This window comes from uncultured Bradyrhizobium sp. (genome assembly GCF_947648125.1).
Lineage (GTDB): Bacteria > Pseudomonadota > Alphaproteobacteria > Rhizobiales > Xanthobacteraceae > Bradyrhizobium.
In genome coordinates this window covers 1-84389 of record NZ_CANSMR010000031.1, presented here as the reverse complement: position 1 = coordinate 84389, position 84389 = coordinate 1, and the positions used below count along the sequence as shown (strand labels likewise).

Sequence of the window (84389 nt, the reverse complement as noted above, 5' to 3'; positions counted from 1 at the left end):
ACCTAGAGCCTATCCCGTTCCGATTCAATCGGAACGGGATAGGCTCTAGGTTCCGAACCTGTTCCATGAGGCCCTTTCAATGTGGACCATGCCGCCCACCGATTCGGTGCTGCACGTGCTCTCGTTTATTGCCGTTGCGGCGCAGTCGATGACGGCGGCGCTGGCGGCCGGCAGGCGCAGCATGGATTGGGCCGGCGTCTGCATGCTCGGGGCGATCACCGCGCTCGGTGGCGGCACCATCCGTGACGTGCTGCTCGGGCACTATCCGCTGCTCTGGGTCGCGCATCCGATCTATCTTGCGATCGCGGCGGCGGGCGCCTTCGCCACGATCCTGCTGGCGCGGCTGGTGCACCGGCTCAATCTGGCCTTCCTGGTGCTCGATGCGATCGGGCTTGTGGTGTTCACGATGGCGGGCTGCGACGTGGCCTGGCAGGTCGAAGCCTCGCTGCCGATCGTGATCGTCTCCGGCATGATCACCGGCTGCGCCGGCGGCGTGCTGCGCGACATCCTCTGCAACGAGGTGCCGCTGCTGTTTCGCAGCGAGCTCTACGCCAGCGTCTCCGTGGTGACCGGGCTGTTCTATGCGATCGGCACCGGGCTGCAGTTCAACGACTGGCTCTGGACCGGGCTGACCTTCGTGCTCGGCCTGACGTTCCGGATGTTGGCGATCCGCTACAAATGGGAGATGCCGAAATTCGTGTTCGGCGGCGAGGAGCGGTGATCAGCTATCTCGCCGTCCGCGCCTTTATTTCGCTGTCCGCGCCTTGGCGACTTCGTCCGCCGTCACCGCCGGCGCCGCGTTGCCCCAGGCATTGCGGATATAGGTTGCGACGTCGGCGACCTCCTGGTCGGTGAGTTTTGGATAGGCCGGCATCGAGCCTGCGTTCGGCGCGCGCGGCGTGGTCAAGGTCTGCGCGCCGTCGAGGATGATGCGCAGCGTGCTCGCAGGATTAGCCGATTGCAGATTGGCGTTGCCGGGCAGCGGTGGATAGATCCGCGGCGCGCCCGAGCCATCGAGCTCATGACAGGCGATGCAGGCGCCGCGATAGATCCGCTCGCCGTTGCTCATCTGCGCCGGCGAGCGCGGAGTGACCTGCGGCTCCGGCGCGCCGGCAGGCAGGCTCTTCAGGTAGGCCGCGATCGCGCGCACATCGGCGTCGCTCATCTTCGAGGTCGAATTGACCACGACTTCGGACATCAGGGGACCGGCATGGCTGTGCCCATTGCGGCCGCTCTGCAGATATTCGGCGATGTCGCCTGCGCTCCATGACTTCAGCCCACTGCGCGCGGCGCCATCGAGCCTCGGCGCGAACATGCCCTGCACCATGCTGCCGCCGAACGCCTGATCGCGCTTGTCGGCGCCGAACGCGTTCTTGGGCGTGTGGCAGGCGCCGCAATGGGCGAGGGCCTCGACGAGGTAGCGGCCGCGATTCCATTCCGCGGCCTTGCTCTGGTCCGGCTGAATGATGCCCGGCGTGAAGAACAGCGCGTTCCAGGCCCGCATCAGCACGCGATAGTTCAGCGGCCAGCGCAGCTCCGGCGGCGGCGCCTTGTTGCTGACCGGCGCCAGCGTCGCGAGATAGGCGCGGATGGCCAGGATGTCATCGCGGATCAGCTTGGTGAAAGACGGGTAGGGGAAGGCGGGGTAATAATGCGCCCCGCTCGGCGAGACGCCCATCCGCAGCGCGCGCAGGAAATCGTCGTCGCTCCAGCCGCCGATGCCGGTATCGCGATCAGGGGTCAGGTTCGGCGAAAACACCACACCGAATGGCGTGTCGATCCGCTTGCCCCCGGCGAACGGCTTTGCCGGGTCGGCCGTGTGGCAGCTCGCACAGTCGCCGGCGATCGTGAGCGCCTTGCCGCGGGCGATGATGTCGTCGGTTGGCGCAGCAGTGCATTCGCGAGCCGCGAACGCACCGCACAACAGCACACTGGCCAGAATCGCACCGGTCGTTCGATGTCGTCGCCGCATCTATTCACCTTCCGGTCCACCAGACGCGTTACGCCATTTCGCCGCGGGCCTGTCCTGCGACAGAAACCGAAACGGCGCTGCAATATTCCCGGCACGAAGTTGCGATTTTTGAGCGACGGGCTTGGTCGCCCAGAATTGTGCTGCGCGGGCCGGAAAATCCGACATAGACTGTTTCTAACAAGTTCGGATGACTAGCTAAAAAGCAGGCGTCGCGACCAGCGCAAAGAGGGCTAAATGGGAATCAACCAAGGGCCTATCAGCCTCGACCAGAAATACACCCAGGGCACCGGTCACGTCTTCATGACCGGCATCCAGGCGCTGGTCCGCCTGCCCATGGCGCAGATCAGGCGCGACCGCGCCGCAGGCCTCAACACGGCAGGCTTCATCTCCGGCTATCGCGGTTCCCCCCTCGGCGGCTATGACCAGCAGCTGTTCGCCGCCCGCAAGCATCTCGAACAGTACAACATCAAGTTCCAGCCCGGTGTGAACGAGGACCTCGCGGCCACCGCGATCTGGGGCTCGCAGCAGCTCGCTTTGTCGCCCGGCGCCAAATATGATGGCGCGGTCGGCATCTGGTACGGCAAGGGCCCCGGCGTCGACCGTTGCGGCGACGTCTTCCGCCACGGCAATGCGGCAGGCTCGGCCAAGAACGGCGGTGTGCTCTGCCTTGCCGGCGATGACCACGGCGCAAAATCCTCCACCGTCCCGCATCAGTCCGACCACGCCTTCATCTCCGCGCTAATGCCCTACCTCTACCCCTCCAGCATCCACGAAATGATCGAGATGGGCCTGCTGGGTATCGCGATGTCGCGCTACTCGGGCTGCTGGGTCGGCATGAAGGTGATCACCGAAACGGTCGAGACCACCGCCGAGATCGACCTCACCGACGAGATGACGCCATTCATCGTTCCGGCCGATTTCGAGCTGCCGCCGGGCGGCCTCAACATCCGCTGGCCTGACGACCGTTTCGAGCAGGACCGCCGGCTGCAGGACTACAAGGGCTTTGCCGCGATCGCCTTTGCCCGCGCCAACAAGGTCAACCGCATCACCATGGATTCGCCGAACGCGCGCTACGGCATCATGGCCTCGGGCAAGAGCTATGAGGACATCCGCCAGGCGCTGCGCGAGCTCGGCATCACGCCCGAGATCGCCGCCAAGATCGGTATCCGCCTCTACAAGATCGGCATGCCGTGGCCGCTGGAGCCGGAAGGCGTACGCAACTTCGCGGTCGGCCTCGAGGAGATCTTCATCGTCGAGGAACGCCGCGAGATCGTCGAGAACCAGGTCAAGCAGGAGCTGTTCAACTGGCGCGACGATGTGCGCCCGCGCATCGTCGGCAAGATGGACGATCATGACAAGCGCTTCCTGACCTTCGCCGCCGAGCTCAGCGTGGCCTCGCTTGCGAGCTCGCTCACCGAACGGCTGCTTCGACTTAATCTCAACCCTGAAATCGCCGAGATGCTGCGCGCCAAGGCCGACTGGTTCAACGGCCGCCAGTCGTCGCAGATGCAGGCGACCGCACCCGTCAGCCGCACGCCGTATTTCTGCTCGGGCTGCCCGCACAACACCTCGACCAAGGTGCCGGAAGGCAGCCGCGCGCTCGGCGGCATCGGCTGTCACTTCATGGCGCTGTGGATGAACCGCTCGACCGAGACCTTCACCCATATGGGCGGCGAGGGCGTGCCGTGGGTCGGCATCGCGCCGTTCACCAACGAGAACCACATCTTCGCCAATCTCGGTGACGGCACCTATTTTCATTCCGGCATTCTGGCGATCCGCCAGTCGATCGCCTCCAAGGCCAACATCACCTACAAGATCCTGTACAACGACGCCGTCGCCATGACCGGCGGCCAGCGCCACGACGGCGACCTGTCGCCGCAGCAGATCACTTTCCAGCTCCATGCCGAAGGCATCCGCGAAATCTATTTGGTCTCGGAAAATCCCGACGCCTATCCCGCCGATACGATTGCGCCCGGCGTCAAGCTGTTCCACCGCGACGAGCTCGAGAACGTTCAGAAGATGTGCCGCGACACCAAGGGCACGTCGGCGATCGTATTCGTGCAGACCTGCGCCGCGGAAAAGCGCCGTCGCCGCAAGCGCGGCCTGATGGAGGATCCGGCGCGCCGCGTGCTGATCAATCCTGCCGTCTGTGAAGGCTGCGGAGACTGCTCGGTGCAATCGAACTGCATCTCGGTCGAGCCGCTGGAGACGGAATTGGGGCGCAAGCGCACCATCAACCAGTCGACCTGCAACAAGGACTATTCCTGCGTGAAGGGCTTCTGCCCGTCGTTTGTCACGGTCGACGGCGGCACCCTGAAGCGGCGCGCGCCGACCGAGCTTGGCGATATCGGCGCCTTGCCGGAGCCGGCCTCGAAGCCCGCGCTCGACCGGCCCTACAACATCGCGGTCGGCGGCGTCGGCGGCACCGGCGTGCTGACGATCGGCGCGCTGCTCGGCATGGCCGCGCACATCGAGGGCAAGGCCTCGATGATCCTGGACATGTCCGGCCTTGCGCAGAAGGGCGGCGCGGTGCTCAGCCATGTCCGGCTCTCCGAGCACACCGCCGACGTGACCTGCTCGCGCATCGTGACCGGCACGGCCGATCTGGTGCTCGCGGCCGACGAGGTCGTCGCGGTGTCGAAGGACACCATCACGCTGTGCGATGCGAGCCGTACCGTCGGCATCATCAACAGCCACATCATCCCGACCGCGGATTTCATCCTCAATCGCGACTTCAATTTCCAGAGCCGCAAGGTCAACAGCGTGCTGGAGACCGAGCTGCGCAAGGACTCCGCGTTCTTCGACTTCACCAAGCCGGCCGAAGCTCTGCTCGGTGATAGCATCGCCACCAACATCATGATGATGGGCTTTGCCTATCAGCGCGGGCTGCTGCCGCTGTCGGCGGAATCGATCCAGCAGGCGATCGAGGTCAATGGAGTCTCGATCAAGATGAACAGGCAGGCGTTCCAGCTCGGGCGCCTGGCCGCGGCCGATCCGGCGCGGCTCGCCGCGATGATGAAGGGGCAGGATGACGACGCAGCCCCGGTCAAGTCGCTGGATGCGATGTCGCTCGACGAGATCATCGCCCATCGCATGGACCTTCTGACCGGCTATCAGAACGCGCGTCTGGCAAAGCGCTACCGCAAGCTGGTCGATCAGGTACGCGACGCCGCCACCAAGGGCGGCTACGGCGAGGCGCTGCCGCGTGCGGTCGCGATCAACTACGCCAAGCTGCTCGCCTACAAGGACGAGTATGAGGTGGCGCGGCTGTTCACCGACGGCCGTTTCGAGAAGCAGCTGCGCGACCAGTTCGAAGGCGACTTCAAGTTCAACTTCAATCTCGCGCCGCCGATCCTCGGTGGCGGGCTCGACGCCCAGGGCCGTCCGAAGAAGCGCGCCTTCGGTTCTTGGATGATGTCGGCGTTCAAGGTGATGGCACGGTTCCGCTTCCTGCGCGGCACGCCGCTCGACATCTTCGGCTACAACGCCGACCGCAAGCTCGAGCGCGATCTGATCGCGGGCTACGAGAAGGATGTCGCGACCGTGTTGAGCCTGTTGTCGCCGCTCAATCACGACATCGCGGTCGAACTGCTGTCGCTGCCCGACCGCATCCGCGGCTACGGCCCGGTGAAGGAGAAGGCGATCAAGGACGCAAAGGTTCGCTACGCGCAACTCGCCGCCGACCTCGCCAACCCGCCGCCCGCGCCGCGGCAGATGGCGGCGGAGTAGTAGCCACATATTCCGCTGCGTAGGGTGGGTTAGCGAAGCGTAACCCACAATCTTGCCCGCACACCGATGCATTGATGGGTCCCGACCTGGACATGGATACGAGTCAGAGGATCGTCACGCAAACACCGCTCACAGAACTCTGGGACAACAACGGGCTGGTGAACGCGCGTCGCATTGAGCCGATAGGTAAGGCAGAAATTGTCCGGCTTCTGCGCGATGGTTCGGTTTTTGTGGTCGCGGACGTAGGTCTTCCGCTGTGGTGGATAGCGGCAGACGATTGCTTTGCATTCTGGAAGGATGAAGTGAAGCGTAGTCTGGCGGAACCAAATGAGGATCGCCTCGATCTTAGCGATTATCCGGCCAGCTACTGCTATGCCGCATCGATGTGGTCATGCGCGTCGCTTGGGGCGGTGATCGTTCTGGAAAAGCATCACTAGCCTGCCGGCAAACGCAATGGTGGGTTACGCCTTCGGCTAACCCACCCTGCAATTTCCGAGCTCGCGGACGCAGTCTCGCCTGACGGAATATTTCGGCGCTTGCCAAGGTCGCGCCGCCGGTTCAGAAAAACGCTGGAGCGAGAAACGCCAGCGGAGAGCGATTTGACCATCAAGGGCAAGGCCTACATTGCCGGGATCTACGAGCATCCCACCCGGCATGCACCCGATAAATCAACAGCACAGCTACACGCCGAGGTCGCCAAGGGTGCGATCGAGGATGCCGGGCTCACCAAGGACGATATCGACGGCTATTTCTGCGCCGGCGACGCGCCGGGCGGGCTGTGGCCGATGGTCGATTATCTCGGCCTCAACACCAAGAAGCTGCGCCACGTCGACTCCACCGAGACCGGTGGATGTTCCTATCTGATCCATCTCGGCCATGCCGCCGAGGCGATCGCCGCGGGCAAGTGCTCCGTCGCTCTGGTCACGCTGGCGGGCAAGCCGCGCACCGGCCCGATGCCGCCGCGCGCCTCCGGCGCCGAGGCTGATTTCGAATTGGCTTACGGGGCTACCACGCACAATGCCTATGGCATGTGTGCCATGCGCCATATGCACGACTATGGCACCACCTCCGAGCAGCTCGCCTGGATCAAGGTCGCGGCCTCGCATCACGCGCAATACAATCCGCATGCGATGCTGAAGGAGGTCGTCACCGTCGAGGACGTGCTCAACTCGCCGATGATCTCGGATCCGCTGCACCGGATGGATTGCTGCGTCGTCACCGACGGCGGCGGCGCGATGATCGTCACGACCCCGGAGATCGCCAAGAGCCTGAAGAGGCCGCTGGTTCGCCTGATCGGCCACGGCGAGGCGATGAAGGGCCCGCGCGGCGGCAAGGATCTCGATCTGACCTATTCCGCCGGCGTGTGGTCCGGCCCGCGTGCTTTCGAAGAGGCAGGCGTCACGCCGAAGGACATCAAATACGCCTCGATCTATGACAGCTTCACCATCACGGTGCTGATGCAGCTCGAAGACCTCGGCTTCTGCAAGAAGGGCGAGGGCGGCAAGTTCGTCGCCGACGGCAATCTGATCTCGGGCGTCGGCAAGCTGCCGTTCAACACCGATGGCGGCGGCCTGTGCAGCAACCATCCCGTCAATCGCGGCGGCATGACGAAGATCCTCGAAGCGGTGCGCCAGTTGCGCGGCGAGGCGCATCCGAAGGTGCAGGTGCAGAACTGCGACCTCGCGATCGCCCACGGCACCGGCGGTCTGCTCGGCGTTCGCCACGCCGCCTCAACCTGCATTCTGGAGCGTGCGTGATGTCTGAAGCCAAGAAGTACAATGCCCCGGTGACCAACCCGGAGACCGCGCCGTTCTGGGAAGCGGCGAAGGCGGGCAAGTTCATGATCAAGCGCTGCACCACCTGCGGCGAAGCGCATTACTTCCCGCGCACGATCTGCCCGTTCTGCTTCTCCGACAAGACGGTGTGGGAAGAGTCGAGCGGCGAGGCCACGGTCTACACCTACAGCCTGATGCGGAAGTCGCCGACCGGTCCGTATGCGATCGCCTATGTGACGCTGAAGGAAGGTCCGTCGCTGCAGACCAACATCGTCGATTGCGATCTGGAGACGGTAAAGATCGGCCAGAAGGTGAAGGTGGTGTGGAAGCCGACCGACGGCGCTCCGCTGCCGTTCTTCACGCCGGCGTAAGTACCTTCTCCCCTTGTGGGAGAAGGTGGCGGCCGAAGGCCGCCGGATGAGGGATTTTTTCCGCGAACGATGCTCTCTCTGCGGCGCGAACCCCTCACCGAAGCGAGTTTGTGACGACTGCCGGTGCTGCCCTCTCCCACAGGGGGAGAGGGCACATCAATTGGCAGCGCAAAGCGAGAAAGAGTTCGGGGAGAAAACAACAATGCCAATCGTGTACGAACAGCTGATGGCCCTGAAGAATCTGGGCCAGAAATACAGCTACAGCGATCGCGACGTGATGCTCTATGCCTATGGCATCGGGCTCGGCGCCGATCCGATGGACGAGAACGAGCTCGCCTTCGTCAATGAGGGCGTGCTGACGCCGCGGCCCCTCAGGGTGGTGCCGACCTTCGCGTCGGTCGCAGCCTGGGGCGCGGGCCCCGGCGAGATGAACCTCAACCGCGTCATGGTGGTCGACGGCGAGCGCGACATCACCTTCCACAAGCCGTTCGCGACCGCGGCCCACATCACGGCCGACTCGACCGTGCTCGACGTGTTCGACAAGGGCAAGGACAAGGGCGCGGTGATCCGCCATCAGACCGTGCTGAAGGACGAGAAGGGCGACAAGCTTGCGACGCTCGTCGCCTCGCGCTTCGCCCGCGGCGACGGCGGCTTCGGCGGCCCGTCGGACGGCCAGCCCGAGCCGCACAAGGTGCCGGAGCGCGCGCCGGACAAGGTGGTCGACATCACGACGAGGCCCGACCAGGCGCTGATCTACCGGCTCTGTGGCGACCGCAATCCGCTGCACTCCGACCCGGAGTTCGCCAAGAAGGCCGGCTTCCCGCGGCCGATCCTGCACGGCATGTGCACCTACGGCATCACCTGCCGCGGCGTGCTGCAGACCTATGCCGACTATGATCCGTCAGCCTTCAAGCAGCACGCGGCGCGGTTCTCCTCGCCGGTGTTTCCCGGCGAGACTGTGACGATGGAGCTGTGGAAGGACGGCAACGTGGTGTCGTTCGAGGCCAAGGTGAAGTCGCGCGGCGTCACCGTGATCAAGAGCGGCAAGACGGTGCTGGCGTAGCTCTCATGCCCCGGACGCGGCGCAGCGCGCAAGCCGTGCGATGCAGAGCCGGGGCCCAGCTGCCGGGCGTGGGTCCCGGCTCAGCGAAGCAGTGTTTCACGCTGCATCGCGTCCGGGACACAATAACAACGGAGAAACGACCATGGGATTACTCGACGGCAAGGTGGCGCTGATCACGGGCGCCGGCGGCGGACTTGGTGAAGCCTACGCGAAGCTGTTTGCGCGCGAGGGCGCGGCGGTGGTCGTCAACGATCTCGGCGGTCCGCGCGACGGCTCGGGCTCCGACAAGTCGATGGCCGACAAGGTGGTCGACGCGATCAAGGCAGAGGGCTGCCGCGCGGTCGCCAACGGCGCCGACATCTCGACCTTGGCCGGCGGCCAATCGGTGTTCGACGACGCGATCAAGCATTTCGGCCGCGCCGACATCCTGGTCAACAATGCCGGCATCCTGCTCGACGAGACCTTCCACAAGGCCAAGGAAGCGAACTGGGACAGGGTGATGAAGGTGCATCTGAAAGGCACCTTCTGCTGCACCCAGCCGGTGTTCAAATGGATGCGCGACAATGGCGGCGGCGTCATTGTCAACACCTCCTCGACCTCGGGCCTGATCGGCAATTTCGGCCAGACCAATTACGGCGCGGCCAAGGGCGGCATCTGGGGCCTCTCCAACGTGCTGGCGATCGAGGGCCGCAAGTACAACATCCGGATCTGGACGCTGGCGCCGGGCGCGCTGACCCGCATGACCGCAGACCTGCCGCGCTACAAGGAGAACCCGGGTGCGGCGCTCGGCCCGGACGGCATTGCGCCGGCCGTGCTCTACATGGTCAGCGACCTGTCGGGCGACCAAACCGGCAAGGTCCTCGGCGTCTCGGGCCCGCGCGGCGTCCGCGAGATGCGGATGATGGAGATGGAGGGCTGGAAGCCGCCCTTTACCGGCTGGAAGGCGGAGGACATCGCCACCCACGCCAAGGAGATCTTCTTCTCCGAGGAGCAGATCAAGATGGGCGCGCGGCGGTTCTGACCTTACGTCATTCCGGGCCTGCGCCAAGTGGCGTATCCCGGAATGACGCTGTATAGAGGCGGAAACAGATGAGGCACCCATGACAAAACTCACCGCCCAGGCCGCCGGAACCTTCGCGATCGCGCCGACCCCGTTCCACGACGACGGCCGTATCGACGAGGCATCGATCGACCGGCTGACCGATTTCTACACCGAGGTCGGCTGCGACGGCGTCACGGTGCTGGGCATTCTGGGCGAGGCGCCGAAGCTCGACGCCGCCGAAGCCGAGCAGGTCGCGCTGCGCTTCGTCAAGCGCGCCAAGAAGCTGCAGGTGATCGTCGGCGTCTCGGCGCCGGGCTTCGCCACGATGCGTTCGCTGGCGAGGAAGTCGATGGATGCGGGCGCCGCCGGCGTGATGATCGCGCCGCCGCCGCATCTGCGCACCGACGACCAGATCGCAGGCTATTTCAAGCAGGCGCAGGAAGCGATCGGCGATGATATTCCCTGGGTGCTGCAGGACTATCCGCTGACGCTCACCGTCGTGTTCACGCCCGCGGTGATCCGCAAGATCGTGATGGATTCGCCGTCCTGCGTGATGCTCAAGCACGAAGACTGGCCGGGCCTCGAGAAGATCTCGACCTTGCGCAACTTCCAGAAGGACGGCTCGCTGCGGCCGCTGTCGATCCTGGTCGGCAATGGCGGCCTGTTCCTCGATTTCGAGATGGAGCGCGGCGCCGACGGCGCGATGACCGGTTATGCCTTCCCTGAACTCCTGATCGACGTCGTCAATCTGTCGAAGGCCGGAAAACGCGACGCCGCGCATGATCTGTTCGACGCGCATCTGCCGCTGATCCGCTACGAGCAGCAGCCGGGCGTCGGCCTCACCGTGCGCAAATACGTGCTGCAGAAGCGCGGCATCATCTCCTCCAGCGCCCAGCGTAAGCCCGGTGCTGTCATCACGCCGCAGGCGAGGGCGGAGGTCGACTATCTGCTCTCCCGCGTGGCGCGCGTCGATCGCCGCGCCAATCTACAACCGCAATCCAGTGCAGCAGGATAATTATGACAGAGATCGTTGCCCCGCGCCTTGCGTCGACCGTGCTGCTGCTGCGTGACGGAACGTCGTCCGAAATCGAAGTCTTCATGATGGTCCGCCATCACCAGATCGAGTTCAATTCGGGTGCGCTGGTGTTTCCGGGCGGCAGCGTCGACAAGAACGACAAGGAGATCGCCGCCAATCCCGCGCTCTATTCGGGCGGGGAAGGCCTCGACGGCGACGCGCTCGGCTTCCGCATCGCGGCGATCCGCGAAACTTTCGAGGAGAGCGGCATCCTGCTGGCGCGGCCGCAAGGGTCGAAGGATCTGGTCGACGCGAAGCGTGCGAACGACATCGCGACCGCGCATCGTGCGGCGTTGAACGAAGGCAAGATCACCTTCCTCAAGGTGCTGTCGGACAACGGCATGGTGCTCGCGCTCGACGAGCTCGTGCCGTATGCGCACTGGATCACGCCGGAGGGCATGCCGAAGCGCTTCGACACCTGGTTCTTCCTCGCCGCAGCGCCGCCCGAGCAGCTCGGCGCCCATGACGGCAAGGAATCGACCGACTCGATCTGGGTGTCGACGCGGGAAGCGCTGGAAGGCGGCGAGACCGGCCGCTTCAAGCTGCCGTTCCCGACCACGCGCAATTTGATCAGGCTCGGCAAGCAGCCGAACGTCGGTGCTGCGCTCGCCGACAGCAAGGGCAAGTCGATCGTCGCCGTGATGCCCGTGATGACCAAGACCGCCACCGGCCGCCAGCTCCGCATCCCCAAGGAAGCCGGCTACGACGGCGAGGTGTTCGACGTCGGCGCGATGGGCTGAGGTCGCCCGCGCCGGCGCTGCAAAACTTCGGCGAGTATCGAAGTATCGCCACCGGAAGCTCGCTATAACCACGTCGGTCACCGCGCTGGGCCAATTGCCCGGCGCAAAAGGAGCCGACGTGCGAGCATCTTTCGAAACGCCAATATCCGACGAAGTCCATCTGACATTGCCGGGCAGCGACGACACGCTGTTGCTGCGGCACTGGCCGGGCGCCGGCGATCCCGTGTTGTACGTTCACGGCGCGACGTTCCCGTCGGCGCTGTCGGTCGGCTATCGCTTTGGCGGGCGATCCTGGGCGGACGATCTCAATGCCTGTGGTTTCGACGTCTGGGGTTTCGATTTCATTGGGTTCGGCGGCTCGAGCCGGCCGCGGCAGATGTCGGTGCCCGCGAGCGGGATCGCGCCGCTTGGCCGCGCGCCGGATGCCGCCATTCAGGTCGGTGCGGTGGTCGATCACATCCGCAGGACGCGCGCCGGTACGCCGGTTCATATCGTCGCGCATTCGTGGGGCACGATGGCGGCCGGCCGCTTTGCAGCCGATCGCCCTGATGCCGTCGGCCGCCTCGTGCTGTTCGGGCCGATCGTCCGGCGGGAGTTGGGCGGGTTGCCGCTCCCCGAGAGCATCGGCGCATGGCGCGAGGTCACCATCGCGGATCAACTGAAGCGATTTGTCGAGGACGTCCCACCGTCGCATCCTCCGGTGCTGATCGAACCTGACCTCGCTGAGTGGGGGCCGGCCTATCTGGCAAGCGATGCCGGCGCGGCCGGACGCAACCCGCCGGCGGTCCGGATTCCAAACGGGCCGCAGGCCGACATCATCGCCGCGATGTCGGGGCAACTCGCCTATGACCCGCGCCGCGTCCAGGCTCCGACGCTGATCGTCCGTGGTGAATGGGACAACCTTTGCCAGGATGCCGACGCCGCCTGGCTGACACATGCGCTGGGCGCATCGGAGACGGCCGATGTCGTCGTGCCGAGGGCAACGCATTTGATGCATCTCGAACACGGGCGCGAAGGCTTGTTTGCGGCGACCGCTGGCTGGCTTGCAGGGAGCGCGTCGTGAGCGGCCCCGCGACCGGCGATGCGCGCCAGCCGAACATGGGCTTCGAGCTGGCGCTGCTGCTCGCGCTCGCCACCCTCTGGGGCGGCTCCTACACCTTCATCAAGCTCGGCGTCGCGACCATCCCGCCGATCACGCTGATCGCGGCGCGCACCGCCATCGCGGGGCTGTTGCTGCTCGTCATCATGCGGATGCGCGGCGTGACGATGCCGACGGATGGCGCGACCTGGCGCCGCTTCATCTTCCAGGCCTGCCTCAACAGCGTGATCCCGTGGACGCTGATCGCCTGGGGCGAACGCTTCGTCGATGCCGGCCTCGCCACCATCCTCAATTCGGCCTCGCCGATCTTCACCTTCCTGTTCACGGCCGCGATCACCCGCCACGAGGCCGCGAGCCCGCGCAAGCTGTTCGGAGTGATGTCAGGTATGGCCGGCATCTGTCTGATCGTCGGCGTCGACGCATTCCGCGATCTCGGGGAGGGCATCGTGGCCGAGGTCGCGATCGTCGCCGCCACCATCTGCTACGCCTGCGCCGCGATCTTCAGCCGCGGCTTCAAGGGGCTCGATCCGATGGCGCCGGCCGCCGGCTCGCTGATCGCGGGCGCGGCGGTGCTGATCCCGCTCAGCTTCGCCGTCGAACGGCCCTGGACGCTGACGCCGTCAACCAGCTCGCTGCTCGCCTTGCTGGCGCTTGCGGTGTTCTCGACCGCGATCGCCTTCGTGATCTACTTCCGCCTGATCCAGACTTTGGGTTCGGTCGGCACCACCGCGCAGGCCTATCTGCGGGTGCCGATCGGGGTGGCGCTCAGCGTCGTTTTTCTGGGCGAACGGCTGAGCCCGACGGCGTGGATCGGGCTCGCCTGCGTCGTGATCGGCGTCGCCGCGATGACGATTCCTGCGCGCAGAATCACCACGGCCTGAGGTCATCGCCGCGATGACGATCCCGGCGCGGATGACCGCCGGCGCCTGATGCGCTGTCTCCCGAAACCGGCTGCCGCCTGGATGTCGCCGGATGTATCAAGGAGGCCGGCATCCCGCCGGACTAGGCCTGACGCCACCCTGTGCCGGAATCGGCCACCGGCGGCGCGCGGGTGACAGAGGTCACACCGCCGGCCGGCCCGGCCTTTCAGCATGTTTCCCCAAAGCCCGTAATTTCCCGTATATTGGGCCGCATTGGACCCCGGCCTTGATGACATGACCGCTGAATTGCCGCCGAATTCGCAAGCGCCGCGTGCGTTCTCCCTTTCCATTGGCCAGCTCACGTTCGGCAGCTTCCTGCTGGTGCTGGCTGTGATCATCATCACGTCCACGGCCAGCGTGATCGCGATCCGGCACATCGACACGACCTTCGCCGAGCTGCAGCGGCTGCAAAGCGTCGGCGACATTGCCGAGGACATCGACCGTCGCACCAACGAGCTGCGGCTGGCGGCGCGGGACTTCGTCACCGAGCCCGGAAACCAGTCGGCCCAGGTCGCCGAGGCAGCCCAGTCGCTGAGCGAGATCCTGAAGAAGACCCGGATCGAGCTGGCGCCCGAGCAGCAGGACATGATCGACGGCGTCACCCAGCGGCTGGCGACCTATCGCAGCGGGATCGAGCGCATCTCGGCGCTGCTCAGCCGCCGTGCCGAGATCGTCGCCGGGCTGCCGCCGCTGCGCGACGCGTTCGACAAGGCGCTCGCCGCGAGCAATGATGCGGCGCTCGCCAGCACGCTGTCGCAGGTGCAGAGCCGCATTGCCACCGCGCTGCTGGCGCACAACACATCGGCCGCCGAGCAGGCCGCGCAAAGCATGCGGGCGATGACCATCGCCGATCCCGCCCTGCGCGGCGCGGTCGACAATTATGCCGAGGCGATGAGCGCGATTTCGGTGCGCGAGGGCCAGATCGCCGACATCGACCGCGAGGTGCTCGGCGCCGAAGGCCGCCTCATCCAGAAGGTCACCGAGCTGTTGCGCGAGCTCAGCTCGCGCCGCGGCCACGTGCTGTCGCGCGATTTCGCGCGCACGCTGGCTGAGGCAAAATGGCAGAGCATCGTGCTCGGCACGGCGGGGGTGCTGATCGGCCTGTTCGCCTCGGTGCTGGTGGTTCGCCGCACCGTTCGCCCGCTCGCCAGGATCGCCGGATCGATCCGCAAGGTCGCGGGCGGCGAGAAGAGCGCATTCATTCCGGGCGCCGACCTCGACAACGAGATCGGCGACATCGCGCGCGCCGCCGAAGTGTTCCGCCAGACCCTGGTCGACGCCGACAGCGCGCGCGAGGCCGCACTGCGCGCGCTTGCCGAGCAGCGGCTCGCCGAGGAGAGCTACCACAAGCTGTTCGAGGCATCGGTCGACGGCATCTACGTCACGACGCCGGGCGGCGCGCTGCTCAACGCCAATCCGGCGCTGGCGCGGATGATGGGCTATGCTGCGCCGCAGGACCTGATCAACGGCATCGGCGACATCGCCTCCACCGTCTATGTCGATCCGGCGGCGCGCCAGCAGTACCAGCAACTGATGCAGCGCGACGGCACGGTGCGCGACTACGAGTATCAGGTGCGCTCGCGCGACGGTACCGTGCTGTGGCTGTCCGATTCCGCGACCGTCGTACGCAACGACGAGGGCGAGGTGATCCGCTACGAGGGCACGGTGCGCGACATCACCGACCAGAAGCGCGCCGAAGATGCCATCGCCGAAGGCCGCCGGCTGTTGCAGATGGTGATCGACACGGTGCCGGCCGTCATCAACGTCAAGGAGCGCAATTTGCGCTACGTGCTGATGAACCGCTACATGGCGGGCATCTTCGGCATCGAGCCGCAGGACGCGATCGGCCAGACCACCGCCGAGCTGATGGCGCGCTATGGCGCAGCCAAGACCGATGAGAACGACAAGCGTGTCCTCTCGGCGCGCCGCGAGCTTGGTTTCTACGAAGAGGAGTACAGGGACGTAGCCGGCAACATGCGGCAATGGCTGGTCAACAAGCTGCCGATCCTCGATGCCCAGGGCGACATCGAGAACATCGTCACGGTCGCGCTCGACATCGGCGAGCGCAAGCGGTCCGAACAGGAGATGCGCAAGGCGAGGGATTCCGCGGAGGCTGCGCTGCGCAATCTGCGGGAAACCCAGAATTCGCTGATCGAGGCCGAGAAGCTCGCGGCGCTCGGCCGCCTGGTGGCCGGCGTCGCCCATGAGGTCAACAATCCCGTCGGCATCAGCCTCACGGTGGCCTCCGCGCTGGAGCGCAAGACCGCCAACTTCGCGACCCAGGTCGAGCGCGGCGACCTGCGCCGCTCGAGCCTCAATGACTTCCTGAACACGGCGCGGGATGCCTCCTCGCAGCTCGTCGCCAATCTGAACCGCGCCGCCGAGCTGATCCAGTCGTTCAAGCAGGTCGCCGCCGACCGCAACTATTCGGACCAGCGCAGCTTTGATCTCGGCGATCTCACCGAGCAGGTGGTGATGAGTCTGCGGCCCGGCCTGCGCAAGCACAATCTGACGCTCAATGTCGATTGCGAGCCGAACCTGATCATGAATTCCTATCCCGGACCGTATGGCCAGGTGCTGACCAATCTGTTCCTCAACGCGGTCGCGCATGCGTTCCCGGACGGCAAGGCCGGCGAGGTCGAGATCCAGGTGCACGCCTCGGGCAACGACTACGTCGAGGTGATCTTCGCCGACAATGGCTGCGGCATGAGCCTCGACGTGCGCCGCCGTGCCTTCGATCCGTTCTTCACGACGCGGCGCGACCAGGGCGGCACCGGCCTCGGGCTGCACATCGTCTATAGCATCGTCACCAACCGCCTCGGCGGCCGGCTCTCGCTCGATTCCGCGCCGGGCAACGGCACCCGCATCCAGATGATCCTGCCGCGCGTCGCGCCGCTGGAGCAGGCCGCGGAGTAGGGTGCGCCGCGAGTTCGCTCTGACCCCGTCATCGCCGCGCAAAGGCTTCGCCTTTGTCGCTGGAGGAGCGCGAGGCGCGTCTCGAAGGATCGACGGCCACCAACCGGGCCGCGCGCCCTTCGAGACGCGCGCAAGAGCGCGCTCCTCAGGGTGACGGGTCAAAATACTATGAGGGCCTAATTGATATCCGCGAGCTTGTGCAGCGTGGCGCCGAAGATCAGGCTCGCTTTGCCGACCAGCGCGGTTCCACTCATGGTGCCGCGGGTGTCGGTGAAGGTGCCGGAGACGCCGATGCCGACCGGCGCGGGCCCGCCGAACAGCGGGTTGTCGGTCTCGCGCGGCGTGGTGTGGCGTTGCACGAGGACCTCGCCCTTGAACGCGTCACCCTTCACCGTGTAGCTGCCGGTGTAATAGAGATAGGCATCGCCGCCGAGAATTTGCCCGTCGCGGAAAAGAATCACTCCGCTGCCCTTGCCGACGCGTCCGTCCAGCAGGGTGACGTGGATTGAGTACAGCCCGTTCTTCATAACGTCCCATTTGCCGGCTGCCGCACCCGCAGCAATCCGGATTGGTTTTTTATGCCAAAGCGAGCAACCTCGTGCAATGCGGCAGGTTGATTCCGGGGGTGGTCCGGAGTGGCCGTGAACCCTCGGTTCCTGCCAGGCGGTGTGACGGCGCGATGACAGCGGACCGTGCGCGCGAATCGAACCGTGCGCGCGAATCGAACTGGCCCGCGAAATGCATAGCTCTGGTCGCACTGGCCGGTGAGTGCTGGAGCGAACACATGTCAGACTGGATTGAATCGGGCGGCCGTTTGGCGCGCCCTCGCATTGCCAATGGAACTTGGGCCCGTAGCGCGGGCCGTGTGATGGTGTCTCTCGGGCTGACGATGCTGGTGCTGGCCGCGGCCATGCAAATCGCGCGGGCGCGCGATCCCGATGGCCGCTACGCCAATTCGCCGCTCAAGGAATGGTTTGACGGTCTGCGCAGCGGCAAGGGGCCATGCTGCTCGGATGCCGACGGCAGCGCAGTCAGCGACGTCGATTGGGAATCGAAGGACGGGCACTACCGCGTGCGTCTCGACGGAGCATGGGTCGACGTCCCCGACGAGGCTGTGGTTACCGAGCCCAACCGGGTCGGGCGCGCCATGGTCTGGCCGATCAAGAGCTATATGGGCGTGACGATCCGCTGCTTCATGCCCGGCAGCATGACGTAGCGGACCGGTCTTCGCTCACGCGTATTTCTGGTCGCGCTCGAGCAGTTCGATCGAGATGCCTTGCGGGCCGCGGATGAAACAGATCCGTACGCCGGGGCGGATCGTGGTCGGCTCCTTGGTGAACTCGACGCCCTTGGCCTTGATCTCGGCCGCGACCGCGTCGATGTCCTTCACGGTCAGCCCGAAATGATCGAGCCCCTGATACGGCGTCACCGGCGGGGCGTTGACGCCGTCGCCTTGCGTCACTTCCGCGATGAACACCTTGGCGCCGCCGAGCTGGACGTCGATGCGGCCGGGGCCGCGGATGATCTCGCCGCCGAGAATGTCGCGCAGCCAGGTCGCGGTGGCCTCGGGGTCGGGACTGCGCAGATGAACGTGGTCCCAGGTGACGACAGGCATTGCGATCTCCTTGTTGCTCTCGCGCGCGCTTGGGTGCGTGGCACCCGCTCTCGGCGGCGCAAATCTAACGAGCGGCCCGTTGGGATACCATCCCTCCGAGATGCCAGCCGCAAGATCGTCGTCCCGGAATGAAACCATTCCGGCCGTCGGTGATTGTTCTCGCGTGGCCGCCCGACCTGCGGCCGTCCCGGATGCCGCATGCTGCGATGCCTGCGGTTTTCCTGCTTGGTGGCGGCTTGATCGGGCGTCGAGGGTGAGGGCACGACGATGCGGATCGGCTTGGCGTCGTTTCGAAGGTTTGACGCCGGACGTCTCGGTGAGGGCGGCCTCTACGCCAGCATGCTGTTGTCGGTGATCGCCGTCGCCGGGATTACGGCGTGGTTCATGCTCCCCGAGCCGAGCGATGCCGGAGACCAGGATGTGTGGCCGGTGTCTTCCGCCGTCATTCGCACCGCGCAGGATGTATCGACGGGGGCGCAGCCTGCCCAAATCACAAATCAAGCCGCAAAGGATGCGCCGGCCGCACCGGCAGCTGAACCGGCCACGGTCGGCGTGGCGACCGCCGCGCCGCCGGCCGGGGAGGCCAGAGCGTCCGAGCCGGGCACCGAGAGATCGCCGCTGGACAGGCTGCGGATCGCCTCGCAATCTTGGCGGCGTGGCGGGCTGGGTTCGAAGGTGCTGGTCACCCTGACGCTACGCAATGCCAATGATTTCGCGGTGAAGGATATCGAGATCGCCTGCGCCTTCATCCGCAGCGACGGCAGCCCCGTGACCGAGCGCAAGCGGCTGATCCCGGACACCATCGCCATGAAGAGCCGCAAGACCTACCCCCAGATGCTGATCGGGTTCGTAAACGTTAACGCAAACAAGGCGAAATGCATGGTCGTGACCGCCAGCCGCGCCTAGAGCACTTTCGGTTCTGATTTAATCAGAACCGAAGCTCTAGCTTTTTGTTTTGACGCGTTTTCTTCACGCGAACCGGTACCCACTTCGCTCAAAAACGCTCCAAACCCTGCATCCCGAAAAAGTGACCGGGAATTGACTTGCCGGGTGAACCGTAACGGCCAGGCAGGAACTAACTAATAAGCCGACCGTTAGAGAACGACCCGGAAGCGCTGGATGGCGTCTGTCCGGGTGATCATGCGCAGACGATGAATTCGTTGCGCGATGACTGGTGTCGTCGCGTCGAGATGAACCGCGCCCGTAGCGCGGGGGGAGCTACCAAATGCCTGTGGCGCGTTATTTCCTGTTCGTTGGTGGCGTGCTGCTCGCGCTGCTCTTCGTCGTCAACGCCATCGTTCCGCAAGAGGCCGTGGTCGCCAGTCAGGGCCAAGGCCTGTCGTCGCCCGGCGTCGACAGCAAGACCATGGTACGCATCAAATCGACCCAGAAACTGCCGGAGCGGGTGGTGTACGACACCAACCTGCCGACCATCGTTCCGTTGCAGGTGAACGCGGTTGCTGCGGCGACCCCGCCGGCTGCCAGCGATGCGTCGGCGCAGGCCCGCGTCCGTGACACGTTCGCCCAGTTCATTCCGTCGGAGAAGGCTGACGCGCAGAAGGGCGCCGTCGTGGCCGAGGCGAAGCCGGCCGAGCAGCCGGTGCAGGCGCCGAAGAAGCGCAAGATTGCGCGCAGCCATCCCCATTCCCAGCAGCCGATGCGGCTGGCCCAGCCCGGCATGTATCAGCCTTACCGTATCGCGCAGCAGCAGCCGCGCATGGGCTTCTTTGGCGGCTTCGGTACCTGGTAGACGAGGACACGCCACAACCGGCAATCGACACGCCGCCGCAAACACTTGCGGCGGCATTTTCATGTCCGCGAGATCAGGCGGGTAACCGGTTGCGGGAAGGCGCCCGAGTGGCCGGAACCGGTTAGCGCGGCAGGCGCGGAATTTTGTCGGCGAAGCCGTTGTAGCAGGTCAGCCGCTCGTCCTCTTCCTTGACGAACCGGCATTCGGCGACGCCCTTGGCAGGGGCGGCCTTCGGCTTGGGCTGCGGCTTGAAGATCTCGTCGTAGCACATCAGCCGCTCCTTGGTGGCGTCGTCGATGTCCTGGCAGGCCTGGAGCTTCTGCGCGACCGATTGCGGCTTGCCGGGCGCAGCCTTCTCGCCCTTCTTGGCCGCCGATTTCTTGCCGACCTGGACCAGCGGCTTGTCGCCGACCATCGGCTGCGGGGCCGCCGCGGGCTTGTCGGCGGCGGGGGGTGGTGTGGTGGTTGGAGCGGTGCCTTGAGCAAGCGCTCCAGCCGGGCAGAGGAGCGCCAGCGCGAGGATGATATGTCTCATGGTGAAAATGTCCGAAGTGGCGTGATGACCGGAAGGATGGCGCCGGGGATCGGAAAAGCCCGGCAAGTGCCGAGGCTTATCGCAAGTTCTGCCCGAATCCTACCCCGGAGGGGCCCCGCCCGGCACCGATCCACCGGCAAAAACAGGGGCAATTCGTCGCCGGTTCGGCCACAAGCGAGCGTGATTTGCGTTCGCCGGGCCGGGCGGCTATGAGGACGCTATCTGCGCGACTGGCGCTTGGATGGACCACCATCGGGGAGCGCAGAGACTGAATGCCGCGCGCCTGGGCACCGCTTCGAAACGGAGGTGCCATGACGGCGAACATTCTTGACGGGCATGCACATGCCCAAATTGTCATCGACAAGGTTGCTAGCGAACTGGACCGGCTGCCCCGTGCGCCCGGGCTCACGGTCGTGCTGGTTGGCTGTGACCCGGCGAGCCAGATCTACGTACAGAGCAAGGTCAGGATGGCCGAGCGGCTTGGCCTGCGCGGCGAGGTCGAACGCCTGCCGGATGACGCCAGCGAGGCCGATCTGCTGGCCAGGATCGACGCGCTCAACGCACGCGACGATATCGACGGCATCCTGATCCAGCTGCCGCTGCCGGCGCATATCGACGCCTTGCGCGTGATGGCGGCGGTCGATCCCGCGAAGGATGTCGACGGCCTGCATGCGCTGAACGCAGGCCGGCTGTTTCACGGCGACGATGCCTTGGTGCCGTGCACGCCGCTCGGCTGTCTCAGGCTGATCAAGGCGATCCGGCCCGATCTCACCGGCGCTCATGCCGTGGTGATCGGCAGCTCCAACATCGTGGGCAAGCCGATGGCCGCGCTGCTGCTGCAGGAGCAGGCGACCGTGACGCAGACCCACATCCACACCCGCGGCATCAGCAAGATCTGCCGTCAGGCCGATATCCTGGTCAGCGCAGTTGGGAAGGCGGGCCTCGTACGCGGTGACTGGATCAAGCCGCAGGCCATCGTCATCGACGTCGGCACCACGCGTGTCGAGAAGCCGGAGGGCGGCTATGCGGTCTGCGGCGACGTCTTCTTCGACGAAGCGGTGCAGGTCGCCGGCGCGATCACGCCGGTGCCGCGCGGCGTCGGCCCGATGACGATCGCCTGCCTGATGGAGAACACGGTGAAGGCCGCGAAGGCGAGGGCGGCGCGGCTGCAATAGCAGCAGGGTGCTTGCAGCGAGACGCGAGCGGCCGGCGCCGCGCGCGTCTCTGCTTTGCGCGCAGTCCAATGCGCGAAGACCATAACCCCGCAGGTCATGGAAAGCCCGCAGCATTGGTCTATCCTCGCGCGACAGATGGAGGCGCGCGATGCTGTATGCGGAAGATCTCACCGAGGGCCAGACATTCCAGCTCGGCACCTACACGATCGGCGAAGCCGAGATCCTGGAGTTCGCCGGCAAATATGATCCGGTGCCGATCCATACCGACCCCGTCGCGGCCGCAGCGGGCCCGTTCGGCGGCCTGATCGCAAGCGGCTTCAATACCATCGCGATCTATCAGCGGCTCGTCGTGGAGGCGATCTGGACCAAGGTAGCGGGCATCGTCGGGCGGAGCTTCGAGATCCGCCTGCCGAGCCCGGTCCGCCCGGGCGCCACGCTCACCGGCCAATCCCGGATCCAGAAAATCACCATCAGGCCGGAGCGGCGCGACGCCGTCGTGATCTTCAAGACCGAGCTCGTCAACGACGAGCAGCGCCCCGTGCTTGTCCTGGTTCTCGATGCGCTGATCCACATGCGGCCCACGGAGCAGCGGCGGACATAACCTCCGACCGGATCGATCTGGCCGTCCAGCAATGCAGGGGCTACGTCCGGCCGCGCGCCGCGTTTCATACAACGATGGATCTGGAACCCGCGCGCATGCGGTCAATGCGTCGCGCGTGCGGAACGTTTCGTTGTCTGATCGGTTCGAGACTGCGAAGCCCTCGGCGAAGGGTGCGGGCGGGGAGGAACCGGCCAAGGAAACCATTGAAGGAAACCACTCAGGCCGGAACCAACAAGAAGGAGCAGCGGATGAAGCTTAATTCCACGCAAGTCAAGCAGACCATGACGCAACTGAACGCCCAGGTGCTTCCGGATGATCATCCGGCGGTGGCGCAGCTGAACAGCGTGTTCGGCGAGCACACATTCTTCGTCGACACCACCGGGCTCAAGGTGCTCGAACCCGCCCAGAGCTCCGACATGCCGGGGCAGACCGGCGAGGTGGTGAGCCTAGCCGAGTGGAGCGATCCGGAGCTGACGTCGCTGCGGCCGCACGAGCCCGAACCGACCGGCGTGCTCATCACGCTTGAACCCAGCAAGCACTAGGAACATTTTCGAAATCGGCCTTCTTGATGGCGACAGTCTCCAACGTCACATCAAGAAGTGCCAAAAGTCACATGGCAAATCAGCGCCGCCTGCGTATGCATCGGTTCGAGATGGGTATCCAGGCGGTGAGGGCCAGATGGGGATCGTGCGGCGCTGGAGCTCTGACGAGGACGACAAGCTCAGAGAACTCGCCAGGGCCGGCAAGAATGCTCTCGAGATCAGCAACGAATTGACCCGCAGCGCTTCGGCCGTGCGCCGCCGCGCCGAGGTGCTGTCGGTCCTCATCATGGCAAAGGCGTTTCGCGCGCGCCCCTCGCATGTCGCCACCCATCTGGAGCGGGTCGCAATCGACGCGATCCGACATCGCCGGCCGTTTCCCGCGGGTGTCGGCCCGAGCACCATTGCCGGAATGATCGAGAAGGGCTGGATCCTGCCGGAGTTGGGCCGGAAGTATCGCGTCACCGATGCCGGCGTAGAGGCCGTGCGCCGGAAGATCCCGAGCGGCTGAGAACGGGACGGCAAAATTCTCCGCCCGGGAAGCGCGCTCGCGCCGTTGAAGGAGGAGGGGAGACTGACGGCCAGCGCTCTCCTGTCCGTCCAACCCTCCGGCTCGATCGCACCGATGCTCAACGTCCAGCAAGCTCCAGATGACCGATACCAGCGTTTCGCCGATCTTGCGCCGTTCGTTCGTGACGCGATCGGCACCATCACCGCATTAAGCCCGGCGCAGCGGCTGGATGTGGCATTCCTCGAACGCGAATTCATTCCCGCGCTGGGGCTCAATGACGAACTGCTTCATGAGCAGCCGCCGGAGCTTGCACCGAGCTTCGGCAGGGGCCTCCACCTCTGGCAGTATCCGAACCAGCTCGCGCCGTACCTGGCCTGGCTCGCGCGCAACGCGTCCGGCATTTCCTCTTATATGGAAATCGGCTGTCGCTGGGGCGGCATGTTCATCCTGGTTGCGGAGTGGCTGAGGCACAGCGGCGCCGAACTCAGGACCGTGATCGCACTCGATCCGATCGCGCCGACGCCCTTCATCTCGACCTATTTCGATCTGCTGCAGGAGCAGGCTGGTATCGAGCCGGTCTACATACAGGACTTTTCAACCTCACCGCTGGTCGGTGCCCATGTCGATCGGCTGAAGCCCGACTTCGTCTTCATCGACGGCGATCACAGCCTGCGCGGTGCGATGCAGGATCACCTGCTGGTGCGCTCCCACGCCAGCATCATCGTGCATCATGACATCCGTTCGCAGGCCTGTCCGGATACGACGCTGCTCTGGAAGGCGCTGAAGGAATTCGAAGCACCTGGCTTCGATGCGTTCGAATTCATCAGCCAGTATCCGTCCGTCAACGGATCGTTCCTCGGCATCGGCGCGATGAAGCGGCGGCCCTAACTGGCGCGCGGCGCCGAAGCTGACGCACCGTTGACTGCACGCGGCGAGGGGCGGCGCGTCTCAAGATATGAATTGCCCCAGACCCATAGCGACCGGATGACGGGCTCGAGCGAGCGGCCGAGCGGCGTCAGCGAGTATTCGACACGCAGCGGCACCTCCGGATAGATCTCACGGTGGATCAGATCAGCGGTTTCGAGCTCGCGAAGTTGCCTCGTCAGCATGCGTTGCGAAATCCGCGACAGCCGCCGCCCGAGTTCGTTGAAGCGAATGGTGTCGCCGAGCAGGTGATAGAGGATCACGGCTTTCCACTTTCCGTCGATCAGATCGAGCGTCGCCTCGACGGGGCAGCCGACCGCGCAGTCATAGCTCTTCGCATCAAGCCCCTTCATGGTTCACTCCCTGATACTACCGGACATTCCTGTGCGTAATTGTCAGCGCCCAAATTAGCGCGCAACGTCGATCCCGCAAAGCCGAACATTGCCGATAAGGGCCGGTCCGGCGCGCAGGACATATCAACGACAACAGGGAGGGGACCCGCGTGAAGCGAGGGATTTTGTTGATCGCCGCGATGACGGCGAGCGTATGGCTATCGAGCGCGCGTGCGGATGAGGCGGTCCGTGCCGAGATCGTGGCGCGTTTGCCCGAGTCGGTCGGCAACATCGCCATCACGCCGGACAACCAGCTCATCTTCAGCCATCACCCATTCTTCAGTCCCGAGATCAGGGTCGCCAAGCTGACGTCGCCGACGACGTCACAGCCATTTCCAAGCGCGGAGTGGAATACGCCGCGGAAAGGCACCGACCAGTATCTCGACAACGTGCTCGGGCTCAGGTCGGACGAGAATGGCGTGGTCTGGATCATCGACATGGGATTCCGCACCAACATCACGCCCAAGCTGGTCGGATGGAATACCCGCAGCGACCGGCTCGAGCGCATCTACTACATGCCCGATCCGGTCACGCGGCCGGGCTCGCAGCCGCAGGACATTGTCATCGACCAGAAGCATCGCAAATTCTATATCGCCGACGAGAATATCGGCCCAGGCGGCGACGGATCGCATGCCGCGATCATTGTCATCGACATGGATACCGGGCGCGCAAGGCGCGTGCTTGACGGCGACCGCTCCACGATCCCCGAAGACCTGCCGATCACGGTGGACGGCAAGGATCTCACCGTCTCGGGCAAGGACGGCAAGCCGTCCATCATCAAGGTCGGCTGCGACGGCATCACCATGGATGTCAGGTCGGAATGGGTCTACTTCGCGCCGCTCAGCGGCCGCTCGATCTACCGCGTGCGCGTGGCCGACCTAAATGACGAGAAGCTGACGTCCACCGAGCTCAGCACCAAGGTCGAGCGCTATTCCGACAAGCCGAACAACGGCGGGCTCTCGATCGATTATGCCGGCAATCTCTATCTCACCGCGGTCGAGAGCAAGTCGGTGGGCGTCGTCGGGACCGATCGCAAGTACCGCACCTATCTCAGCGATGCGGAGATGGTGTGGCCTGACGGAATCACGGCGTCCGCGGACGGCTACATGTACGTGTCGGCGTCGCAGATCTCTGCGGCCGCGATGTTCCACGGCGGCAAGGGCGAGAACAAGGCCCCGTATCTGATCTATCGCTTCAAGCCGCTAGCGGCAGGCTACGTCTCGCGATGACCGCGCATCGCGCGTATTGACGACGATTGCCCGGCCTGCTCGCAGGCCGGGCGACACCTGCAATCACGCATTCACCGGCCGGTCGCCGAGGTTGAGCTTGTTCTTGTCGCCGCCGGCCCACGCCAATGTCTTCGGGTCCATCACGCGGAACCAGAGCGGCGGGATCGCAGCCAGGCCGAACATGCCGGTGTAGCCGTTCGGCAGCCGCGGAATGTCGTCGAAATCGCGCAGCGACTGGTAGGGGCGCATCGGGTTGGCGTGGTGATCGGAATGACGTTGCAGATGGAACGTCATCAGGTTCGAGACGATGTGGTTGGTGTTCCAGGAGTGGCGCGGCTCGACCGCCTGGTAGCGGCCGTTCGGCAGCTTCTCGCGCAACAGCCCGTAATGCTCGACATAATTGGCCTGGGTCAGCGCATACCAGCCGAGGAAATGATGCGCGACGATGAACGGCGCGACCTTCCAGCCGAACAGCGCAATCAGAATGGCCGCGACGACGAGCGTCAGCGCAAAGCCTTGCAGGATTTCGTTGTTGACCGACCAGATCGGCTCGCCGCGTCGGGTCAGCCGTTCGGCCTCATTGCGCCAGCCGCGCTTGAACGCGCCGGGCAGCTCACGCGTCGCGAAGGCATAGATCGATTCACCGAAGCGCGCGCTGGCGGGATCTTCGGGTGTCGCGACCCAGGTGTGATGGCCGCGATTATGCTCGACGCGGAAATGGGCGTAACCCACCGCGCAGTTGGCGAGCATGCCGAACAAGATGTTGAGCCGGTCGGCCTTGTGGCCGAGCTCGTGCCCGATCAGGAGCGCGCCGCCATTGATGGTGCCGACGCCGAGCAGCAGGACGACATAGGACCACCACGGCAGCTCCTGCGTGCCGAAGAAGGCGATCAGGGCGACGTAGTTGATCCAGGGAAACACCACGGTGATGCGCGCTAGCCGCAGATAATAGGGATCGGCCTCCATCGCAGCGACCACTTCCGCCGGCGGATTGTGCGTGTCCTCGCCGATCAGGACATCGAGCAGCGGGATCAGGATGAAGATGAAGACGAACGGAATCAGCGTCACCAGCGGATTGTGCGTCCGCAGGAACAGCCAGTAGGACAACAGCGGGATCAGCGGCGGGATGAATGAGAGCATCCACAGATAGCGCTTGCCGTCCCGGTAGGTGATCGTTTCGCCAGCGGCATTGGTGCCCGTGAAGATCATCGCATTCCCTCCAGCATCTCTTGTCGAGGCGGCATTCGCCGTTGTTTCCCTGAGGATGCCGCGAGGCGGGCCTGCGCCGCCAGTTCCCAACAGGCCAATTTTGTGGCATTTTGCGCCAAGCCTTTCGGCTGAACGTTTGCGAGGGAGGGCGCCAAGGCAATGCAGGGATCGGAGGCCGATGCCCTTCGTACGCCGGTGTCCGTGAGCTATGCGCGGGCGCTGGTGCGGGCGTTTGGCAAGACGCGCGGCGAGCGCGACGAGCTGCTGAAGGGCACCGCAATCGAGCAGGAGGTGCTCGACCAGCCCGGCGCGCACATGCCGGTGTCGTCGTTGGTGATCCTCGCCGCCAACATCACCCGCCGGCATGGCGAGCTGTGGCCGCTGTCGGCCGCGGCGGTCTGGTCGACCTCGCTGCAAGGGGCGCTCGACGTTGCGACCAGGACGGCGCCGACCATTGCGGATGCGCTGAACACCGGCGCGCGCTTCGGGTCGACCCGCGCGCCTTTCATCCGCAACCGGCTGCGCACAACGGCGCGCTCGATTCAGATTGAAATTTCCCCTGCGGTCGCCATGGATGGCGCGCTGTGGCGCGCCGTGGCGCTGGCGGTCAGCCTCAACGTGCACGCGGTGTATGCGCAGCTGCTCGAGGATGCGATCGACCAGGCGACCTTGCAGTTTCCCTGGCCACCGCCTGCGGGCGCGGAGCGGCTGATGCAGCATTATTCCTGCGCCGTGAAGTTCAACGCGGCTGCCTTCATCTTCGACGTGCCGAAGCAGTTGTGCGCGCGGCCTTCGCCGTTTGCGGATCCGGAACTGCACGCCAAGGCCATCGAAGCGCTCGAGGAGATCGAGAAGCCGCGCTCCGACACCGCGGCGCTGGCGCGGATCGTCGAGAGCCTGATTGCGGCGCGGCTGCCGCAGCGGCTCGGCGAGGACGAAGCCGCGCGCCTCGTCGGCACCTCGCGGCGGACGCTGGTGCGGCGGCTGGCGGCGGCGGACTGCGCCTTCCGGCCGCTGCTCGATGGCGTGCTGCGCGAGCGCGCCCGGACAATGCTCGCGGCCGGAACGCAGTCGCGCGACGAGATGGCGGCTGCGCTCGGCTACACCGACGCGACGAGCTTCAGCCGCGCCTGCCGGCGCTGGTTCGGCGAGAAGAGCTTGCGCGGCTAGCTCAGCGGCGCGCTTTGGCGCGGCTGTGCAGGCTCTCCACCCTTCGACATGTGATGTTGGGTGGCTGGCGGATCGTCGCGCCTGCGCTTCGAGGCCCACGCGACAAACGGGTAGGCCAGCAGCGCCAGATAGCTGGCGGGCATTGGATGATCGACGCCGAATGCCTTCGGGGCCTGCCCCTTCGGAAGGTAGGCGCTCCCGAACAGTACATCGTAGAACGAGAACAGCCCGGCGAAGTTCTTGTCTCTGGCTGCCGTCTCGCTGCTGTGGTGCCAGTGATGAAATTCCGGCGACACCAGGACGTGGCGCAAAGGTCCATAGTTCAGGCGGACATTGGCGTGAACCAGCCAGGCCTGCCAGTAGTAGACGAGCAGGTAAGTCCCGATCGCTTCCGTAGAGAAGCCGAGCGCGTAAAGCGGAAACAGCGCGCCGGCCTTCATGAACATCACGTCGAGCGGGTGCTGGTGAATCGCGGCGAGCCAATCCAGTTCCTCGACCGCGTGATGAACGGAATGGATCTGCCACATGGCGGGCACGACGTGCAGGATGCGGTGCGTCCAGTAGATGCCGAGGTCGGCGATCAGGATCACAACGGGCACTTGAACCAGATACGGAAGACCTCCGATCGCCTGCGTCACTGCCGCAGGCAGGATCGACTGATTGACCAGAATGGCCGCCGTCATGATGGCGATCACGCCGGCCAGCACCAGCCCCCCGTTGATGAACAGGAAGGCCATGTCGGTCAGCAGGCCACGCCTGAAAATCTTCTGAGGCCTCGCAGCGAACAATCGCTCGAAAGGCACGAAGATCAAAACCGCCAGCAAGAGCTGAGTCAGTCCAAATAAATCGCGCATTCAAAATGGCCGCCCTGAAATAGCGGTAGCCTACCATCGCGGCTCCCAACAGCGTCAATAGGAACGAAAGCCCAAGCCCAAGGAACGTTAAGCGGGAGCGTTAATCGGCCTCGTTCCACTTCGCCGGTGGCGGCGGGAAACCAGCCAAGTCCAACGCCGCGGATCTTCGCGGTGGGGGAGATGGCCGCGCGCTAGATCATGGCGGTGTCGACGAGCCATGCCTCGGCGTCACTCTTGCGCTCAAACAACTTGGCGTGGTGCTTGCCGCCTGCGTGGACGTCGGACGGAGGAGACCTGCCAGCGGATCAGGCCCGAGGGAAGTTTGCGCTTACGAACGGTGGCAATTGCGCTACCCTTGGCTAGCTCTTGGCCTTAAGCCTGATCTCGACCAGCAGGTGCCCCCGTTTGGGCACGTGCAGGGGGTCTCGGCTCTTTTGTCCGGCTCGTCTCCGCCAGATGCTTGCGGCGGATCAAAAGTCCTATGCAGCCGACGACCACTAACAGTGCTCCGGCGATCATGAGCCAATGCGGCAATTGCAAAGACAGCAAGAAATCCGTTGCCATTGTCACTCCAGGACATCGTACTCAAATGCTACGCCCTCAGGGTCGTTTTCCTCCAGCCATTTTTCAGCGACCTCGATCGTTGCGAAGACCTTGATGTGGTTCTCGTCGCCGACCTTTTTCGCTGTGTCCATGTAGACCCAGACAGTCTTCATCGCATCAACTCAAAAAAGTCTAACCTCGTTCAACCGCAACTTGGTGCCGACAATGTGCTCCAGCAGCATATGTCGGCTGCCAACTGTGATCCGGTTTCGTTGGATGTCGTCCTGCGCGGCGTGGTAGGCCTGCACGTCGACCGCAAACTGGCGGGCGACCTCCGGCGGGACCTCGATCGGCTTTCGGGGAATGAGCATGCCAGAGAGATAGGGACCCTGGCTTTCGTCGATAGTCGTGCGTGAGCGGTGAAAGTTTGTTGTGGCTCGCCACAGACTAATCGTGCCAGGCCGATCTGCCGGTCAGTGCATGAAAGCCACCATCAGCGCAATCGTGACCAAGACGTATGTGCTGGTAACGGTGATGCCCAGGTATAAGCGCTCCATAACGGCCTCGCTGCCTTTCAAGGTGAGGTGCCGCCCCCTCGTTGTTCATCGTAGCGCTTGCTGCGAGCCGCGAAGTTGGAATTTCGACTTACGGTGGCTCTACGGGAAGCACCATCGGGATTAGTCCTTGTGGGCCACTCCGGTTTTGCGCCGATCCCGCCTGTCGCTGACGCGCGCAATGGGCTAATTCAGCGACGGTGCATTAGGGCACCACGACTTGGAAATTGTTGCTTGCTTGCATCAAAGATCAGGACGTTCGGAATGGTCATTGGCTGGCTAACGCTGGCCTTTATTGCGTTCGCCACACTGTCCCCGATCCGGGACCGCCCCTCGTTTGCTGCCGATCCGCACGTCGAGCATTTCGCCGCGTTCGCGGTGATGGCATTAGCCTTTGTGGTAGGCTATCCCCGGCGCGCCATGCTGGTCGTGCTCTTGGTCGTTTTCAGTGCGTTCACGCTCGAAGCAATGCAATTGCTAACCCCTGACCGGCACGGCCACCTGGCCGACGCATTCTTCAAGGTTGCAGGAGGCCTCGCCGGCATCGGAGCGGGCCACCTTCTACTGCTGCTCGTTCTGCGCAACCAGTCCGGCCGGTGACTTCAACCGTTGAACTTCGCGAACGGCCAACAGCTTACGCGATCCATCGCATGGCAGTTCAAATGAGGCATTCGTTCGGAGTTTGATGCCGCGTCTACGCTCGTCCTAGCTTCGTTTCAGACGAGCGATCCTCTTGTAGTCGATCCACAATTCGACGAATTCGTGCTCGTCCAAAAAACCCTCAGCTCGGCGCTTTGCCTCTTCGTCGTCACTGCAACGAAGTTCATACGTTGCGCGTGCGACGCCGGCCGGGTCTACTCCAAATGCCACGTAAGGTTTGCGTTCTTCAATCATCTTGTCCCCATGACCTAATGGCAGTCCGATTGACGCAGCTTGGCGTCGGAAGATGTCATTGCAATCGATGAATCTCAAATAACGAAAGAGGCCGCTGGCCGCTGAACAGCGGCCTCCTGGACCCCGATTTCAAATGGACGTCTTGGAAATAAAATCGCCGCCGAAGGTCCGATATTAGTAGAGGGCAAATGCGCGACGCAGTGAAGTCCAAACACGCTCATCCACAAAGGGAACTGTTGTGACGTTGCGAGCGCGACACACTTCTGTGACCTGGGAGCGATCTGCATCGCCCGCGAATCTCGGTCAGAGCCCGAGACGGATTATCGATTCCGTGCGCGCCAGAACCGCGGAGCCATGTACGATGCAATCGGTGATCCGCGGGTTCGATATTTTGACGAGACGGCGCCGATGACGATTGGAGCGAACGCTCTATGTCGGGCTGCGCAAGGCGAGATAATGGTCCAGTCCGACGACGATGATGACTACGCGCCGCACGACGTTGATCGTGCGCTCGATTGCGCCTGATCGGATCGGGCACGGCGTATCAGCAGCGAACTTGCACGGCGAACCGCGGGCGGGATCTCAGGGTTTTCGGGTAGGGGGCTTCGGCCGAAATATCGGCATGTGGCGTTCGGCACATGTGTGCAGGTTCACAGAAGCATCGAAAACCAAGTGCTATATTGAACAAGATATTGCGGTCGTTCATATTGCTGACGGAGTCTACGATGAATTGCACGGCATCGATACAGCCAAGGTTCCTCGTTCGAAAAGGAAGCACCGACTGGATGGTCTACGATCGACAACGCAAGGGGGCGGCCCAATTGAACGATTACAGTTTGGCTGAGAAACTGACGAAGGAGCAGGCCGAGCAGATTAAGCAGAGGCTGGCGACTTGGAACCTTCAGTCTACCTGAACTAGCCCGAGACGCCCTCCGCGAAGTTGACTGCCTCGCGCCCGTGACTGTTGGGTGCGTAGACAGATCTTATGAAAGAGGAGCCGGCGCCAGGGCCTGTACGCCAGCTCCTCCGAAACGGAGACCGTAAGACGTTCCCCAAACCGGTCCCGTCCCTCTGAGAAGCCTGCGCCGATCTGCTTGCTGATTTGCTAACGGCCTCGCTCGGCTCGCCCTCGACAGGCGGCGAATGGATATCGTTTTCCGGCAGGCTGGGCGTGGGTAACCCTTAATGGCGTTGCTTAGGGGCGGAACGAGCGGCGGTATCGGAGGTAGTCTGTCGGCTCCCGGCCCTTACACCCCCACCCGGTCGGGAGTTGACAGAATGGCGACCTCGGCGTGCCGTCCGCGTCGGGGTCGTTCCTCACTGTGCACATCGCATTTCAGAACAAACGCCAAACCGCCCCGTTGCGCCCTTGTTGCGCGGAGTGATTTGAAGCGGTCGGTAAGGTCTCGATTTTTGCTCGCAGCGAGTTGAGCTTGCTCGCAACACGAAAACGATCATCCAGAACGAAATCGGTTCGTCCTAAACCATTGTACGATCGATGGAAACGATGGCGCGCTCGGAGAGATTCGAACTCCCGACCCTCGGAATCGAAATCCGATGCTCTATCCAGCTGAGCTACGAGCGCGTTGCGGGTCGATTATCAGACTTGGGCCGTCGGGGCCAGCAGGGATGGCGCGGCGTCCGGGGCGTCCCGCCAACCTTCCTTTGAACTCAGAAGCAGGGGTGCCGGCGATGATCCTGACCGATATAGGCCGCCGAACTCTGGTAGCACTTGTTGGTCGACGGACCGTCGTAATAGGCGAACCTGCCGGCGACCGGGCCAGGGCCGTAATTGTGCAGATAGCTGATGTGGTAGGGCAGGCCCCAATGCGCGTGGTGGTGGTGGCGCGGGGTGGCCGAGAGGTCGGCCGCAGCAGCCGGGGTGAGGGCCGGGATGGCCAGGGAAACGGTTACGGCGAGGGCGGCGAAAAGCTTGGTCTTGGTCATTGGCGGCCTCCTGGCATTCACGCTGGAATCGGCTTCCGCAGCCGGTCCAAGATCCTCTAATGCTTCATTTAACCCGGATTCCGGCCAAAAGCTGCGGGAAATCAGTCACAGCGCGCCAATTTTTGCCTTTTTGCGGATGCTTAACGGATTGCCAACACAGTCCGGCCAGAGTCTTGCGGTCAGGTCCGGCCGGGCCGTCTTTCCCTCGGTTTCGAACATTCCATGCGCATCACGCCCCTTGTCGCTTTGCTGCTCTCGGTTCTGGCGGTCACGCCAGCGCGAGCCGTTCTGCACATCACGCGCGACCATGGCGGCTATGTCGAGGAGTACAAGACCAAGTACAAGCAGATCCGCGACCGCCGCGAGCGCGTCGTGATCGACGGCATCTGCAATTCGGCCTGTACGCTGGTGTTCGGCATCGTGCCGCTGAACAAGATCTGCGTGACGCCGAAGGCGAGCATCGGCTTCCACCAAGCCTATTACGACAAGGCCTTCACCTTCGGCATCAAGGTCACGAGCCTCGAGGGCACCTCCGACCTGATGTCCTATTATCCCGATACGGTGAAGGACTGGATCCGCCGCAATGGCGGGCTCACCACCGAGATGAAGAAGATCAAGAACGGCGTCGATCTCTGGAAGATCGTCGATCCCTGTCCGGAAGAGTGGTAGGCGCGGACGCTCGCGCGCTCCGGACCTTCTTCCAGCGCGGCTTTGCCCGCTTGCCGCGTGCGGCCAACGCCCGCGCCCCGAAAGCGATCCACTTGCGGTCAGAATTTGGAACCGGCAGCACGGGCCATTCGTTCTGCTCATGATGCGTTCATCCTCATGATGCGATTGTGGTCCGAGCAGCGAGAGCGAGCCTCACCGCCGGAGCGGACCGGCCTCAGCTCGCACGCACAGGAGGTTGTGATGGCAACCAGGTCCAATCTTTCGAAGGCCGAACTCGCCCGCGGCGTTGCTGGCGCCGCGTCAGCGCTGGTGCTGAGCGCGCTCGTCCTGTTCGTCGCCGCACATCATCTGAGCGGCGGGTAGGCTGGGCGGCGGGTCCGCCAGGCCAAGCCCAGTCCAAGTCCATATCAGAGCAGAAAGGTCCCGATCAGGAGGCCGGCCGCAAATGCCCAGAGCCCGAGGGTGCAGGCCGATATGACCCGGACGAGATTGCGCAGATCCACGTCCTGCCAGCTGCTGTGGGATCGATACGTCAATGCAGGCACCCCCTGCGACGGCCGCCTTTGCTCTCCGCCGTGGAACTTTGTTCCTCATAGATGCCCAAATGAAGGCAACGATCGGTTGCGCCAATCACGCGTTTGCGATCCGTAGGCGCCGATCGGCGGCCTTCCTCGCCAGCCGGGACCGAAGCCGGAGCCCTTCAGGCCGCGAAGGCCGAACCGCCGCCTTGCACGATGTCGCTGAGATATTTCGCCGGCGGCTTGCCCAGCGCCTTTTTGAACATGGTGATGAACGCCGTGACGGATTCATAACCGAGCGCGGTCGAGACTTGCTGAACGCTCACACCGGCCGACAGCTCGCGCAGCGCGACGATCAAATGCAGCTGCTGACGCCAACGGCCGAACGTCAGGCCGGTTTCGCTCAGGACGAGACGCGCGAGGCTGCTTTCGCTCATGGCCACACGGTAGGCCCATTGGGCCATCGTGCTGCGATCGGATGGATCGTCGGCGAGATCAGCCGCGATCCGTCGCAGGCGCGGTTCGCCTGAGATCGGCAGATGCAGCCGCTGGATCGGCATTCGCGGCAATTCGTTCAGCAGCAATTGCGCGACGAGCGTCGCATCGCCGACATCATGCTGCATGCGATCCGAAAGCGTGACGATCAGCTCGCGGAGCAGCGGCGAGATCGACAGCGTGCAGCAGCGGTCGGGCAGCTCGGCGGCACCCGGCTCGATGAAGACGAAGAAGATCCGCGCATTGGCGGTTGCGATATTGGTATGGCGCGTGCCGCCGGGGAGCCAGACGCCGCAATGCGGCGGCACCATCCACAGTCCGTTCGGAACGCGGCACATCACGCTGCCGCCGAGCGCAAACACCAGCTGTCCCTTGCGGTGCGCATGCTCGGCCGCCTCGACCTTGTTCTCGGTGATGTCGAGGCGCACGGCGAGGGCGGGGGCCGCGACGTCGTCCGGGTCGAGGTCCGGCCAAGGATAGCGAAGCTGAAAACCCATAGCGAGGCTGAGAGCCCGAGTGACTGAATTTAGCGATCAATAGAGCAGATATGTAAATTCTTCCGGCAGCCAAGTCGATAGTTTCCGCGAGTGGGACAGCCGGGAGCATGCGATGACGATGATTGCGCCGATGCGGACGTTGGGCGGGCAGGGGCTCCTGGTCGTGGGGATCCTGCTGATCGCCTCGGCGCTCCGTGCGCCCATCACCGGCGTGGCGCCGATGCTCGGCATGATCCGCGAGAGCAGCGGGGTCAGCGCGGCGGAGGCGGGGATCCTGACGACGCTGCCCTTGCTTGCGTTCGCTGCGATTTCACCAATTGCTGCCATCCTCGGGCGCAGGTGCGGCATGGAGCGGTCGCTGTTCGGCGCGCTGCTGGTCATCGCGGCCGGGATCGCGCTGCGCTCGTCCGGTCCGGTGTGGGCGCTGTTCGTCGGCACCGCCACCATTGGTGCCGGGATCGCTGTTGCAAATGTCCTGCTGCCGAGCCTGCTCAAGCGGGACTTCCCGACCCGCATCGCCAGCCTGACGAGCGCCTACGCGATCACGTCCGCATTGGCCCAAGCGCTCGCATCTGTCGTGGCGATCCCGCTCGCCCTGTTGCCCGGATCGAGCTGGCACCTGTCGCTCGCGAGCACGCTGATCTTTCCATTGGTGGCGCTGGTCGCCTGGGTTCCGCAGCTGGGGATGCACTCGGCTCCGGCGATCGAGCATGGTTCGCCGTCGCATCGCGGGCGCATCTGGCACTCGCCGCTCGCCTGGCAGGTCACCGGCTTTCTCGGCCTGACCTCGCTGGTGTTCTACATCATCGTCGGATGGCTGCCCGCCATTCTCGTGCAGGCAGGTTATTCGGCAGCGGCGGCGGGCTCGCTGCATGGCGTCGCGCAATTGGCGACGGCGGCTCCCGGCTTGATCCTCGGTCCGATGGTCCGGCGCATGAAGGATCAGCGAGGCATCGCGATCGCGGTGTCGCTCGCGACCTGCGTCGCGCTGCTCGGCTTGTGGCAGCTTCCGTCGCTCGCGATGCTATGGGTCGCGCTGTTCGGCTTCGGAGCGGGAGCTGCCTTCATCCTCGGTCTGACATTCGTCAGCCTGAGGACTGCGCACAGCCAGCAGGCGGCCGCGCTGTCGGGCATGGCGCAATGCCTCGGCTACACGCTCGCGGCTGCGGGCCCGCCGCTCGCCGGACTTGCCCACGATGCGACTGGAGGCTGGGAGGTCGCGCTCGTCTGCTGTGCCGTCGCGACCGTGCTGATGGCCGTTCTCGGCAACTTCGCCGGACGCGCGTCAACGATCTGATGCTTGGTCTGTGCGGACATGCGGCCTGTCAATTCGGCTTCCGCACCGGCCGCGTACAGGGGATGGCGGATGGCCGTCGGTTGTATGCGATGAAGCCGCGCGCTACAGAGACGCCTGGCAAGCAAAAGCCCGGGGAAAGTGCCGTTGAGGATATCCGCCAATACGCGCATCGTGATCGGATCGACGCTTTTTGCCCTGGCGTCGAGTGCATTGCTTTATCTGGTTCCGGCGAGCCCGATCGACAGACTTCTTCTGCGCGGCACCTTTCACTTTTATCAGGGGCACGCGTTTCTCGTCCCCGTCAAATACGTGGATGGCGACATCAAGACGGCCCGACTGTATGAAGATGACAGGCTTCTCGGCCCGGCGAACAGCACCCAGCAAGAGATCATCGACCAGGGCGCCGGCCGATTTGGACTTTACCGCGATCGCTGGGGCTATTTCGGACTGGCCTTGATGTTCTCGACAAGCGACAATACCGACCCGAACACCAACGGCAGGAAGTATCACCTCAGATGACGATCGGCGCCATGCGACGATCGAATCGAGACCCGCGCGGGTCACATGAAACCCGGATTGCGCGGCAGGTACTGGGCCCAATTGCCGAATTCTCGCGACGACATCAGCAGCATGGGACACTTGATCCGCATTCCGTGCGTCATCGCGGTATCAAGCGCCGCCTTGCTCGCACCAGGCAGGAATGCCGATATCCGTGACGCGCCGCTCCCGGCCGCCAGGTACAGCGCCGTTCTCAAGGCGGGAGCGACCGCGTCCGGCTCCATGACTGCGAGCGGTCCGATATGACCACCGGCGTCCACGTAGGCGTAGCCGATCCAGTCGTTTCCGTCGTGGAGATTGAACCCGGTCGCCGCGCCGCCGTCGATCAGATAGCGATGATGCTTTTCGCGCGAGACGCCAAGGACCCACTCGTCCGCTTGCGCGAGGCGGCGCAGGGTCGAGGCCTCTGGCTTGAGCGGCGTGACGGCGTATCGCGGACCATGCAAATGACCGATCAGCTGCTCGCGCGACGCACTGACACTGTAGATGGGAAATCGCGGAAGCAGTCCGTGACGGATGTAGAGCCCCTGCGATACCATGTTGAAGCTGAAGGTGATGAGCACCCTGTTGGACGCGCCCGATTTCCCGGCGTGCTCGATGGTCCGCTTGATCAGTTCGTTGCCGATGCTCCGCCCCTGCTGATCGGGCGACACGAACAGCTGCGCCAGAAACCACATGTCGCCGCAGACCCAGCTCCAGGCGAAGCCGAGGATCCGCTCATTCTCCTCCGCCACCCAGAGGCCATCGGCATCGTCCTTCATGCAAAACAATTGGAAATTAGGCGGAGACGAAACCGCCGTCGGGCCGAAGCCGTGCCGTTCCGTGAGATCGTTGATGCTGGAGACGACGAGGGCGTCGGCGAATTCCAGATCCTGCGCGCGTGCCGGCCGGCAGACCACTGACATGGGCAGCTCCGTTGGTGGCTGGATAACGGTCAAAACCTCGCCGTGCCGGGATCGAGCCCAAGCGCCAGCCGGCCGGCGGTGACGTAATTGTTCGGACTCATTGCGACATGCTTCGCGGCGGCGCGCACATCGCCGACCGCACGCTCCAGGGCGCAGGTCTCGAAGATGGCGACGGCGCCCGCGCTGGCGGCCAGCATCTCGGTGACGGACGTCGCAGTCTCCGCCGCATGTGCGTTGGCGATCCGGATATCCGCGCGTGCCTCCACCAGCCGTTGGCCGCCCGTGTCGGTTGCGGCCATCAATTCGGTCATGGCATCGATCAGAAGCGCACGGGCGGCGCGAAGCATCGCTCTGGTCCGCCCGACCGTTGCCTGAACGATTTCGCGATCGCGGAGCGCGGTTCGGTTTCCGGAGCGGCCTTTGGCGAGCTCCGTGAACGAGGTCATGGCGCCGGACGCGATGCCGAGCGGCACCCCGCAGATGCTCCACGCGAACACCGATGACGGCGGCATGCGATAGAGCAGTCCGGGCTGGGTCGGTTGCAGCCCGAGAAAGGGATGGGCGTGAGCGGCCGGCACGAAGATATCCCGCGCCTCGAAATCGCAACTGCCGGTGCCGCGCAGTCCGGACACATGCCAGTTGTCGAGGATGGTGACATCCGCCCGCCCGAGATAGCAGCAGAGCAGCGGCGAAGCCGGATCGTCGGGCCTGACGCTGGCCAGTGCCATGAAGCGCGTCGCATGATGCGCGCCGCTGCCGAACGGCCAGCGCCCGGAAAGGCGATAGCCGCCTGCGACGGCGGTCGCCGTGCCGACCGCGCCGGTTGCGCTTGCGACAAAGGCGCGCGGGTCGGCATACCACTCACGTGCGACGGCCTCATCGAGGTAGCCGCCGATCCGGCTCATGCCGGCGCCATTGCCGACCAGCCAGCCGACGGAGCCATCGAGCGCCGACGCGGCTTCGACGACGCGCATGAACGCGAAGGGAGACAGTTCGGGTCCGCCGAGCGCTTGTGGCAGCCACAGGCGGAACAGGCCGGCGTCCGCCAGCCCGGCGAAAACCGTGTCTGGCAACCGCCGTCCGCTGTCGAACGCGTTGCGCTGCGCAGCGATGAGCGGGGCCAGCGCCTGGACGGCCTCGAGCATGCGGCAAACGTGGGCGGGGTCACCGGCATTCACTTCCGGAGCGGGACGGGCCGTCGGACCGTCCGCTTTCGCCGCATGGCCTGGATCGCGCATCGGGTTCTCCTCGAGGTTCAGCTCCGCTGCAGCCTGATCGTCCGCTTTCCCGAGGTCCTGAATCCGTTCCGAAAAAGTTGCAAAAAATGTAGTCTCCGGAGCCATGACGACGATCCACGAATTCGGTCCCTTCCGCCTCGACACCGGGGCCGAGATGCTATTCCGGGAGTCCGAACCGGTCGCGCTCGGACAGCGCGCGGTGGTGCTGCTTCGGCTGCTTGTCGAGCGGGCCGGATCGCTGGTTTCCAAAGATGCGTTGATGGAGGCGGCGTGGCCGGGGCTTGCGATCGAGGAGAGCAACCTGACCGTGCAGATCGCCGCCTTGCGCAGGGCATTTGCCGACATCGACGGAGGCGCGACCTGGATCGAGACGCTGCCGCGTCGCGGCTATCGCTACGTTGGTCCCCCGGTTGCGACGGTATCCGGGCCGAGCTCTCCTCTATCACCCGCGCCGGCGCTGTCGCTCGCGGTGCTTCCATTGTCGAATCTGAGCGGCGATCCCGCGCAGGAATATTTTTCCGACGGGATCACGGGAGACATCATCGCCGAACTGTCGCGGTTCAGGTCACTGTTCGTCGTCGCCCGTCACTCCAGCTTCGCCTACAAGGGCAAGACGCCCGAGATCAAACGGGTCGGCCGCGAGCTCGGCGTCCGCTACGTGGCCGAAGGGAGTGTGCGCAAGATCGGCAGCCATGTGCGGGTGACCATTCAGCTGCTCGATGCTGCGAGCGGCTACAATCTCTGGACCGAGCGCTACGACCGCGATCTCGATGACATCTTTGCTCTGCAGGACGAGATTGTACGGGCGATCGTCGCGGCGCTGCCGGGCCGGGTGGAGGATGCCGGCCGGGAAGTCGCCAGACGCAAGCCGACCTCCAGCATTTCCGCCTATGATCTGGTCTTACTCGGAAACGAGCGATGGCGTCAGCTGACCGTGAATGCCATGGCGCAGGCCAGGGACTATTTTCGAAGCGCCGTCGCGCTTGACCCGCAATATGCCCGCGCCCACGTCAACATCGCCTGGACCATCGTCTGTGACGTGTTTCTCGAATCACCCACCACCGCAACTCTGGACGAGGCGCGGAGCGAGATCGAGAACGCGCTCGATATCGAGGACGGCGACGCCTGGTCTCATGGCGTCTTCGCTCAGTTGCTGTTCCTGCTGAAAGATGACGCCAAGGCCGAAATCCATTTCAGCCGCGCGCTCGCGCTCAATCCAAATGATGCCGACGTCGCCGCCGTTTTCGCCAACATCCTCGTCTACTGGGGACGGTGGCGCGAGGCGCTGATGTGGATCGGGACAGCCAAGCGGCTCAATCCGTTTCCGCCCAACCTGTACCACTGGTATCACGCGCTTGCCCTCTATTCAGGGCGCGAGTACGAGCAGGCGGTCAAGGCGGTGATGGAGGCGCGGTCGTTCGACAGGTGGTCGCACGGCCTCCTTGCAGCCTGCTATGCGCAGATGGGGCGACTTGGCGAGGCGCAGGCCGAGGCTGACGCGTTCGTCAGCCAACGGTGTCGTGAACTGAATGCGATTGGCAATACCGCGCCCGCGAGAACTCTCGACCTGGCCCAGGCCAGAGCCGAACGGTATCGCAATCCCTCCGACCGCGAACATTTCCTCGATGGATTGCGCAAGGCGGGTTTCACCGGTTGACGTTCACAGCCGCTTGTTTCTCGAACCGGCGAGTTCACCTGTGCCGTGTCCGGATGCCGTCACGTCGTGCGTATCACGCCCAGTTCCTTCGAGCGCTGGAGAAGAGCCGGCCGGTAAGGCGGGGAGGGATCGTCGTCGTCGTCAGGGATGGCGCAATAGCCGAATTCCTGCTGGATGCGGTGGATCTCCATGACGCGATCGTTCAGCCGTTGCAGATGCTCGAGCGACCTGGCCTTCCAGTAGCGGAAGGTATCGAGCGTGATCGGCACGAAGGCGGTGCCGAACAGCGTCGGATCGGGCACGATGGTCCGCCCGAGCAACAAATAGCGGTCGTGACCGACGATGACGAGGGTGGCATACGGCCGCCCTTCACTCACCCTGAGGCCCTTCAGCGACAGTTCGCACAACTTGCTGAAATAGGGCTCCTCGCGCCAGCGCCCGGGATCATCGAGGTCAACCTGCACATTGAGTGTATCGAGTCCGAAATGCGGCACCATGCCCGCGGTCTCGGGAAACCAGTCATCATCGAGATGGCCTTGCAGCCAGGCGCAGCTGAATGAACGGCACTGCCGGGGACGCTCGTGGTAGATTTCGCAGCCGCCGCCCGCCAGGATGTGATTGCAGACCGTGTTGACCGGTTTGCCGAGGTCGGTGACTTCAAGCACCTTGCAGCACAGGGTGCATGATCCGCATTGTCTGACCGTCGGGGCCACGGGAAAGCCGAGGGCCCACGAGCCTTGTCGTTCGCGAACGAGCAGCTTCTGCTTCTCCAGCGCGCCCAGTGCACGCTCGACCTTGAGGCGGGACAGCCTGGTCACGCCGATAATATCTTTTGTCGTCGTCGCGCCGCTCTCGACCGCCCGAACGACGACCAACGCCACTTGGTCCATTGTTTTTCTTCTTGTCCGGCCCGTGGCCGGTTCTTCTTGTCCAGTGTTCCTGGCTGCCGGTATTAGGTGACGGCAATGCCGGTACTATCCGGAACGCGCCGCGGCCGATGGCTGCGACATTGTTCAGAAAGCGTATCTGCGAGGACAGGGGGCCGCATCCGACAAACGCGCATGGCATCCCTGAGGACAAATGGTCGTGATTGCAGCGAACGGGCATTGGGGCCGCGAGCGTCTGCAAAGTCGGAGTGGTCTCACGGACAAAGCAGCCCGACGGGGCTGAACGAGATGCAAAGCTCGGGCAGATCATGTCGTGAGAATGCGAGTGTGTGACTCGCAGACGGTGCAACACGTTCAGTGTCGTCCCTGCGAAAGCAGGGACCCATAACCACCGATGGTCAACGTTGAAGGTCGCTGGAACGACGAGTCCCTTTCACGACATTCGCCGCGGAGTATGGGTCCTGCTTTCGCAGGGACGACAGTGTGCCTGGGGTGCCAGCCCGGCGACACATAGAAAATTCGCGATTGCCGGTTGCCCCTTCTTCAGGCAATGACGGCCTGCAATGAACAAGAGCTTCGAGGAAACTGCCGCTCGTCTGGCGCCGGCGATCTTTGTCGTGCTGTGGAGCACGGGATTCATCGGCACCAAATATGTCATCAACAATGCGGAGCCGCTGACCTATCTCGCGATCCGGATGGCGTTCGTGGTGGTGGTGATGGCTGTGATCGCCGCGGTCGTACGGCCGAAATGGCCGGACCGGACAGGTGTTTTCCACAGTGCGGCGGCCGGCATCCTGGTGCACGGCTTCTATCTTGGCGGCACCGCGATTGCGATCGCGCATTCGATTCCCGCAGGGCTCTCGGCGCTGATCCCGGGCCTGCAGCCGATCCTGACCTCGACCATCGCCAACCGCTGGCTCGGCGAGCGCGTCACGCCGCTGCAATGGGGCGGGCTGGTGCTCGGCCTCGCCGGGGTCGTGCTGATCCTGCACAACCGACCGATGACGGGCGATGCGGGATGGGGCTGGCTTGCCTCCGGCGTCTCGCTGATCAGCATCACGCTTGGCACGCTGTACCAACGCCGCTACTGCAACCGGATCGATTGGCGCGCCGGCAATCTGCTGCAGTACATCGCGGTGACGATCTTCTTCGGCATCGGCGCCTGGCTGTTCGAGACCAACGTCGTGCACTGGACCAGCGAGTTCGTGCTGGCGATCGCCTGGCTGGTGTTCGCGCTGTCGATCGGCTCGATTGGGCTATTGTACTGGCTGATCCGTCATCATGCCGCGACCTCGGTCGCGAGCCTGTTCTATCTGGTGCCGGCGGTGACCGCGCTGATGGCCTATGTGCTGTTCGGCGAGCGGCTGGACTACGTCGCTATGGCCGGCATGGCGGCCTGCGCCGCCGCGGTGCTGGTGGTCAACCGCCGCGCTTAATCCTTGCTACGGATTTTTGCGTAGGCGGCGAGCGCACGTTCGCGAGCCTGCTTGTGATCAACAATCGGCGGCGGATAGGTCGCGCCGAGTTCGATTCCGGCGCTCGCCAGCTCGATAGGTGTTGCAGTCCAGGGCTGGTGGATCACGTTGTTCGAGAGCCGCGCAAGCTCCGGCACCCAGCGCCTGACATAGGCGCCGTCGGGATCAAATTTCTCGCCCTGCAGGATCGGATTGAAGACGCGGAAATAGGGCGCGGCGTCGGCGCCGGAGCCGGCGACCCATTGCCAGTTCGCCGGATTGGAGCCGGCATCGGCATCGACCAGCGTGTCCCAGAACCATTCTTCGCCGGTACGCCAGTCGATCAGCAGGTGCTTCACCAGGAACGAAGCGACCACCATCCGCACCCGGTTGTGCATCACGCCGGTGTGCCAGAGCTCGCGCAACCCGGCGTCGACGATCGGATAGCCGGTCAGGCCACGCTGCCAGGCCTTCAAGAAGAGCGCGTTGCGCTTCCACGGAAACGCGTCGAACTGCTCCTGCAGATTCCGATCCGCCATATCAGGCACATCGAACAGCAGGTGACGGCAGAACTCGCGCCAGCCGAGCTCGCTGAGGAGTTTGTCGATGTCGCTGGCAAGGCGCGGGTGCTCGGCGGCGGCGAAGCGGGCGGCGTGCCAGACCCGGCGCGGGCTGATCTCGCCGAAGCGCAGATGCGGGGAGAGGCGCGAGGTGCCGTCGCGGTCGGGCCGGTCGCGGTTGCCGGCGTAGCCGCTGATACTCGCGTCGAGGAATGTCTTCAGTCGATGGTGCGCCGCGGCTTCGCCGGGGGTCCAGCTTTCGCGCAGGCCGCCGGCCCAATCCGGCCGTGTCGGTTCGAGATCCCAATCGTCGACGGCTTCGCTCGCGATGCCGCTGATGGATGTGAGCTTCCTCGGCGCCGGCAGTGGCTTTGGCGGATCGCCGAGGCTCTGTACGCGCCGCCAGAATGGCGTGAAGACACGCAGGCCACGGTTGCCCTTGTTGCGGATCGCCTGGGGTGCGACGAGCAGGTCGCCGGCAAAAATTTGCGAGTCGATGCCGTCAGTTGCGAGCGCAGCTTCGACATCTCTGCCAACGGCTTGATGCGGCGCATGCGCGATGTCGTTCCAGAACACCGCGCGCGCATCGGTCTCGCGGGCCAGCGTGGCGATCACGGAAGCTGCCGGTCCGGTGCGCAGCACCAGCGTTCCGCCGATCGCCTCAAGGCTCTTGCGGAGCGCGCGCAGCGACTGCGCCAGCCACCATCGCGTCGCGCCACCGAGGCGGCGCACCGCCGGTGGCAGCAAGGCGCGACTTTCTTCGTCGCGGACATAGAGACCAACCACGGGCGCGCCGCGGCTGGCCGCTTCGTGCAGGGCCGGGTGATCCGACAGCCGCAGATCGTCACGGAACCAGACGATAACAGGCTGTGCGCGGGCCACCCGGACGCTGCGTGCCGGCCGTTACTTCGGCTGCGGCACGATGCGGATGTAGGGCTTCGGTTCTTTCCAACCCTGCGGATAGATCGTCTTGGCCTCGTCGTTGCTGACCGAGCCCGCGATGATCACGTCCTCGCCCTGCTTCCAGTCGGCAGGGGTGGCGACGCGGTGCTTGGCGGTGAGTTGCAGCGAGTCGATGACGCGCAGGATCTCCTGGAAGTTCCGGCCCGTGGTCATCGGGTAGACCAACACCAGCTTGATCTTCTTGTCGGGGCCGATGATGAAGACGTTGCGAACCGTCTGGTTGTCCGCCGGCGTGCGGGTGAGGGGATCGCCCGAGGTCGAGGCAGGCAACATCTCGTAGAGCTTGGAGACGTTGAAGTCGGTGTCGGCGATCAGCGGATAGTTCGGGGCCGCCCCCTGCGTCTCCAGGATATCCTCCGCCCATTTGGCGTGGCGATCCGCTGGATCGACCGAAAGGCCGATGAGCTTGACGCCGCGCTTGTCGAATTCCGGCTTCAGCTTGGCCAGCGCGCCGAGTTCGGTCGTGCAGACCGGGGTGAAGTCCTTCGGATGGGAGAACAGCAGGGTCCAGCTGTTGCCGATCCAGTCGTGGAACTTGATCTTGCCCTCGGTGGTCTGGGCCTCGAAGTCCGGTGCCGTCGCGCCAATCGGAAGTGTCATGATTTTACCTCATGCTATTGAAGTTAAAGATGAATTCGTATTTGAGGTCGTCTGTTCCAGTATAGGACGGGATCAGGCTCAAGTGAACGGGTTCATGAAAAAGGTGAGATTGTTCTCAAAACGGGGGAATTCCAAGCAACTTGTTTTGATCCATCCTCCTGCGGTGAAATATCAGATGCAGCACAAAAGCTTGGAAATGCCTAGATAAAGCCGCTTATCGCCGTCATCACGCCGGCCCTGGCTGCTATAGGACTGAACCGTGACAGCTTTTAAAGCGACCAAATAGCAACCATCTAAAAATCTCGGAACCCAAGTTCCGAATCATTAACCACTCGTTTACGCCCGCATGGAAAAGCTGGCCTCAGATAGGAATTGAAAGCTCCCACAATGTCTACCCCAAGTACCAAGACCGCTGAGGCTCTCAGCGGTGCGTTGTCTCCATCCTGCCGCAAGACCGCCGCCCATGCGCTGACCATCGTGCGCGACGGCGTGATCACCGGCGAAGGCCCGACCACCAAGGGCCGTATCCATTTCTCCCGGTCACTCGATGCCGATGACGCTGCCTGGTGCGCGCGCATCCTGACGGCGGCTGCGGTCGAGCATCAGCCGGTCAGCCGGGCCGAGATCGAGGCGCTGTTCGCGATCAACGAGGCTGCTGCCGAGCGTAGCGATGCCGGCCGGTTCGACGACCTGCTCGCCAAGGCGATCGCCCATCATGCCGCGTCCGAGTCCGGCCTGCCGGTGCCGCCGCGCACGGTGGCGCTGTCGCCGGACACGAACATCGACCGCTGGGCGCCGACGCAGGGCACCAAGATGGACACCAAGGTCCTGGAATGGATCGCGGGCCGGATGCGCGGTCAGCGCCGTACCGGTCGCGCGCTCGCGGCGATGGTGGCGACGCTGGTCGGCGCGACTGCGCTGCCGCTCGCGGCGCAACTGCCCAACGTGTTCGACATCGGGATGATGTGACCATTCGGGATGATGCGTGCATCATCCCGAATCAACGGCTTCAAGCGAGAGCGGCGGGGATCACTTCCCCGCCGCTCTCTGTTTGCCGTCGCTCTCCTCGAGCCCGAGCGTCCGGCCGGGGAACCCGGCGACGTCGAAATAGCGGGTCGAGAGCACGCGCTGGAATTTCAGCACGGTGCGCAGGCCGTTGGCCGAAGGCTTCTTCGACATGATGGTGCCCTCGGCCATCTTCGGCACGATGCCGTTCGGCAGCGCCTCCGACATCACCCGGCCGATCAGCCCGCCATTGTTCGGCGCGCGCAGGCCGAGCAATTGCGCCGCGGTCATGCCGACATCGGCGTTGCTGACCGGCAGCGGATCGACATAGCCCGCTTTGAAGTCGGGGCCGATCGCGGCGGTGAAGTTGTAGGTGTCGCCGCGGCTGAAGCTGCCATGCATGCCCTGGCCCTGGCGCAGCACGGTATCGGCGATCTGCACCGAGCAGTTGGTCGGGATCTCGCAGCCGCTTGACCAGGAGCGGAAGTTGACCACGATCGACGGGTTCGGCGTCACCGCCTTGCCCTTCAAATTGAGGTTCGACATCGGCAGCGTGCCGGGGAAGGTGCCGAGCTTGTCGTCGACGAACAGGCCGCTGACATAGTCCTGCTCGAGCAGCGCCTTGATCACGCGGTCGGCGAGCTTCTTGTCGCGGTTCGGCAGATAGATCAGGTCCGAGCCGCCATTGGTCGCTATCACGACGTCGGGCTTGGTCGGGTCCTGGCCGAGCACGCCGTTGCCGGCCTTCGGATGGGCATTGTCGGCGACCTTGGCATTCTTGTCGTTGGGGTCGAACAGCGGCAGGTTCAGCGCCTTGGCGAGATCGATCGCCAGAAAGCCCATCGGCAGGAAATCCTTCGGCGTGTCGTCATAGGCGATCTTGGCCGAGGGGCTGGTCTTGCTCTCCTTCGAGATCGTCGAGAAGCCGTGGTCGGAGGAGACCATGATGTTGGTGTTGGCGGAAAGCCCAAGCTCGTCGAGCGCCTTGCGGAGTTGGGCGAGGTTATTGTCGGCATTCTTGATGCCGGCCATCGAGGTCGGGCCGTTGATGCCGGGCGTGATGGTGTTGAGGCTGTCGCCGGTGTTGTGCTGGCTGCCATCCGGATCGCGCGACCAGAACACCAGCACGAACGGCTTGTTGCGGGCCTTGAACATCGGCAGCACGACCTTGGTCGCGACATCGGCCATGTAGGCCTGCTGCGCGACGTTGGCGACCGTGGTGCCGGGAGTCTTGGCGTCGCCCGCCTTGGCATTGTCGCCGCGGCTCGGGGTGGCGAGCGGCAGGCCGGCCTTGGTCAGCGCGTCCTGCATCTCGTCGGAGAGCGGCACGCCGGTCTTGCCGCCAGTGGAATCATCGACCACGATCGTGTTCTTGCCGCGATCGGTGTGGTCGAACAGCAGCGTCGGGCCGACCTTGCCGATGGCGGCGGTGCTGAAGCCCTGGCCGCGGGCCATCTTCAACAATGTCTCCTCGTTGAGGTAATCGCCATTGAAGTGATCGTCGATATCGGCGAGCACGGCGTCGTTCTCGATGAACGGGACCACGGTGTCGCCGGCAGGCGCCGAGGTGTAGCCGGTATAGATCGTGTTGGAGAAGGTGCCGGTGTCGCCGAGATAATGGCCGGTCGACAGCGCCGAGCTGTTCGCCATCGTGAAGGTCGGGAACAGCGAATGCGAGTTCTTGAAATGGACGCCCTTGTCGCGGATCTCGGCCATCGCGGGCGCCGTCTGCGGCGTCACGATACCGCCGCGCAGGCCGTCGGGGACGAACAGGATCAGGTTACGGGGTTTTGCATTTTGCGCGGAAGCGGCGCCGGCTGAAAGCGCGATCACGCTCGCGGACAGTAATGTAATGGCACGGCGCATTTTATATTCCCCCTGATGAAGCCCTGCGGCAGCCCGCCGCCGCCTTCGTTTAGTTTTGCCATATGACAGAAATGTTACAGCGCCTGCCGGGCGCTGTAACTGTCGGATTTTTCTTGGCGATGGTCATTCCGCGGGCTGAACCGCGGTTCTCTCATTGCGCGCAGCGCTGCCGGCATGTCCGTACCGTGCATAGAGCGCGGGTAGGACGGCGAGCGTCAGCAGGGTGGCGCTGATCAGGCCGCCGATCACGACGGTGGCGAGCGGCTTCTGCACCTCGGCGCCGGTGCCGGTGGCGAAGGCCATCGGCACGAAACCGAGCGAGGCCACCAGCGCGGTCATCACCACGGGCCGGAAGCGGGTGAGGGCGCCTTGCTCGATGGCCTCCCGCATCGGCACGCCGCGCTCGCGCAATTGCCTGACGAAGCTCAGCATCACGAGCCCGTTCAGCACCGCAACGCCTGATAGCGCAATGAAGCCGACCGCGGCCGAGATCGAGAACGGCATGCCGCGCAGCCACAGTGCCGCGATGCCGCCGGTGAGCGCCAGCGGCACCGCACTGAACACCAGCAGCGCATCGCGGGCCGAGCCCATCGCCGCCAGCAGCAACAGGAAGATCATCGCAAAGCAGGCCGGCACCACGACGGCAAGGCGCTGGCGCGCCGCGGCGAGATTTTCCGACTGGCCGCCCCAGGTCATCCAGTAGCCGGGCGGCAGCTGCACCGATTGGGCGACCTTTGCCTGGGCTTCTTCGACCACCGAGCCGAGATCCCGGCCGCGGACATTGGCGGTCACCACGATGCGGCGCTTGCCGTTCTCGCGGCTGATCTGGTTCGGTCCCTCGGTGAAGGAGAATTGTGCGACGCGGTTGAGCGGCAGGCTCTGCACTGGCGAACTCGGCGTTGCCTTCGGCAAGGCGACCGGCAAATTGCTCAGCGCCTCGAGATCGGAGCGCACGCTCTCCGGCAATCGCACCACGATGTCGAAGCTGCGATCGCCCTCGTAGACCACACCGGCATCCTGGCCGCCGACCGCTGCACCGATCACGTCCTGGACCTCGGAGACGTTCAGGCCCCGCCGGGCAATCGCCGCCTTGTCGACCTTGATCTCGAGCACCGGCAGGCCGCTGGCCTGTTCGACCTTGACGTCGGTCGCACCGCGCACGCCGCGCATCGCAGCGGCGATCTGGTTGGCGGCCTTCTGCATCGGCTCGAACTCGTCACCGAACACCTTGACCGCGATATCGCCGCGAACGCCGGCGAGCAGTTCGTTGAAGCGCATCTGGATCGGCTGGGTGAATTCATAGACGTTGCCCGGCAGGCGGCCGACCGCCTTCGAGATCTCCTCGATCAACTGCTCCTTGGTCAGCGATGGATCCGGCCACTGCGCGCGCGGCTTCAGGATGAGGAAGGTATCGGACGCGTTCGGCGGCATCGGGTCGCTCGCCACCTCCGCGGTGCCGGTCTTGGAGAAGACGAACGACACCTGCGGGAAGCGGCTGACGGCCTTCTCGACCGAGAGCTGCATCGCCTGCGACTGCGACAGCGCCGTGCTCGGAATTCTGAGCGCGTGCATGGCGATGTTCTTCTCGTCGAGCGAGGGGATGAACTCCTGGCCGAGCCGGAAGAACCCGAACAGGGCGGTCGCGAACAACACGACCGCCACGGTGATGACGGGCACGGGCGTTGCAACCGCGCGCCGGAGCAGCGGGCTGTACCAGCGCTTTAATGTGGCAACGAGCCAGTTCTCCTTCTCCTGGACGCGGCCGGTGATGCCGATCGCGATCAGCGCCGGAACCAGCGTCAGCGAGAGCACGAAGGCGGCGGCGAGCGCCAGGATCACGGTCAGCGCCATCGGCTCGAACATCTTGCCTTCGACGCCGGTGAAGGTGAGAAGTGGCACATAGACCAGCAGGATGATGGCCTGGCCGTAAAGGCTCGGCTGCACCATTTCCACGGCGGACGCCCGCACCGTCGCCAGCCGCTCGTCGCGCGTCAGCACGCGGCCGAGCGCGTGCTGCTTCTCGGCGAGGTGACGCAGGCTGTTCTCGGTGATGATGACAGCGCCGTCGACGATCAGGCCGAAATCAAGTGCACCGAGGCTCATCAGATTGGCGCTGATGCGGCCCTGCCACATGCCGATGGCGGTCATCAGCATCGCGATCGGGATCACCAGTGCCGTGATCAAAGCCGCGCGGAAATTGCCGAGCAACACGAACAGCACCGCGATCACCAGCAGCGCACCTTCGCTGAGGTTGCGCGCCACGGTGCCGATCGTCGCATCGACCAGCTGGGTGCGATCCAGCACCGTCTCGACCTCGACGCCCGCCGGCAAGGAGGGCGTGATCGCACGCAGCTTGGCGTCGACTGCTGCCGACACCGTGCGGCTGTTGGCGCCGATCAGCATCAGTGCGGTGCCGACTACGACCTCGCGGCCGTTCTCGCTGGCGCTGCCGGTGCGCGTCTCGCCGCCGATCGAGAGCGATGCGAGGTCGCGAATCCGGACCGGGACACCGCCGCGGGTGGTGACGACGACGGCGCCGAGCTCCTCGATGTTCTCGAGGCGGCCGCCGGACCGGACCACGAATCCTTCGCCGTTGCGCTCGATATAGCGCGCACCGCGGCTGACATTGTTGCTCTCGATCGCCTTGGCGACGTCGGCAAAGGTAAGGCCGAGCGCGATCAGCTTCGCCGCATCGGGCTGGACCTGATACTGCTTGAGGTAGCCGCCGATCGAATCGACGCCGGCGACACCCGGCACCATCTTGATCTGCGGCTTGATGATCCAGTCCTGTACTGTGCGCAGATAGGCGTCTTTCTCAACCTCGCTTTGCAGCACCTGGCCGTCCGCCGTGAGGAAGCGGCCGTCGCTCTGCAGGCCCGGCGCGCCGTCGGTCTGCACCTTCTGGCCGGAGTAATGCACGGTCCACATGTAGATTTCGCCAAGACCTGTCGTGGTCGGGCCAATCCGCGGCTCGATACCCTGGGGCAGGCGCGCGCGAACCTCGGTCAGGCGCTCGCCGACCTGCTGGCGGGCGAAATAGATATCGGTGGCTTCGCTGAACACCGCCGTGATCTGCGAGAAGCCGTTGCGGGAGAGCGACCGCGTGCTCTCCAGCCCCGGCGCGCCCGCCAGCGCCGTCTCGATCGGGAAGGTGATCTGCTTCTCGATTTCCGCCGGCGACAGCGCCGGGGCGACGGTGTTGATCTGGACCTGCTTGTTAGTGATGTCGGGCACTGCGTCGATCGGCAGCTTGGTCAATGCGAGGCCGCCGAGGAACATCAGGACCGCTGCCAGTGTGACGACAACCCAGCGCCGCTGGATCGCCAGACCGATGATGCGCTCAATCATGGCCGTGCTCCGCTTCGTCCTTCTCGACCTCAGCCTTCAAGGTGAAGGTGTTCTGCACCGCGATTGTCTCGCCGGCGGCAAGACCCGCGACGATTTCGATGTCGTCATCGTCCTCGCGACCGGTCCGCACCGACCTCGCCTCGAAGCCGTCAGCATCGCGCACGAATACGGTCGGCGTCCCCTTGATGGTTTGAATGGCCTTCTTCGAGACCATCACGGTCGCTGGCGCGCCTGACAGCGGGATCTCCGCGGTGACGAAGGTGCCCGGTTTCCAGCGGTGATCCTTGTTGGGCATGGTCGCGATCACGCGGGCGTTGCGGGTCTCGCGGTCGAGCAGGGGGCTGACGAAGATCACGCCGGCACTCGCTTCATCCTCGGTGCCGATGGCGCGGATCTTGACCGAAACGCCTTCGCGGACTGCGCCGATGTCTTCAGGCGAAACCGCGAGATCAACCCAGATGTCGTCGAGATTGACGATGACGTAGAGCTCGCTTTCCTGACCTTCGCGCCCGATCAGTCCGCCGAGATCGACACGCCGTTCGGACACCCGGCCTGAGATCGGCGCGCGCAGGAACTGCGTGCGCAGGCTTTCGGGCGGCTGGTTGGGCAGATCAGCGATCTCGCTTTCCGACAGACCCAGCGCAAACAACTTCTGCCGCGCGCCGTCGAGCTTGATCTGGGCGTCGTTGGCGGTCAGTCGCGTGCGCAGGAACTCGTTTTCCGAGACGATGCGGGTCTCGACCAGCGTCTTCTGTCGCGCGTAGAGCGTCTGCTGCAGGTCGTTGGTGAGCCGCGCGGCGAGGTATTCGCTCTTGGCGTCAGCCACCTCACGGCTTTCGATCGCAGCGACGATCTCGCCTTTCTCGACCACGTCGCCGAGACGCTTGCGCAGTTCCGTGACCGTCGCGAGCACGCGCACCGAGACGCGGCCGATGTGGTCGGCGTCGGGGATCAGCGATCCCGGCGCGAGGAAATGCCGCTTCAGCATGCCGCCGCTGGCCGGTGCGAGCGTGATGCCAGATTCACGAATCTGGTCTTCGCTTAGCTCAATATGTCCGGGGGCCTCATGCGTGGCCTCGGCTTTCGGTGGACCTGCGGTCGCCGTCTCCTGCGTCGTGGCCGGGAACTTGACCGGCCAGCCGACCCATCCGGCCGCAACAACGACCAATGCGATGCCGGCGGCTACGCCGGCGAAAAATAGAACAACCCGTTTCATATGCGCCTCTCCGCAGCGCATGCCGATGGCCCTGCGCTGTCGCGACATCGATCTGTGCGGAAGCGTGCGCGCTGCCCGATGGCAGCGGCGCACGGCCGGTCATGCCGACCGGATCAGGCGCGGGGTGGCTTGAAGGGGGAGAGGCGATCGGCTGACGCCGGCAGCCCGATGCTGCTGTCGCCATAGCTATGCGGCGCATAAGCGATCGGGAACGCAGTCTCCTGCGGCGCCACCGAGGCGACGTGGGTCAGGCAGTGATCGCCATGCAGTGGGGCCGGATGCCCCGGCGCCTTGCCGCCGGTGTCGTTGATGGACTGTGCAATCAAGAAGCTCGGAGCTGCATCGTCATCGCCGTCGAAGGCCCAGCCGTGGAAGAATGACAGCACCAGCGCAAGCGAAATCAGCCCCGCAAGCAGGCTGCGCCAGCGGCGCGATCCTGTTGCATGAGCGGAAGACTGAATCATGGTGCGCGAAGCGTCCATGGGCCCTAATTAGCGCCGTGACCGCGCGCATTCAAGTTCGACGCCGCGACAGAATTGCCGCGGATACTATAACGTTACACGCCGTCAGCGGTTCGGCGCATCAGCCAGCGGCGCGCTGCGACGACGGCCCAGATCGCTTCGACCAGTCCGAACGGCCAGGCGCCCTGCAGGAAACCGTAGGCCGAGCCGAGCGCGCAGGAAACTGCGAAGGCCAGGATGAACCATCGGCTGCGATCCTCGGCTGCGTAGCAGACGAGCATCATCGTCACGGCGAACAAACCGAACAGCGTGAGCGCATCCATTCCGCAGTAGGACTCCTGTTGTAACGCTGTTGATATCTGAGCATGCTTGGGATGGAATATCCATCCAGCGTCGCCGCCCGAAAGGATCGCCTCCATGAAGCGCATGCATGTTCACGTCGCCGTCAAGGACATCCCGCAATCGGTCGGCTTCTACTCGGCGTTGTTCGGCGCCGAACCGACGGTCGTGAAATCCGACTATGCCAAATGGATGCTCGACGATCCCCGCGTCAACTTCGCGATCTCGACCCGTGGCCGCGCGCCGGGGCTCGATCACCTCGGCATTCAGGTGGAGACCGCCGAGGAGCTTGGCGAGGTCTACGGCCGGCTGCGCAAGGCGGGCGGCGAGGTGATCGAGCAGGGACAGACGGTGTGCTGCTATGCCAAGTCCGAGAAGTCATGGATCGATGATCCCGCGGGGATCGCGTGGGAGACCTTCCATACGACAGGCGAAAGCATCGTCTACGGCGACGGCAGCGGCGAGCGGACCGCGCGCGTCGCACACGAGAAGCTGGACGGGCAGCAGAGCGCCTGTTGTGCGCCGGAGCCCCAGCCCGCGCCGCCCGAGGCTTCGGCTTGCTGCAGATCGTGAGCTAAGGGCGATTGCGCAGGCTCGCGCCGAGACGCGGCCAGGGCAGTCGCCATGTCGGCGCAGCCGGCTACCGCTGTAAGCAAAGGCTTAATGCCTGCGACATATTATCCCAGCGACGACTCCCCTCCGTGCTAACAGCCCCTTAACCATGCGGCTTTTGCCAATCAAGGATCCTGAGCGGTCCTGGCGTCTCATCAAGGCACAATGGAAGAAGGACGCTGAAGGCGTCGGAGAGGATTTTGCCACCTTTGGCGGCATCGGAGCCTTTGAAGCGCTGACCGCCAGGGAAGGCGACAGTCAGGGGCTGTATCACCTGACCGACGGCGAACGGGTCCACGCGGTCTGCCAGGTCAGGCGTCTCCTGATGAGCCGATATACGTCGCCGGCTCTCAGCGCGCGGTTCATCAATGTGTCTCCGATCTACGATCTCGGCCTCGCCGATGTCAGCGATTACGCACAGATGCTCGTGGCGCTGTTCTCCGGCGTCGTCTGGCTGTCGCGTGATGCGCTGGCGGCCAGCCACATCCGTTTTCTCCTCAAGAGTCCGGGCGACTCGCAATTCTTCGCCGCGCTCAAGGCCGCGACGCCGTTCTCTCCATTCTCGAAATTCAGCATTGAGGGCGCGTTGATCGAATGCAGCCTGAAGGAGGCGAACGGGGCCGCCTGATGCGGTCGCGTCCTGAGGATGCCCGTGCTGATCGCGCTCAGCTACTCATCCACCTTAACAGTCCGATAACTGATTTTCCTAACGACCCCTTGGGTTGTGTTCCCGTAGAAGGGCACCCGCAGGGGCAGGAAAATGTCGGTTGTGTCAACGAACAGCGTGAAGCCTGAGCACCGGCGGCTGTCGATCAAAGGTGTGTTGCGCGCCACCAGGATGGGCGCCATTCAGTGGCTCGTCCTGAGCGCCGCGCTGCTGGTGCTCGCCATCACGCTTGGCACCGGTTACCTCGCGCTGCAGTTTCGCGAGCGCGCGCTGGAGATGTCCGAACGCGAGCTCAACAACACCGCGCTGCTGCTGTCGCGGCACTTCGACCAGCAGCTCAGCGACCTCCAGCATGTCCACGACGACATCGTGAACTATCTGCGGTCGGAGCAGGTCGAGACCGCCGATCAGTTCGAAAAGAACATGTCGCTCCTGAGCGCGCACGAGATGCTGCGCACGCGGCTGGCCGCGCTGCCGCATGTCGGCGGGCTCAATCTGTTCAATGCCAAGGGATGGCTGATCAACTCGTCCGAGATGTGGCCGGTGCCCGACGTCAGCATCGCCGAACGGCGCTATTTCCAGGAGTTCACCTCGGGACGTCCGACGTCGCCGGTGATCGTCGAACCCGCGATGAGCAAGGTGACCGGCAACTGGACCACGATCTTTGCGCGCAAGATCACTGGGCGCAACGGCGAGATCATCGGCTTCGCGAGCCGCGGCGTCGAGCCCAGCCATTTCGAGGATTTCGTGGCCTCGCTGGCGCTGAACGGCGACACCGTGATTTCGATGATCCATCGCGACGGCACGATCATCGCGCGTTATCCGCAGGATGCCGGCGTGGTTGGCCGCAACATCGTCGACCAGCCGCTGTTCCGGAAGGTCATCAGTCTTGGCGGCAATCTGTCGGGACGGTTCGTCGGCGCCTCGGGCGAGGAGAATGTCGGCGCGGTCAGGTCACTGTCGCATTTTCCGATCCTGATCCTTGCAACCACGAGGACCTCCAGCGCGCTGGAGGACTGGCGCGCCCAGACCAAGCTGCAGTTCTGCGCCGCTGTGCTGGCGGTGCTCATTGTCGTCATGACGATCTTCCTGATCGTCCGCCAGTTGCAGCGGCAGCACGATGCGGTACAGCGCCGGCTGTCCGAGAAGAGCCAGCATCTCGACACCGCGATCAACACCATGACGCAGGGGCTCCTGCTGTTCGATGCCTCGGCGCGGCTCGTGATCTGCAACCAGCGATACATCGACATGTTCGGCCTGTCGCCCGATGTCGCCAAGCCCGGATGCCATCTGCGCGACCTGATCCTGCATCGCCAGGCGCTCGGTTCATTCGTCGGCGATCTCGATGAATATTGTGCGCGGTTCACCAATCCCAGGGGTGATGAAATCCGGGACTCGGTGATCATGACGCCCGACGGCCGCAGCATCCGCCTGATCTACAAGCGTGCGCCTGACGGCGGCTGGGCTACCACGCTCGAGGACGTCACCGACGGGCGGCGTGCGCAGGCGCAGATCGAGTATCTCGCGCATTACGATGCCCTGACCAATCTGCCGAACCGGACGCTGTTCCAGCGTCACGCGGAAGAATTGTTGCGCGAGGCGACCGTCCGCGAGTTCGCGATCCATTACATCGATATCGACGAGTTCAAGCGAATCAACGACACGCTGGGTCATCCGATCGGCGATGAATTCCTGCGGCGCGTGGCCGAGAAGCTGCGCCAGTCGGTCGGATCGAACGACTTCATCGCGCGCCTCGGTGGCGACGAGTTCGCGATCGTCCAGCATGACATCATGTCGGACGACGACGTCAGCGATCTGGTCGCGCGCGTCTATCAGTCGCTGCGTACGCCGTTCGACTGCCACGGTCATTGGCTGTCGAGCGACGCCAGCATCGGCATTGCGATCGCCCCGCGTCACGGGTCCGACCTGTTCGGCCTGCTCAAATGCGCCGACCTCGCCATGTACGCGGCCAAGGCCGCCGGCCGCAGGACCTACCGCTTCTTCGATCCGGCGATGGAGAGGCAGGCCAATCTGCGCCGCGCGCTGGAGGCCGATCTGCGTAGTGCGTTGGCGGAGGACCGCTTCGAGCTGCACTATCAGCCGCTGGTCGACCTGCGCAGCGACGAGGTGACCGGCTGCGAGGCGCTGCTGCGCTGGCGCCATCCGGTGCGCGGCATGATCTCGCCGGCTGAGTTCATCCCGGTCGCCGAGGAGACCGGGCTGATCGAGGAGATCGGGCAGTGGGTGTTGCGCACCGCCTGCATCGAGGCGGCGGCCTGGCCGGCGCATGTGCGCCTTGCGGTCAACGTCTCGCCGATCCAGTTCAAGTCGGAGACGCTGGCGCTGAAGGTTGCGAGCGCGCTTGCCGAGAGCGGGCTCGACCCGCGCAGGCTCGAGCTCGAGATCACCGAGGCGGTGCTGATCGCCGACGACGATGCGGCGCTGGTCACGCTCGGCCAGCTGCGCGCGCTCGGTGTCCACATCGCGCTCGACGATTTCGGCACCGGCTACTCGTCGCTGCAATATCTGCAGCGCTTCCCGTTCGACAAGATCAAGATCGACCGCAGCTTCGTCAAGGAAGTGACCCGCAACAGCGGCTCGGCCTCGATCATTCGCGCGGTGGTCTCGATCGCGGCGGACCGCAACATGATCACGACAGCCGAGGGCGTCGAGACCGATCAGCAGCGCGATACCGTGCAGATGCTGGGCTGCACACAGATGCAGGGCTATCTGTTCAGCAAGCCGGTTCCGGCGCAGGACCTGCGGACCCTGCTCGCGGCCGACAGCGTCGAGGACGCCGCCTGAGCGGCTCTCGCTGAAAAGTTCCAAAAAATCGACCTGCCGACGTCTCGGGCGCGGAACCGAAACCGTGGAACCGCGTTCCATTGCGGGGCTCGACCGGCAGGCAATCGATGAAGACCGCAGTAACGTCCGCGGCCATGCTGCTGTTTACCTCGTGCATGGCGAACGCAGAGAGTGGCCTTGCGTCCTATTATCATGGCATCGGCAGGAGCGGCGAGATGACCTGCGCGCATCGCAAGCGGCCATTCGGCAGCATGGTCACCGTGTCCTATCACGGGAAATCGATCCGCTGCCGGGTCAACGACCGCGGACCGTTCATTCGCGGGCGGATCATCGATGTCTCGACTACGGCGGCCCGTGCGCTCGGCATCCTTCAGCTCGGCGTCGCGCATGTCGTGATCGAGTAGCTCGCGGCCTGTGGGGGGATCAGGGCTTTGAGGCGGTCGCCCGCTGCTCGGCGATCGCCTTGCGGAGCGTGCGCGACAGCGCCTCGACCGAATAGGGTTTCTGGATCAGCTCGAAGCCGCTGTGCGCGTTTTCGGCGAGCACGTTGCTGTAGCCGCTGGTCAGCACCACCGGCAGGCCGGGAAAGCGATCGCGGATCACGCCGGCGAGCTCGACCCCGTTCATGCCGGGCATGATCACGTCGGAGAACACGAGGTCGGCGGCGAACTCGTTCTCGGAGAGGATCGACAGCGCTGCGTTGGCATTGGCCGCGCGCTTGACCGAATAGCCGAGATCCTCGAGCAGCTCGGTGGAGAACTGGCCGACATCGTCGTTGTCCTCGACCACGAGGACGCGATAGCCGCGGCCGATCGAGGCCTGCTCGATGCCCGCGTTGGCCGCGACTTTGGCGTCCGCCGGGCGCATCGCCTGCGGCAGATAGATGGTGAAGGTCGCGCCGTGCCCCGGCGTAGAGGTCACCTCGATATCGCCGTCGGATTGCTTGACGAAGCCGAAGGCCTGGCTCAGCCCGAGGCCCGTTCCCTTGCCGACCTCCTTGGTCGTGAAGAACGGTTCGAAAATCGCGTCGAGATTTTCCGGCGAGATGCCGGTGCCGGTATCCTGGATCGAGACCGTCACGAAATCGCCGCTGCGCGAGGCCTGGGCGCGCAGGGCAGGGATGTGCTTGACCTTCCTGACGCCGATCGTCAGCTGGCCTTCGCCGCTCATGGCATCACGGCCATTGACCGCAAGGTTGATCATCGCGGTCTCGAACTGGCCGATGTCGGCGATCGCAAAGCAGTCGGGATCCTCGATCCTGACCTCGATATGGATCCGGGCGCCGACCAGCGGGCGGATCAGCTGCGCCACGCTGTCGACCTGCGTTCCGACATTGAACACTTCGGGATTGAGCGGTTGCCTGCGCGCGAACGCCAGGAGCTGTGCGGTGAGCTTGGAGGCGCGCTCGACAGTCTCGGAGATCGCGTCGATATAGCGGCGTCGCCGCTCATCCGGCAGCTCGCGGCGGCGCAGGAAGTCGGTCGCGGAGCGGATGATGGTGAGCAGATTGTTGAAGTCGTGCGCGACGCCGCCGGTGAGCTGGCCGACCGCTTCCATCTTCTGCGATTGCCGCAAGGCTTCTTCGCCGCGCCGCCGCTCGGTGATGTCGACGGCCTCCGGCACTGCGCCGACGATCATGCCGTGCTGGTCCTGCAGCGGGCGCATCGCGAAATCGAAATAGCGCTCGCCGATCGGCAGCTGCAGCCGCAGCTCGATTTTGACCTCTTCGCCGCGCATCGCGGTCGCAAAGGCATTCTGGATCAGGCGCGGCATGCCGTCGGTAGCAGTGAACCATGGCGTGTCCCAGAACGGCTTGCCGACGACGTCGGTGGCCTCGGCGCGGATGCCGGCCAGCGCGGTCTGGTTGGTGTAGAGCAGATCGCCATCCCGGTTGAGCAGCATCTGATATTGATGGCTGGTTTCCAGGATCGCGCGCGTCTGCGCTTCGCGGGATTCGAGCTGTGCGGTGCGCTCCAGGATGCGCCGTTCCAGCGACTCGTTGAGCTTGCGCAGCTCGATCTCGGCTTCCTTCGCCGCCGTGATGTCATGGGCGACGCCGATGAAGCCGATATGCTTGCCGTTCGGGTCCCAGCGCGGTTGCGATTCCGAGCGCAGCCAGCGCCAATCGCCGGCGGCATTCTTATAGCGTGCCTCGAGCACGAATGGCTTGAGCGACAATTCGCCGGTGATCTGCTCCTGCAGGATGTTCGGCAGATCATCCGGATGCAGTGCCTTGCGCCAGTCGAACACGACCGCTTCCTCGAACGGCAGGCCGAGGAAATCCAGATAGGCCTGGTTGGCGAAGGAGCGGGTGCGGTCAAGCTTGGTCACCCAGATCGGCACCGGCGCGCTGTCGGCTATCAGGCGGAAGCGCTCCTCGCTCTCGCGCAGGGTTTCCTGCGCCAGCATCTGGTCGGTGACGTCGAGATCGGCGCCGACCAGCCGCAGCGCACGGCCGTTGCGGTCGCGGTCGATCTTGGCGACGACACGGATCCAGCGGCTCTCGCCGTCGTTCGGGCGGATGATGCGGTACTCGGCGGTGTAATCCTCGCCGCCGGCCTTGAGCACGCCGAACAGGTGGCTGATGGTTCGTTCGCGATCGTCGGGGTGGATGCGCGCGACCCAGTTCTCATAGGTCTCGTTGGTCTCCTCGGGCGGCAGGCCGTGCACCAGCAGATATTCGGGAGAGCGGCGGTTGCGCACGCCGTCGCGGAAATCGATCTCGAGCCCGCCGACCCGCGCGATGCGCTGGATCCGGGCCAGCTCGGCCTCGCGCTCCTGAAGCTCGCGATGGGCCCGATCGCGTTCGCGCGCGATCTCCTCAAGGTGCTGCCGCAGCCGTTCGGCTGCCGCAGCTTCGGGAAGCACATCAGCGGGATCGGGTGGGGTCATACGCGCCGGCAACCTCTTGGCGCAGTTTCACACAGGAAGCGGCGGTTTTTCCAGCGCGATTTGCGGCGATCACTTGCCCGTCACTTGCCCCTCATTTGCCTTTGGGCGGACGGCAATTATAGGCCCTGCGGAACCCGGCGGCCTGCGCGTCTTCCTCGGAGCAGAACCAGCGATCCGGATTGCCGAGGCCCGGGTAACTGCGGCACGCCTGCAAATGATAGATGCCGACATTGCCGGTGACGCGGGCGCGCACGGCGTACTTGCCCTTGATGTTGCAGCTTGCCGGCATCGGCAGGTCGTCGGGGAAGAGCGCATTGCGGATCTGCGTGTCACGGTCGGTGGGGCAGGCGTTGCCGAGCAGGGCGCCGTCCTTCTTGCCGAGGCGAAAATCGCGCGGCGCCACGAAGCAGCCTTTCCACAGCCCCGCGCGACTGTCCTTGGCGGTGGCTTGATCCGGCTTGAATCGGCCAGTGGCCGACGTCTCGACGTTCAGGGCATAGCCCTTCTGTACCATCACCTGGCTGAGGCTGGTCGGGTCGCCCTCGAGCTTGCAGACGCCGAGGCGGCGCTTCTTGAAAGTCGGGTCGACGCCGATGTCGTCGCAATGAATCGGTTTGCCGCCGATCAGCTTTGTCAGCTGGTCGCGCGCTTCAATCCCGCAGGTCCAGACGTCGGCGTGCTCGTCGATGCAGAGCTGGTCGGCCGCCGGCGCGTCGATGCCGTCGAGCCGATAAACCGTGTTGCCGAGCTGAACCGTGCCGGCGTCCTTGACGATCGCCGTGGCAGAGGGGCCACCGGTCGCAGACGGGGCCGCCGTCGCAGACAGGACAGGGCTTGCGGACAGGCATGTCAGGAGAAGCGTCGTGATGACCGGATTGCGAAACCGCATTTTCTCACTTCAGATCTTTGGCGGGCAGCCGGACTTCTAGCACAGGCAGGTACGATCCAACCAAGGCCTGTTCGCAAGAGATGCGTGCGCGCCGTCACATCCCGATCGGCATTCCGCGACGTAGAACGGCCGGACACTGCCATCGAAGGGATGCTGATATGGCCGAGTTCATCATCAACCTCATCGCCGATGTCATCACCGACATCTGGACGCTGCAATGTCTCGCGCTGGCGGCGGAAGAGACAGGCGCTTCAGCAGATAGCGTCCAAAGATCCGATTGACTTCATGAGAACAAAATAGGAACATGATGTGCCACCTGAATCCCGGATGCCCCATGATGTCTGCACGGCCCGAATCTGATGACGATGACGGGCTGGAAGCGGCTGTCGATCAGGCTATTTCCGCCTGCGGTGGCAATTTGCGCGCGACCATCCGGGCGCTGATCGTGGCCAACGAATTCCTGGAGAATGAGGTCAGCGAGCTGATGAAGGCCGTTGCCAAGGCGCATTCGCGCGGCCGCTTCAAGACCTATTCGGGCTGAAATACCCCTCAGGCTACCGCCAAGAATCGGACAAGAACCGGCCAGGCGCCGGGTCCGGTCTGCATTTGCCTCCGGGGCATTTTGCTGTACCACGGAGTGGTCACGCCCAATCGCCCGTGCCGGATTGCGCGGGGGAGGAATCCTGCCCAAAGCCCAAGCAAGAAGAGCATGTTCAAACGAATCCTGATCGCCAACCGCGGCGAGATCGCCTGCCGGGTCATCAAGACTGCGCGCCGTATGGGGATTGAGACGGTTGCCGTCTACTCCGAGGCCGACCGCGACGCGCTGCATGTCGAGATGGCCGACGACGCCGTGTTGATCGGCCCGCCCGCCGCGGCCGAGAGCTATCTTCTGATCGACAAGATCGTCGACGCCTGCCGCAAGACCGGCGCACAGGCCGTGCATCCCGGTTACGGCTTCCTGTCCGAGCGCGAGGCGTTTCCGCGCGCACTGGAAGCCGCCGGCATCGTCTTCATCGGCCCGAACCCCGGCGCCATCGCCGCGATGGGCGACAAGATCGAATCCAAGAAGGCCGCGGCCAAGGCCAAGGTCTCGACCGTGCCGGGCCATCTCGGTGTGATCGAGGACGACAAGCACGCGGTCCAGATCGCCGATGAGATCGGCTACCCCGTGATGATCAAGGCCTCCGCCGGCGGCGGCGGCAAGGGCATGCGCATCGCGCATTCGAAGAGCGAAGTCGCCGAAGGCTTCAACCTCGCCAAGGCCGAGGCGAAGTCGTCGTTCGGCGATGACCGCGTCTTCATCGAGAAATTCATTGTCGATCCCAGGCACATCGAGATCCAGATCCTCGGCGACAAGCATGGCAACGTGATCTATCTCGGCGAGCGCGAGTGCTCGATCCAGCGCCGCAACCAGAAGGTCATCGAGGAAGCGCCGTCGCCGCTGCTCGACGAGCAAACCCGCCGCAAGATGGGCGAGCAGGCTGTCGCGCTGGCCAAGGCGGTGAACTACGATTCTGCCGGCACCGTGGAATTCGTCGCCGGCCAGGACAAGAGCTTCTACTTCCTGGAGATGAACACCCGCCTGCAGGTCGAGCATCCCGTCACCGAACTGATCACCGGCATCGACCTCGTCGAGCAGATGATCCGCGTCGCGGCCGGCGAGAAACTAGCGATCGCGCAGAAGGACGTCACGCTGACCGGCTGGGCGGTGGAGTCCCGCGTCTATGCCGAGGATCCGTTCCGCAACTTCCTGCCGTCGATCGGCCGCCTGGTGAAATACCGTCCGCCGGCCGAGGCCAGCCATGACGGCATCACGATCCGCAACGACACCGGCGTGCAGGAAGGCGGTGAGATCTCGATCCATTACGATCCGATGATCGCCAAGCTCGTCACCCATGCCCCGTCGCGCGCCGCGGCGATCGAAGCGCAGGCGACCGCGCTCGACGCCTTCTACGTCGACGGCATCAGGCACAACATTCCGTTCCTGTCGGCCTTGATGAACCATCCGCGCTGGCGCGAGGGCCGGCTCTCGACCGGCTTCATTGCGGAGGAATTCCCGAAAGGATTTTCCGCGCGTGCGCCCGAAGGTGAGATCTCGCGGCGGCTCGCGGCGGTCGGCGCTGCGATCGATCACGTGCTGGGCGAGCGCAAGCGGCAGATCTCCGGCCAGATGGGCGGCCGCGTCGTGCAGCGCGAGCGCCGCCGCGCGGTGTGGCTCGACCGCGCCGAGATCGCGCTCGATGTCGCGCGCGAGGATGATGCTATCGCGGTGCGCTTCATCGGCACCGACGGCTTGCCGGGCAATCCACACAACCTGGTGTCGAGCTGGGCACCGGGCGAGCCGGTCTGGCAGGGCACCATCGACGGCAATTTTGTCGCCGTGCAGGTGCGGGCCATCAACAACGGCTTCCGTCTCGCGCATCAGGGTTTTGAGGTGCCGGTCTATGTCTTCACCGAGACCGAGGCGACCTCGGCGCGGCTGATGCCGGTGGTCTCGGCCGCCGACACCGGCAAGAAGTTGCTGTGCCCGATGCCCGGGCTCGTGGTGTCGATCGCGGTGACCGAGGGCCAGGAGGTCAAGGCCGGCGAGACGCTCGCGGTGGTGGAAGCCATGAAGATGCAGAACGTGCTGCGTGCCGAACGCGACGGCACGGTCAAGAAGATCCACGCCGCCGCCGGCGCCACGCTCGCGGTCGACGCGCTGATCCTGGAGTTCGCATAGACCCGTCATTGCGAGAGCAGCGAAGCAATCCATCGTGCGGCAGCGAAGGTCTGGATTGCTTCGTCGCTGCGCTCCTCGCAATGACGAATTGAGGAGTCCTGCCATGGCCTTCCGCAAACGCCGCGAAGCATTGCGATCGATTCTGAGCGGATCAACCTGCATTCGCCCGGGCTCGGTCTATGACGCGACCTCGATCCGGATCGCGGAGGATCTCGGCTTCGAGCTTGGCATGTTCGGCGGCTCGGTGGCGTCACTCGCCGTGCTGGGCGATCCCGATATTGCGTTGATCACGCTGACCGAATTCGCCGAGCAGGTACGCCGGATGTCGCGGGCGTCGACCCTGCCGGTGCTGGTCGATGCCGATCACGGCTACGGCAACGCGCTCAATGTCCGTCGCACGGTTCAGGAAGTGGAAGCCGCCGGCGCCGCCGGCCTCACCATCGAGGATACGCTGCTGCCGCAGGCGTTCGGCCAGGCCAAGGCGCAGCTGATCTCGCTCGAGGAAGGCGTCGGCAAGATGAAGGCCGCGCTCGACGGCCGCAGCGATCCGTCGCTTGTCATTCTCGGCCGGACCGGCGCTGTGTCGATCACTGATCTCGACGACGCGATCGCACGCGCCAGGGCCTATGAGGCGGTCGGCGTCGACGGACTGTTCTTCACCGGCATCAAGTCGCGCGGGGAGCTCGAGGCGCTCTCGGCTGCGACGACGCTGCCGATCGTGCTTGGCGGCGCGCCGGAGGAGATGACCGCGCTGGACTATCTGGCAAGCCAGCGCGTCAGGATCGCGCTCCAGGGCCACGCGCCATTCGCGGCCGCAACCCAGGCCGTCTACGAGACGCTGAAGGCGCTGCGCGAAGGCACCTCGCCGAAGGATCTCAAAGGCGTCGCCTCGTCCGAACTGACCGGCCGCGTGATGCGCGAGGCGGAGACCAAGGCGCGCAGCGGTGAGTTCCTCGGCCTAAAGAAATGAGCGGCGCGATCCACCATGTCACGATCAGCGGCCGCGTGCAGGGCGTCGGCTATCGCGCCTGGGTCGACGAGCAGGCGAACTCGCGCGGCCTCGAAGGCTGGGTCCGCAACCGCCGCGACGGCAGCGTCGAGGCGGTGTTTGCCGGGGCCGAGGACGTCGTCGCCGACATGGTCTCTGCTTGTGGCCGCGGTCCGTTCTCTGCGCGGGTCGATGCCGTGCACGCCGGAATAGGCAGTTCCGATCTCCTGAACCTGCGCCGGGCAGGGGAGCGGTTCTCGGTCCTGCCGACGGTCTGACGCGCGGCGCTACGCGACCGCCGTGATCACCAGCGCCTGGATGCGGCCTTCGATCGCGCCGTTGCCGAAGCGGTGTGCGAGCGCCGCTGCGGCGTGCTCGGTCGCAGCATCAAGTCCGATACCGCCGCGTGCCTCGATCTCGCCGCGCAGCGGTGAGCCCTGGCAAAAACCGATCGCCGGATCGTGCGGCGCGTTCGCCCGGCTTCGCAGCCGGACGGTGTCGATCTCGACCGTGCTGAAGCCCACGGCCAAAAGATCGGCCCGGATCGGGTCTGGCGCGTAGTGGCCATGGGGCGTGCGCGCGAGGAATCGCGGCGGATCGGCCGGGAAGACCTCTGCCAATGCCTGGGTGACCACGTCGGCGAACTCGTTGTCTTCGATGCGATCCCACACGTTGAACAGGAAACGGCCGCCCGGCTTCAGCACGCGGCGAGCCTCCGAATAGCCCTTGGGCTTGTCGGGGAAGAACATCGCGCCGAACTGGCAGGCGACGACATCGAAGCTCGCAATGTCGAACGGCAGGTTGAGTGCGTCGGCCTGTTGCCACCTGGTATCGGCCCCGTCCGGCATCCGCGACTTCGCCCGTTCGAGCATGGGTTCATTCAGGTCGGTCGCCACGATCCGTGTGTCGCGGCCGAGCGCCGACCACAGCGCTCGGGTGACGGCACCGGTGCCTGCGGCGGTCTCGAGGAGGTCGCGCGGGCCAATGGCCTTGGCCCGCTGCGCCAGATCGCGGGCGTAGGGTTCAAAGATCATCGGCACGAGAAGCCGGTCGTAAAGCTCCGGAATGGACCCTACGAACTCCTTGTCGGACGCTGGCATCGCAAGCTCCTTGTTGGCCGTGAAGCTGGCTCATGTCGACAGCCCGCCGTCCGGCTGAAAAAATCGTCCACCCGGATCAGGTTGGACGAAGACTTCGGCCGCGACAAAGGAAAACTCGTGATCTGTGATGAATCACCCTCGCTGGGGGCACACAGGAGAGAAGGCGTGCTGCGTCGCGCGGCCTTTCTGAGCGCCATCGATGACCCTTGACTTCCGCTCTGAACAATCTGATATTTCTGTCATGACAGAAATAACCGCCAAGAGAAAACTTCCCGCCGTCGTCGAGCGCTTCATCCTGCATTGGGGCGACATGGGCGACGAATGGGGCGTCAACCGTTCGGTCAGCCAGATCCACGGGCTGCTCTACCTCGCCGAGGCGCCGATGACCGCGGAGGACATTGCCGACACGCTCGGCATGGCGCGCTCCAACGTCTCCAATTCGATCAAGGAATTGCTGTCCTGGGGGTTGATCCGGCGGGTGCCGATCCTCGGCGACCGCCGCGACCATTTCGAGGCCGAGACCGACATCTGGGAGGTCGCGGCGAAGATCGCGGCCGGGCGCAAGGAGCGGGAGATCGATCCCGCGCTTGCAGCGCTGCGCGCTTGCGTCTCCGACGCGGCCGACGATCCCGCCATCAGCCCGGTCGCCAGCAAGCGGCTGAAGGAGATGCTGACATTCACCGAGCTAGTCGACCGCTGGTACACGCAGATGCTGAACGTGCCGCGGCCGCGCCTGGTCGCGTTGGTCAAGCTCGGCGAGAAGATCGTGAGTTTCCTGCCGACAGGCAGAGCCAAATAGGGGCCGCAGCGTAACGGGAGTATGCGATGGCGTCAGCAAGGATGACCACCTTAAAGACAGCGCCGGCTTCCGATACGAAACTGTTCGACGACCATCGTTTCCGCGCCTTGCTGCCGGATGAAGATTGGGGCCGCCTGCCGGTTGCGATCTGGCGCCGTTTCTCGAAGCGGTTCGAGGACGGCAACACCGTCGTCTATGTCGGCGAGGTCGAGGAAGCCTCGAGCAGCCGCGCCGGATGGTGGCTGGCACAGGCCGCGCGGCTGATCGGCGGGCCGCTGCCGACCGGCACCGAGACCGGCGTGCCGATGATCGTCACGGTCACCGAGGACGCCGCGAGCGGCGGCCAGATCTGGACCCGCATCTGCGCGCGCCGCGACGGCTTTCCGCAGGTGATTCATTCCGCCAAGCGCTTTGCCGGACCGACCGGGCTTGAGGAGTATGTCGGCTTCGGCCTCAGCATGGCGCTGCGGATCGCGGTCGAGCACGAGGCGCTGGTGTTTCACAGCGTCGGCTATTCGCTGCGGCTCGGGCCGCTTCGGATGCAACTGCCTGAATGGCTCACGCCCGGCGATCTCACCGTGACGCATTCCGATCTCGGCTGCGGCGACTTCCGCTTCACGCTGGAGATCATCCACCCGCGTTTCGGCCGGCTGATCCGTCAGTCCGCCGTGTTCAGGGAGGCCTCGTCATGACGCCGCTGCTTTGGACCCTCGTCGCGATCCAGATCGCGATGGGCGCCTTCGACACCTTCTATCACCATGAATTCACCGAGCGGCTCGCCTGGCGTCCCTCGCAGCGCCATGAGCTTCAGTTGCACAGCGTGCGGAACATGCTTTATGCGCTGCTGTTCCTCGTGCTCGGCTGGCTCCAGGTGCATGGCATTCTTGCGATCGCCGTCATGGCCGTGCTGGTCGTCGAAATCGTCATCACGCTGATGGATTTCGTCGAGGAGGATCTGAGCCGGAAACTGCCGCCGAGCGAGCGGATCAATCATACGCTGCTGGCGATCAACTATGGCGCCATCCTGGTGCTGCTGGTGCCGGTCCTGATCGGCTGGGCGATGCTGCCGACTGCTGTCGTGCCGGCCTATGCGGGCCTGCTAAGCGTGTTCGCAACCGCCGCGGCCTTCGGTGCCGCGCTGTTCGGTGCGCGTGACTTCGCCGCCGCCAGGCGGCTGGGACGGATGTCCAGCGTGCCGGCCGCCACCTTGGTCGAGAAACTGCCAGCGCGGCAGACCGTGCTCATCACCGGCGCGACCGGTTTCATCGGCAGCCGCCTGGCCGCAAGCCTCACTGCATCAGGCCGTCAGGTGATTGCGCTGATCCGCAATCCGGCGAAGGCCGAGATGCTGTCGCCGCCAGTGACGCTGATCACGAGCCTCGACCAGCTGCCCGCCGATTCAGAGATCGATGCCATCGTCAATCTCGCGGGCGAGCCGATCGGCAACGGTCTCTGGACTGAAGCCAAGCGCCGCAAGATCATCGCCTCGCGTATCGACATGACGGCCGAAGTCGTCAGGCTGATCGCGCGGCTCGAACGCAAGCCGTCGGTGCTGGTGAGCGGTTCCGCGATCGGCTGGTACGGGCTCTGGCAGGACCAGGTGCTGACGGAGTCGGCGAAATCCCATGCCTGCTTCAGTCATGAGCTGTGCGAGGCCTGGGAAAATGCGGCGAAGCTGGCCGCCGATCACGGCGTGCGCGTGGCGCATTTGCGGATCGGCCTCGTGGTCGGCACCGACGGCGGTTTCATCACGCGGATGCTGACGCCGTTCGAATTCGGTCTCGGCGGCCCGCTCGGCTCGGGCAAGCAGTGGATGTCGTGGATCGAGCGTGACGATCTGGTGCGCCTGATCGCGCATGTGATCGCGAAGCCGGAGCTCTCAGGCCCGATCAATGCGACCGCGCCGATCCCGGTGACCAACACGAAATTCACCGAGGAACTGGGGCGGCGCCTGCATCGGCCAGCGGTCTTCCGCGTCCCTGCCGCGCTGCTCCGCGTAGTCGGCGGCGACTTCGCCAATGAGCTGCTGCTCGGCGGCCAGCGTGTGCTGCCGAACAAGGCGCTGAGCAACGGCTTTGTGTTCCGGCACGAAACCTTGCGCAGCGCGTTCGAGGCGATCTTGTGAGGAGGGCGAGATGTCTGATGACGGTTGCCGTGCATTTGGAGGTTGGCTCGCCGGATGCGGAGCCGCGACTGCGGTTCTCTCTGGCGTTGCCCAGACGCTCCTGATGGTCGCATCCGGCGGCGACATCATGAGGCTGCTGGGAGGCGTCATCGCGCTTCTGCTTCCCTCGTTCCTGGTCTTTGTCGTCACGTGCCTGCTGACCGCGATTCCCGCAGCGATCGCGATCTGGCTAAGCGAGGAGTTCCGGATCCGATCCGCCGGGTTCTTCGCCGGCGCAGGCGCTGCGATCGGTGCGCTGAGCATCACGGTGCTGCTGTGGTCTCCGGCCGTTTGGACATCCGGACTTGTCTGTCTGTTCGCCGCCGCCGGATTTGTCGCAGGCCTGACCTACTGGTTTGTCGTGAGAGAACTGGAAGCCGCCGAGCATTCCTCGTGATGCTGCAGAGCGGTGCCCACACTACGCTGCAGACGCCACGCTGCGGAACGTCGCCGCCAACGTCCGCAACGCCGCGAGCTTCGCGGTATCGCTGACCTTCGAATGCAGCATCACCTTCGACGCGCCGAGCCGCGGCAGCTTGTGCGTGGGTCCGATGTCGATCAGGCCGGGCGGCACGATGCGGCGGACGAGCGGCGCGACGGCAAGGCCGGCGAGCGCGGCAGCGACCACCGCGGTGACGCCACCGCCGACGAAGCCTTCGGTCCACGCGATGCCGGCCTTGTCGAGCGCCCGCACGGCCAGCGCCCGCACCCCGCACGGCGGCGCCAGCGTAGCGAGCGGCAGCGCATCGCCGCGCGGCCAGACGAAACGCTTGGCGGCGAACCAGCCGAATTCGTCTTCAGTCAGTTTCTCGCCGCCACGCCGGCTGCCTTCCTGGCGCACGATGACCGCATCAAGCTCGCCGGCATCATAGGCATCGAGCATCTCGCGTGAGAAGCCGATGGTCACGGCGAGTGCAAGCTGGGAGGCCATTGCGTGCAGCCGCTCCAGCAGCGGCACCAGCTCGGGGCCCGCGGCGTGATCGCTGATCCCGAGCGTGAGCTGTTGTCGCGCCGGCTTCTCGCCGGACAGTGCGCGGTCATGCACCTCGATCAGCGCGCGGGCGTGGTGCAGGAAGGCCGCGCCATCTGCGGTTAGCCGCACCGCCCGCGGCGAGCGCTCGACCAGCCGCTTGCCGAGTACGGTTTCGAGCCGCTGCAATTTCATGCTGATCGCCGCCTGCGTGGTGCCGAGCGCCTCGGCGGCACGGGTGAAGCCTTGCAGCTCGGCGACCAGGAGGAAGGCCTGCACGGTGTCGATATCGAGCGTCGCCGTCATGATCAACAAACGTTATCATTGCTATCCATATGGATAAGATACCAAGATGATGCGCAAAGGTCTAGCTAGAGGAGGCGCGATTGACCCGCGCCAACCGAATTCAAGGAGACCGATCGTGCCGCTCATCACCGTCACCTATGCGACCTCCCGCGAGAGGCCGTCGTTGAAGTCCGATATCGCCGCTGCCGTGTCGGAACTGACCGCAGGGATTCTGCACAAGGACCCCAAGGTCACCGCTATCATCGTGAAGTCCGCCGCCGCCGCCGACTGGTTCGCCGGCGGCAAGTCGCTCGCCGAGCAAGGGCTCGCGAGCTACTGGCTCGACATCCACGTCACCGAAGGCACCAACACCAAGGACGAGAAGGCGGCCTATCTCGCAGCGCTGTTCAAGCGGATGGGCGAATTGCTCGGACCGCTCCACACCGAGAGCTACGCCCATGTCGATGAGGTGAAGGGCGATGCCTACGGCTTTGGCGGGCTGACCCAGGAGCGCCGCTACATCGCCGGCAAGCTCGAGGTGGCGCCGCAGAAGGCGGCGTGAGCCTTACAACGTCGCTTCCGGCAGGCGCGCCGTGGTGTCGCCGAACACCTCGGCAAATGCCTGCCGGAGTGCGATGTCGACATCGGCCATCGTGACCGGCAGTCCGAGATCGACCAGCGAGGTGACGCCGTAGCGCGGATCGACCACGCCGCAGGGCACAATCGCCTGGAAGTGGGAGAGGTCGGGCTCGACATTGATCGCGATGCCATGGAACGAGACCCAACGGCGCAGCCGCACGCCGATCGCGGCGATCTTGTCCTCATGGCCCGGCCCCTTGTCCGGGCGGCGCACCCAGACCCCGACGCGGTCCTCGCGGCGCTCGCCGCGGACGTTGAAGGCGGCGAGCGTGCGGATGATCCATTCCTCCAGCGAGGCGACATAGGCGCGCACATCGGGCCGGCGCCGCTTGAGGTCGAGCATCACATAGGCAACGCGCTGGCCCGGGCCGTGATAGGTGACCTGGCCGCCGCGGCCGCTCTGGAAGGTCGGAAAGCGCGGAGCCAGCAAATCGTCGGCCTTGCCGCTGGTGCCGGAGGTATAGAGCGGCGGATGCTCGAGCAGCCACACCAGTTCAGGCGCCGAGCCCGCGGCGATCGCCGCCACCCTTGCATCCATCTCGGCGAGAGAATCGGGGTAGGGCACCGGACGGTCCGCGATCCGCCATTCGACCGATTCGCCGCCTGAAGGGCGCGCAAAGGTCGTCAAATCGAGGCTTTGGCGGTCGTTAACCATTGGCTAACCCTAACGTGGTCAGGTGAACCTACAATTTAGTTCCCGTTCGGCGGTTCAGAAGTGCCCACCCTCGATAAAGTCAGCGTCGATCTCATGGTGGTCCTCGGCACGACCACCATGCCGATTCACCAGGTCATGCGGCTGTCCCGCGGCGCCATCATCGAACTGGATGCCACCGAGGCCGACGAGGTCAAGATCCTCGCCAACAACCTGCCGGTGGCCAGCGGCGTCGTCCTCGTCGACCGCAACCGGATTGCGGTCGAGGTCAAGCAGATGCTGCCGAAATCTCCTGGCGTTCGCAGTTAATTCACGCATCAAGCGCCTTGTCCCTGCATCCGTGATTTGTTACATGGCCCCCTCGATGCGGCGGCGCCTTAGGGTTCCATCCGACATCCTTAGCGCTCGTGGCGGAATTGGTAGACGCGCTGCCTTGAGGTGGCAGTGGGTAACACCGTGGGGGTTCGAGTCCCTCCGAGCGCACCATACCCACGCTTAACTCATTGAAGTTAAGCCATTTTTTTCCCGGTGTTACTACGCAAAGTTACTATTCTGTTCTCGCCTGACGTTCCGGCCCTGTTCGCGTCGGGCGGTGCCACGACGTCGTTGAGCGAATGGCTCTGATCGAACGCCACGATCTTGTCCATGCCGCTCATGCCGAGCTTCTCCCGATTCGCCTGCGCGATGTAGTGGGCTGGCATCTTTGGGTCGGTCCAGCCGAACATCGCCATCATCTGGCTCTCGGTACAGTCGGCGTAAGCGGCTACCTCAGCTCGTGCCTTGCGCACGCCATGGCAGCTTTTCTTGGGCTCGTTGACGCCGGCCAGGACCGCGTATTTTCTTGAACCTGGCCGCCCATGCCTTCTTGTTCATCGGCAGGATCCGGCCGCGCACGAGCTTGCCGGTGAAAACGTCCGCGCCGATGATGTTTGCCGCGCGAGCCGCCCTGAGGCTCTCGGCGAACTCCGGATGCACGGGGACCGTGACGGTTGTATTGCCCTGGCTTTTCTCAGTGGCAATCTGCACAGCCATCTTCCGAACGATCTGGCGCAGGTGGGGCGGCCCAAAACGGTGGGCATCTCCAAGCCGCAGGAACGTGTAGTGCAGGATGTCGAACATCAGCCGCGCTTCGGTACCCAACGGCCACTTCGCCCGGTACCGGGCCATGTCATCCTCGGTCCAGGGCACAAAACCGCCGGTCTCGCGGCTCGCTTTTGCCTTGCCGGATTTTAGTCCGATGGTCGGATCGTCGTCTTCGTCCAGATGCCTCTCGTCGATCATCCAGCGGATCATGCCCCGAACCGCCGATAGCAAATTGCCGGCCTGTGACGGGGTGCGCGCCTTCATTTCTTCTTTGATGACCTTGCGCGTCAGCACCGCAAACGGTTTCTCGCCATTGTCGGGCAGCAGGCTCTCGACCAACCCGGTGCGCTGTAACCGCGTCGAGTCCGACAGCCCCTCGTGGCCGACGCTGAGATCGCCGAGCCAGTGGTCGCTCTGCTTGTAGAGCGTCCAGTTACCAGCGCAGGGTGTGAGGCTTCAGCGGCTCAGCCGGTAGTTCGCCGCGCGGCTCATTGCGCTGCTTTTGTGCGTTGATGTGATCGGTCGCATCGCCGTAGAGCGCGATCTGCGACGCGATGGCCGCATCACACTCGCCGTCGAATCCCTTCGTGCCGAACTCGGCCCTAATCCTGATCTTCGGCAATCCGTTGCGGAGCTGGACGTAATAGCGCGTCTGTCCGCGCTGTGAGCGATCGGCTTGCACATAGCGGCGCTCCGGCTGCACCGGTGGATCGGGTTCGGCACGGCGCTTACGCATCACTCCCCCCAGCGCCGCGACCGCCGCGTCATAGGCGGAGTCGAAGGCTTCCGTCCCATATTCCCCTCTGATCCCGATCCTACGACCCTTGCGGCTCACCTTCACGTACCAGCGCAGCGCTCCCAGCGAGGAATAGTCGAAGTAGAGGTACATTCGCGTGTCCCCGGGCGCACGGGGGTCGCGTTTTTCTGTCCCAAGCATTGGCGTCTCCGTGGACCAATGCTTGGAGTCTAGCGATGCGGTGACTCCGCATCAATTGCATAAGGTGCGTTTCACCCGCTTTCGGTGCGTTTCAGGTAGCGCTGCAATGCCTCTGATGGCACCCATACTTCGTCGAGAGAATTTGCGGGCTTGATCGCCGTGGCGCTCGCTGTGAGTATGATCCGAATAACACTATCGCCATCGACCGTGACCGCGCTCGCGCCGGCTTCCTTGGCGGCGCGGATCGCGCGGGCAATATCTGCTTGTGTAACTTTGGCCGGTCGCCGCGGCATTACGCTTCTCCCAAAGTCGTGCGAAATTCGACCGTTCGAGCCGGGCGCGTCCTCGGCACGCTGCCGATCGTCCCGAAGGCGTTCGGCGCGCGACCAACAGACTGACCGGGAATGCCGGGCTGGTAGTTCCGGGCGGGGGTAACCAATCGGGGGCCGACGAGGCGCGACTTCGGTGGGGCACTTGTTGATCTGTTCGAGCAGGGTGCGAAGCCCTCTGTCCTCGTTCGAAGCATATTCCAGGTCACAACCGCCACGGCTCCGCCTCGGAAGTTGCTTCGGATACATCGCGGTGATTGTCACTCTAGGCCGCATCCTGCTGGAGCTGAATCATCGGTATGGAAGACCGAGAAAGCTGTGAACAAAAGAGTACCAACGTGTCCGTCGGGCATTCGGCTGGATTGGAGTGGAAATCGGACGCGTATCTTCCTTGACCCTAAATTCTTCCAGCTCCCGCTCAAACTGCTCGTACCAGGGCAGATACTTGTCGCCGTCCTGCTCGATGAAGTAGGCGAGCAGCACCAGAGCGCGCTCAATGCGCTCCGTCAGCGGTAGCTGTGATGCAGTCCCGCTCGGCATAGGCCGAGATTATGAGAGGGCAACTCCAGAAATCCTGGCAATCATTGGGAAGCGGCGCTCGGCTAGGCAGTCGATAGACTCCGATACTTCCCGACGGCGTCGTTCCTACGGACCCTTGAATCTCTCTGTGGATTCAAGGCCAAAAATTTTCGACGGATATGCCGTCGGGATCTGTCCGTCAGCTTCTATACTTTGTACTGGCAAATCAACGCCCTGACGGCGTCCTAGATGATTGAGTGGGCGTAGTGCTGCCGGCTGGCATCGCGCAGTTTAGCGTAGGTTTGTCGAGTCGTTCTCGCTTCTTCCGCATTGAGAATTCTGCCCGAGGCTTATCCCAGCAGAGGTCCGACATCCATTGCGTCTTCACTGATGGAGTACTGCAGCGCGCTCCATCGTACAGAAGGTTCGAGCGTCTGAAGCTTGGCTAGGAGCACCGATAGGTTTTGGCGCAGAACGGACCACCTATTATCCGCCTCGATCGCGTTGGCGGGAGCTATGGCTCTAACTAGCCCATGATGGATTGGAGCGAGAGTTCAGGTTTTTCAATTGGTTAGAAGGCCCGTGTGCACCGGGAGATCAGGAAAGATCTTGCGACGTCTGGTGTGAACCGGCCTCGCAACAGGGGAAGTGATTTCGGGGCGACTCGCATGACGAAACTTTCTCAAGCTAGAGATCGTGCCCCCAACGGCCGCAATCGATGGTTTATTCCTTCTCGATTGGCATCGCGAGGCACTCATCACATTCGTCCGCAAGTCGAATTGGCGCGGTGACCGTCGTCACCCACATGACTCGCTGCAGAACAAGAAAATGGCCTAGCTATATGGAAAGATGGTCAGGTTGTACTGATGACGACTAAAGCCTTGGAAAGTGGCGCGAGCACCTCCCGTCGTCACCATCTCTCATACCAGCCGACGAGGGTCGCCTCCGCGATTAGGGACTTGCGCGCCTCTCGTTCGATCTCGCGGCAGGACGCGTTGGCCTTTGTCTGAAGCTGGTCGGTCGAGCTCGCAATCAGCCGGAAGTGATAATGATGAGGCCCATGGCCATGGGGCGGACACGGGCCGCCATAGCCTACTTTGCGGAAATCATTGACCGCCTGTTTCAAATTTTTGTTCCGCGCGGCGCCTTCCGCAAGCTCCGTTAGGACTGCCGGAAGATTGTAGGCCGCCCAATGGTGCCACGTGCCGGCGGGCGCATCTGGGTCGTCGCAGAGCAAGACAAAACTTTTGGTTCCCGCCGGCGCATCAGACCATTGCAGAGGCGGTGAGAGGTCTCCTCCGTCGCAGGTGAACCGTCTCGGAATTTGCGCTCCGTCGGCGAAGGCGCTTGAACCGAGTTTCATGGCTCCCTCCATCAGCTTGCAGGGAACAACATAGGCTCGGACCTGGGCTCGGGCTTGAGAGTTCCCTACGGAGCCGGCGCGACCGGATCGGCGGACGAGCGCGACCAGATTGCGGCCGTATAGCTCGATTTTGGCGAGTGCGAAATCTATAAAGTCTGCTTAGATCAGAAAGTCCGTCGGGCAGCTGCGGCAGATTGGCTTGCTATGCGACCGCTTTTTCATCCGAACCTGGTCAATGGCCGCTACGGCGACCCGACGGTATATGTGGAGACGCTGTTCGAGAAGCGCAGCCTGCTGTTCGATATCGGAGAGATTTTTTCGCTGTCGCCGCGGAAGATACGACGCATCGACCAGGTCTTCGTCTCGCACGAGCACATCGATCACTTCGTTGGATTTGACCACCTGCTTCGCTTGCTTGTCGGACACGAGAAGTCAGTGCAGCTGTTTGGTCCATCCGGCTTTACTGAGCGGGTCTTTCACAAGCTTCAGGGCTATCGCTGGAACTTGGTCGAAACCTATTCTAGCGATCTTGTCTTCGTCGTGAGCGAACTCGCAGCGACGAATTCCATCTTGAGCACGCGGTTCAGGCTGAGGAGCGCTTTTGTCGCAGAGGCATCGGTTTCTCGCAAAGCCCAAGCCGGGGTAATCTGCGACGAACCAACCCATCGCGTGTCAGCCGTGATCCTTGAACATGGTACGCCCTGCCTTGCCTTTGCGCTGCAGGAGGCGGCGCATGTCAATGTCTGGAAGAATCGGTTGTTGGAGCGCGGGCTGCCGGTCGGTCCGTGGTTGCGCTCACTCAAGCACGCCGTGGTCGAACGGCGCGCGGACGATCATTTGATCAAGATCGACGGATCGGCGGTTTCGGACAATCGGCTCGTTCCACTTGGGGCCTTGCGTGATCTCCTGACCGTCACGGCCGGACAGAAAGTTGGCTATGTCACCGACGTCGCCGATACGCCGGCCAATCGTGACGCCATCGTTGCGCTCGTGCAGAACGCGGATATTCTCTTCATCGATGCGGCGTTTGCAGGAGCGGACGATGCGCTGGCGAGGCACCGGGCTCATCTCACGACCACGGCTGCTGGAGAAATTGCTCGAGAAGCCAATGTACGCCGCGTCGAGCCGTTTCACTTCTCTCCACGTTATGTGGGGGAGCAGCAGCGGATGCTTGCTGAAGTGATGGCGGCGTTCAGGGGAACTCACTGCTAGACCATGCCTGAGGAAGTATATTTGCCCGCGGGACATCGAAAATCGCTCCGGCTCTTTCTATGCGGAGACGTTATGTGTGGTCGCGGCATCGACCAAGTGTTGGCGCACCCGTGCAGCCCCGAAATTCACGAACAATCCGTGCGATCGGCGGAGCGATATGTTGCGCTCGCCGAGCAGGAAAACGGGCCGATTCCACGGCGCAATGAGCCGTCCGACGTTTGGGACGCCGCACTGGACCAGTTGGCGCGCATGCGGCCGGACGCGCGGATCATCAATCTCGAAACGGCTTTGACCCGCTGCAGGGGCCGCGCGTGCAAGGGCGTCAACTACCGCATGAGCCCCGAGAATGCAGATTGTCTGGCGGCCGCCAAGATCGGCTGCTGTGTGCTGGCCAACAACCATGTGCTCGATTATGGGCACCTAGCCTAGAGGAAACGCTGGCAACCCTACAAAAGCTCGACATCAGGGCGACTGGCGCGGGGCGCAACGATCGCGAAGCCGGCGCTCCGGCCGTGCTCAATCTTGCCTATGCCCGGCTTCTGATCTTTTCGTTCGCCTTGACATCGAGCGGCGTTCCCCTGGAATGGGCTGCAACCGAGGGCGCTCCAGGCATCAACCTGCTGCCTGACCTGTCCGAAGCGAGCGCCTCAGAGGTTGCCGATCGAATCGTGGCGCTCAAGAGGCCGGGTGATCTGATCGTCGTTTCGATCCATTGGGATCCAATTGGGGATATTACATTCCGGACGAACAGACGGTCTTTGCCCGAACACTCATCGACCAGGCGAACGCGTCGATCGTTCATGGGCATTCGTCGCACCATCCGAGAGCGATCGAAATCTATCGGGATCGTCTCATTCTGTATGGCTGCGGTGATTTTCTGAACGACTATGAGGGGATTCGAGGTTACGAGCGCTACCGGGACGACTTGGTGTTGATGTAATTTGCCGACTTGGATGCGACCGACGGCCGTCTTCACGCGCTCAACTTGATACCGCTCCAGATTAGGAACTTCCGTCTCTCCGTTCCGGCGCGGCGGGATATCGAATGGATTCAGCAGACACTGGATCGGGAGTGTCGAAAGTTCGAAGCCAGGCTCATCCTTGGTTCCGAAGGGCAGCTTGCAGTTGCCGGGCCTGGCTGAACGTGAAGCCATTTGGAGGTTGGTCCAACTTGAGCTGGCCGTTCCCCCTGAAGTATTGGACCATCCGCGCCAGGGCTGGACTAAAATCCTTCTCGTTGCAGCATTCGTGATGGGGCTTTGCGCTCTCTCTCTCTCTCATCTCTCTCTCACCCGCCACGATCCTGTCATCCGGCCTGCCCGCGCGATCCGCGCCGCCAGGGAAGCTGATGCAGCGGAAGTGGTGATCGACAGCGAGGGGCAAATCCGTATTGCGCTATCATTAAATGCACCAATGGCTTCGCCTTCGCCACCGAAGGACGACGTTAAGTCTGGGCACTGTCCATGCCGGCAAGAGAGAAACGGTGGTCATCTCGCGATGCCACTTCTTGGCGAGGTATTCCAAAACGTCAACAACGGTGATCCGCACAATCGGCAGGTCCTCGAGCCTCGCGATCGGTCCGAGCCAATGATCAGGAGCGCCGCGCAGTACCGGGAACGTTTCAAGCGTAGATTGGCGAAGTGTGCACTTGCTGCGGACCCGCATTGCGAGGATGATGACCTGCAAGAGTTGGTGTCGTCCGTCATTTCGATGGGAGATCAGCTATGCGCGTACCGGTCTACTACGGTGATTACCTGCGGCTGGACCGGCTCCTGTCATCGCAGGAGCCCGAAAGCGCCAAAATTGGTATCAATGCCCATGACGAGATGTTGTTCATCATCGTCCACCAGGCCTACGAGCTATGGTTCAAGCAGATCCTGCATGAGCTCGATCGGGTTGAGGCGGACTTCGGCACGATCCCCGTCACCGATGATGCCATGGCCCGCGTCATACACGGGCTCAACCGTATCCATGAAATCCTCAAGCTTGTCGTGGCCCAGCTTGACGTGCTGGAGACCATGACGCCATTTGACTTCCTGGACTTCCGCGACCTGCTGATGCCGGCTTCGGGCTTCCAGTCCCTGCAGTTCCGGCTGATCGAGACGCGGCTCGGTCTGCCACATGAAACGCGCATTCCATTCGACGAGAAGGCGATCGACGAGCGTCTTTCCCAATCCGATCGCGACGCTCTTCGAGCCGCCGGCGCTCGGCCATCGCTATTTGACTTGCTCAATCGTTGGCTTGCACGAACGCCATTTCTCGACTGGGGAGGGGAGACATTCCGCGAGGCCTATCGCGCTGCGGTGGAAAAACATCTGGCTCGCGATGCCGAGCTGGTGCGCACGGATTCTGCGATCCCGTCGGAAAGGCGCGACCGCGAACTGAAGAATATCGAGCGCGCGATAGCGTCGTTCTCGGAAATTTTCTCGGAAACAGGCGAGGGAGGCAGTTGGCGGCTGTTGCCGCAATCAGTTCAGGCCGCTCTTTTCATCACGCTTTATCGTGACAAGCCCGCTGTGCAGTCGGCGTTCCGTCTTTTGACCGCGCTCATGGACATCGACGAAACCATAACTCTGTGGCGATATCGGCATGCACTCATGGTGGAGCGCATGATCGGGTTGAAGATCGGTACTGGCGGCTCCTCGGGGCACGACTATCTTCGGATGACGGCCGAGCGACATCGCATTTTCGCTGACCTGTTCCGACTGTCCACTTTCCTCATTCCGCGCTCAGCCGTGCCCGAGCTTCCGGCTCCGATCCAACGGCAGATGAGCTTCGTGTACGCGTCATGACCGTGCTCGATCTTACCGCTCAGTTCGGGAAGTTTCGCGCGGCGGCGCCTGAGCGGATCAACCTAGCGGCGCACAGCCACCACGACTGGCCGGACGTGACACTCGCGGCGCAGGAGCAGTGCTGGCACGATGCGGCGCGGCTCGCCGGCGAAAAATGGGACTTGGTGTTCGGTGAACTGATCCCGCGCGTCCAGGCCGGAATCGCCCGGCACCTCCAACTACCTGACCCGTCGACAATCGCAGTTGCGCCCAACACGCATGAATTCCTGCGCCGGCTATTGTCCTGCTTTCCGTCGGATCGGCCCATTCGAATCCTGACGAGCGACGCCGAGTTCCATACCGCACGGCGTCAGCTTGAGCGCCTGGAGGAGGACGGCTCGGTTGCGGTCACGCGCATATCCGCCGAGCCCTTCGAGACCTTCGCTGAACGCTTTCATGCAGCGTGCGGGAGGGGCGAACATGACCTTGTCTTTGTAAGCCAGGTGTTTTTCACCTCGTCGGCAACCTCGGGAAATCTCAAGGTCCTGGTCGAAGCGGTACCTTCGCGCGATACTTTTATCGTAATCGACGGCTATCACGGCTTTATGGCCCGTCCGACCGATCTGTCCGAGATTGCTAGCCGCACGTTCTATCTCTCAGGCGGTTACAAGTATGCGATGGCAGGGGAGGGATGCTGCTTCCTGCACTGTCCGGCCGGCTACGGGCCGAGACCCCGGGACACAGGTTGGTTCGCCGATTTCGGCTCCCTCGCAGCGCCTCCAGGGAAATCAGTCGGGTATCCGCGAGATGCCGGCCGATTCCTGGGCGCGACCTTCGATCCCTCGGGTCTCTACCGGCTTGCAGCCGTATTCGATTGGCTTGCCCGCGAGAGCATCGCGGTTGAGCAAATCCACTGTCACGCGCAGGCATTGATGACGTTGTTCATCGAGGGGCTTGCGCTTCAGCACATAGAGGGATTGCGGTTTGCGGATTTGATTACGCCATGGGGCTCCAAGGCCCAACACGGCAATTTTCTTACCTTTCGGACGTCGCGTGCAGGCGAGATTGAGGCAAAGCTTGCCGAAGTCCACGTGCGCTGCGATCACCGCGGCGACCGCCTTCGCTTCGGGTTCGGGATTTGCACGAATGCAGCGGACCTCGATCAGGCAATGGTGAGAATCCGGCGCGCGATTGGCAGCTAAAATCCGTCCGGCGCTTAGTCGTGGGCCTGCCTAGCACCGAGCGATAACCAACCGCGCGCCCGCCCGCGTACCGCCCGTCGCTGATCCCGCCATTAAGCCCGGATCGCGTGTGCAACACAAGGTTCTCGGTAAACATCTCGCTTGTGAACGCGCAACGCGTCGTTCGAGCTTGCCGGCCTTGCAGTGTGGGTCGCGCGACGTGAGTCGCCCGAGCTTCGCTACACCGAGCTTGCCCGCGGCCGAGGCCAGCATTGCGTCGACGTCATCGACCATCCGCCGGCGATCGGCGGCCTCTTGCTGCGCAGCGGAAGCCGTAACCAGCACGGCGCTGGCCAAGAACATCCTAGTTCACCCTTCGAAGTGCCGCGCCCGCCTTTTCATAGGACTGGGGTTCCAGGCGATCCCGATTACTGCACCCGATATTTGCTCGCATAATGCTTCCCGAGAATCTTGCGGGTCTGATCGGACAATCGCCTGTTGCCGGTCGCAGGTGGCTTCGCGCGGCGCTTTTTTGGCTTCAGCCAATCCGTTCTCGAGCTGTGTTTTCTTGGCATGAGCATGGCTGCAGATCAAAGTTGTGAGGGGACCGCCTTCCCTTAAGAGACAATCTCGACCGGAATGCCGATCGCGAGATCGCGGTCCGCGCGCCCTTGGTTGACCGCTATTTCGGCGAGCCCGTTCGAATTCTCATACCAAAAGGCCGCGCCTGGCGGCCGATCACTGAAGGTCTTCTCGCGCTCCAGTAGCCGACCTGCGGCGGCAATACTGGCGTTGGGCACGAGGATGGCCGACCCAGTCATGGCATTGCCAAAAATGGTCGACGTAGACGATCTCACGGAGGTCGTCCGGCCAGTCTGCGCGGCGATCCGCGCCATCCCCCCGCGGCTGGCCGGGTGGTGGCTCGCCGAGCGCCAGAATGGCTGCGACAGGTGCGAAGAGGTCGCGCCCGTGAAAGCTGGCAGAGAGCCGCTCAGGCCTCCAGTCGATATCCCAACTGCATGTCTTTGCGGCACGGCGCTGAACCAACTCAAACAAGCCGTTGCCGGGACCGGCGTACCACCGGCCGTCGGCCTCAAGCACAACGGCCGGGCACGTCCCGCCGACGCCGGGATCGACGAGGCAGAGAAAGCCGGTTCCCACCGGAAACCATGAGGCATAGACCGCCAGGAGGTACGCGGACGCCTTGGGACTGCCCACCGGCGCATCCGCGAAGAGGTCGATAGCGGGCGCCCGGCGCCATCTGGTGCAGCACCGCCTGTACCTGACCCGTATAGGGGCCGTGCAATCCGAAATCCGTGAACAGCACAATCATGTTGTCAGCTTGCGCTCGTGGCCCGCACGCCGCGACGTTGCGGTGCGAACCCTGTTGGACCTCAACGGCCGAGATTGTCGACGGTTCGGCTTACGATCTTCGCCCGATCGGGAGTAGAATGAGCCGACGCCTGCCGGCGCTCATGCTCACAGGCGGGTCCGGCCGGACATCGTCGCGCAACTCTCCGTCACGCTGTTGGCCAAAAGCTGGGAATTGCCCAGTGATCCACACGACGAATCTATGACCGAACCCGAGCGTTTGGAAGGCTTTCCTGGACGCTACTGGCACCGGCTCGAAGCGCCTCACTGCTGCGTGTTGAAGCGAGAGTTGGGAGGAGGTCCCGATGAATATTGACAGCACCACATTTGGCACGATTACGATCGACGGAAAAACCTATGAGCACGACGTGGTCGTTCGCCTTTCCGGCGAAGTTGTGAAGCGGAAAAAGAAGCTATCAAAGAAGCTCTATGGTAGTTCGCACGTGCTTTCAGAAGACGAGGCAAGATTCCTCTTCGAGAAGGGATGCGACCAGGTCGTCATTGGCTCAGGTCAGTATGGCAACATGCACCTGTCACCGGAAGCTGAAGCCTATTTCGAACGGAACGGCTGCAAGGTCCTGTTGAAGCCCACACCCGAGGCAATCCGGAAGTTCAACCGGTCGCGCGCAAGGAGGATCGGGCTCTTTCACGTGACCTGTTGACGTTTGCGAACACGGTCCGTGTCGACGAAACGGAGGGACCCAATGATTCACGCCACGTGCGATGCGGCTGATAACATCGTTTGTCTGGAGTTCGATGCCACGCCTCCGTTTCCTCATCCTAAGGCCCGAGGCAGCCGGCATCTCGAGGGATGAGGCCGGCCATTTCAAATCTCATCCCTCAGGAGCCGGTCCAGTCGCGCGGCGTCGGGATCTGACCAGTTGAAAAGGAGATCATTATGTCAGCCAAGGAAGTCAAATTCGGCGTCGATGCACGCGACCGCATGCTCCGCGGTGTCGACATCCTCCACAATGCGGTGAAAGTGACGCTCGGTCCCAAGGGCCGCAACGTCGTGCTCGACAAGTCGTTCGGCGCTCCCCGCATCACCAAGGACGGCGTCACGGTCGCCAAGGAGATCGAGCTCGACGACAAGTTCGAGAACATGGGCGCGCAGATGGTGCGCGAAGTCGCCTCCAAGTCGGCGGACGCGGCCGGCGACGGCACCACCACCGCGACCGTGCTCGCGGCTGCGATCGTCCGCGAAGGCGCCAAGTCGGTTGCCGCCGGCATGAACCCGATGGATCTGAAACGCGGTATCGATCTCGCAGTGGAGGCCGTGGTCGCCGACCTCGTCAAGAACTCCAAGAAGGTCACTTCAAACGAGGAAATCGCCCAGGTCGGCACCATCTCCGCCAACGGCGATGCCGAGATCGGCAAGTTCATCGCCGACGCCATGAAGAAGGTCGGCAACGAGGGCGTCATCACGGTTGAGGAAGCCAAGTCGCTGGAGACCGAACTCGAAGTCGTCGAAGGTATGCAGTTCGACCGCGGCTACATTTCGCCCTACTTCGTCACGAACGCCGAGAAGATGCGCGTTGAAATGGAAGATGCCTACGTTCTGATCAACGAGAAGAAGTTATCTCAGTTGAATGAATTGCTTCCCTTGTTGGAAGCCGTGGTGCAGAGCGGCAAGCCGCTGGTGATTATCGCCGAGGACGTCGAAGGCGAGGCTTTGGCCACGCTTGTGGTGAACCGTCTGCGCGGTGGCCTGAAGGTCGCGGCCGTCAAGGCTCCGGGCTTCGGCGATCGCCGCAAGGCCA

The 84389-nt window shown here is 63.9% G+C and carries 84 protein-coding genes, 2 tRNA genes, 2 pseudogenes and 1 riboswitch; of the genes and pseudogenes, 53 read left to right on the top strand and 35 right to left on the bottom strand.

Annotated features, from left to right (window positions below; translation table 11 throughout):
• Positions 1–79 precede the first annotated feature (79 nt).
• Positions 80–721 (top strand): trimeric intracellular cation channel family protein, encoded by a 642-nt coding sequence (locus Q0030_RS34365; RefSeq protein ID WP_298377595.1) that lies wholly within the window; start codon positions 80–82, stop codon positions 719–721.
• Between the two features lie 24 nt (positions 722–745).
• On the opposite strand, the gene Q0030_RS34360 is transcribed toward Q0030_RS34365, so the two are convergent.
• Entirely contained in the window at positions 746–1972 is a 1227-nt protein-coding gene (locus Q0030_RS34360) for a cytochrome c (RefSeq protein ID WP_298377593.1), read from the bottom strand.
• Between the two features lie 234 nt (positions 1973–2206).
• Between Q0030_RS34360 and Q0030_RS34355 the strand changes: the two genes are divergently transcribed.
• The 11 genes from Q0030_RS34355 (at position 2207) to Q0030_RS34305 (ending at position 16702) form a co-directional block, all read left to right on the top strand.
• Entirely contained in the window at positions 2207–5701 is a 3495-nt protein-coding gene (locus tag Q0030_RS34355) for an indolepyruvate ferredoxin oxidoreductase family protein (protein WP_298377590.1), read from the top strand.
• A 92-nt stretch (positions 5702–5793) separates the two neighbouring features.
• Positions 5794–6138: a hypothetical protein gene (locus Q0030_RS34350; protein ID WP_298377587.1), complete on the top strand. Its 345-nt coding sequence runs from the start codon at positions 5794–5796 to the stop codon at positions 6136–6138.
• Positions 6139–6300: 162 nt separating this feature from the next.
• Positions 6301–7458: a thiolase domain-containing protein gene (locus tag Q0030_RS34345; protein ID WP_298377584.1), complete on the top strand. Its 1158-nt coding sequence runs from the start codon at positions 6301–6303 to the stop codon at positions 7456–7458.
• Positions 7458–7847 carry an OB-fold domain-containing protein gene (locus Q0030_RS34340; RefSeq protein WP_298377582.1) on the top strand — a complete coding sequence of 130 codons (390 nt, stop codon included), beginning with the start codon at positions 7458–7460 and terminating at the stop codon, positions 7845–7847. Before Q0030_RS34345 ends, Q0030_RS34340 begins: the two co-directional genes overlap by 1 nt.
• Positions 7848–8049: 202 nt before the next feature.
• Positions 8050–8910 (top strand): MaoC family dehydratase, encoded by an 861-nt coding sequence (locus Q0030_RS34335; RefSeq protein ID WP_298377579.1) that lies wholly within the window; start codon positions 8050–8052, stop codon positions 8908–8910.
• Between the two features lie 142 nt (positions 8911–9052).
• Positions 9053–9931 (top strand): SDR family oxidoreductase, encoded by an 879-nt coding sequence (locus Q0030_RS34330; RefSeq protein ID WP_298377576.1) that lies wholly within the window; start codon positions 9053–9055, stop codon positions 9929–9931.
• A gap of 79 nt (positions 9932–10010) precedes the next feature.
• Positions 10011–10967 carry a dihydrodipicolinate synthase family protein gene (locus Q0030_RS34325; RefSeq protein WP_298377574.1) on the top strand — a complete coding sequence of 319 codons (957 nt, stop codon included), beginning with the start codon at positions 10011–10013 and terminating at the stop codon, positions 10965–10967.
• Between the two features lie 2 nt (positions 10968–10969).
• Entirely contained in the window at positions 10970–11767 is a 798-nt protein-coding gene (locus tag Q0030_RS34320) for an NUDIX hydrolase (RefSeq protein ID WP_298377572.1), read from the top strand.
• A gap of 118 nt (positions 11768–11885) precedes the next feature.
• A complete protein-coding gene (locus tag Q0030_RS34315; RefSeq protein WP_298377569.1) occupies positions 11886–12830 on the top strand; it encodes an alpha/beta fold hydrolase in 945 nt (314 codons plus the stop codon).
• Positions 12831–12865: 35 nt separating this feature from the next.
• A complete protein-coding gene (locus Q0030_RS34310; protein WP_298377607.1) occupies positions 12866–13747 on the top strand; it encodes an EamA family transporter in 882 nt (293 codons plus the stop codon).
• Positions 13748–14020: 273 nt separating this feature from the next.
• Positions 14021–16702, top strand: a complete 2682-nt coding sequence (locus Q0030_RS34305; protein WP_298377567.1) for a PAS domain S-box protein — start codon at positions 14021–14023, stop codon at positions 16700–16702.
• A 176-nt stretch (positions 16703–16878) separates the two neighbouring features.
• Here the strand turns inward: Q0030_RS34305 and Q0030_RS34300 are convergent, their stop codons facing one another.
• Entirely contained in the window at positions 16879–17229 is a 351-nt protein-coding gene (locus Q0030_RS34300; protein WP_092114933.1) for a GrlR family regulatory protein, read from the bottom strand.
• Between the two features lie 341 nt (positions 17230–17570).
• Here Q0030_RS34300 and Q0030_RS34295 point away from each other — a divergent pair, with 341 nt between their 5' ends.
• A complete protein-coding gene (locus Q0030_RS34295; protein WP_298377604.1) occupies positions 17571–17918 on the top strand; it encodes a hypothetical protein in 348 nt (115 codons plus the stop codon).
• A 15-nt stretch (positions 17919–17933) separates the two neighbouring features.
• Here the strand turns inward: Q0030_RS34295 and Q0030_RS34290 are convergent, their stop codons facing one another.
• A complete protein-coding gene (locus Q0030_RS34290) occupies positions 17934–18317 on the bottom strand; it encodes a VOC family protein (protein ID WP_173642388.1) in 384 nt (127 codons plus the stop codon).
• A 339-nt stretch (positions 18318–18656) separates the two neighbouring features.
• On the opposite strand from Q0030_RS34290, the gene Q0030_RS34285 reads away from it, so the two are divergent.
• Positions 18657–19223, top strand: coding sequence for a hypothetical protein (locus Q0030_RS34285; protein WP_298377561.1), 567 nt, complete (start codon positions 18657–18659; stop codon positions 19221–19223).
• Positions 19224–19542: 319 nt separating this feature from the next.
• Positions 19543–20067, top strand: a complete 525-nt coding sequence (locus Q0030_RS34280) for a hypothetical protein (RefSeq protein ID WP_298377558.1) — start codon at positions 19543–19545, stop codon at positions 20065–20067.
• A 121-nt stretch (positions 20068–20188) separates the two neighbouring features.
• Here the strand turns inward: Q0030_RS34280 and Q0030_RS34275 are convergent, their stop codons facing one another.
• Positions 20189–20602, bottom strand: a complete 414-nt coding sequence (locus Q0030_RS34275; protein ID WP_298377555.1) for a hypothetical protein — start codon at positions 20600–20602, stop codon at positions 20189–20191.
• 216 nt (positions 20603–20818) lie between these two features.
• Positions 20819–20898: riboswitch (ZMP/ZTP riboswitch) on the top strand.
• A gap of 15 nt (positions 20899–20913) precedes the next feature.
• Between Q0030_RS34275 and Q0030_RS34270 the strand changes: the two genes are divergently transcribed.
• From Q0030_RS34270 to Q0030_RS34250, 5 genes are all read left to right on the top strand, one after another.
• Positions 20914–21777 carry a tetrahydrofolate dehydrogenase/cyclohydrolase catalytic domain-containing protein gene (locus Q0030_RS34270; RefSeq protein ID WP_298377552.1) on the top strand — a complete coding sequence of 288 codons (864 nt, stop codon included), beginning with the start codon at positions 20914–20916 and terminating at the stop codon, positions 21775–21777.
• Between the two features lie 148 nt (positions 21778–21925).
• A complete protein-coding gene (locus Q0030_RS34265; protein ID WP_298377549.1) occupies positions 21926–22378 on the top strand; it encodes a MaoC/PaaZ C-terminal domain-containing protein in 453 nt (150 codons plus the stop codon).
• A gap of 248 nt (positions 22379–22626) precedes the next feature.
• Positions 22627–22920 (top strand): hypothetical protein, encoded by a 294-nt coding sequence (locus Q0030_RS34260; RefSeq protein ID WP_176530699.1) that lies wholly within the window; start codon positions 22627–22629, stop codon positions 22918–22920.
• 136 nt (positions 22921–23056) lie between these two features.
• On the top strand, positions 23057–23428 hold the full coding sequence (locus Q0030_RS34255) for a hypothetical protein (protein ID WP_298377540.1): 372 nt from the start codon (positions 23057–23059) through the stop codon (positions 23426–23428).
• A gap of 114 nt (positions 23429–23542) precedes the next feature.
• A complete protein-coding gene (locus Q0030_RS34250) occupies positions 23543–24316 on the top strand; it encodes a hypothetical protein (RefSeq protein ID WP_298377537.1) in 774 nt (257 codons plus the stop codon).
• Here the strand turns inward: Q0030_RS34250 and Q0030_RS34245 are convergent.
• Positions 24313–24705, bottom strand: a complete 393-nt coding sequence (locus Q0030_RS34245) for a helix-turn-helix domain-containing protein (RefSeq protein WP_298377535.1) — start codon at positions 24703–24705, stop codon at positions 24313–24315. The two genes, Q0030_RS34250 and Q0030_RS34245, sit on opposite strands and share 4 nt — an antisense overlap.
• A gap of 149 nt (positions 24706–24854) precedes the next feature.
• Here Q0030_RS34245 and Q0030_RS34240 point away from each other — a divergent pair, with 149 nt between their 5' ends.
• Complete coding sequence (locus Q0030_RS34240; protein ID WP_298377534.1) at positions 24855–25973, top strand: L-dopachrome tautomerase-related protein; 1119 nt, start codon at positions 24855–24857, stop codon at positions 25971–25973.
• Between the two features lie 63 nt (positions 25974–26036).
• On the opposite strand, the gene Q0030_RS34235 is transcribed toward Q0030_RS34240, so the two are convergent.
• On the bottom strand, positions 26037–27182 hold the full coding sequence (locus Q0030_RS34235; RefSeq protein ID WP_298377531.1) for an alkane 1-monooxygenase: 1146 nt from the start codon (positions 27180–27182) through the stop codon (positions 26037–26039).
• 159 nt (positions 27183–27341) lie between these two features.
• Here Q0030_RS34235 and Q0030_RS34230 point away from each other — a divergent pair, with 159 nt between their 5' ends.
• Positions 27342–28352 (top strand): AraC family transcriptional regulator, encoded by a 1011-nt coding sequence (locus Q0030_RS34230; RefSeq protein WP_298377528.1) that lies wholly within the window; start codon positions 27342–27344, stop codon positions 28350–28352.
• Here Q0030_RS34230 and Q0030_RS34225 read toward each other — a convergent pair.
• The 3 genes from Q0030_RS34225 to Q0030_RS34215 all read right to left on the bottom strand — a co-directional run bounded on the left by Q0030_RS34225 (position 28349) and on the right by Q0030_RS34215 (position 30120).
• Positions 28349–29206, bottom strand: a complete 858-nt coding sequence (locus Q0030_RS34225) for a sterol desaturase family protein (RefSeq protein WP_298377525.1) — start codon at positions 29204–29206, stop codon at positions 28349–28351. The two genes, Q0030_RS34230 and Q0030_RS34225, sit on opposite strands and share 4 nt — an antisense overlap.
• Before the next feature lie 566 nt (positions 29207–29772).
• Positions 29773–29922, bottom strand: a complete 150-nt coding sequence (locus Q0030_RS34220; protein ID WP_298377522.1) for a hypothetical protein — start codon at positions 29920–29922, stop codon at positions 29773–29775.
• 9 nt (positions 29923–29931) lie between these two features.
• Positions 29932–30120, bottom strand: coding sequence for a hypothetical protein (locus Q0030_RS34215; RefSeq protein ID WP_298377519.1), 189 nt, complete (start codon positions 30118–30120; stop codon positions 29932–29934).
• Between the two features lie 447 nt (positions 30121–30567).
• Here Q0030_RS34215 and Q0030_RS34210 point away from each other — a divergent pair, with 447 nt between their 5' ends.
• Positions 30568–30903, top strand: a complete 336-nt coding sequence (locus Q0030_RS34210) for a VanZ family protein (RefSeq protein ID WP_298377516.1) — start codon at positions 30568–30570, stop codon at positions 30901–30903.
• A 1802-nt stretch (positions 30904–32705) separates the two neighbouring features.
• On the opposite strand, the gene Q0030_RS34205 is transcribed toward Q0030_RS34210, so the two are convergent.
• Both Q0030_RS34205 and Q0030_RS34200 read right to left on the bottom strand, forming a co-directional pair.
• Positions 32706–32782, bottom strand: a tRNA-Arg gene (locus Q0030_RS34205).
• Between the two features lie 86 nt (positions 32783–32868).
• Positions 32869–33144 (bottom strand): hypothetical protein, encoded by a 276-nt coding sequence (locus Q0030_RS34200; protein WP_298377513.1) that lies wholly within the window; start codon positions 33142–33144, stop codon positions 32869–32871.
• Between the two features lie 222 nt (positions 33145–33366).
• Between Q0030_RS34200 and Q0030_RS34195 the strand changes: the two genes are divergently transcribed.
• On the top strand, positions 33367–33813 hold the full coding sequence (locus Q0030_RS34195) for a hypothetical protein (protein WP_097675141.1): 447 nt from the start codon (positions 33367–33369) through the stop codon (positions 33811–33813).
• Positions 33814–34053: 240 nt separating this feature from the next.
• Complete coding sequence (locus Q0030_RS34190; protein ID WP_256459054.1) at positions 34054–34176, top strand: hypothetical protein; 123 nt, start codon at positions 34054–34056, stop codon at positions 34174–34176.
• A 337-nt stretch (positions 34177–34513) separates the two neighbouring features.
• Here the strand turns inward: Q0030_RS34190 and Q0030_RS34185 are convergent, their stop codons facing one another.
• Complete coding sequence (locus tag Q0030_RS34185) at positions 34514–35323, bottom strand: helix-turn-helix transcriptional regulator (RefSeq protein ID WP_298377501.1); 810 nt, start codon at positions 35321–35323, stop codon at positions 34514–34516.
• A gap of 112 nt (positions 35324–35435) precedes the next feature.
• On the opposite strand from Q0030_RS34185, the gene Q0030_RS34180 reads away from it, so the two are divergent.
• Both Q0030_RS34180 and Q0030_RS34175 read left to right on the top strand, forming a co-directional pair.
• Positions 35436–36620, top strand: coding sequence for an MFS transporter (locus tag Q0030_RS34180; RefSeq protein WP_298377498.1), 1185 nt, complete (start codon positions 35436–35438; stop codon positions 36618–36620).
• Positions 36621–36764: 144 nt separating this feature from the next.
• Positions 36765–37139 (top strand): hypothetical protein, encoded by a 375-nt coding sequence (locus tag Q0030_RS34175; RefSeq protein ID WP_298377495.1) that lies wholly within the window; start codon positions 36765–36767, stop codon positions 37137–37139.
• Positions 37140–37180: 41 nt separating this feature from the next.
• Here Q0030_RS34175 and Q0030_RS34170 read toward each other — a convergent pair whose 3' ends face one another.
• Both Q0030_RS34170 and Q0030_RS34165 read right to left on the bottom strand, forming a co-directional pair.
• Positions 37181–38116, bottom strand: a complete 936-nt coding sequence (locus Q0030_RS34170) for a GNAT family N-acetyltransferase (protein ID WP_363323527.1) — start codon at positions 38114–38116, stop codon at positions 37181–37183.
• On the bottom strand, positions 38113–39321 hold the full coding sequence (locus tag Q0030_RS34165; protein ID WP_298377491.1) for an acyl-CoA dehydrogenase family protein: 1209 nt from the start codon (positions 39319–39321) through the stop codon (positions 38113–38115). Before Q0030_RS34165 ends, Q0030_RS34170 begins: the two co-directional genes overlap by 4 nt.
• A 103-nt stretch (positions 39322–39424) precedes the next feature.
• Between Q0030_RS34165 and Q0030_RS34160 the strand changes: the two genes are divergently transcribed.
• Positions 39425–40978: a winged helix-turn-helix domain-containing tetratricopeptide repeat protein gene (locus Q0030_RS34160; RefSeq protein ID WP_298377488.1), complete on the top strand. Its 1554-nt coding sequence runs from the start codon at positions 39425–39427 to the stop codon at positions 40976–40978.
• A gap of 59 nt (positions 40979–41037) precedes the next feature.
• Here the strand turns inward: Q0030_RS34160 and Q0030_RS34155 are convergent, their stop codons facing one another.
• The gene (locus Q0030_RS34155) at positions 41038–41868 is read right to left on the bottom strand and encodes a YkgJ family cysteine cluster protein (RefSeq protein WP_298377485.1); all 831 of its coding nucleotides are present in this window, start codon (positions 41866–41868) and stop codon (positions 41038–41040) included.
• A gap of 560 nt (positions 41869–42428) precedes the next feature.
• On the opposite strand from Q0030_RS34155, the gene Q0030_RS34150 reads away from it, so the two are divergent.
• Positions 42429–43301, top strand: coding sequence for a DMT family transporter (locus tag Q0030_RS34150; protein ID WP_298377482.1), 873 nt, complete (start codon positions 42429–42431; stop codon positions 43299–43301).
• Here Q0030_RS34150 and Q0030_RS34145 read toward each other — a convergent pair.
• Both Q0030_RS34145 and Q0030_RS34140 read right to left on the bottom strand, forming a co-directional pair.
• A complete protein-coding gene (locus tag Q0030_RS34145) occupies positions 43298–44761 on the bottom strand; it encodes a deoxyribodipyrimidine photo-lyase (RefSeq protein ID WP_298377479.1) in 1464 nt (487 codons plus the stop codon). The genes Q0030_RS34150 and Q0030_RS34145 overlap by 4 nt on opposite strands.
• A 21-nt stretch (positions 44762–44782) precedes the next feature.
• Positions 44783–45442, bottom strand: a complete 660-nt coding sequence (locus Q0030_RS34140; protein WP_298377476.1) for a peroxiredoxin — start codon at positions 45440–45442, stop codon at positions 44783–44785.
• Between the two features lie 387 nt (positions 45443–45829).
• Between Q0030_RS34140 and Q0030_RS34135 the strand changes: the two genes are divergently transcribed.
• Positions 45830–46411 (top strand): hypothetical protein, encoded by a 582-nt coding sequence (locus Q0030_RS34135; protein WP_298377474.1) that lies wholly within the window; start codon positions 45830–45832, stop codon positions 46409–46411.
• Between the two features lie 60 nt (positions 46412–46471).
• Here the strand turns inward: Q0030_RS34135 and Q0030_RS34130 are convergent, their stop codons facing one another.
• From Q0030_RS34130 to Q0030_RS34110, 5 genes are all read right to left on the bottom strand, one after another.
• Positions 46472–48313, bottom strand: a complete 1842-nt coding sequence (locus Q0030_RS34130; RefSeq protein ID WP_298377472.1) for a nucleotide pyrophosphatase/phosphodiesterase family protein — start codon at positions 48311–48313, stop codon at positions 46472–46474.
• A 123-nt stretch (positions 48314–48436) separates the two neighbouring features.
• Positions 48437–51661, bottom strand: a complete 3225-nt coding sequence (locus tag Q0030_RS34125) for a CusA/CzcA family heavy metal efflux RND transporter (RefSeq protein ID WP_298377469.1) — start codon at positions 51659–51661, stop codon at positions 48437–48439.
• Positions 51654–52877: an efflux RND transporter periplasmic adaptor subunit gene (locus Q0030_RS34120; protein WP_298377466.1), complete on the bottom strand. Its 1224-nt coding sequence runs from the start codon at positions 52875–52877 to the stop codon at positions 51654–51656. The genes Q0030_RS34125 and Q0030_RS34120 overlap by 8 nt, the downstream gene beginning before the upstream one ends.
• 113 nt (positions 52878–52990) lie before the next feature.
• Positions 52991–53341, bottom strand: a complete 351-nt coding sequence (locus Q0030_RS34115; protein WP_298377463.1) for a hypothetical protein — start codon at positions 53339–53341, stop codon at positions 52991–52993.
• 92 nt (positions 53342–53433) lie between these two features.
• On the bottom strand, positions 53434–53661 hold the full coding sequence (locus Q0030_RS34110) for a hypothetical protein (RefSeq protein WP_298377460.1): 228 nt from the start codon (positions 53659–53661) through the stop codon (positions 53434–53436).
• A 94-nt stretch (positions 53662–53755) separates the two neighbouring features.
• Here Q0030_RS34110 and Q0030_RS34105 point away from each other — a divergent pair, with 94 nt between their 5' ends.
• From Q0030_RS34105 to Q0030_RS34090, 4 genes are all read left to right on the top strand, one after another.
• Complete coding sequence (locus Q0030_RS34105; protein WP_298377457.1) at positions 53756–54250, top strand: ArsI/CadI family heavy metal resistance metalloenzyme; 495 nt, start codon at positions 53756–53758, stop codon at positions 54248–54250.
• A gap of 148 nt (positions 54251–54398) precedes the next feature.
• Entirely contained in the window at positions 54399–54917 is a 519-nt protein-coding gene (locus Q0030_RS34100; RefSeq protein ID WP_298377455.1) for a hypothetical protein, read from the top strand.
• A 132-nt stretch (positions 54918–55049) separates the two neighbouring features.
• Positions 55050–57761: an EAL domain-containing protein gene (locus Q0030_RS34095; protein ID WP_298377451.1), complete on the top strand. Its 2712-nt coding sequence runs from the start codon at positions 55050–55052 to the stop codon at positions 57759–57761.
• A 107-nt stretch (positions 57762–57868) separates the two neighbouring features.
• Positions 57869–58165, top strand: a complete 297-nt coding sequence (locus Q0030_RS34090; RefSeq protein ID WP_298377448.1) for a septal ring lytic transglycosylase RlpA family protein — start codon at positions 57869–57871, stop codon at positions 58163–58165.
• Between the two features lie 19 nt (positions 58166–58184).
• Here Q0030_RS34090 and Q0030_RS34085 read toward each other — a convergent pair whose 3' ends face one another.
• Positions 58185–60653, bottom strand: a complete 2469-nt coding sequence (locus Q0030_RS34085) for a PAS domain-containing protein (protein ID WP_298377445.1) — start codon at positions 60651–60653, stop codon at positions 58185–58187.
• A 91-nt stretch (positions 60654–60744) separates the two neighbouring features.
• The gene (locus Q0030_RS34080) at positions 60745–61542 is read right to left on the bottom strand and encodes a thermonuclease family protein (RefSeq protein WP_298377442.1); all 798 of its coding nucleotides are present in this window, start codon (positions 61540–61542) and stop codon (positions 60745–60747) included.
• A gap of 158 nt (positions 61543–61700) precedes the next feature.
• On the opposite strand from Q0030_RS34080, the gene Q0030_RS34075 reads away from it, so the two are divergent.
• The 5 genes from Q0030_RS34075 (at position 61701) to Q0030_RS34055 (ending at position 65533) form a co-directional block, all read left to right on the top strand.
• The gene (locus Q0030_RS34075; RefSeq protein WP_298377439.1) at positions 61701–61823 is read left to right on the top strand and encodes a hypothetical protein; all 123 of its coding nucleotides are present in this window, start codon (positions 61701–61703) and stop codon (positions 61821–61823) included.
• A 53-nt stretch (positions 61824–61876) separates the two neighbouring features.
• On the top strand, positions 61877–62083 hold the full coding sequence (locus Q0030_RS34070) for a hypothetical protein (RefSeq protein WP_016840474.1): 207 nt from the start codon (positions 61877–61879) through the stop codon (positions 62081–62083).
• A gap of 168 nt (positions 62084–62251) precedes the next feature.
• On the top strand, positions 62252–64267 hold the full coding sequence (locus Q0030_RS34065) for an acetyl/propionyl/methylcrotonyl-CoA carboxylase subunit alpha (protein WP_298377429.1): 2016 nt from the start codon (positions 62252–62254) through the stop codon (positions 64265–64267).
• A 103-nt stretch (positions 64268–64370) separates the two neighbouring features.
• Entirely contained in the window at positions 64371–65237 is an 867-nt protein-coding gene (locus tag Q0030_RS34060; protein WP_298377426.1) for an isocitrate lyase/PEP mutase family protein, read from the top strand.
• Positions 65234–65533, top strand: coding sequence for an acylphosphatase (locus tag Q0030_RS34055; protein ID WP_298377423.1), 300 nt, complete (start codon positions 65234–65236; stop codon positions 65531–65533). The genes Q0030_RS34060 and Q0030_RS34055 overlap by 4 nt, the downstream gene beginning before the upstream one ends.
• A gap of 9 nt (positions 65534–65542) precedes the next feature.
• Here the strand turns inward: Q0030_RS34055 and Q0030_RS34050 are convergent, their stop codons facing one another.
• Positions 65543–66355: a methyltransferase domain-containing protein gene (locus Q0030_RS34050; RefSeq protein WP_298377420.1), complete on the bottom strand. Its 813-nt coding sequence runs from the start codon at positions 66353–66355 to the stop codon at positions 65543–65545.
• Between the two features lie 241 nt (positions 66356–66596).
• Between Q0030_RS34050 and Q0030_RS34045 the strand changes: the two genes are divergently transcribed.
• The 4 genes from Q0030_RS34045 to Q0030_RS34030 are packed head-to-tail and all read left to right on the top strand — an operon-like array spanning position 66597 to position 69715.
• The gene (locus Q0030_RS34045; protein WP_298377418.1) at positions 66597–67154 is read left to right on the top strand and encodes a MarR family transcriptional regulator; all 558 of its coding nucleotides are present in this window, start codon (positions 66597–66599) and stop codon (positions 67152–67154) included.
• A gap of 26 nt (positions 67155–67180) precedes the next feature.
• Positions 67181–67846: a DUF4166 domain-containing protein gene (locus tag Q0030_RS34040; RefSeq protein ID WP_298377416.1), complete on the top strand. Its 666-nt coding sequence runs from the start codon at positions 67181–67183 to the stop codon at positions 67844–67846.
• The gene (locus Q0030_RS34035) at positions 67843–69279 is read left to right on the top strand and encodes a TIGR01777 family oxidoreductase (protein WP_298377414.1); all 1437 of its coding nucleotides are present in this window, start codon (positions 67843–67845) and stop codon (positions 69277–69279) included. The genes Q0030_RS34040 and Q0030_RS34035 overlap by 4 nt, the downstream gene beginning before the upstream one ends.
• Positions 69280–69289: 10 nt before the next feature.
• Positions 69290–69715, top strand: coding sequence for a hypothetical protein (locus tag Q0030_RS34030; RefSeq protein WP_298377413.1), 426 nt, complete (start codon positions 69290–69292; stop codon positions 69713–69715).
• Between the two features lie 21 nt (positions 69716–69736).
• Here Q0030_RS34030 and Q0030_RS34025 read toward each other — a convergent pair whose 3' ends face one another.
• On the bottom strand, positions 69737–70594 hold the full coding sequence (locus Q0030_RS34025) for a LysR family transcriptional regulator (RefSeq protein ID WP_298377599.1): 858 nt from the start codon (positions 70592–70594) through the stop codon (positions 69737–69739).
• A gap of 115 nt (positions 70595–70709) precedes the next feature.
• On the opposite strand from Q0030_RS34025, the gene Q0030_RS34020 reads away from it, so the two are divergent.
• Entirely contained in the window at positions 70710–71135 is a 426-nt protein-coding gene (locus tag Q0030_RS34020; RefSeq protein WP_298377411.1) for a 4-oxalocrotonate tautomerase family protein, read from the top strand.
• Positions 71136–71138: 3 nt separating this feature from the next.
• Here the strand turns inward: Q0030_RS34020 and lipB are convergent, their stop codons facing one another.
• On the bottom strand, positions 71139–71867 hold the full coding sequence (gene lipB, locus Q0030_RS34015) for a lipoyl(octanoyl) transferase LipB (RefSeq protein ID WP_298377409.1): 729 nt from the start codon (positions 71865–71867) through the stop codon (positions 71139–71141).
• A gap of 60 nt (positions 71868–71927) precedes the next feature.
• Here lipB and Q0030_RS34010 point away from each other — a divergent pair, with 60 nt between their 5' ends.
• Positions 71928–72173: a FliM/FliN family flagellar motor switch protein gene (locus Q0030_RS34010; protein WP_021080574.1), complete on the top strand. Its 246-nt coding sequence runs from the start codon at positions 71928–71930 to the stop codon at positions 72171–72173.
• 92 nt (positions 72174–72265) lie between these two features.
• Positions 72266–72350: transfer RNA gene (locus Q0030_RS34005), tRNA-Leu, on the top strand.
• Positions 72351–72373: 23 nt separating this feature from the next.
• Here Q0030_RS34005 and Q0030_RS34000 read toward each other — a convergent pair.
• From Q0030_RS34000 to Q0030_RS33975, 6 genes are all read right to left on the bottom strand, one after another.
• Positions 72374–72598: a hypothetical protein gene (locus Q0030_RS34000; RefSeq protein WP_298377406.1), complete on the bottom strand. Its 225-nt coding sequence runs from the start codon at positions 72596–72598 to the stop codon at positions 72374–72376.
• A gap of 34 nt (positions 72599–72632) precedes the next feature.
• Positions 72633–73286 (bottom strand): hypothetical protein, encoded by a 654-nt coding sequence (locus Q0030_RS33995; RefSeq protein WP_298377403.1) that lies wholly within the window; start codon positions 73284–73286, stop codon positions 72633–72635.
• 94 nt (positions 73287–73380) lie between these two features.
• Positions 73381–73836, bottom strand: coding sequence for a hypothetical protein (locus tag Q0030_RS33990; protein WP_298377400.1), 456 nt, complete (start codon positions 73834–73836; stop codon positions 73381–73383).
• A 119-nt stretch (positions 73837–73955) separates the two neighbouring features.
• A complete protein-coding gene (locus Q0030_RS33985) occupies positions 73956–74177 on the bottom strand; it encodes a hypothetical protein (protein ID WP_298377398.1) in 222 nt (73 codons plus the stop codon).
• A 327-nt stretch (positions 74178–74504) separates the two neighbouring features.
• Positions 74505–74696: a hypothetical protein gene (locus Q0030_RS33980; protein ID WP_298377395.1), complete on the bottom strand. Its 192-nt coding sequence runs from the start codon at positions 74694–74696 to the stop codon at positions 74505–74507.
• A 946-nt stretch (positions 74697–75642) separates the two neighbouring features.
• Positions 75643–76095 (bottom strand): YbhB/YbcL family Raf kinase inhibitor-like protein, encoded by a 453-nt coding sequence (locus Q0030_RS33975; RefSeq protein ID WP_298377392.1) that lies wholly within the window; start codon positions 76093–76095, stop codon positions 75643–75645.
• A gap of 204 nt (positions 76096–76299) precedes the next feature.
• Between Q0030_RS33975 and Q0030_RS33970 the strand changes: the two genes are divergently transcribed.
• The 5 genes and pseudogenes from Q0030_RS33970 to Q0030_RS33945 all read left to right on the top strand — a co-directional run bounded on the left by Q0030_RS33970 (position 76300) and on the right by Q0030_RS33945 (position 81279).
• The gene (locus Q0030_RS33970; RefSeq protein WP_298377389.1) at positions 76300–77307 is read left to right on the top strand and encodes an MBL fold metallo-hydrolase; all 1008 of its coding nucleotides are present in this window, start codon (positions 76300–76302) and stop codon (positions 77305–77307) included.
• A gap of 72 nt (positions 77308–77379) precedes the next feature.
• Positions 77380–77736 (top strand): CapA family protein, encoded by a 357-nt coding sequence (locus tag Q0030_RS33965; protein ID WP_298377386.1) that lies wholly within the window; start codon positions 77380–77382, stop codon positions 77734–77736.
• Positions 77619–78247, top strand: a pseudogene (locus tag Q0030_RS40635) (CapA family protein). The gene Q0030_RS33965 and the pseudogene Q0030_RS40635 overlap by 118 nt, the downstream one beginning before the upstream one ends.
• A 783-nt stretch (positions 78248–79030) precedes the next feature.
• Positions 79031–80098, top strand: a complete 1068-nt coding sequence (locus Q0030_RS33950; RefSeq protein WP_298377381.1) for a tryptophan 2,3-dioxygenase family protein — start codon at positions 79031–79033, stop codon at positions 80096–80098.
• Positions 80095–81279 carry an aminotransferase gene (locus tag Q0030_RS33945; protein ID WP_298377378.1) on the top strand — a complete coding sequence of 395 codons (1185 nt, stop codon included), beginning with the start codon at positions 80095–80097 and terminating at the stop codon, positions 81277–81279. The genes Q0030_RS33950 and Q0030_RS33945 overlap by 4 nt, the downstream gene beginning before the upstream one ends.
• A 596-nt stretch (positions 81280–81875) precedes the next feature.
• Here Q0030_RS33945 and Q0030_RS33940 read toward each other — a convergent pair.
• On the bottom strand, positions 81876–82154 hold the full coding sequence (locus Q0030_RS33940) for an SAM hydroxide adenosyltransferase (RefSeq protein WP_298377376.1): 279 nt from the start codon (positions 82152–82154) through the stop codon (positions 81876–81878).
• A 31-nt stretch (positions 82155–82185) separates the two neighbouring features.
• Positions 82186–82587: pseudogene (locus Q0030_RS40630) on the bottom strand (SAM-dependent chlorinase/fluorinase); the annotation flags it as partial.
• Positions 82588–82934: 347 nt separating this feature from the next.
• On the opposite strand from Q0030_RS40630, the gene Q0030_RS33935 reads away from it, so the two are divergent.
• On the top strand, positions 82935–83291 hold the full coding sequence (locus Q0030_RS33935; protein WP_298377374.1) for an MTH938/NDUFAF3 family protein: 357 nt from the start codon (positions 82935–82937) through the stop codon (positions 83289–83291).
• 236 nt (positions 83292–83527) lie between these two features.
• Positions 83528–84389: chaperonin GroEL (groEL, locus tag Q0030_RS33930; protein ID WP_298377372.1), on the top strand; the 862-nt coding region annotated here is incomplete at its 3' end.

Coding starts and splice junctions, on each gene's coding strand:
- Q0030_RS34065 (WP_298377429.1), top strand. CDS start 62,252: ATGTTCAAACGAATCCTGATCGCCAACCGCGGCGAGATCGCCTGCCGG.
- Q0030_RS34135 (WP_298377474.1), top strand. CDS start 45,830: ATGTCTACCCCAAGTACCAAGACCGCTGAGGCTCTCAGCGGTGCGTTG.
- Q0030_RS34075 (WP_298377439.1), top strand. CDS start 61,701: ATGGCCGAGTTCATCATCAACCTCATCGCCGATGTCATCACCGACATC.
- Q0030_RS34320 (WP_298377572.1), top strand. CDS start 10,970: ATGACAGAGATCGTTGCCCCGCGCCTTGCGTCGACCGTGCTGCTGCTG.
- Q0030_RS34035 (WP_298377414.1), top strand. CDS start 67,843: ATGACGCCGCTGCTTTGGACCCTCGTCGCGATCCAGATCGCGATGGGC.
- Q0030_RS34295 (WP_298377604.1), top strand. CDS start 17,571: ATGGTGTCTCTCGGGCTGACGATGCTGGTGCTGGCCGCGGCCATGCAA.
- Q0030_RS34290 (WP_173642388.1), bottom strand. CDS start 18,317: ATGCCTGTCGTCACCTGGGACCACGTTCATCTGCGCAGTCCCGACCCC.
- Q0030_RS33965 (WP_298377386.1), top strand. CDS start 77,380: ATGTGTGGTCGCGGCATCGACCAAGTGTTGGCGCACCCGTGCAGCCCC.
- Q0030_RS34360 (WP_298377593.1), bottom strand. CDS start 1,972: ATGCGGCGACGACATCGAACGACCGGTGCGATTCTGGCCAGTGTGCTG.
- Q0030_RS34335 (WP_298377579.1), top strand. CDS start 8,050: ATGCCAATCGTGTACGAACAGCTGATGGCCCTGAAGAATCTGGGCCAG.
- Q0030_RS34355 (WP_298377590.1), top strand. CDS start 2,207: ATGGGAATCAACCAAGGGCCTATCAGCCTCGACCAGAAATACACCCAG.
- Q0030_RS34255 (WP_298377540.1), top strand. CDS start 23,057: ATGGGGATCGTGCGGCGCTGGAGCTCTGACGAGGACGACAAGCTCAGA.
- Q0030_RS33935 (WP_298377374.1), top strand. CDS start 82,935: ATGAATATTGACAGCACCACATTTGGCACGATTACGATCGACGGAAAA.
- Q0030_RS33950 (WP_298377381.1), top strand. CDS start 79,031: ATGCGCGTACCGGTCTACTACGGTGATTACCTGCGGCTGGACCGGCTC.
- Q0030_RS34365 (WP_298377595.1), top strand. CDS start 80: ATGTGGACCATGCCGCCCACCGATTCGGTGCTGCACGTGCTCTCGTTT.
- Q0030_RS34180 (WP_298377498.1), top strand. CDS start 35,436: ATGACGATGATTGCGCCGATGCGGACGTTGGGCGGGCAGGGGCTCCTG.
- Q0030_RS34305 (WP_298377567.1), top strand. CDS start 14,021: ATGACCGCTGAATTGCCGCCGAATTCGCAAGCGCCGCGTGCGTTCTCC.
- Q0030_RS34200 (WP_298377513.1), bottom strand. CDS start 33,144: ATGACCAAGACCAAGCTTTTCGCCGCCCTCGCCGTAACCGTTTCCCTG.
- Q0030_RS34230 (WP_298377528.1), top strand. CDS start 27,342: ATGCAGGGATCGGAGGCCGATGCCCTTCGTACGCCGGTGTCCGTGAGC.
- Q0030_RS34245 (WP_298377535.1), bottom strand. CDS start 24,705: ATGAAGGGGCTTGATGCGAAGAGCTATGACTGCGCGGTCGGCTGCCCC.
- Q0030_RS34080 (WP_298377442.1), bottom strand. CDS start 61,542: ATGCGGTTTCGCAATCCGGTCATCACGACGCTTCTCCTGACATGCCTG.
- Q0030_RS34090 (WP_298377448.1), top strand. CDS start 57,869: ATGAAGACCGCAGTAACGTCCGCGGCCATGCTGCTGTTTACCTCGTGC.
- Q0030_RS34250 (WP_298377537.1), top strand. CDS start 23,543: ATGCTCAACGTCCAGCAAGCTCCAGATGACCGATACCAGCGTTTCGCC.
- lipB (WP_298377409.1), bottom strand. CDS start 71,867: ATGGTTAACGACCGCCAAAGCCTCGATTTGACGACCTTTGCGCGCCCT.
- Q0030_RS34140 (WP_298377476.1), bottom strand. CDS start 45,442: ATGACACTTCCGATTGGCGCGACGGCACCGGACTTCGAGGCCCAGACC.
- Q0030_RS34110 (WP_298377460.1), bottom strand. CDS start 53,661: ATGGATGCGCTCACGCTGTTCGGTTTGTTCGCCGTGACGATGATGCTC.
- Q0030_RS34285 (WP_298377561.1), top strand. CDS start 18,657: ATGCTGTTGTCGGTGATCGCCGTCGCCGGGATTACGGCGTGGTTCATG.
- Q0030_RS33940 (WP_298377376.1), bottom strand. CDS start 82,154: ATGGCGCGGATCGCCGCGCAGACTGGCCGGACGACCTCCGTGAGATCG.
- Q0030_RS34155 (WP_298377485.1), bottom strand. CDS start 41,868: ATGGACCAAGTGGCGTTGGTCGTCGTTCGGGCGGTCGAGAGCGGCGCG.
- Q0030_RS33970 (WP_298377389.1), top strand. CDS start 76,300: ATGCGACCGCTTTTTCATCCGAACCTGGTCAATGGCCGCTACGGCGAC.
- Q0030_RS34070 (WP_016840474.1), top strand. CDS start 61,877: ATGATGTCTGCACGGCCCGAATCTGATGACGATGACGGGCTGGAAGCG.
- Q0030_RS34210 (WP_298377516.1), top strand. CDS start 30,568: ATGGTCATTGGCTGGCTAACGCTGGCCTTTATTGCGTTCGCCACACTG.
- Q0030_RS34125 (WP_298377469.1), bottom strand. CDS start 51,661: ATGATTGAGCGCATCATCGGTCTGGCGATCCAGCGGCGCTGGGTTGTC.
- Q0030_RS34045 (WP_298377418.1), top strand. CDS start 66,597: ATGACAGAAATAACCGCCAAGAGAAAACTTCCCGCCGTCGTCGAGCGC.
- Q0030_RS34095 (WP_298377451.1), top strand. CDS start 55,050: ATGTCGGTTGTGTCAACGAACAGCGTGAAGCCTGAGCACCGGCGGCTG.
- Q0030_RS34220 (WP_298377522.1), bottom strand. CDS start 29,922: ATGAAGACTGTCTGGGTCTACATGGACACAGCGAAAAAGGTCGGCGAC.
- Q0030_RS34030 (WP_298377413.1), top strand. CDS start 69,290: ATGTCTGATGACGGTTGCCGTGCATTTGGAGGTTGGCTCGCCGGATGC.
- Q0030_RS34275 (WP_298377555.1), bottom strand. CDS start 20,602: ATGAGACATATCATCCTCGCGCTGGCGCTCCTCTGCCCGGCTGGAGCG.
- Q0030_RS34040 (WP_298377416.1), top strand. CDS start 67,181: ATGGCGTCAGCAAGGATGACCACCTTAAAGACAGCGCCGGCTTCCGAT.
- Q0030_RS34325 (WP_298377574.1), top strand. CDS start 10,011: ATGACAAAACTCACCGCCCAGGCCGCCGGAACCTTCGCGATCGCGCCG.
- Q0030_RS34300 (WP_092114933.1), bottom strand. CDS start 17,229: ATGAAGAACGGGCTGTACTCAATCCACGTCACCCTGCTGGACGGACGC.
- Q0030_RS34270 (WP_298377552.1), top strand. CDS start 20,914: ATGACGGCGAACATTCTTGACGGGCATGCACATGCCCAAATTGTCATC.
- Q0030_RS34330 (WP_298377576.1), top strand. CDS start 9,053: ATGGGATTACTCGACGGCAAGGTGGCGCTGATCACGGGCGCCGGCGGC.
- Q0030_RS34130 (WP_298377472.1), bottom strand. CDS start 48,313: ATGCGCCGTGCCATTACATTACTGTCCGCGAGCGTGATCGCGCTTTCA.
- Q0030_RS34085 (WP_298377445.1), bottom strand. CDS start 60,653: ATGACCCCACCCGATCCCGCTGATGTGCTTCCCGAAGCTGCGGCAGCC.
- Q0030_RS34265 (WP_298377549.1), top strand. CDS start 21,926: ATGCTGTATGCGGAAGATCTCACCGAGGGCCAGACATTCCAGCTCGGC.
- Q0030_RS34160 (WP_298377488.1), top strand. CDS start 39,425: ATGACGACGATCCACGAATTCGGTCCCTTCCGCCTCGACACCGGGGCC.
- Q0030_RS34060 (WP_298377426.1), top strand. CDS start 64,371: ATGGCCTTCCGCAAACGCCGCGAAGCATTGCGATCGATTCTGAGCGGA.
- Q0030_RS34105 (WP_298377457.1), top strand. CDS start 53,756: ATGAAGCGCATGCATGTTCACGTCGCCGTCAAGGACATCCCGCAATCG.
- Q0030_RS34185 (WP_298377501.1), bottom strand. CDS start 35,323: ATGGGTTTTCAGCTTCGCTATCCTTGGCCGGACCTCGACCCGGACGAC.
- Q0030_RS33975 (WP_298377392.1), bottom strand. CDS start 76,095: ATGAAACTCGGTTCAAGCGCCTTCGCCGACGGAGCGCAAATTCCGAGA.
- Q0030_RS33945 (WP_298377378.1), top strand. CDS start 80,095: ATGACCGTGCTCGATCTTACCGCTCAGTTCGGGAAGTTTCGCGCGGCG.
- Q0030_RS34310 (WP_298377607.1), top strand. CDS start 12,866: ATGGGCTTCGAGCTGGCGCTGCTGCTCGCGCTCGCCACCCTCTGGGGC.
- Q0030_RS33990 (WP_298377400.1), bottom strand. CDS start 73,836: ATGTACCTCTACTTCGACTATTCCTCGCTGGGAGCGCTGCGCTGGTAC.
- Q0030_RS34050 (WP_298377420.1), bottom strand. CDS start 66,355: ATGCCAGCGTCCGACAAGGAGTTCGTAGGGTCCATTCCGGAGCTTTAC.
- Q0030_RS34025 (WP_298377599.1), bottom strand. CDS start 70,594: ATGACGGCGACGCTCGATATCGACACCGTGCAGGCCTTCCTCCTGGTC.
- Q0030_RS34215 (WP_298377519.1), bottom strand. CDS start 30,120: ATGCTCATTCCCCGAAAGCCGATCGAGGTCCCGCCGGAGGTCGCCCGC.
- Q0030_RS34190 (WP_256459054.1), top strand. CDS start 34,054: ATGGCAACCAGGTCCAATCTTTCGAAGGCCGAACTCGCCCGCGGCGTT.
- Q0030_RS34195 (WP_097675141.1), top strand. CDS start 33,367: ATGCGCATCACGCCCCTTGTCGCTTTGCTGCTCTCGGTTCTGGCGGTC.
- Q0030_RS34225 (WP_298377525.1), bottom strand. CDS start 29,206: ATGCGCGATTTATTTGGACTGACTCAGCTCTTGCTGGCGGTTTTGATC.
- Q0030_RS34115 (WP_298377463.1), bottom strand. CDS start 53,341: ATGATTCAGTCTTCCGCTCATGCAACAGGATCGCGCCGCTGGCGCAGC.
- Q0030_RS34235 (WP_298377531.1), bottom strand. CDS start 27,182: ATGATCTTCACGGGCACCAATGCCGCTGGCGAAACGATCACCTACCGG.
- Q0030_RS34350 (WP_298377587.1), top strand. CDS start 5,794: ATGGATACGAGTCAGAGGATCGTCACGCAAACACCGCTCACAGAACTC.
- Q0030_RS34120 (WP_298377466.1), bottom strand. CDS start 52,877: ATGAAACGGGTTGTTCTATTTTTCGCCGGCGTAGCCGCCGGCATCGCA.
- Q0030_RS34280 (WP_298377558.1), top strand. CDS start 19,543: ATGCCTGTGGCGCGTTATTTCCTGTTCGTTGGTGGCGTGCTGCTCGCG.
- Q0030_RS34150 (WP_298377482.1), top strand. CDS start 42,429: ATGAACAAGAGCTTCGAGGAAACTGCCGCTCGTCTGGCGCCGGCGATC.
- Q0030_RS34000 (WP_298377406.1), bottom strand. CDS start 72,598: ATGATGGCGATGTTCGGCTGGACCGACCCAAAGATGCCAGCCCACTAC.
- Q0030_RS34165 (WP_298377491.1), bottom strand. CDS start 39,321: ATGCGCGATCCAGGCCATGCGGCGAAAGCGGACGGTCCGACGGCCCGT.
- Q0030_RS33985 (WP_298377398.1), bottom strand. CDS start 74,177: ATGCCGCGGCGACCGGCCAAAGTTACACAAGCAGATATTGCCCGCGCG.
- Q0030_RS34055 (WP_298377423.1), top strand. CDS start 65,234: ATGAGCGGCGCGATCCACCATGTCACGATCAGCGGCCGCGTGCAGGGC.
- Q0030_RS34340 (WP_298377582.1), top strand. CDS start 7,458: ATGTCTGAAGCCAAGAAGTACAATGCCCCGGTGACCAACCCGGAGACC.
- Q0030_RS34100 (WP_298377455.1), top strand. CDS start 54,399: ATGCGGCTTTTGCCAATCAAGGATCCTGAGCGGTCCTGGCGTCTCATC.
- Q0030_RS34260 (WP_176530699.1), top strand. CDS start 22,627: ATGAAGCTTAATTCCACGCAAGTCAAGCAGACCATGACGCAACTGAAC.